This window comes from Cryobacterium algoritolerans (assembly GCF_004402785.1).
GTDB lineage: Bacteria > Actinomycetota > Actinomycetes > Actinomycetales > Microbacteriaceae > Cryobacterium > Cryobacterium algoritolerans.
Genome location: NZ_SOFP01000011.1, coordinates 1 through 102,155, shown reverse-complemented (window position 1 = coordinate 102,155; position 102,155 = coordinate 1). Strand labels below are relative to the sequence as shown.

At 68.3% G+C, this 102,155-nt stretch carries 94 protein-coding genes; 49 read left to right on the top strand and 45 right to left on the bottom strand.

The annotated features are described in order from the left end of the window. Positions 1-325: 325 nt before the first annotated feature. The 3 genes from E3O19_RS03005 to E3O19_RS02995 all read right to left on the bottom strand — a co-directional run bounded on the left by E3O19_RS03005 (position 326) and on the right by E3O19_RS02995 (position 4,456). Positions 326-2,875, bottom strand: a complete 2,550-nt coding sequence (locus E3O19_RS03005; protein WP_241981157.1) for a transglycosylase domain-containing protein — start codon at positions 2,873-2,875, stop codon at positions 326-328. A gap of 65 nt (positions 2,876-2,940) precedes the next feature. Then, the gene (locus E3O19_RS03000) at positions 2,941-3,912 is read right to left on the bottom strand and encodes a cytochrome c oxidase assembly protein (RefSeq protein WP_198413843.1); all 972 of its coding nucleotides are present in this window, start codon (positions 3,910-3,912) and stop codon (positions 2,941-2,943) included. A gap of 70 nt (positions 3,913-3,982) precedes the next feature. After that, positions 3,983-4,456 carry a MarR family winged helix-turn-helix transcriptional regulator gene (locus E3O19_RS02995; protein WP_134565128.1) on the bottom strand — a complete coding sequence of 158 codons (474 nt, stop codon included), beginning with the start codon at positions 4,454-4,456 and terminating at the stop codon, positions 3,983-3,985. Between the two features lie 84 nt (positions 4,457-4,540). Here E3O19_RS02995 and E3O19_RS02990 point away from each other — a divergent pair, with 84 nt between their 5' ends. From E3O19_RS02990 to E3O19_RS02980, 3 genes are all read left to right on the top strand, one after another. Then, positions 4,541-6,325, top strand: coding sequence for a chloride channel protein (locus E3O19_RS02990; protein ID WP_134565127.1), 1,785 nt, complete (start codon positions 4,541-4,543; stop codon positions 6,323-6,325). 168 nt (positions 6,326-6,493) lie between these two features. Beyond that, positions 6,494-7,084, top strand: a complete 591-nt coding sequence (locus tag E3O19_RS02985; RefSeq protein ID WP_241981156.1) for an RNA polymerase sigma factor — start codon at positions 6,494-6,496, stop codon at positions 7,082-7,084. A 68-nt stretch (positions 7,085-7,152) separates the two neighbouring features. Then, entirely contained in the window at positions 7,153-8,523 is a 1,371-nt protein-coding gene (locus tag E3O19_RS02980; RefSeq protein WP_134565126.1) for a hypothetical protein, read from the top strand. 250 nt (positions 8,524-8,773) lie between these two features. Here the strand turns inward: E3O19_RS02980 and E3O19_RS02975 are convergent, their stop codons facing one another. Together E3O19_RS02975 and E3O19_RS02970 are read right to left on the bottom strand one after the other, a co-directional pair. Next, complete coding sequence (locus E3O19_RS02975; RefSeq protein WP_134565125.1) at positions 8,774-9,448, bottom strand: hypothetical protein; 675 nt, start codon at positions 9,446-9,448, stop codon at positions 8,774-8,776. Between the two features lie 261 nt (positions 9,449-9,709). Beyond that, a complete protein-coding gene (locus tag E3O19_RS02970) occupies positions 9,710-9,961 on the bottom strand; it encodes a hypothetical protein (protein ID WP_134565124.1) in 252 nt (83 codons plus the stop codon). Between the two features lie 781 nt (positions 9,962-10,742). Here E3O19_RS02970 and E3O19_RS02965 point away from each other — a divergent pair. Both E3O19_RS02965 and E3O19_RS02960 read left to right on the top strand, forming a co-directional pair. Beyond that, the gene (locus tag E3O19_RS02965) at positions 10,743-11,759 is read left to right on the top strand and encodes an NYN domain-containing protein (protein WP_134565123.1); all 1,017 of its coding nucleotides are present in this window, start codon (positions 10,743-10,745) and stop codon (positions 11,757-11,759) included. A 247-nt stretch (positions 11,760-12,006) separates the two neighbouring features. After that, positions 12,007-12,789, top strand: a complete 783-nt coding sequence (locus E3O19_RS02960) for a VIT1/CCC1 transporter family protein (RefSeq protein ID WP_241981155.1) — start codon at positions 12,007-12,009, stop codon at positions 12,787-12,789. A gap of 209 nt (positions 12,790-12,998) precedes the next feature. On the opposite strand, the gene E3O19_RS02955 is transcribed toward E3O19_RS02960, so the two are convergent. Continuing rightward, a complete protein-coding gene (locus tag E3O19_RS02955) occupies positions 12,999-13,289 on the bottom strand; it encodes a hypothetical protein (protein WP_134565122.1) in 291 nt (96 codons plus the stop codon). Positions 13,290-13,712: 423 nt separating this feature from the next. On the opposite strand from E3O19_RS02955, the gene E3O19_RS02950 reads away from it, so the two are divergent. Together E3O19_RS02950 and E3O19_RS02945 are read left to right on the top strand one after the other, a co-directional pair. Next, positions 13,713-14,753: a zinc-binding dehydrogenase gene (locus E3O19_RS02950; protein WP_134565121.1), complete on the top strand. Its 1,041-nt coding sequence runs from the start codon at positions 13,713-13,715 to the stop codon at positions 14,751-14,753. Positions 14,754-14,968: 215 nt separating this feature from the next. After that, positions 14,969-15,901: a cytochrome b/b6 domain-containing protein gene (locus tag E3O19_RS02945; protein ID WP_174776882.1), complete on the top strand. Its 933-nt coding sequence runs from the start codon at positions 14,969-14,971 to the stop codon at positions 15,899-15,901. Between the two features lie 171 nt (positions 15,902-16,072). On the opposite strand, the gene E3O19_RS02940 is transcribed toward E3O19_RS02945, so the two are convergent. Beyond that, positions 16,073-16,507, bottom strand: coding sequence for a hypothetical protein (locus E3O19_RS02940; protein ID WP_134565120.1), 435 nt, complete (start codon positions 16,505-16,507; stop codon positions 16,073-16,075). Between E3O19_RS02940 and E3O19_RS02935 the strand changes: the two genes are divergently transcribed. Genes E3O19_RS02935 through E3O19_RS02920 form a run of 4 tightly spaced genes read left to right on the top strand, consistent with a single transcriptional unit; the run spans position 16,488 to position 19,828 of the window. Next, positions 16,488-17,891, top strand: coding sequence for a glycosyltransferase (locus tag E3O19_RS02935; protein ID WP_241981154.1), 1,404 nt, complete (start codon positions 16,488-16,490; stop codon positions 17,889-17,891). The two genes, E3O19_RS02940 and E3O19_RS02935, sit on opposite strands and share 20 nt — an antisense overlap. Then, positions 17,888-18,736: a PIG-L deacetylase family protein gene (locus E3O19_RS02930; protein WP_166804439.1), complete on the top strand. Its 849-nt coding sequence runs from the start codon at positions 17,888-17,890 to the stop codon at positions 18,734-18,736. Before E3O19_RS02935 ends, E3O19_RS02930 begins: the two co-directional genes overlap by 4 nt. A 7-nt stretch (positions 18,737-18,743) precedes the next feature. Next, positions 18,744-19,325, top strand: a complete 582-nt coding sequence (locus E3O19_RS02925) for a cysteine hydrolase family protein (RefSeq protein WP_134565118.1) — start codon at positions 18,744-18,746, stop codon at positions 19,323-19,325. A 32-nt stretch (positions 19,326-19,357) separates the two neighbouring features. After that, complete coding sequence (locus E3O19_RS02920) at positions 19,358-19,828, top strand: hypothetical protein (protein WP_134565117.1); 471 nt, start codon at positions 19,358-19,360, stop codon at positions 19,826-19,828. Positions 19,829-20,250: 422 nt separating this feature from the next. On the opposite strand, the gene E3O19_RS02910 is transcribed toward E3O19_RS02920, so the two are convergent. Beyond that, positions 20,251-20,682, bottom strand: coding sequence for a DUF1294 domain-containing protein (locus E3O19_RS02910; protein ID WP_134565116.1), 432 nt, complete (start codon positions 20,680-20,682; stop codon positions 20,251-20,253). A 78-nt stretch (positions 20,683-20,760) separates the two neighbouring features. Between E3O19_RS02910 and E3O19_RS02905 the strand changes: the two genes are divergently transcribed. After that, on the top strand, positions 20,761-21,978 hold the full coding sequence (locus E3O19_RS02905) for a trans-sulfuration enzyme family protein (RefSeq protein ID WP_174776881.1): 1,218 nt from the start codon (positions 20,761-20,763) through the stop codon (positions 21,976-21,978). Between the two features lie 18 nt (positions 21,979-21,996). Here E3O19_RS02905 and E3O19_RS02900 read toward each other — a convergent pair whose 3' ends face one another. Further along, positions 21,997-22,842: an aldo/keto reductase gene (locus tag E3O19_RS02900; protein WP_134565115.1), complete on the bottom strand. Its 846-nt coding sequence runs from the start codon at positions 22,840-22,842 to the stop codon at positions 21,997-21,999. A 152-nt stretch (positions 22,843-22,994) separates the two neighbouring features. After that, positions 22,995-23,813 (bottom strand): gamma-glutamyl-gamma-aminobutyrate hydrolase family protein, encoded by an 819-nt coding sequence (locus E3O19_RS02895; RefSeq protein WP_134565114.1) that lies wholly within the window; start codon positions 23,811-23,813, stop codon positions 22,995-22,997. Positions 23,814-24,050: 237 nt separating this feature from the next. On the opposite strand from E3O19_RS02895, the gene E3O19_RS18540 reads away from it, so the two are divergent. The 9 genes from E3O19_RS18540 to E3O19_RS02850 all read left to right on the top strand — a co-directional run bounded on the left by E3O19_RS18540 (position 24,051) and on the right by E3O19_RS02850 (position 32,720). Next, a complete protein-coding gene (locus E3O19_RS18540) occupies positions 24,051-26,135 on the top strand; it encodes a TPM domain-containing protein (protein WP_134565113.1) in 2,085 nt (694 codons plus the stop codon). Between the two features lie 107 nt (positions 26,136-26,242). Beyond that, a complete protein-coding gene (locus E3O19_RS02885; protein WP_134565112.1) occupies positions 26,243-26,989 on the top strand; it encodes a PspA/IM30 family protein in 747 nt (248 codons plus the stop codon). 57 nt (positions 26,990-27,046) lie between these two features. Then, positions 27,047-27,694, top strand: coding sequence for an NADPH-dependent F420 reductase (locus tag E3O19_RS02880; RefSeq protein WP_134565111.1), 648 nt, complete (start codon positions 27,047-27,049; stop codon positions 27,692-27,694). A 61-nt stretch (positions 27,695-27,755) separates the two neighbouring features. Next, positions 27,756-28,589: an arginase family protein gene (locus E3O19_RS02875; protein WP_134565110.1), complete on the top strand. Its 834-nt coding sequence runs from the start codon at positions 27,756-27,758 to the stop codon at positions 28,587-28,589. Positions 28,590-28,675: 86 nt separating this feature from the next. Continuing rightward, positions 28,676-29,482 (top strand): crotonase/enoyl-CoA hydratase family protein, encoded by an 807-nt coding sequence (locus E3O19_RS02870; RefSeq protein ID WP_241981153.1) that lies wholly within the window; start codon positions 28,676-28,678, stop codon positions 29,480-29,482. A gap of 50 nt (positions 29,483-29,532) precedes the next feature. Further along, the gene (locus E3O19_RS02865; protein ID WP_134565109.1) at positions 29,533-30,987 is read left to right on the top strand and encodes a dihydrolipoyl dehydrogenase family protein; all 1,455 of its coding nucleotides are present in this window, start codon (positions 29,533-29,535) and stop codon (positions 30,985-30,987) included. A 19-nt stretch (positions 30,988-31,006) separates the two neighbouring features. Continuing rightward, positions 31,007-31,420: a Fe-S oxidoreductase gene (locus E3O19_RS02860; protein WP_134565108.1), complete on the top strand. Its 414-nt coding sequence runs from the start codon at positions 31,007-31,009 to the stop codon at positions 31,418-31,420. Continuing rightward, positions 31,417-32,259, top strand: a complete 843-nt coding sequence (locus E3O19_RS02855; RefSeq protein ID WP_134565107.1) for an SDR family NAD(P)-dependent oxidoreductase — start codon at positions 31,417-31,419, stop codon at positions 32,257-32,259. The genes E3O19_RS02860 and E3O19_RS02855 overlap by 4 nt, the downstream gene beginning before the upstream one ends. 47 nt (positions 32,260-32,306) lie before the next feature. Beyond that, entirely contained in the window at positions 32,307-32,720 is a 414-nt protein-coding gene (locus E3O19_RS02850; RefSeq protein ID WP_134565106.1) for a DUF302 domain-containing protein, read from the top strand. Between the two features lie 99 nt (positions 32,721-32,819). Here the strand turns inward: E3O19_RS02850 and E3O19_RS02845 are convergent, their stop codons facing one another. From E3O19_RS02845 to E3O19_RS02835, 3 genes are all read right to left on the bottom strand, one after another. After that, the gene (locus E3O19_RS02845; RefSeq protein ID WP_134565105.1) at positions 32,820-34,316 is read right to left on the bottom strand and encodes a catalase; all 1,497 of its coding nucleotides are present in this window, start codon (positions 34,314-34,316) and stop codon (positions 32,820-32,822) included. A gap of 29 nt (positions 34,317-34,345) precedes the next feature. Beyond that, on the bottom strand, positions 34,346-34,840 hold the full coding sequence (locus E3O19_RS02840) for a Fur family transcriptional regulator (protein ID WP_134565104.1): 495 nt from the start codon (positions 34,838-34,840) through the stop codon (positions 34,346-34,348). Between the two features lie 83 nt (positions 34,841-34,923). Continuing rightward, complete coding sequence (locus tag E3O19_RS02835; protein WP_166804438.1) at positions 34,924-35,478, bottom strand: MarR family winged helix-turn-helix transcriptional regulator; 555 nt, start codon at positions 35,476-35,478, stop codon at positions 34,924-34,926. 62 nt (positions 35,479-35,540) lie between these two features. Here E3O19_RS02835 and E3O19_RS02830 point away from each other — a divergent pair, with 62 nt between their 5' ends. Then, positions 35,541-37,604, top strand: coding sequence for an MMPL family transporter (locus E3O19_RS02830; protein WP_134565103.1), 2,064 nt, complete (start codon positions 35,541-35,543; stop codon positions 37,602-37,604). 56 nt (positions 37,605-37,660) lie between these two features. Here E3O19_RS02830 and E3O19_RS02825 read toward each other — a convergent pair whose 3' ends face one another. Further along, a complete protein-coding gene (locus E3O19_RS02825) occupies positions 37,661-39,088 on the bottom strand; it encodes an amidase (protein WP_134565102.1) in 1,428 nt (475 codons plus the stop codon). Positions 39,089-39,141: 53 nt separating this feature from the next. Next, a complete protein-coding gene (locus E3O19_RS02820) occupies positions 39,142-39,498 on the bottom strand; it encodes a hypothetical protein (protein WP_134565101.1) in 357 nt (118 codons plus the stop codon). A gap of 40 nt (positions 39,499-39,538) precedes the next feature. On the opposite strand from E3O19_RS02820, the gene E3O19_RS02815 reads away from it, so the two are divergent. Beyond that, positions 39,539-40,363: an SDR family NAD(P)-dependent oxidoreductase gene (locus tag E3O19_RS02815; protein ID WP_134565100.1), complete on the top strand. Its 825-nt coding sequence runs from the start codon at positions 39,539-39,541 to the stop codon at positions 40,361-40,363. A gap of 13 nt (positions 40,364-40,376) precedes the next feature. Here E3O19_RS02815 and E3O19_RS02810 read toward each other — a convergent pair whose 3' ends face one another. From E3O19_RS02810 to E3O19_RS02775, 8 genes are read right to left on the bottom strand one after another with little or no spacing between them, the layout of a single operon-like run. Then, positions 40,377-40,955 (bottom strand): GNAT family N-acetyltransferase, encoded by a 579-nt coding sequence (locus tag E3O19_RS02810; protein WP_174776880.1) that lies wholly within the window; start codon positions 40,953-40,955, stop codon positions 40,377-40,379. 30 nt (positions 40,956-40,985) lie between these two features. Next, complete coding sequence (locus E3O19_RS02805) at positions 40,986-41,675, bottom strand: uracil-DNA glycosylase (protein WP_194087910.1); 690 nt, start codon at positions 41,673-41,675, stop codon at positions 40,986-40,988. A gap of 11 nt (positions 41,676-41,686) precedes the next feature. Continuing rightward, positions 41,687-42,406 carry a Type 1 glutamine amidotransferase-like domain-containing protein gene (locus E3O19_RS02800; protein ID WP_134565099.1) on the bottom strand — a complete coding sequence of 240 codons (720 nt, stop codon included), beginning with the start codon at positions 42,404-42,406 and terminating at the stop codon, positions 41,687-41,689. Continuing rightward, on the bottom strand, positions 42,403-42,972 hold the full coding sequence (locus E3O19_RS02795; RefSeq protein ID WP_134565098.1) for a phosphoribosyltransferase: 570 nt from the start codon (positions 42,970-42,972) through the stop codon (positions 42,403-42,405). Before E3O19_RS02795 ends, E3O19_RS02800 begins: the two co-directional genes overlap by 4 nt. Positions 42,973-42,997: 25 nt before the next feature. Continuing rightward, a complete protein-coding gene (locus E3O19_RS02790; protein WP_134565097.1) occupies positions 42,998-44,128 on the bottom strand; it encodes a bifunctional 2-methylcitrate synthase/citrate synthase in 1,131 nt (376 codons plus the stop codon). A gap of 17 nt (positions 44,129-44,145) precedes the next feature. Further along, a complete protein-coding gene (gene prpB, locus E3O19_RS02785; RefSeq protein ID WP_134565096.1) occupies positions 44,146-45,057 on the bottom strand; it encodes a methylisocitrate lyase in 912 nt (303 codons plus the stop codon). After that, a complete protein-coding gene (locus E3O19_RS02780) occupies positions 45,057-46,592 on the bottom strand; it encodes an MmgE/PrpD family protein (protein ID WP_134565095.1) in 1,536 nt (511 codons plus the stop codon). The genes prpB and E3O19_RS02780 overlap by 1 nt, the downstream gene beginning before the upstream one ends. A 15-nt stretch (positions 46,593-46,607) precedes the next feature. Then, positions 46,608-47,306, bottom strand: a complete 699-nt coding sequence (locus E3O19_RS02775) for a GntR family transcriptional regulator (protein WP_241981152.1) — start codon at positions 47,304-47,306, stop codon at positions 46,608-46,610. 88 nt (positions 47,307-47,394) lie between these two features. On the opposite strand from E3O19_RS02775, the gene E3O19_RS02770 reads away from it, so the two are divergent. Together E3O19_RS02770 and E3O19_RS02765 are read left to right on the top strand one after the other, a co-directional pair. Continuing rightward, positions 47,395-49,335, top strand: a complete 1,941-nt coding sequence (locus E3O19_RS02770; RefSeq protein ID WP_134565093.1) for an AMP-binding protein — start codon at positions 47,395-47,397, stop codon at positions 49,333-49,335. A 206-nt stretch (positions 49,336-49,541) separates the two neighbouring features. Beyond that, positions 49,542-50,597: a 2,3-butanediol dehydrogenase gene (locus E3O19_RS02765; RefSeq protein WP_134565092.1), complete on the top strand. Its 1,056-nt coding sequence runs from the start codon at positions 49,542-49,544 to the stop codon at positions 50,595-50,597. Positions 50,598-50,645: 48 nt separating this feature from the next. Here E3O19_RS02765 and E3O19_RS02760 read toward each other — a convergent pair whose 3' ends face one another. Next, positions 50,646-51,425: an SDR family NAD(P)-dependent oxidoreductase gene (locus E3O19_RS02760; RefSeq protein WP_134565091.1), complete on the bottom strand. Its 780-nt coding sequence runs from the start codon at positions 51,423-51,425 to the stop codon at positions 50,646-50,648. Positions 51,426-51,454: 29 nt separating this feature from the next. Between E3O19_RS02760 and E3O19_RS02755 the strand changes: the two genes are divergently transcribed. The 7 genes from E3O19_RS02755 to E3O19_RS02725 all read left to right on the top strand — a co-directional run bounded on the left by E3O19_RS02755 (position 51,455) and on the right by E3O19_RS02725 (position 60,301). Next, the gene (locus tag E3O19_RS02755) at positions 51,455-52,570 is read left to right on the top strand and encodes an acyltransferase family protein (protein ID WP_241981151.1); all 1,116 of its coding nucleotides are present in this window, start codon (positions 51,455-51,457) and stop codon (positions 52,568-52,570) included. Between the two features lie 138 nt (positions 52,571-52,708). Further along, positions 52,709-54,040 carry a bifunctional o-acetylhomoserine/o-acetylserine sulfhydrylase gene (locus tag E3O19_RS02750; RefSeq protein WP_134565089.1) on the top strand — a complete coding sequence of 444 codons (1,332 nt, stop codon included), beginning with the start codon at positions 52,709-52,711 and terminating at the stop codon, positions 54,038-54,040. 165 nt (positions 54,041-54,205) lie between these two features. After that, on the top strand, positions 54,206-55,408 hold the full coding sequence (gene metX / locus E3O19_RS02745) for a homoserine O-acetyltransferase MetX (protein ID WP_134565088.1): 1,203 nt from the start codon (positions 54,206-54,208) through the stop codon (positions 55,406-55,408). Positions 55,409-55,514: 106 nt separating this feature from the next. Next, a complete protein-coding gene (locus E3O19_RS02740) occupies positions 55,515-56,996 on the top strand; it encodes a DUF4389 domain-containing protein (RefSeq protein WP_134565087.1) in 1,482 nt (493 codons plus the stop codon). 99 nt (positions 56,997-57,095) lie between these two features. After that, positions 57,096-58,265 carry a sensor histidine kinase gene (locus E3O19_RS02735; protein WP_134565086.1) on the top strand — a complete coding sequence of 390 codons (1,170 nt, stop codon included), beginning with the start codon at positions 57,096-57,098 and terminating at the stop codon, positions 58,263-58,265. Further along, positions 58,262-59,554, top strand: coding sequence for a hypothetical protein (locus tag E3O19_RS02730; RefSeq protein ID WP_134565085.1), 1,293 nt, complete (start codon positions 58,262-58,264; stop codon positions 59,552-59,554). The genes E3O19_RS02735 and E3O19_RS02730 overlap by 4 nt, the downstream gene beginning before the upstream one ends. Before the next feature lie 60 nt (positions 59,555-59,614). After that, a complete protein-coding gene (locus E3O19_RS02725; protein WP_420898578.1) occupies positions 59,615-60,301 on the top strand; it encodes a response regulator in 687 nt (228 codons plus the stop codon). 72 nt (positions 60,302-60,373) lie between these two features. Here the strand turns inward: E3O19_RS02725 and E3O19_RS02720 are convergent, their stop codons facing one another. From E3O19_RS02720 to E3O19_RS02710, 3 genes are read right to left on the bottom strand one after another with little or no spacing between them, the layout of a single operon-like run. Then, the gene (locus tag E3O19_RS02720) at positions 60,374-60,709 is read right to left on the bottom strand and encodes a thiamine-binding protein (protein ID WP_134565084.1); all 336 of its coding nucleotides are present in this window, start codon (positions 60,707-60,709) and stop codon (positions 60,374-60,376) included. A 35-nt stretch (positions 60,710-60,744) separates the two neighbouring features. Further along, complete coding sequence (locus E3O19_RS02715; RefSeq protein ID WP_166804437.1) at positions 60,745-62,031, bottom strand: glycosyltransferase 87 family protein; 1,287 nt, start codon at positions 62,029-62,031, stop codon at positions 60,745-60,747. Between the two features lie 50 nt (positions 62,032-62,081). Further along, the gene (locus tag E3O19_RS02710) at positions 62,082-62,960 is read right to left on the bottom strand and encodes an ADP-dependent NAD(P)H-hydrate dehydratase (protein WP_134565082.1); all 879 of its coding nucleotides are present in this window, start codon (positions 62,958-62,960) and stop codon (positions 62,082-62,084) included. Between the two features lie 74 nt (positions 62,961-63,034). Between E3O19_RS02710 and E3O19_RS02705 the strand changes: the two genes are divergently transcribed. Beyond that, on the top strand, positions 63,035-64,126 hold the full coding sequence (locus E3O19_RS02705) for an NADH:flavin oxidoreductase/NADH oxidase (protein ID WP_134565081.1): 1,092 nt from the start codon (positions 63,035-63,037) through the stop codon (positions 64,124-64,126). A gap of 12 nt (positions 64,127-64,138) precedes the next feature. Here the strand turns inward: E3O19_RS02705 and E3O19_RS02700 are convergent, their stop codons facing one another. From E3O19_RS02700 to guaB1, 3 genes are all read right to left on the bottom strand, one after another. Continuing rightward, positions 64,139-65,194, bottom strand: a complete 1,056-nt coding sequence (locus E3O19_RS02700) for a hemolysin family protein (RefSeq protein WP_134565080.1) — start codon at positions 65,192-65,194, stop codon at positions 64,139-64,141. Next, on the bottom strand, positions 65,187-66,527 hold the full coding sequence (locus tag E3O19_RS02695; protein ID WP_134565133.1) for a hemolysin family protein: 1,341 nt from the start codon (positions 66,525-66,527) through the stop codon (positions 65,187-65,189). The genes E3O19_RS02700 and E3O19_RS02695 overlap by 8 nt, the downstream gene beginning before the upstream one ends. A gap of 192 nt (positions 66,528-66,719) precedes the next feature. Beyond that, a complete protein-coding gene (gene guaB1, locus E3O19_RS02690) occupies positions 66,720-68,159 on the bottom strand; it encodes a GMP reductase (protein ID WP_134565079.1) in 1,440 nt (479 codons plus the stop codon). A 131-nt stretch (positions 68,160-68,290) separates the two neighbouring features. Between guaB1 and E3O19_RS02685 the strand changes: the two genes are divergently transcribed. Together E3O19_RS02685 and E3O19_RS02680 are read left to right on the top strand one after the other, a co-directional pair. Beyond that, entirely contained in the window at positions 68,291-72,133 is a 3,843-nt protein-coding gene (locus E3O19_RS02685; RefSeq protein ID WP_174776879.1) for a multifunctional oxoglutarate decarboxylase/oxoglutarate dehydrogenase thiamine pyrophosphate-binding subunit/dihydrolipoyllysine-residue succinyltransferase subunit, read from the top strand. Between the two features lie 152 nt (positions 72,134-72,285). Beyond that, on the top strand, positions 72,286-73,083 hold the full coding sequence (locus E3O19_RS02680) for a VOC family protein (protein ID WP_134565077.1): 798 nt from the start codon (positions 72,286-72,288) through the stop codon (positions 73,081-73,083). Between the two features lie 31 nt (positions 73,084-73,114). Here the strand turns inward: E3O19_RS02680 and E3O19_RS02675 are convergent, their stop codons facing one another. Next, a complete protein-coding gene (locus tag E3O19_RS02675; protein WP_134565076.1) occupies positions 73,115-73,357 on the bottom strand; it encodes a zf-HC2 domain-containing protein in 243 nt (80 codons plus the stop codon). Then, complete coding sequence (locus tag E3O19_RS02670; protein ID WP_241981158.1) at positions 73,354-73,962, bottom strand: sigma-70 family RNA polymerase sigma factor; 609 nt, start codon at positions 73,960-73,962, stop codon at positions 73,354-73,356. The genes E3O19_RS02675 and E3O19_RS02670 overlap by 4 nt, the downstream gene beginning before the upstream one ends. A 110-nt stretch (positions 73,963-74,072) precedes the next feature. On the opposite strand from E3O19_RS02670, the gene aroA reads away from it, so the two are divergent. The 3 genes from aroA to bcp are packed head-to-tail and all read left to right on the top strand — an operon-like array spanning position 74,073 to position 77,011. Beyond that, a complete protein-coding gene (gene aroA / locus E3O19_RS02665) occupies positions 74,073-75,446 on the top strand; it encodes a 3-phosphoshikimate 1-carboxyvinyltransferase (RefSeq protein WP_134565074.1) in 1,374 nt (457 codons plus the stop codon). Further along, positions 75,443-76,495, top strand: coding sequence for a ribosome small subunit-dependent GTPase A (gene rsgA / locus E3O19_RS02660; RefSeq protein ID WP_134565073.1), 1,053 nt, complete (start codon positions 75,443-75,445; stop codon positions 76,493-76,495). The genes aroA and rsgA overlap by 4 nt, the downstream gene beginning before the upstream one ends. A gap of 36 nt (positions 76,496-76,531) precedes the next feature. Beyond that, positions 76,532-77,011, top strand: coding sequence for a thioredoxin-dependent thiol peroxidase (bcp, locus tag E3O19_RS02655; protein WP_134565072.1), 480 nt, complete (start codon positions 76,532-76,534; stop codon positions 77,009-77,011). A gap of 176 nt (positions 77,012-77,187) precedes the next feature. On the opposite strand, the gene E3O19_RS02650 is transcribed toward bcp, so the two are convergent. After that, positions 77,188-77,655 carry a hypothetical protein gene (locus tag E3O19_RS02650; protein WP_134565071.1) on the bottom strand — a complete coding sequence of 156 codons (468 nt, stop codon included), beginning with the start codon at positions 77,653-77,655 and terminating at the stop codon, positions 77,188-77,190. Between the two features lie 184 nt (positions 77,656-77,839). Between E3O19_RS02650 and E3O19_RS02645 the strand changes: the two genes are divergently transcribed. Continuing rightward, the gene (locus E3O19_RS02645; RefSeq protein WP_035837005.1) at positions 77,840-78,088 is read left to right on the top strand and encodes a WhiB family transcriptional regulator; all 249 of its coding nucleotides are present in this window, start codon (positions 77,840-77,842) and stop codon (positions 78,086-78,088) included. A 62-nt stretch (positions 78,089-78,150) separates the two neighbouring features. On the opposite strand, the gene E3O19_RS02640 is transcribed toward E3O19_RS02645, so the two are convergent. After that, on the bottom strand, positions 78,151-79,644 hold the full coding sequence (locus E3O19_RS02640) for a sensor histidine kinase (RefSeq protein WP_134565070.1): 1,494 nt from the start codon (positions 79,642-79,644) through the stop codon (positions 78,151-78,153). Positions 79,645-79,743: 99 nt separating this feature from the next. Between E3O19_RS02640 and E3O19_RS02635 the strand changes: the two genes are divergently transcribed. Continuing rightward, positions 79,744-80,208, top strand: coding sequence for an LpqB family beta-propeller domain-containing protein (locus tag E3O19_RS02635; RefSeq protein WP_134565069.1), 465 nt, complete (start codon positions 79,744-79,746; stop codon positions 80,206-80,208). Then, the gene (locus tag E3O19_RS02630) at positions 80,166-81,920 is read left to right on the top strand and encodes a DUF5671 domain-containing protein (RefSeq protein WP_241981150.1); all 1,755 of its coding nucleotides are present in this window, start codon (positions 80,166-80,168) and stop codon (positions 81,918-81,920) included. The genes E3O19_RS02635 and E3O19_RS02630 overlap by 43 nt, the downstream gene beginning before the upstream one ends. Positions 81,921-82,000: 80 nt before the next feature. On the opposite strand, the gene E3O19_RS02625 is transcribed toward E3O19_RS02630, so the two are convergent. Continuing rightward, entirely contained in the window at positions 82,001-83,338 is a 1,338-nt protein-coding gene (locus E3O19_RS02625; protein ID WP_241981149.1) for a CpaE/TadZ family protein, read from the bottom strand. After that, positions 83,335-83,967, bottom strand: coding sequence for a hypothetical protein (locus E3O19_RS02620; protein WP_134565068.1), 633 nt, complete (start codon positions 83,965-83,967; stop codon positions 83,335-83,337). The genes E3O19_RS02625 and E3O19_RS02620 overlap by 4 nt, the downstream gene beginning before the upstream one ends. 131 nt (positions 83,968-84,098) lie before the next feature. Between E3O19_RS02620 and E3O19_RS02615 the strand changes: the two genes are divergently transcribed. Further along, positions 84,099-84,386, top strand: coding sequence for a helix-turn-helix domain-containing protein (locus E3O19_RS02615; RefSeq protein WP_134565067.1), 288 nt, complete (start codon positions 84,099-84,101; stop codon positions 84,384-84,386). Positions 84,387-84,420: 34 nt separating this feature from the next. Here E3O19_RS02615 and E3O19_RS02610 read toward each other — a convergent pair whose 3' ends face one another. Further along, entirely contained in the window at positions 84,421-85,077 is a 657-nt protein-coding gene (locus E3O19_RS02610; RefSeq protein ID WP_134565066.1) for a hypothetical protein, read from the bottom strand. Between the two features lie 61 nt (positions 85,078-85,138). Further along, on the bottom strand, positions 85,139-85,435 hold the full coding sequence (locus E3O19_RS02605; RefSeq protein WP_134565065.1) for a hypothetical protein: 297 nt from the start codon (positions 85,433-85,435) through the stop codon (positions 85,139-85,141). Positions 85,436-85,465: 30 nt separating this feature from the next. Here E3O19_RS02605 and E3O19_RS02600 point away from each other — a divergent pair, with 30 nt between their 5' ends. Then, positions 85,466-85,900: an Rv3235 family protein gene (locus tag E3O19_RS02600; RefSeq protein WP_134565064.1), complete on the top strand. Its 435-nt coding sequence runs from the start codon at positions 85,466-85,468 to the stop codon at positions 85,898-85,900. A gap of 97 nt (positions 85,901-85,997) precedes the next feature. Here E3O19_RS02600 and secA read toward each other — a convergent pair whose 3' ends face one another. The 6 genes from secA to mtrA form a co-directional block, all read right to left on the bottom strand. Continuing rightward, on the bottom strand, positions 85,998-88,805 hold the full coding sequence (gene secA / locus E3O19_RS02595; RefSeq protein ID WP_134565063.1) for a preprotein translocase subunit SecA: 2,808 nt from the start codon (positions 88,803-88,805) through the stop codon (positions 85,998-86,000). Positions 88,806-88,917: 112 nt separating this feature from the next. Then, positions 88,918-89,619 carry a ribosome hibernation-promoting factor, HPF/YfiA family gene (gene hpf / locus E3O19_RS02590; RefSeq protein ID WP_134565062.1) on the bottom strand — a complete coding sequence of 234 codons (702 nt, stop codon included), beginning with the start codon at positions 89,617-89,619 and terminating at the stop codon, positions 88,918-88,920. Between the two features lie 101 nt (positions 89,620-89,720). Next, on the bottom strand, positions 89,721-90,416 hold the full coding sequence (locus E3O19_RS02585; RefSeq protein ID WP_134565061.1) for a ComF family protein: 696 nt from the start codon (positions 90,414-90,416) through the stop codon (positions 89,721-89,723). Between the two features lie 85 nt (positions 90,417-90,501). Then, positions 90,502-92,184: an LpqB family beta-propeller domain-containing protein gene (locus E3O19_RS02580; protein ID WP_134565060.1), complete on the bottom strand. Its 1,683-nt coding sequence runs from the start codon at positions 92,182-92,184 to the stop codon at positions 90,502-90,504. Further along, positions 92,177-93,832 carry an MtrAB system histidine kinase MtrB gene (gene mtrB / locus E3O19_RS02575; protein ID WP_241981148.1) on the bottom strand — a complete coding sequence of 552 codons (1,656 nt, stop codon included), beginning with the start codon at positions 93,830-93,832 and terminating at the stop codon, positions 92,177-92,179. Before mtrB ends, E3O19_RS02580 begins: the two co-directional genes overlap by 8 nt. A 5-nt stretch (positions 93,833-93,837) precedes the next feature. After that, a complete protein-coding gene (mtrA, locus tag E3O19_RS02570; protein ID WP_134565059.1) occupies positions 93,838-94,518 on the bottom strand; it encodes an MtrAB system response regulator MtrA in 681 nt (226 codons plus the stop codon). A 135-nt stretch (positions 94,519-94,653) separates the two neighbouring features. Here mtrA and E3O19_RS02565 point away from each other — a divergent pair, with 135 nt between their 5' ends. The 5 genes from E3O19_RS02565 to E3O19_RS02545 are packed head-to-tail and all read left to right on the top strand — an operon-like array spanning position 94,654 to position 100,036. Further along, positions 94,654-95,811 carry a glycerophosphoryl diester phosphodiesterase membrane domain-containing protein gene (locus E3O19_RS02565; RefSeq protein WP_166804436.1) on the top strand — a complete coding sequence of 386 codons (1,158 nt, stop codon included), beginning with the start codon at positions 94,654-94,656 and terminating at the stop codon, positions 95,809-95,811. Beyond that, a complete protein-coding gene (locus E3O19_RS02560; RefSeq protein WP_134565057.1) occupies positions 95,808-96,488 on the top strand; it encodes a DUF4129 domain-containing protein in 681 nt (226 codons plus the stop codon). The genes E3O19_RS02565 and E3O19_RS02560 overlap by 4 nt, the downstream gene beginning before the upstream one ends. After that, complete coding sequence (locus E3O19_RS02555; RefSeq protein ID WP_241981147.1) at positions 96,485-97,759, top strand: DUF4350 domain-containing protein; 1,275 nt, start codon at positions 96,485-96,487, stop codon at positions 97,757-97,759. The genes E3O19_RS02560 and E3O19_RS02555 overlap by 4 nt, the downstream gene beginning before the upstream one ends. After that, positions 97,756-98,727 (top strand): AAA family ATPase, encoded by a 972-nt coding sequence (locus E3O19_RS02550; protein WP_134565056.1) that lies wholly within the window; start codon positions 97,756-97,758, stop codon positions 98,725-98,727. The genes E3O19_RS02555 and E3O19_RS02550 overlap by 4 nt, the downstream gene beginning before the upstream one ends. 1 nt (position 98,728) lies before the next feature. Then, positions 98,729-100,036 (top strand): DUF58 domain-containing protein, encoded by a 1,308-nt coding sequence (locus E3O19_RS02545; protein ID WP_134565055.1) that lies wholly within the window; start codon positions 98,729-98,731, stop codon positions 100,034-100,036. Positions 100,037-100,143: 107 nt separating this feature from the next. On the opposite strand, the gene E3O19_RS02540 is transcribed toward E3O19_RS02545, so the two are convergent. Continuing rightward, positions 100,144-101,139 carry a stage II sporulation protein M gene (locus E3O19_RS02540; RefSeq protein WP_134565054.1) on the bottom strand — a complete coding sequence of 332 codons (996 nt, stop codon included), beginning with the start codon at positions 101,137-101,139 and terminating at the stop codon, positions 100,144-100,146. A 17-nt stretch (positions 101,140-101,156) separates the two neighbouring features. Here E3O19_RS02540 and E3O19_RS02535 point away from each other — a divergent pair, with 17 nt between their 5' ends. Then, positions 101,157-102,011: an RDD family protein gene (locus tag E3O19_RS02535; protein ID WP_134565053.1), complete on the top strand. Its 855-nt coding sequence runs from the start codon at positions 101,157-101,159 to the stop codon at positions 102,009-102,011. The last annotated feature ends 144 nt before the right edge of the window (positions 102,012-102,155 follow it).

Sequence of the window (102,155 nt, the reverse complement as noted above, 5' to 3'; positions counted from 1 at the left end):
CGACCCCACAAACCAGCCATTCTGACCACCTGATCAAATGGCCGGAAACCGCGCCACAATGGCAGGTTAATTAGCGCTCAAATGGCCGGTTAAAAGTTGACAAAACACAGCGATCGTGAGGCCCACCGCGAGGCACGGGCCAGCTGTGCACGTGCCGGAGGAGTTCGGATGATGGACACCGGGGTAGGACATCGTCGGTGTCGATGAGGACGGCACGCTCGGACGAGACACAGACCAGAGTGACTCCAGCCGGTTCGACGGTGCGGACCTGGCTCAAGGCGTTGCCGAACTCGTCTTCGTGCCAGGGGGGCGTCGGATCGGGGATTCAGCCGAGCGTGCCAACGCTCAGGCTGACGCTGTCACCTTTCTGGGCGAGGGTTCCCGCACCGGGCGTCATCACCGTAACTGTTCCGACCTGTTTGGGATCGGTCACGACTTCGTCGACGGTGACAACGGAGTAGGCGCTGAGCCGGGCCCTGGCGGTACCTTCGCGCAAGCCGACGACGTCGGGCAGCGCTTTCTGAGACCCGTCGCTCGTGTAGACAGTGACGCTCGAACCGGGGTTGCTCCTCGTACCACCGGCCGGGGCCGATCGCACGACCGTTCCCGCAGGCAATTCCGAGGCAGTGGCACCGCCGTCTGTGAGAGTGAATCCCGCAGAATCCAGGGCACCCTGCGCTTCACTGATTAATTTTCCGCGCAAGTCCGGCACAGGCACGGGGACACCGTAGACGGTCTTATCCGATGCCTTGGCGAAGGCATCCCCGCCGTACTTGGCGTTGGCGACCGACATGACATCGGGCCACATCCGATGCCGTGCGGTCGCGGCCTGCCCGCTATCGAAGTAGACCCCGCGCTGATTGGCTCCCCCCGTGACGCTGACCACGCCGACCACCGTCGCGACTTTCGAACTGGCCCCGCTCATCCAGGTGTCCTGGTTACCATCGGTTGTTCCGGTCTTTCCAATCATGGGGACCCTCGGGAAGGTATCCCGGTAGGACTGACTCGCAGTGCCTTCGGTCATGACCCGGTGCATCGCGTAGGTCATCCCCGCGGCCACCGGTGGCGAAACCGACTGGGTGCAGTCGGATTTCGAGATGGGGATATCCGCGCCGCCCGGTCCGGTGATCGAGTCGATGGCGACCGGAGTGCAGGTCGTGCCGTTGTTGGCGATGCCGGCGAAGGCGACGGCCATGGTCAGAGGTGCGATCTCATTGGTGCCGATCACGGTCGCTGCGCTTTGCAGCAGCGCGCCGCCATCGGCGCGGTGCACGTCGAACGCCTCGGCCCGCTTACGGATGGCGCAGAGGTCGAGTTTCTTTGCCATGCCGATGAAGCCGGTATTGATCGACTCGATCGTCGATTCCAGGGCGCTGTAGCGCGACCCGTTCTCACCGCCGGAGTCATTCTTCGGGTCATAGCCTGGATAGGTTTGCGGGCCCCGGCAACTGTCTGGGAAGGCGCCCCAGTGGCTGGTGCGCCGGGAGTTGACGCGTTCGCTGAGCGCGTGGCCGTCCGCCAGCCATTGCGCCAGGGTGAAGACCTTGTAGGTCGACCCGGGCTGGAAGCCGCGGGATCCGCCGTCCTGGTAATCAGTGTTGTAGTTGATGCCGGTGTAATTGGCTCCGGTGGCTTGAACGGCAGGATCCTGGCTGTAGTCCTTGTTCTGGGCCATCGCGAGCACTCGTCCGGTGCCGACCTGCACGCTCGTGACCACGCCGCCCACGTCCCATCCGGGAAAGGTCTTGGGGACGTTGGCCGTGAGAGTGGCGACCGCCGCGTTTTGCAGGTCGAGGTCCAGGGTTGTATACACGTTGTAGCCGCCGCGCCGGAAGTTGAGGAGCCGCCTGTCCTCTACCTTGCCGAATGCCGGGTCATGGAGCAGTTGCCTGGTGACGTAGTCGCAGAAGTAGGCGTTGGCCCCGGCCGTCTTGCAGCCGGTGCTGGGCTCCGTGATGTCGGGCTCGATCGGGGCGGCAACGGCGGCGTCGTGATCGGCCTGGCTGACCTTGTGCAGGGTGAGCATCTCGCCCAGGATGTAATCACGGCGACTCTTGTTGGCTGCATAACCGTTGGCTGCGCCGTTCGTGCTGCTGGCCGGTTCATCCAGTTGGAATTTGACCGGGTTGTTCACGATTGCGACGAGGCTGGCGGCCTGCGGCAGGGTCAGATTCAAGGCCGTTGTGTTGAAGTAGTAGTTCGCGGCCGCTTCGATTCCGTACACGGTCCCGCCGAAGCCGGTGATGTTCAGATACTGACGGAGTATGTCCTGCTTGGAGTACTTCTTCTCCAGGCCGATCGCGAACCTCATTTCTTTGAGTTTGCGATCGACGGTCGTCTCTGTCGCGGCCGTGTAGCAGGAGCTCTGCGCCTTTTCGTCGGTGAGGACTTCGCACTTCTGCACGAGCACGTTCTTGACGTATTGCTGGGTGATGGAGGATCCGCCTTGCGTGGCGCTGCCGGTGGCGGTCCTGAGGGTCGCACGCACGGTGCCTTGCAGGTCGATGCCGCCGTGCTCGTAGAAGCGGGGGTCCTCACCGGCGACGGCGGCATCCTTGACGAACGCGCTGATCGCATCCCACGACACCTCGACCCGGTTCTGGTCGTAGAACGAGGCCAGGAGGACCGGTGTACCGTCACTCTGCTTGGCGTAGATGTTGCTTTTCTGGGAGAGCTGGTCGAGCGCGAGGTAGCCCGGAAGGTTCTCGAACATGGCGACTGCATTCGTGGCTGCCAACCCTGACAGGGCCAGCGCGGGAGTCACCGAGACGGTCGCGAGAATGCCGGCAACGGCGCTCATCGCGACGAAACCGAGGAAGCCGCCCAGCGCTCCGCGAACGGTCAGTGGAGGAGTTGAGGCATTGTTCATCATCATGTGGTGGTGTCCTCCGGATCAATCGGCCGCGAGCATAGGGTTGGGGGATTTCGCCGTCGGTCCCATCACGGCGTCGATCCGCCGCGATCGTCCCTGGTAGCGATCGCGGCAAGATACGCGTTGTAGGCCAGGCGCTCGGCATCACCGTTCTTCGCTGCCTTCCGATCGGCGAAACGATCACGGCGTTTTGCCGAACTCTGCCAACGCATGAAAAGTGCGCCCAGAACCAGCAGGGTCGGCAGTTCGGTGAACCCCCACGCGATGCCGCCGCCCATCGCCTGGTCAGCCAATGGACGGATATTCCAGCCGGGAACCTGGTGCGCGTAGAAACCGACGATCGGGGCCACCGACATCATGACGATGACGCCGAAGAAAGCGTGGAAAGGAACAGTGATGAACAGTTCCAGGATGGCCAGCACCGGGGTGGCGAGCCTGCGCACACCACGCGAGGCCTGCCGGGGCGACGGGTCCACGCCCATGATGCCCCAGAAGTAGAGCATCCCTATCAACAGGAAATGAACCAGCATCAGGTTGTGCCCCCACATGCTGCCCATCAAGAAATCAAAGACGGGAGTGAAGTAGAGCCCGTACAAGCTCATCAGGAACAGGCTCGTCGTGATTCCGGGATGCGTCAGGAACCGTGCGAACGCGCTGTGCAGAAGGTTGAGCAGCCCTTTGCGCAGGTTCCAGCCTCCGCCCTGTCTGGCGGGGAGGACCCTCACGAGCAGGGTCATCGGCGCCCCCAGCGCGAGCAGCACCGGCGAGAGCATGCTCAGTGTCATGTGCTGAACCATGTGCACGCTGAACAGTTCCATCCCGTAGCCGTCCACACCCGTGGCGGTCACCAGAACGAGCGTCCCTGCACCGAGCATCCACGAGGCGGTGCGCTGAACCGGCCAGCGAGTTCCGGTGCGATGGAGATGCCACAACGCCCCGAGATACAGGACCGCCAGAAGGATCGCCAGTGCGGGCAGCACGGGAACCGGCTGCAGGTGCCAACCCAGCAGATTCGGCAGGGTCGGCGCTTGCGTCGGCATCCACATAGAACCCGACATGGCGTGTGCCGGCGCGCGCCCGCCCGTGTCGGGAAGCGGGAGCGGAGTCGGATCAAATCCCAAGGGTCAACAAATCTGCAGCCGGAGGTTCCCCGGCCGCGTCTGCGAATGCCTGGAGTGCGTGGTGCACCGCGCCCTGCTGCTTGTCCGTCATAGCCGAGAGAACGGCGAGAATGCCCTCCCTCCGGCGCTCGGTGACCTCGTCGACGAGTCTCCGGCCGCTCGGGGTGAGTTCAAGGAGCACCTCGCGCCGGCTGTCCGGGCTTGAGGTGCGTTCCACCCAGCCTCCGGCAACCATGCGATCGATGAACCGGCTGAAGGTGGAAGGGATAACCCCCATCCGTTCCGCCACTGCGCCCATCCTCGTCGGGCCCGCCGCGCTGAGCACAACCAGCACGCGAAACTGCGGCAACGTGACGACCTCCAGGGCCGACACCATCGAGCGGGCGACCACTCCGAGAAGGGCCCGAGAGGCGGCGAGAGTCGCGTCGGCGGCCCGCGCGTCGGCCGTGCTGGCTGCATCCATCGGTCGGACTTCCGTTCTTGAAAAGTGATAACGTGATAATTGCACATATACAACTGTTGTAATTATACACATTTTGGAGTCCTGATGGCACAGCCCATTCTGCGCCCGCGGGGACGTTTGTCCTCCTGGCTGCGGTCAGTCAACGCCTCCTTCGATCGGGTCAGCACCGGATCGGGTCGACTGCTCTTCATGGCGGTCGTGGTCGGGGCGGGTGTCGGGTTCGCCGCCGTCGCCTTTCGATGGTTGGTGGCCGCGGCGACCGTTGTCTTCACCGGAACGGTCGACTATTCCGCCACCCAGGGACATCCGGCCAATCCCTGGCTTCCGTGGCTGGGCGGCGCGTTCGTCATCCTCGCACCGGCCGTCGGCGGGCTACTCTACGGGCCCCTGGTGTACAAGTTCGCACCGGAGGCCCGCGGCCACGGCGTCCCGGAGGTCATGTACGCCGTCACGAAGCGAGGCGGACGGATCCCCGGAAAGGTGGCGATCGTCAAGTCGCTCGCTTCGGCCATCACGATCGGCTCCGGTGGCTCCGTGGGCCGCGAGGGTCCGATCGTGCAGATCGGTTCGGCGCTGGGTTCGAGCCTCGGGCGCGCGGCTCGTATGCCGGAATCTCATCTACGCACTCTGGTCGCCTGCGGTGCCGCCGGCGCCATCGCCGCCACCTTCAACGCGCCGATCGCCGGTGTGTTCTTCGCCCTCGAACTGTTGCTTCGCGACTTCGCGGCTCGATCGTTCGGCGTCGTTGTTCTCTCCTCGGTCACAGCCTCCATCGTCGGTCGGTCGCTCCTCGGCGATCATCCGTTTCTTACCCTGCCGACGTTCGCCATCGTCAATTCGTCGCAATTCGCTCTCTTCGCGGTGCTCGGGTTCGCGGCCGGTCTCGTTGCGGTCGGGTTCACAAAAACGCTCTACGCCGTGGAGGATGCCTGCGATTGGGCGTGGCGGGGGAAGCCGGAATGGCTGCGCCCGGTCGCCGGAGGACTCCTCCTCGGCCTCCTGCTCTTCGCCTTGCCACAGATGTACGGGGTCGGCTACCCGGTGTTGGACAGGGGAGTCCAGGGCGGGTACGCACTCGGCTTCCTGGCGCTGTTGCTCGTCGGCAAGATCGTGGCCACGAGCCTGACCATCGGGATCGGCGGGTCCGGCGGGGTGTTCGCGCCCTCGTTGTTCATCGGCGCGATGCTTGGAGCGGGATTCGGCCAGGTCGCCGGAGCGATGTTCCCCGTCTTCGCCGGGCAGACTGGCACATTTGCCCTGGTCGGCATGGGGGCGGTCTTCGCGGGCGCCACACGGGCGCCGATCACCGCCGCCATCATCCTGTTCGAGCTGACCGGGGAATACTCGATCATCCTGCCTCTCCTGCTGGCCATCGTGGTCGCGACGGGAGTCTCCAGGTTCCTCACGAACGACACGATTTACACCCTCAAACTTCGCCGCCGTGGGGTGAACGTAGACGGTGGCCCCGGCGGCATCCTGTTGCATTCGACGCTCGTGCGTGAGGTGATGACGGACGCGCCCGACGCGGTGAGTTCCCGACTCACTCCAGCAGAGGGGGCCAGGATAATGCTCGGGTCGGGCAGGCGCGCCCTGCCGGTCCTTCATGGCAGTGGCGAGTTCATCGGAGTCGTGACGGTGACTGCCGTCGCTGATTCACTCGGCAACGACGACGACAGCGGTGCGATTACCCTCAGTGCTTTGGTCCAGACGCCGTCCGTCGTCAATCCGGACGACACACTGGACAGCGTTTTGGATTCGGTGTTGGCCGCAAGCGAGAGCGATGGCTTGCCAGTTGTTGACTCGAACGGGATGCTCCGAGGCTGGGTCACCCTCGATGCCTTGCTCCGAACGGTGACTGCCAAACCCTGACCCGGGAGGGCCTACAATCTGAGCAACGTCGGTGCTCACCCGAGCCTACGACTCCCACCGAGACGCGCCGTTTCTGCCCCGAGTCGACGTTGCACGAGAGATTCTCTGCGCAATCGGCGATTTTCGGCATTCGTGCAAGATTCGCGACGGATCTGACACATTCAGTATGTGACGATCGACAGCACTACAGCAGCCGCCGATGTAAATAAGGGCGTGGGGATACCCGCGGGCACCGCCTTGCCTGTGACGCTACCTGCCCCCGACCATAACGCGGATGCGGCGTGGTTCACCACAGTGGTCCGCGAGCATTCCGCCGCGCTCGTACGTTACTTTGCGCGCCGCGGCCCACGTCAAGACGCCGAGGATCTCGCCGCCGAGGTCTTGGCGGTTGCCTGGCGCCGACGCGACGATGTCCCGCTTGAGGCCGTCCTGCCCTGGCTTTATCGAACTGCAGGATTCACTCTCGCCAACCATCGCCGCAAACTCATCGACCTCCCGGTCGACGAGGTCCCCGAAACGGGCACGGTGCGCGTAAGCGAACATCCAGAACTGAGCGCGCTATTCGACGCAGAGCTTCGCGGTGCGCTTGAAAGCGTCGGCGAACGCGACCGTCAGATCCTGCTCCTGCACGCCTGGGAAGGTCTCGACGGCACGGAACTGGCCGAGGTGCTCGGCATCTCCCGCTCCGGATCGGATGCCGCACTCTCGCGGGCCCGCAAACGGCTGCAAGAGGCATGGACGGAACGACTTTCGTTCTAAGCGCCCGCAAGATTTGATACGCCCCGCACATATCCGTAGTCGAACCGCACTCACGGAGGGTGAACAATATGAACGACATGGACCAGAGGGACAAGATGAACGACGACAACGAGCTCGACCCGCTCGCCCGGCTGCGCGCCGCAGACCCAGCGGCCGGCGTTGAGCTCCGCCCCGGATTCGCCGACGACGTGGTCGCAGACTCTCTCGCGCACACTCTCGACGAGCCCGCCGCCGAGTCAGCCTCGGTCTTTGATTTGGGTGCAGCGCGTGCGCGCCGGCGCCCCCGGTGGATTCAGTTCGTTGCGGTCGCCGCGTCACTCGTGATCGTCGGCGGTGCTGGGTTTGGGATTGGAGCGTCGGCCGGTCAGGCCACGAAGCTCGCAGACGGCGCAGTCCCCGCCATTTCGCTGCAGGGCGCGGGAAGCGGCGGATCAGTGACAGAGGGAGGCACGGCCCATGGCAGCTTCGCCGGCGCTCCTTCCGGTGCACCATCGAAGATGTCGGCTGGCGGTAGGTCCGAGATCGCATACCCCGTCGGATCCGGCCACAGCAGCTTCAGTTCTTCTGGCCTGTCAACGACCGCGGGCAAGGCGTCGGCGTACAGCTTCAACGCGCGCATCGCATCCAACACTGAGCGGGTGACCGCGCTCGCCACGGCGCTCCAAGTCCAAGGAACCGCCAAAAAGGTGGACGGCTCCTGGCTCGTGGGCGCGCAAGACGGCACCGCACCGTATCTTTCCGCGAGTCTCGATGGAATGCTCAGCTTCTACTTCACCGATCCACAGCTCAACCCGTGGCAGTGCGGCCAGGAGGCCAACTCGACCCAGCCGTGCGATCCGCCCACTGATCTCCCGAACCAGGACACCGCGATCGCCGCGTTGCGCTCGCTGATCGCTTCGGCAGGGCGAGACCCGGGGTCGTTCGAATACACCTCAGACACGGGGGAGGGCTCGTTCACGCGAAGCGCCCAGGCCTGGCCTGTCGTCGACGGGCGGCGCATCGACTCGCCCTGGGGCCTCGAGCTCACGGCTGCTGGCGTGTACAGCGCGTCCGGCGCGCTTGCCGACATTGTTCCGCTTGGCGACTACGCCATCGTCAGTGAAACGGCAGCGTTCGAACGGCTCTCTGACCCCCGGTTCGGCACCCAGATGACAGGCGTACCGATCGCCCTGCGTTCCCAGAAGACACTGCGGACCACTGAGTCGGTGCCGCCCACCGAGCCGCCGACCGAGCCGCCGGCGACCCCCGCAGCGGGTACGTTGCTGTCGTGGCCCGTAACCAAGGTCGACATCGTCAGCGCGCGACTCGGTCTCACGACCCAGTGGCAGCCCAACGGCAGCGCGCTCATCGTCCCGGCCTACGAATTCAGGAATGCCGACGGCGGCACATGGTCGGTCATCGCCGTCGCCGACTCGAAGCTCGACTTCGCAACGAAGTAGCCCGAGCACGGCATCCGTTTCGGCTCACGGCCCACTTTTGAGAAGCTGGCCCGTGTTTGAGCAGGGGCCGCCGTCACGCGGCCAGACGACGACCTTCACGTCTTGACGAATCGGAGCTCTCTTCGGTGGTCTATCGAACTCGTGCGTGAAACTTTGGAAGATAACACTTTGGCAGTAAGCGGAGCGGTGGCCCGTCTCGGAAGACGGTCCACCGCGTTTCATGCCCGGGAAGGGTTCCTGGGTGTGTGTCTTACCGCAGCACGCCGCAGGCGGCCGGATCCGTCGCTTCCGCCGGCAGGTTCGGGTCGAGGTCACTCGCACCCTGGCCGAAGTCATACGAGCCGTTGCCGTTGTAGTCGATCCCGTGGATCACGACGACGCCCTCGCCCTCGCGGATGGCATCCGCGATTTCCTTGGCCGTTCCGGTTCCCGCCACTTTGGTGATGTGGATGCCGTCGCGGCTGTAGTCGAAACTGCCGTCCTGAGAAACGGGGAAACGGGTGACGGCCAGCAAGCTTGCCGGAGTGGTGTCGCCCGTCGTGGTCAACGACACGACGACCGGTCCGTACGCCGGAATGCCTTCCACGGTGTTCAGACGACCATCACCGTTGGTGTCCAGCGCCAGGGTAGGGCACTCGTGTGTCGCCTGGTTGCCGAAGTGGATGTGTTGCGCGTGCGGAGCGCTTGGTGTCAGCCCGGAAGCGTGCACTTCCACGTGCTCGATCTTCTGGTTGCGAATTACCACGGTCGCGTTTCCGGATGCCCCGGAGCCGTTGAGCTCCGCGAGATTGGCGTTCAGAGTCACCGTTCGGTCAGCACCTGTGGGTTCAGGACTGTGCGCTTGAGCTGCGGTGGATCCGAATGCAGCCGCGGCGAGCAACGCAACGGTCGAGGCCCCGAGAATCCCCATTCTGTATCGTTTCACGATCTTCTCCTTGGTGATCGGCCAACGAGGAGGTCCCGCTGGTCATAAACAGTTCGTAGCGGACACTACCTCGGTTTGGACGCGTATTCGAGTTTTTCTCAACCACAGCGTCCGAGCAATGCTTGTGGACGTCAGTTTGGGTAAAGGTCCGATCAGGCATACCCCGGCGGACTCGTCTGGTTCCCGCGCTGAGAGCATTCTCAGCACTCACGAGGTTGAAGAGTCTCCAAAGTTGGGTTGAACCAAAACGGGTCAGTTCGCTTAGTTTCTTTCGCTGTCGTCGTAGTTGCGATTTCCGATGCCAATGATCGCCTCGGTGGGGATGTTGTTCCGCACGCGCCATTGCTCAAACAGGTCCGTGCTTCTCAGCGGCGCGAGGCGATCACTGGGATAGCCGCCTCGATTCAGATCGGCAGCAAAGCGGCGTCCGAGAATCTGGAGCCGATGAAGTGCCACGCCAAGGGCGACGAACCCCGGGGCCATGACCAACAGGGCAACGGACATGAGCGCCATGAGGCTCGATCCCTTTAAGGCGGGAATAGCGATTGCCAGGAGAATGAGTTCAGCTGGGAGCGCGATTGCGGATCGGACCAGAAAGAGACGTACGGGGTAGTACTCCCTGCAGAATCCCTCACCGATAAGCGGTCCCCACGAGGCGGTCATTCGCCGTGCGCCCCATGATTGCGGCATCTTGGTCGTCAACAGCGCACCCTGTTTCTGTATTGAAAGTCATCGCGCCGCCGGTACAACGTCGCATCGGCAGCGCCACCGCTTGTGGCGACTGCGTCACAGAGGCTGCTCCGCCACAACCCAGATTATCGCTTTGGGTGCACGCGTACTTCTCGAGGCCAGATCCGGCCGCGGCCAAGTGATTCGGTTCGCACGATCGACTGGACAACTGCGGCGTCACGTCCGCCAGTTCCGCCTCCAGGTTGACCCGAAATCGCACCCCCGCCTCGGCGTCCGGTTCCCGAGCCTGGCCTGATTCCCCGGACAGGTGATCACGCTGTACTCGTGGGTTCACGTGACGGTGCCGATTCTCCTTGCCGTGGCCCTGCTCATCCTCGCATTCGGGTTGCGCGACGAAGCCGGCGTCATGGGCCGGTCGCCCGCCGGCGCGGTGGCCAGCCAGCCGATCTTCTACGCTTCGTATGATCTGGACCCACTGCGGAGCCTCCTAGCGTTGTTCGGCCGGGCGTGCTCCGCACGCGAGTTGCTCTCACGGCCTCGCGCGCAGCAGACTGGAGCTACCGGATCGCTTTTGAGTCTTCCGCCTACGGCTAAGGAGATCACCATGACCGAACCGAATGATTCTCGAGTCGGCCTCTATATTGACTTCGATAACATCGTCATCTCGCGTTATCAGCAACTGCACGGGCGAAACGCCTTCCAGCGCGACGGCATCCGCGATTTCGACAGATCGAGCCCGGATGCCGACCCGGAGATCGCTGCGAGGCTGGCCGCCGCGACGGTCGACTTCAACGCCATCATCGATTTCGCCGCGTCATTCGGCGCCCTGGTGGTCAACCGGGCGTACGCCGACTGGTCCGTACCCGTCAACGCGAGTTACCAACGCCAGCTCATGTCTCGAGCGGTGGACCTCACCCAGCTGTTCACCGCAACGACGAGGGGGACGAAGAACGGGGCCGACATCCGTCTTGCCGTGGACGTGGTCGAAGACCTCTTCCGGCTGCCCGACCTCACCCACGTCATCATCGTCGCGGGCGACTCCGACTACATCGCCCTCGCCCAGAAATCGAAACGACTCGGCCGTTACGTCGTCGGCATCGGTGTCGCCGGGTCGACGAGCACCTCACTCGCGGCGGCCTGCGATGAATTCGAGGATTACAACTCGCTCCCCGGAATCGAGAAGGTCACCGCAACGGCGCCCGCCGCACCCGCCGAGAGGCCCAGGGCCGGCAAGAAGGCGCCAGAACCCGCCGATGCGCAACCCAAAGCGGCCACTGGTGAAACCCACAAGTTCACGACGGTCCCGATGTTCTCGCACACCGAGGACGCGCGATTCGACGAGACGGAGCCGGCTGACGACACCGACCCGCAGACGATTGCAACGGAGCTCCTCGTGCGCGCGCTGCAGATCGGTCACGCGAAAGGCGACGCCGACGAGTGGCTCAACACGGGCACGGTCAAGAACCAGATGCGCAGGATGGACCCCTCCTTCAACGAGAAGCCGCTCGGCTACCGTTCTTTCACCGATTTTCTCTCCTCGCGCGGCGATCTGGCCGAGCTGGAAGAGGATGGCCCGCAGCGTCTGATTCGGTTGCGCCCCGAGACAAACGGCAGACGCTGACGAGCAGCCCGCGAATGTGGGCCGAGCAGGCGGTGTTCGAGGGACGGCCAGTTGATACTGGTCCGTCGCAATCTCATTCGCGAGGTTCAAACCGAGCATTCGCTGCACCCGCGTGAACTGGCCAACCGTGTTGGCCTTGGCGACGAACCACGCGATGCCTGCGTTCGGCATGGCTTCGCTTGAGGGCAGCAGAAGGCAGGTGAGGTAAGGCTTTCCACGCTGGCGGCCCCGGTCCAGGCATGGTCTGATGAGCATCATGACTTCCCTTGCCCCCCGTATTGCCAGCCTTGTTGGTCGCGAACGCGCCGAGCACATCACGCCCGTCGAGCACACCGACGAGACCCAGCCCAGCAGTCATGCCGGCCGCCTGAACTGGCTCCGCGCCGGGGTGCTCGGCGCCAACGACGGCATCGTGTCCGTCGCGGCCCTCGTCGTCGGTGTTGCCGGTGCAAGCGGCTCGACGACGGCCATCGCCGCGGCGGGTTCTGCCGGCCTGATCGGCGGTGCCATCTCCATGGCGCTCGGGGAATACGTTTCGGTCAGCAGCCAGAGCGACAGCCAGCGCGCGCTCATCGCGGCGGAGAAGCATGAGCTGCTCGTCGATCCAGACGGTGAACTCGAAGAACTCGTCACGCTCTACGAGAAACAGGGCCTCGCCCCCGCGACCGCGCGTCAGGTCGCCGTCGAGTTCACCGCGCTCGACCCGGTCAAGGCGCACCTTCTCGCCGAGCACAACATCGCAGAGGACGACGTCGTCAGCTCCTGGCACGCCGCCTGGGTCTCCGCCGCGGCCTTCACGCTCGGCGCCCTGCTGCCGCTGCTGGCCATTCTGGTTCCCCCGGAGAGCGTCCGTGTGCCGATCACGTTTGTCGCCGTGCTCGTCGCCCTCGTGATAACGGGATACACCGGCGCCCAGCTCGGCGGCAGCCCAAAGCTGCGCGCAGTCCTGCGTGTGGTCATCGGGGGGGCTGCGGCCCTCGTCGTTACCTTCCTGATCGGCTCCCTCCTCGGCACCACCGGCATCGTGTAGCTGCTGTTCGCACGAGCTTCCCCCTCTGGGAACAGCCGACTGTCGAACATCCGTACCGCCTCAGGCTGGCCGCCGTGAAAGGCGTCGTCGCAGGTCCCGTGAACCTGATCCGCGCCTTCGCCCTCGGGGCCCAGCTCCCGCGATCCCGACCATCGCCGGAGCACTCGTTGTCGGCTTCTTCGCGCACGGTGTCAGCCTTACCCTGTTCATCAGCGGAATGCGGCACGTCGGCACTGCCCGCGCCGGCGTACTACTCGATCGCTCCCTTTGTCGGGGCGCTCATCGCCATCGCATTCGGCGAGCCAGCCACCTGGCCGCTCCTCTTCGCTGCTCTCTTGATGGGAGCAGCGATCTGGCTCCACCTGACCGAGCGACACGAGCACGAGCACACCCACGAACCGCTGACCCACAATCACCGGCATACCCACGACGAACACCACCAGCACGACCACCCCGAGCCCGTGGCCGTCGGCACCTGGCATCGGCACGAACATCACCATGACACCGTGACTCACACCCACGAGCACTACCCCGACACACACCACCGTCACAGCCACTAAAACAAAACGTCGAGCCTCCGCAGCTGCGGGCTATGCGAGAAGAGTCACGAACCGACGAACCGCTCGACCAGCCGCAGCACATCGACGACTCCCCCGTCACGCTCGGATCGATTGTCCGCCGATCGGGGGCTCGGGTCGTCGTTGACGCGCGTCGAGACGCCCTGGCCGCATTGGCCTGAAGCGGTGACCGGGTGTTAGGACGGCGCTTGGAACTGGCGCCGTCGGATGTCGACAACGACCACGTTCGTCGCACTGTCTGGAGCGCGGGGATCAGGCGCGCCCAGGCACCCGCCGTACCTCCGGCGCGAGGCGGCTTTCGCACAATCCCGCTGAGGCTGGCAGGCTTGACAGATGGACAACGTCATGACCGCAGCCGTATTGACAAGATTCGGCGGCCCCGACTCACTCGAACTGCACCATGACTGGCCCCGCCCCCGGCCGCACGACGGCCAGGTGCTGGTGAAAGTCACCGCGGCTGCGGTCAACAACACGGACATCTGGACGCGTCAGGGAGCATACGGGCTGCCCGATGACCCCTCGGCGCAGGCCGGCTGGCTGGGAACGTTTGATTTCCCGCGCATCCAGGGTGGAGACGTCGCCGGGATCATCGTCGAGGTAGGGCCGGGCGTGACCGGCGAGCTGGTGGGGCGACGCGTGTTGGTCGACCCTGCGCTCTACGGGTCCGATGACGAGGACGCGTCGCCGGTGGGCTACCTGGGCAGCGAGGCCGACGGCGGGTTCGCGCAGTACGTCGCCGTGAATGCCTCGCATGCGCACGACGTGCAGGACTCCCCGTTGTCCGACGAGCAGCTGGCCTGCCTGCCGGTGGCGTTCGGCACGGCGATCGGGATGCTTGATCGCGCGAACGTACGCTCGGGCGAGACAACGCTCGTGACGGGCGCATCCGGGGGCGTCGGACTCGCGTTGGTTCAGTTGGCGGCGGCTCGAGGCGCGCACGTGCTGGCGATCACCAGCGGCTCGAAAGGGGACGCCGTCCTCGCGAACGGGGCTGCCCAGGTGTTCAGCCGGGATTCGTCCGACGTCCTCGCCCAGATCAGCGCCGCCGCTCCGAACGGCCTGGACGTGGTTGCCGACATCGCCGGCGGACCGGGACTCGCCGCACTGATGCCGCTGCTCCGCGACAACGGCCGGTGGGTGATCGCCGGTGCCGTGGCAGGACCGGTCGTTGAGTTCGACCTGCGTCGTCTTTACCTCCACAATGTTCAGTTGATCGGCTCTTCCATGCACACGCGTGTTCATTTCCGCAGGCTGGTCGACCTCGCTCGCGGTGGGCAGGTCAGCCCCCAGGTCAGCAGCACTTTCAGCATGGCCGAGATCGCGAAGGCCCAGGAAGAATTCTCCACGCGCCGGCACATCGGCAAGATCGTTCTCCTGCCGCACTAGGCAGGCCCGTGCTCGCGGGAGACGGATGTTTGACTCGCGCGTGAGTGACCAGCGCGCCCGGGTTTCGTTGTTTTAGGACGCACACGCGCCGCCGAAGGCGAAATGGTCGATGATGGCATAGTCGGTGCCCCGCGCGCCGACGTCCAGACCGCTTCCGCCTGACCAGAAAGACCCACCCTCATGCCGCACAACGCGATCGCCCGGCGGGGTGACCGGTGACCGCGGAGAGCTCCCGGCTCTTCGGCTCGGGCCGGAGCACCTGGCTCACGCTGGCCTGGGCTGTCCCGGTCGCGATCCTCGCCCTTGCCGCCGCGGTGCTGGCCGCGAGAGGCATTCGCGCCCTGCCCGCGGTGCAGTCCTTCCTCGCCGAGTATCCGGGCGCCTCACCCCTTCCGGCCGGGGCGCCCGTCGGGTTTCCCGCCTGGCTCGCCTGGCAGCACGGCCTGAACGTCTTCTTCATCCTGTTCATCGTGCGTTCGGGCTGGCAGATCCGTACGGCCGGGCGGCCGGCCATGTTTTGGACCCGGCGGAACATCGGCGCCCTGCGCACCCGGCGGGCACCGGCCCGGATGGGAATCAACGTCTGGCTGCACCTCACCGTCGATGTCCTGTGGGTGCTCAACGGACTGGTCTTCTACGCGCTGCTCTTCGCCACCGGCCAGTGGGTGCGGATCGTGCCGGTCAGCTGGGACATCGTCCCGAACGCCGTCTCGGCGGCGATCCAGTACGCCTCGCTGGGCTGGCCCGTCGGTGACGGCTGGGTGAACTACAACGCCCTGCAGACCCTGAGCTACTTCAGCATCGTGTTCGTGGCCGCGCCCCTCGCCCTGGCCACCGGCATCCGTCTCTCGCCGCTCTGGAGCTCTCGAAGGCTGAGCAAACTGGTCCCGATCGCCGTGACCCGGGCCGTTCATGTCGGCGTGATGGTCTTCTTCCTGGTCTTCATCGCGGTGCACATCACTCTGGTTCTCGCGACCGGAGCGCTCCGCAATCTGAACCACATGTATGCGGCGACGAGCGACGGAGGCTGGACCGGTTTTTGGATCTTCGCCGCGTCGCTGGCCGTGATGGTCGTGGCCTGGTTCGCCGCCTGTCCCCGCCTGCTACGAGCTGTCGCCTCACTTGGCGGCACCGTCACGACTCGCTGAGTCGCGCTGTATCGGTGTGTCCGGCCAGGCCGGGCTCGACCTCGTCACTGGGCCACGTTCTCGTCGGCCTTGTCGGTGATCCAGTCCATCCACGGCAGCAGGCGGCAGGTGTGACCGTGGGTCCGGCGCAGGCCAGGGGAACGCCTGAGTCCAGGTCAGGATGCGCCCCGGTCAGGATGCCGCTGGCTCCGTGCACCGGGAGGTCGATCGGATGATCACCTGCACTTCACCGGTCTCATCCGTGATGGTGACCCGGTAGATGAGGAGCTGCTGGCCGACGAATTTGAGTGCGAGGTGGCCCTGGCTGCCCAGGGTGCGCAGCGTGACGCTCCAGCCCCGGTCTTTGTAGCGCCGGGTGACGCTCTCGATCCAGGCGTAGCGGTCGAAGTCGGGCCCGACGGTCATCGTGCGGGACACGGCGATTTCTTCGCCGCCGCCTCCCGGGCAGGCAGAGGCGTTGCTTGTGTCCGAGGAGGCCGTGACGGTGCCCGCGGGGAGGGTCGCGGTGATCGAATCGACGTCAACGAGCACTTCCTCGATCACTCCGTCGCGGCTGGTCGGCCTGTCCGTGTGTACGTTCTGGCTGATGATCACGACCACGACCACGACCACAACCACTGAAACCGACACGGCCAACGCAATCGTCGGGCCGACTTTCCAGAATCTTCCTCTGGTCCCCATCCCGACAGACTATCGGCCGGACCGCACCGAGCGCGGAAATCCGTCCCAGAGAACACCGAACCTGCTGGGCTACGATCTTCTGGTGCCTCACCTGTTGCCTCCCCTCCACATCGCGCTCGTTTGCCTGCACACCTCGCCCGGCGCCGAGCCCGGTTCGGGCGACGCCGGAGGCATGAACGTCGTGGTCCGCGAGCAGGCGGCGGCCCTGGCTGCGGCCGGGCACACCGTCGACATCCTGACCCGGCGCTCGTCGTTCGAGCTTGCCGGCACCGTGCAGCTCACCCCCGGGGTCACCCTACGGTTCCTCGATGCCGGCCCGGCAGAGCCCGTGGCCAAGGGCGACCATGAGGCGTTCATCGAAGAGTTCCGGCTGCGGATGAGCACCATGGGCCCCTACGACATCTACCACTCGCACCACTGGTTCTCCGGGATGGCCGCACTGCCTCTCGCCCGCCTCTGCGGGGTGCCTCATGTGCAGAGCTTCCACAGCATCGCGGCCGACGCGTCCACCCCGTTGTCGGCCGGGGAGCGCCCGGAATCGCCTGGGCGGATGGCCGGCGAGGTCTGGCTCGCTCACGAATCCGACGCCATCGTGGCGATCAGCGCCGCCGAGGCCGAGACCGTGGTGCAAAGCCTCGGCGGGTCACCCGACCGGGTAGCCATCGTGCCGCCCGGGGTCGACGGGGGTCTCTTCCGTCCGACGACTCCGGAACCCGACGCGGGCCGCGGCTATGCGATCGTGGCCGCGCGACTGCAGCCGCTGAAGGGCCTGGACCTCGCGATCGAGGCTATCGCGGCGGTGCCGGAAGCGGTGCGCCCCGAGCTGGTCATCGCCGGGGACACCTCCGCCGATTTCGACGGGTACGTCGACGAACTGGGGTCACTCGCAGCCAGGCACGGGATCGAAACCGGAGTGCGGTTCGTGGGCCCGCAGTCCCGGGTCGCCCTGGCTGCCCTGCTGCGCGGGGCACGCGTGGTGCTCATCCCTTCCCACTCCGAGACCTTCGGCCTGGTCGCCCTCGAAGGAGCGGCGAGCGGCGTGCCCGTGGTCGCCGCGGCATCCGGGGGCCTGCGCGAGGCTGTTCTGCACGGCGACACCGGCGTGGTGCTCGAGTCACGCGACCCTGCGGTCTGGGCCGGAGCCATCACCACGGTCCTGTCGAACCCGGGACTGGCCAAACGCCTGTCCGACGCGGGGCGCAAGCACGCGGAAGTCCTGGACTGGCCCAGGTCGGCCGCCGGTCTGCTCCTCGTCTACCGGGCTCTCGTCGGCCCCGGCGCCGACCGGCAGCACCTCGCAATCGCGTGAGCCTCCTCGACCTGGTCACCTCCGTGCTCGTCGTGCACGCCCACCCCGACGATGAGACGATCTCCACCGGCGCGCTGATCGCGGAATCGGTCGTTCGGGACATCCGCGTTTCGCTGCTCACCGCCACCCGCGGCGAGCGTGGCGAGGTCGTTCCCGGGCCGCTCTCGGACCTCGAGGGCACGGCCGCGTTGACCACGGAGCGGGAACGCGAGTTGCAGCGGGCGACGGCCGCACTCGGAGTCTCGGAACGGTTCTGGCTCGGTGAGCCGCCCGCTCGGGAAGCCGGACTGGCCCCGCGCCGCTACCGGGACTCGGGCATGACCTGGATCCGTCCGGGACTTGCCGGGCCGGCGGCCGACGACGAGGACGACGCCCTCGCGATCGCACCCCTGGACGAGGTGGTGGCGGATGTCGCGGCCCTCATCCTGGCGCTGCGGCCGGCGCTCGTCATCAGCTACGACAGTGGCGGGGGCTACGGCCACCCTGACCATGTGCGCATGCACGTCGCCGCGCTCGCCGCGTGTCGCGCCGTCGGCACGCCATTCGCGGAGATCCTGCACGAGCCCGCCGACGACGGCGAGTGGTTCGACCTCGACCGGCACCTGACCACGGTGACCACCGCCCTCCGCTGTCACGCCAGCCAGCTCACCGTCGATGGTTCGGACATCGTGCACTCCGGCGGGCAGAGGGATCCGATAAAGACAGGGATCGGCCTCCGGGTCCTTCCGGGACAATCCGCCAGCCTCCGAGACCCTAGCCAGGGCCTCACCGATGTCGTCGATTCTCACCTGGATCCCGACTCCCTCGGGCGCCACGGCACACGAGGCAGGCAAAAGGGGGTTTGATTGAGGGATGACCAGCATTGACAAGAACGCGGCACTCGTCATCATCGACGTGCAGCAGGGATTCGATGAATCCGAATGGGGCTCCACCACCAACCTCGGCTGTGAGGACAACATCGACGCCCTCGCCGAGGCCTGGGTCTCGACCGGCCGGCCGATCGTCGTCGTGCGTCACGACAGCAAGAATGCGGGATCATCACTCCATCCCGGGCAGCCGGGAAATTCGCTCAAACCGAGCGTCGCCGCACTCCCGGCCGACCTGCTGGTGACCAAGAACGTCAACTCTGCCTTCATCGGCGACCCGGACCTGCACGAGTGGCTGGGCCGGCAGGGCATCCACCAGCTCGTGATCTGCGGTATCCAAACCAATATGTGTGTGGAAACTACCGCCCGGATGGGCGGAAACCTCGGCTACGACGTGATCGTTCCCCTGGACGCCACCCGCACCTTCGGTCTGGTCGAACTGGCGCCAAGAAACGGGGCCACCATGTCGGCCACTGCGGATGAAGTCATGCGCATGACGGCCCTCAACCTGGCCGCCGGCGGGTTCGCCACGGTGACCAGAACCGCAGAGTTGCTCCCCCTGGTCTGAGCCGCGAGCCCGACCGATCTCCCCCGCGGTGATTGAGCCCGTCGAAATCAGGCCCGGCCCAACAGCAGCTCGGGCTGCTCTTTGACGCTGTCGGGGTGGCCGACCGGGTGATCAGGCAGTGTTTCGCGGTGCGGGCGGAGGGGATCGACCAGACCCGCCGGTTAAGCGAGGCCCAAACCGCGTCCAGTCTGTTGGATGCGCGGTCCTTCTGGACCTGGGAGGAGATCGCCGCGCGCGAGCTCTCCAGGGAACTGGCCGCGACGCTGCGGATCCCCGAGCGCACCGCAGTGAACCTGCTCGAGGAGAGCCTGGCCCTTACCAACGACCAGCCCGCGGCCCGGGCGGCCCTGGCGGGCGGCGGATCAGTTACCGGCACGCGCAGACCGTGGTCGGCCAGGCCTGGTCGATCCCGCCCGAGGTGTCACCCCCACCGGCGTGGGCATCGGGGTGAGAGCGACCGTGCAGGTCACCGTTCCCGTGCTGACGCTCTTCGGGTACCGTGACGCTTCTCGGGCACCGTGACGCTCCGGGTTACCTCGAGGGGTACGGGCCGATCGATCCGGACACGGCCCGGGATCTGGCATCGCGGGCGCCGAGCTTCACCCGGCTGCTCACCCGGCTGCTCACCCACCCCGAAACCGAGGTGATCCTCACCGTCGGCCGGGACCGATACACAGTCCCCAACCCGCCGTGCTCCCCGCCGTGCTCCCCACCGTGCTCCCCACCTGACCACCGACGGACCACCGACGGGCGCAGCGGCCGCCGTCACCGAGTCCAGCCGACCCACCTCGTCGGACCACCCCGACGACCCACCCTTCTGAGATTACGATCCCTGCTCCCTCGGCATCTATCTGCAGAAACTGTCGGTCTGGAGAACCCGGCGGTCCCCGGGGCCGGCAAGCCGGGAGCGTTTGCGCTGAAACGGCTATCCGGCCATCACGCCGGACAGCAGCACTGCGGACAACCCGACGAAGGCCATCACATTCAGCACGACGCTCCCCCAGAAAGCCGAACGAAAGCCAGCCTTCCTCGTCTTGTGACGGAGGGTCTGCTGGGCGACGATGGCACCGGGCCAGCCGCCCACAGCCCCCCAGATGAGCAGGGTGCTCTCCGGCACCCGCCAACGGCCCGCCGAGGCCGCCGATTTGTCCACCGCGTAGGCGACGAAGCAGCACACACTAGCGGCGAGGTAGAAGCCCGCAACCCAGGCAGACAGCGGCCAGATGGCGTTCACGACCAGGCAGATCGCGAGAAACGCCGGAATGGCGAGGTAGGCGCCCGCACCGGACCCGGGCCGCTGCGAGCCCGACCGGCGCGGTGAATCCGACCCGCGCCCCGGGTTCCGGCGCACCGGCATGCTTCGTGTTCTGCCCTAGCCCATGAGACGAGCGTAACGTTCCGACGCACGGCGGCGTTCCCCCGTAGGTTGGAAGGCATGACCTCGCCGCGCATCCTGCCTCGCCCCGACAAGCACGACCCGCACAGCCTCGGCTTCGCCACCCAGTCGGTGCACGCCGGCAACGAGATCGACGCCGGGTCCGGTGCGCTCCGCACACCCATCGTGATGGCGAATTCATACGCGCTCCCCGACGACCCCGCGGCTCTGAGCTGGTCGGGCACCGACGTTCCCCTGTATACCCGCAACAGCGGCGCCAACCAGCTGGGTCTGCAACGTAAGCTTGCCGTGCTCGAGGGTGGTGAGGATGCCGTTGCCCTCGCCAGTGGAGTCGCCGCGCTGCACGCGATCTTCTTCACACTGCTGAAGACCGGTGACCACGTCGTCGTCGCCGACGTGACCTACGAGGCCGTCTTCCGGCTTTTCACCGAACTGTTGCCGGAGAAGTACGGCATCAGGGCCAGCTTCGTCGACCCGACCGACCTCGACGCCGTGCGGGCCGCAATCCGTCCCGAAACCCGGCTTGTGCACATCGAGTCGGTCGGCAACCCGACCACCAAGGTCACGGATGTCGCAGCCATCGCCGGCATCGCCCACGCGGCCGGAGCCCTGCTCTCCATCGACAACACCTTCACTCCCCCGCCGCTGTTCCGCCCGCTCGCGCTGGGCGCCGACCTCGTCGTGCACTCGCTGACGAAGTACATCAACGGGCACGGCGACGCAATGGGCGGCGCCGTCATCGGCCGCGCAGACCTGATCCGTCGGATCAAGCTCGATGCCATGGTCGACGTGGGCGGCGTGATCAGCCCATTCAACGCCTGGCTGATCATGCGCGGCTCGGTCACCCTGCCGCTTCGACTGCGCCAGCACTGCGCTTCCGCTGCGCTGGTCGCCGAGTTCCTCGAGGCCGATCCGCGGGTGGCCTACGTCGCCTACCCGGGACTGGCCTCGCATCCGCAGCACGCCGTCGCGGTGCGCCAGTTCAGCCAGGGGTTCGGCGCCATGATGGCGTTCGCGGTGACCGGCGACGCGGCCACCCAGAACCGATTCGTGTCGAACCTCCGAGTGATCACCTCGGCGGTGTCACTCGGACATGACGAGACCCTGATCGTGCACGTCGACGCCTCCGGCCCGCGAGTGGCGGCCTACCCGCCGGAGTTCCGGGAGTTCGGCCATCTGCGGCTCTCGGTGGGGCTGGAAGACGCCGACGACCTGGTCGCCGACCTCTCCGCAGCCCTCACCGCGACATTCCCGTGAGCGTTACGGCGTGGGCGGTTACGGGATGTAGTTGAACTCGTCCGGGTTCGGGCCGGTCCGCTCGTTGCGGTTCAGCGCCGTGACGGCCGCGACGTCGTCATCGGTGAGTTCGAAGTCGAAGAGGGCGAAGTTCTCCTCTACCCGGCTGCGGGTCACCGACTTCGGGAAGACGATATCGCCGCGCTGCAGGTGCCAGCGCAGGGTGACCTGGGCGGCGGAGCGGCCGACCCGCTCGGCGATCGCCGTGATCACGGGATCACCGAGCACCTTGCCCTGGGCGATCGGCGACCAGGCCTCGGTCGCGATGCCGTGGGCCTTGTTGAACGCGCGCAGGTCGTCCTGGGTCAGGTACGGGTGGACCTCGATCTGGTTGACTGCGGGAATGGTGCCCGTCTCGTCGAAGAGGCGCTGCAGGTGGTGCTGCTGGAAGTTGGAGACGCCGATGGCCTTCACCCGTCCGGAGGCGTGCAGCTCTTCCAGGGCCTGCCAGGTCTCGACGAAGTCGCCGACGGCCGGAAGCGGCCAATGGATCAGGAACAGGTCAAGGTAGTCCAATCCGAGGGTGGCCAGGCTCGTGTCGAACGCGGCGAGGGCATCCGCCCGCTTGTGGAAGCCATTGTTCAGCTTGCTGGTCACGAACACAGCGGAGCGTTCGATGCCGGATTCACGCACGGCCTCGCCGACGCCCTGCTCATTGCCGTACATCTCGGCGGTGTCGATGTGGCGATAGCCGACCTCCAGCGCCGCCAGGGTGGCACGCTTGGTATCGGCCGGTTCGATCTGGAACACGCCGAAACCGAGCTCGGGGATCGCCTGCCCGTTGTTCAGCGTGATGGTGGGAACTGCTGAGACTGCTGCCGTCATTCCGGGATTCTCCTTCTGTCGGGGACGGTGCGCGGATGACCGTGCACACCTCACCCCCAACCCGGCGACGGGGGTCCGGCATTCCCGAACCCTGCGAATGGTCAGGTCGGACGACCGGTCCGAACGGCAGCGCGAACGATCAGCCCGAACGGTCAGGCTGCGACGAGATCGGCGACGCGTGCGTCGGCAACCTGGCGCTGCAACGACGCGAGGATGAGCGGCAGTTGCTCGGCCGGGGCCTCCGGTGCCTCGGGGTGCCACTGCACCCCGGTGATCGGCGCCGACTCGTGTTCGACCGCCTCGACGAGCCCGTCCGGGGCGATCGCCACGGGAACCAGGCCGGCGCCGAGCCTGCCGACGCTCTGGTGGTGGGCGCTCTGCACCGAGACGGCGACGGAGCCGAGACTATCGCGCAGTCCGCTGGCGCCGAGGAGCTCGACGGGGTGCTCCCGCAGAGTCTGGTCGACCGGTACGTCGATATTGCGGTGGATGCCGTCTTCGATGTGCTGCACGATGCCGCCGCCGAGGGCGACGTTGATGACCTGCAGTCCGCGGCAGATTCCGAGGAGCGGGGTGTCCCGCTCCACTGCGCGGCGCACGAGGGCGATCTGCCCCTCGTCGGCCGTGTGGTAGTGGCGGGTTTCACCCTCGTAGCCGTCTGCGCCGCCGTAGAACCGGGGCGTGATGTCCTCGCCACCCATGATCAGGATGGCGTCGCAGCCGTCGGTCGCTTCGAGCAGTTCGGCCGGGGTCATATCGGCGGCCGCGAGACGCGTGACTCGCCAGCCGCCCTGCTCTCCGGCGGAGACCGCGGCGGCGTTGAGCACCTGAACCTTGGCGTGGTAAGCCTGCCGGTCCGGTCGGTGGCGGGTGACCTCGACAATGGCGAGGCGGGGCAGGGTCGCAGTGGAGCCGGGCTCGGGAGCGAAGGCCAAAGCGGCTAGTTGCGAGGGTGTCACCTGCCCGGTCATATTCGCCTCCGCTCCGATTGATGTGGTTTGACCAGTCTGGAGACTGGACCCCAATCCCGCCAGCGGCCCCGTAACAGTTTGAAACAGTACGGAAGGGCGGCCCACCGCTGACGTATCGGCCGCTCCCTCTGCCCGGCGAAAGTGCTCTCGCCGGTTCCTGGACGCGTCACGCCAGACCATTCTAGGCTCGGCACGAGAGACGCCAGAGCATCGACGGTTTTGTGAGGATGTGGGTCCATGCGGTCACGGTGGTTGATCCCGGTCTCGATGGCGGCGCTGTTCGCCTTCTCCGTTCCCGCCCTTGCCGCTCCCACCCTCGCCTGGGCCGAAGACCCGGTCACCTTCGGCGCGAGCCACATCGCGGACAAGGTCGGCGCGGTCACCGCACGCATTGCCGCAGTGAACGCCGCCCTCGACAAGCTCTACGCCGACACGCGCACCGACCTCTTCGTCGTCTACGTCGACGCGTTCACCGGGGTGGCTGACCGCCAGCAGTGGGCGGACAAGACCGCCGACGACAACGGTCTCGGCACTAACGACGTGCTGCTGGCCATCGCCACCGGCGACCGCGAGTACCAGCTGTCGGTCGCCCCCGACTTCGCCTTGACGGATGCCCAGCTCCGCGAGGTCGAGACCGTCGCGATCGAGCCCGCACTTCGGGTGAACGACTGGGCGGGCGCGGCCATCGGGGCGGCGAACGGCCTCGCCGCCGGCATCACGGGCGGCACCATTACCGCCCCCGAGATCACCCCGGGCGACGCCGCACCCGGCCGGTCTGTCGGCGGATCGATCGGCATCGTCCTGATGATCCTGATCGTGATCGCCCTCCTCGTCGTGGGCGCCGTGGTCTTCTTCATCGTGCGCGGGAGGCGGCGCCCCGCCCTCCCGCCGGCCGGGACGCCGCCGACGGTTCTGCAGGCACCACCGACCATAGAGCTGAAGCGACGAGCGGCGGGCGCGCTGGTGCAGACGGATGACGCGGTCAAGTCGAGCGAACAGGAACTCGGCTTCGCAATCGCCCAGTACGGCTCCGCGACGACGGACGCCTTCCAGAGAGCCCTGACAACCGCCAAGGCCCAACTTACCGAGGCATTCACCCTGCAGCAACGGCTCGACGACTCAGAGCCGGACTCGGAGGAACAGCAGCGGACCTGGTATGCGGGGATCGTCGACCTGTGCGGCCGGGCCAACACAGCGCTCGACGAGCAGATCGACGACTTCGACGCACTCCGGCAGCTGGAGAAGAAGGCACCGGCGGCCGTTGCCTCGGCAACCCTGGAGGTCGCCACGATCGAGGCGCGCGTCACCTCGGCCGACGCGGCCCTGGCCGCCCTGGCCGCCCGGTACACCGACAACGCGATCGCCACTGTCGCCGACAACCCGCGCCAGGCGCGCGAGCGGATCGCGTTCGCCGGGGCAGCCCTGGCCGAGTCGACCACCCGCCTGAGCGCCGGCGAGACCACCGCAGCCGCCGTGGGTGTGCGCGCGGCCGAGGAATCGATCGACCAGGCCAGGCTGCTGATCGACGCCGTCGACCGGCTCGGCGCGGACCTCCAGACCGCGACCGCCAGCGTGGCCTCGACCGTCACCGAGCTGCAGGCCGACCTGGTCACGGCCCGCGGGCTGCCCGCGGACACCTCCGCCTCCGGCGCCCTACCCGGCGTGATCGCCGCCACCGAGCAGGTCATCGGCGAGGTGACCGGCCGGCTCGGGGCCGCCCGGATCAGCCCGCTCGAACTGATGCAGCGGCTCGAGGCCGCCAACACCCAGATGGATTCGGCCCTGCAGGGCGTGCGTGACGCCGTGGCCAGCGCCCGACGCGCCCAGGCCGCCCTGGACCAGAACCTACTGGCCGCCCGAGCCCAGGTCTCCGCCGCCGAGGACTTCATCACGGCCAGGCGGGGCGCGGTTGGCGCGGAGGCACGAACGCGCCTGGCCGAGGCCGGTCGACTCCTGGTCGAGGCGGAGTCAGCGAGCGCCGCCAACCCGGATGCTGCCCTCGCCGCGGCCGCCCGGGCCGGCTCCCTGGCCGCGAACGCCATCACCCTCGCCCGGAACGACGTCAACGGGTTCTCGGGAGGCCAGGCGACCGGCGGCCTCGGCGACGTCTTCGCCGGCGGAGGTGGGCCCCGGAGCGGGGGCGGCAACGGCATGATGGGCGCCATTCTCGGGGGCATCATCATCAACTCGATCCTCGGCGGCGGTGGGGGCTTCGGAGGCGGTGGGGGCGGACGCGGCGGCGGGGGCAGGGGCTTCGGCATTCCCGGCGGATTCGGCGGGGCAGCCACCCGTTCGCGGCGAGGAGGCGGCGGCAGGTTCTAGGTTCACCCCGGCATCCGTCACCGGCATTCTTCCCTGACAACCGGTACATTCCCCAGCACACACCGACAGAATGGGCTTACCCGTCTGTTCCTCGAAAGGACACTGCCATGACAAAACAGTCCATCTTCGGCCGCATCGCCCAGCTTGCGAAGGCCAACATCAATGCGCTCCTGGATTCCGCCGAGGATCCGAAGCTCATGCTCGACCAGATGGTGCGCGACTACACCAACAGCATCGCCGACGCCGAGAGCGCCATCGCCGAGACCATCGGCAACCTGCGCCTGCTCGAGGATGACCACCGCGAAGATGTGGAAGCGGCCACGGAATGGGGTGGCAAGGCGCTGGCCGCCAGCCGCAAGGCAGACGAGTTGCGGCTCGCAGGAGCCGCCGCCGACGCTGACCGCTTCGACAACCTGGCGAAGGTGGCGCTCGGCCGCCAGCTGCAGTCCGAGAAGGAGGCGAAGATCGCCGAGCCCCAGATCGCGTCGCAGTCGGCCGTCGTCGCCCAGCTCAAGAACGGCCTCAACGCCATGAAGGAGAAGCTGAACCAGCTCGCCTCCAAGCGGGACGAACTGATCGCACGGTCGAAGACCGCAGAGGCCCAGACCAAGGTGATGGATGCCGTCAAGAGCATCGACATCATGGACCCGACCAGCGAGGTTTCCCGGTTCGAGGACAAGATCCGCCGCGAAGAGGCCCGGGTTCGTGGCGCCAGCGAACTGGCCGCATCCAGCCTCGACGCCCAGTTCGAAAGCCTCGAGGACCTCGGCGAGCTCACCGAGGTCGACGCCCGCCTCGCCGCGCTCAAGAACGGCGGCACGAGCGAGATCGAGAAGCAGACCTCGAGAAACTAGTCCTGGCAATCGGGCGCCTGCGGGAACATCCCGCCGGTGCCCGTCGTTGTCGGTGACATGACAACAATCGGACTCATCGGCGCCGGGAATATCGGCAGCCAGCTCGCACGACTCAGCGTGGCCAACGGCTATGACGTCGTCATCAGCAACTCGCGCGGGCCGGAAACCCTGCGCGAGCTCATCGAGGAACTCGGTCCACGCGCCAGAGCCACCACCCCGACCGAGACCGCCGCGGCGGGCGACCTCGTCGTCGTGACCATCCCGCTTGGCCAGATCGACACCCTGCCCGTGAGCAAGCTCGCCGGCAAGGTCGTCATCGACACGAACAACTACTACCCCCAGCGAGACGGCAACATCGCCGTCCTCGACAACGAAACCACGACGACCGCCGAGCTGCTCCAGGATCGACTGCCGGCCTCGACCATCGTGAAGGCGTTCAACCACATCTACGCGGCCGACCTGACCACGGACGGGCAACCCGCCGGATCGGAGAACCGACGCGCCCTGGCGGTCGCCGGCGACGACGCGGCGGCCGCCGCCACGGTGACCGCTCTGCTCGACGACTTCGGCTTCGACACGGTCAACCTCGGTCCTCTCGCCGAGGGCTGGCGGATCCAGCGAGACACTCCCGGTTACGGTCCGCGCCTCAACGCCGGCGAGCTGCGGGATGCCACGACCGCGGCGCGGCGGTACCGGGACCAGTAGCCGGACGCACGCGCACACACCGCGCTCGCGCGGCGCAAGCGGAGGAGAGCATACTGAGGGTATGGCTCCCACCTTCGTTGTCGTACCGCAGTGGCAGGGTTCGGTTTCTCCTCGCGCGATGCGCTTGAGTGACGGGGCGGAGGCCATCCGAGGAGATCTTCCCTCGTCCGCAACGCGGGAGGTCCCCGTCCCGGTCGAGGCAGGCGATTCCCTCGACACCGGGATCGACCGGTTCTCCACCCTGGTCATGGTGCGCGAGCGCGTGGCGTCGGCGCTGCGCTCCACCACGACGCCGGTGCTGACGATCGGCGGTGACTGCGGGGTGTCCCTCGCCTCCGTCGAACATGCCGCCCGGCAGCATCCGGCCGATCTCGCCCTGGTCTGGCTCGACGCGCACCCTGACCTGCACACGGCGGAGACGTCCCCCTCCGGCGCGTTCAACGGGATGGTGCTGCGCGCCATCACCGGAGAGGGAACCGACGGCCTGGCGTTGACGGGCGACGACCGCGTGCCGCTGGACCGGGTGATCCTCGGCGGGGCCAGGGACATCGACCCGGCCGAGGCCGAACTGATCCAGGATCGCAGCATCACGAGCCTGTCAATCGATGACCTCGCGTCCCCCGACGCCCTCCTCGCCGCGGTGCGAGCCACCGGCGCCAGCTCGTTCTACCTGCACATCGACCTCGACGTGCTCGACCCGGCCACGCTGGCCGGGCTGGCCGACCTGATGCCGTTCGGACTGAGCCTTGAAGCGCTCAATCGCACGATCACGGCCCTGCGCGGCGAGTTCACGCTCGCCGGGGCGACCATCGCGGGTTTCGCGCCTGCCTCGCCCGAGACTGCCCCCGACGACCTGCCGAGCATCCTCCGGATCATCGGGGCGCTCTCGCGCTGACCGGGGGTTATCGTCAATGCACCCGGAAGCCCGACCCTTAGCATGGGACCGACGCACCGAGCGTCACGACGCCAAGGGAGGCATCCGTGAGCCTGCAGAACCCCGTTCCCGACCAGCCGAGGATCATCACCGAGCGGCGGGGACACGTGTTCCTGATCGGGTTCAACCGGCCGGACAAGCGCAACGCCGCGGACCTCGCACTGCTGCAACAGCTCGCCCTCGCCTACGGAGAGCTGGAACGTGACCCCGACCTGCGCGTCGGCCTGGTCTATGCCGTCGGCGATCACTTCACCGCCGGCCTCGACCTGGCCGACATCGGGCCGCGCCTCGGGCCGGACGGCATCGACATCGTGCCAGAGGGCGGAATCCACCCCTGGCAGGTCGACGGCCAGGCCCTGTCCAAACCCGTCGTGATGGCCGTGCAGGGCACCTGCCTCACCCTCGGAATCGAACTCATGCTCGCCAGCGACATCTCGATCGCAGCCGAGTCGACTCGGTTCGGGCAGATCGAGGTGGCCCGCGGCATCCTCCCCTTCGGCGGGGCCACTATCCGCTTCCCGCGCACAGCCGGCTGGGGAAACGCGATGCGCTGGATCCTCACCGGTGACACGTTCGATGCCGCCGAAGCCCACCGGATCGGTCTCGTGCAGGAGGTCGTGCCGGACGGCACCCAGTTCGACCGCGCCCTCGAATTGGCCGAACGCGTCGCCGGCCAGGCGCCGCTCGCCGTGCAGGCGACGCTCGCGAATGCCCGCGCCGCCGTGCGCGACGGCGACGCTGCAGCCGAGCTGCAACTGCAGCCCGCCCTGGCCCGCCTGGCCGCGACCGAGGATTCCCGGATCGGCATGGAGTCGTTCCTCACCCGCACCCCGGCGACCTTTCTCGGCCGCTGAACCAGGGAACCACCGTCCCACCTTCACACCCCAGCCGTCAGGAGAAGCAGATGACCCAACCAGCAGGCAGCACCACGGACTACGACGTGATCGTGATCGGCGCCGGAGCGGTGGGCGAGAACGTCGCCGACCGGGCGGTGCAACGCGGGCTGCGCACGGTGATCGTGGAGAGTGAACTGGTCGGCGGCGAATGCTCGTACTGGGCGTGCATGCCCTCGAAGGCGCTGCTGCGCAGCGGGGCCGCCGTCACCGCCGCCCGGCGCGTCGGCGGCGCCGCCGAGGCCGTCACCGGGGTGCTGGATACCCAGGCCGTGTTACGCCGCCGGGATTCATTCACGAGCAACTGGTCCGACGAGGGCCAGGTGAGTTGGCTGGCAAAGACCGGGATCACCCTCGTGCGCGGCCACGCCCGGCTGAGCGGGGTGCGCGAGGTGATCGTTACCCGTGAGGACGGGACCACGTCCAGGCTGACGGCGGCACATGCCGTGGTCGTAAGCACCGGTTCCGCCGCCCTGCTGCCAGACATCCCCGGCCTGGCCGACGTCGCGCCGTGGACCAGCCGAGAGGCCACCAGCGCCCGGAGCATCCCGGCCCACCTCGCCGTCATCGGCGGCGGCGTCGTCGCGGTCGAGATGGCCACCGCATACGCCTCCCTCGGTGCGGCCGTCACCATGATCGTGCGCCACGGCCTACTCGGCGGGATGGAACCGTTCGCCGGGGACCTCGTCACGGCCTCGCTCCGGGAGAGCGGCGTCACCGTACTCACCGGAGTGTCCACGACGGGCGCAGCCCGCACCGCGGACGGCCAGGTCGCGCTCACCCTCGACGACGGCACGACGGTCACCGCCGGGGAGGTGCTGGTCGCCACCGGCCGGGTGCCGCACACCGGCGACGTCGGCCTCGAGACTGTCGGGCTCACCCCGGGCGACTGGCTCACCGTCGACGACACCATGCTCGTGCAGGGAGACGCTGCGGAGCTGGCCGGGCAGTGGCTGTACGCCACCGGGGACGTGAACCATCGGGCCCTGCTCACCCATCAGGGGAAGTACCAGGCCAGGGCAGCCGGTGACGTCATCGCCGCGCGGGCCGCCGGCCGGCCGGCCGACGATGGGCCGTGGGGAACCCACGTCGCCACGGCCGACCACGCCGCGGTCCCCCAGGTGACCTTCGGCGATCCCGAGGTGGCGTCGGTCGGGCTGACCCGGGTGTCCGCAGAGAAGGCCGGGTACCGCATCCGGGTGCTCGACTACAACCTGGGCTCGGTCGCCGGGTCGAGCGTGCACGCCGACGGCTACACCGGAACGGCCAGGGCGATCGTCGACCTCGACCGGGAGGTGCTCCTCGGGGTCACGTTCGTCGGTCAGGACGTCGCGGAGCTGCTGCACGCGGCGACCATCGCCGTGGTCGGCGAGGTGCCGATCGGCAGGCTCTGGCACGCCGTGCCGAGCTACCCGACGATGAGCGAGGTCTGGCTGCGCCTGCTCGAGGAATATGGGCGACCGTAGCCCCGGGAGTTCGGTGGGCATGCAGCTTCGTGTGGGTGCGGCGGCCTACGCTGGGGATGTGCGCCGCCTCCTCTTCGACTCTCCCCTCAGCCGGGCCGGCTACCTCTACGCCACCCTGGTGGGCCTGGTCTGGGGTTCGATCTGGAGCACCGGCCGGGTCGAACACCGCGGTGGCCTCGTGATCTTCCGCGGGATGCCGGCCTGGGCCTTCGGCCGCGGCGGTTCCTGCGTCGGCGGCTGCTACCTGACCAACCAGAACGTCACCGACCGGATCCTGGAACACGAGGCCGTGCACAAACGCCAGTGGCAGCAGTTCGGGATGGTCTTCCCGCTGCTCTACCTGGTGGCCGGCCGCAATCCGCTCCGTAACCGGTTCGAAATCGAAGCAGGACTCGACAAGGGCGGCTATCTCGCCAAGGGGGAACACCGATGAACCAGCGAACTATCATCATCACCGGCGCCAGCGACGGCATCGGGGCTGCCGCCGCCCGGAAACTGAGCATGGACGGCGAACACGTCGTGATCGTGGGGCGCTCCCCTGCCAAGACGGCGTCGGTCGCCGCCGAGCTTGGCGTCAACTTCTTCGTGGCCGACTTCGCCCGGCTGGACGAGGTACGCGGGCTCGCGGCCGAACTGCGCGAGCGCTATCCGCGGATCGATGTCCTGGCCAATAACGCGGGCGGTATCATGGGCACCCGGCAACTGACCGTTGACGGCCACGAAAAGACGTTCCAGGTCAACCACCTCGCTCCGTTCCTGCTGACGACGCTGCTGATCGACCGGCTCAGCGAGAGCTCGGCCACCGTGGTCAACACGTCCAGCGCCGCCAACAGCGTCTTCGGCAAGTTCGACCTCGACGACCTCGACGCCGAACGTTCATACTCGCCGAACCGGGCCTACGGCAACGCCAAACTCGCCAACATCCTCTTCACCCGGGAGCTCCACCACCGCTTCCACGACCAGGGCATCTCCACCGCAGCATTCCACCCCGGCGTGGTCGCGACCGGCTTCGCCGCCGGCTCGACGAGCATCATGCGCCTGATCTACCGCACCCCGCTGAAGCGCTTCCTGATGCCGCCGGAGCAGGGCGCCGACACCCTGACCTGGCTGGCCACGGCCAGGCCGGGCTCCGACTGGATCTCGGGCGAGTACTACGAGAAGCGCGTGATGCAGAAGGCGAATCCGCAGGCGCACGACCCGGCCCTTGCCGCCGGCCTCTGGGCCCGCAGCGAGGCGATGACCCGCGAATCGGCGGCGCCTGTACCGGAGTGACCGATCTGTCCTGACCATTCGAACCACCCCAACCGAGGAGAAGAACGATGAGCTACGCACACACCATAACCATGGACGCTCCATTCGACGAGGCCGTGCGGATCACCAGGGCGGCCCTGGCCGAACAGGGCTTCGGGGTGCTGACGGAGATCGACCTGCACGCCACTTTCACCGCGAAACTCGGGGTGGAACAGGCGGATGCGGTGGGCGACTACCTCATCCTCGGCGCCTGCAACCCCCTGCTGGCCAGCCGGGCCGTTGCTGCCGACCCCAGCATCGGGGCGCTGCTGCCCTGCAACGTGGTCGTTCGGCGCGCCGCCGGCGCTTCGGCGACCACTGTGCAGGCCATCGACCCAGCCATCATGGTGCAGCTGAGCCACGCGCCGGAGATCAAGGACGTTGCGGCGGAGGCGGACACCCGCCTGCGGGCCGCCCTGGCCTCGATGCTCTCGCCTCGGTAGCCCCACCGCGCCGCGGGGCGGCGAGACCCCGCGACAGGAACGTAAAAACGCCCGGCCTCCACGGAGACCGGGCGCTCCCACTGTTTGCAGCCTACGTTGTCACTCCGCGGCGTAGACGGCGGATGTCCCGGCCAGCAGGTCTGCCTCGGCCCAGGCCGCAAGGTTCGCCCGCAGCTTCGCACCGAGGTCGGCGTCCACGCTGGTCCAGTAACCGATGGCCCGCTCAGTGACCTCCGGGCGCTCGACGCCGCTGATGGCACCGGTGATGGTGTCCAGGAACCGCGCCTTGGCCGCATCGTCGTAGACGTCGCGGTAGAGCGTGCCGGCCTGGCCGAAGTCGCTGTCCTCGCTGCGCAGCTGCGCGGCGGCCCGGAGCAGCTCACCGTCATTCTCCCAGCCGCCTTCCGCAGCGAGCAGCGGGTCGGCGACGGGACCATCGAGGGAGTTCGGAGCGTAGTTCGGCGCCTCCGGGGCGTTGTAGTGGTGGCGCGCAGCGCCATCCTGCGAGTAGTTGTTCACCGGGGCCTTCGGCGCGTTCACCGGCAGCTCCGCGAAGTTGGTGCCGACGCGGTATCGCTGTGCGTCGGGGTAGGAGAAGATGCGCGCCATCAGCATCTTGTCGGGGCTCGCCGCGATGCCGGGCACGAAATTGGCCGGCGAGAACGCGGCTTGTTCGATCTCCGCAAAAAAGTTCTGCGGGTTGCGGTTCAGGGTGTGCGTGCCGATCTTGACGAGCGGGTAGTCAGCGTGCGGCCAGACCTTCGTGATGTCGAACGGGTTGAAGCGGTAGGTCTTGCCGTCTTCGTAGGGCATGATCTGCACCGAGACGTCCCAGGACGGGAAGTCGCCCGCCTCGATGGCGTCGTGCAGGTCGCGCCGGTAGTAGTCGGCGTCGGCGCCGGCGATGAGCTCGGCCTCCGAGCCCTCCATCTCGATGTTGCCCTGGTTGGAAGTGAAGTGATACTTCACCCAGAAGCGCTCGCCCTCGGCGTTGATCCACTGGTACGTGTGCGAGCCGAAGCCGGGCATCTCACGCCAGGAGCGCGGCAGGCCGCGGTCGCCCATCAGATAGGTCACCTGGTGGGAGGACTCGGGCGAGAGGGTCCAGAAATCCCACTGCATCGTGGCATCGCGGAGGCCGGAACCCGGCAGGCGCTTCTGGGAGTGGATGAAGTCGGGGAACTTGATGCCGTCGCGGATGAAGAACACGGGCGTGTTGTTGCCGACGATGTCGTAGTTGCCCTCGGAGGTGTAGAACTTCACCGAGAAGCCGCGCACGTCGCGCCAGGTGTCCGGGCTGCCCTGTTCGCCGGCGACGCTGGAGAAGCGCTGCAGCGTGTCGGTGGTGGTGCCGGGTTGGAAAACCGAGGCGCGGGTGTACGCGGAGACGTCACCGGTCACCTCGAACGTGCCGTGCGCCCCGCCGCCCTTGGCGTGCACGATGCGCTCCGGGATGCGCTCGCGGTTGAACTGGGCGAGCTTCTCGACCAGGTAGCGGTCGTGCAGGGCTGTGACTCCGTCGGTTCCAACGGTCAGGGAGTGCTCGTCGCTGGCAACGGGCGTTCCCGTCTGGGTGGTGGTGGGCTTGATAGTCATCGTGCTCCTTTGTTCGACAGCGGTGGTGGTCAGGTAAGCGTGGTGGCCAGTTCGACCTGGCAGGCGGGGCACAGGCCCCAATAGGTGACCTCGGCGGCCTGCACGGCGAAGCCGGCGGCGTCGTCGGGCATCAGGCAGGGTGCCTCGCCGACGGCGCATTCGACGTCGCGCACGGTGCCGCAGCGGGTGCAGACGATGTGGTGGTGATTGTCGCCGACCCGGCGTTCAAACAGGGCAGCCGAGCCTGCCGGTTCGATCCTGCGGGTGAGTCCCGCTGCGGTGAAAGCGGCAAGCACCCCATAGACCGCCTGGAGGGAGGTGCCGGGGAGATCGGCACGTACGGCGGTGAACAACCGGTCGGCGGTCGAATGCGGGGCATCGGCCAGGGCCTGCAGCACGGCCAATCGCGGTGCCGTGACCTTGAGTCCGGCGGCCCGGATGCTGTCGGCAAGCGCGTCCGCGGCGGGAACCGGCGCCGAAAGGGAGACCTCGGCGCTCGTCTGCGTCAGTTCGGTCGTCGTCATGCTCCCACGCTAGCCGTTGTTTTGAATTACTCAAAATAAGGGCACCCTGAGTGGACCCGTCACCGGGTTCGGGCCACGTGCGGTTACGCGGCCGACGGCCCGCCGGCATTCATCGCCCGGTCGGGGACGAGGGCGGACTCGTAGACACCGACCACCCGGGCGAGGAAAGCTTCGATCACGACGCGCTCCTCGGGGGAGAGCTCCTGGGCGAGCGAAGCGACACCGCCGATGACGGGCATCAGCTCGTCGACGGCCCGTGCCACGGAGGCCGAGGCAGGCACGACGACGACCTTCCGCCGGTCGGAGGCGTGCGGATGCCGCTGCGCGTGACCCAGCGCCACCAGCCGGTCGACGACCAGGGTCGTCGCCGCCGTGGAGATGTCCAGTCGCCGGGAGAGCTCACTCGGAGTCAACGAACCGGAGACCATCAGGTGCTCCATCGCGGACAGGTCGGTCGGGTTCACGTCCAGGGCGGCGCCGACGTGGCGCTCGAAGTCGCGGGAAAGCGTCACGATCTTGCGTAGCTGATTGCCGATGCCGCCCGAGCGCGGCAGACCGATGTCGTTGACGCCGGTCTCGTCGGCCGGCTCTCCGCCACCCCTTGGGGAGTCGGGAGCTGAGTTGCGGCGCTGATTCATAGAAGACATACTAGTACAAACATAGCTAGGACGCTTAGCAATAAAGCTCATTGGAGGAAATTGTGATCGCGATCCTGCGGTTCATCACCGGTCGACGCACGGCCTGGCTCATTCTCGCCGCGACCGCGGTCGCCGTCGGGCTGCTGTTCAGTCTCCTGCCCCAGGACAAATCAGAGGACTTCCCGACCTCCGGACTGCCTAGTTCGAGCCAGGCCGCCCAGGTCGACACGCTGCTCGCGGACTTCCCCTCGGCCAAGCAGACCTCCGCGATCGTGATCTGGAGCAGGCAGGGCAGCAACCTCTCCGCCGCGGACATCACGGCGATCACCGGCCGAGCCGCCGCCCTCGGCGAGCAGTCGACCGCCCCGCGGGCGACGACGCCGCGGTTCAGCGACGACAAGCGGGCAGCGATCAGCGTTGTGCCGCTCGAGGCCCAGAAGGCGACCGCCGACATCGGAAAGACCGCGACAGACATCCGGTCCACGGCCTCCTCCGCCCTCCCGACGGGCCTGACCACCTACGTCACCGGGCCGGTCGGTTTCCGGGCCGACATTACCAACGCCTTCGCCGGCGCCGATCTCCGGCTCCTCCTCGTCACTGTGATCGTCGTCGCGGTGCTCCTGATCGTCACCTATCGCAGCCCTGTGCTCTGGATCGTGCCTCTGGTGGCGGTGGGGCTGGCCGACGGCCTGTCCACGGTCGTGGTCGGCGCCCTTGCCGGTCCGTTCGGCATCGTGCTCGACCCGTCGGTGTCCGGCATCCAATCGGTGCTCGTCTTCGGGGCAGGCACGAATTACGCCCTGCTGCTCGTCGCCCGCTACCGGGAGGAGTTGCTCCGGGCGGAGAACCGAAATGCCGCGATGTTCACCGCCGTGCGCAGCGCCGGACCGGCGATCGCCGCCAGCGGCGGCACGGTGGCACTCAGCCTGCTCACGCTGCTTTTCGCTGAACTCTCCGGCAACCGTGCACTCGGCTTCGCGTGCGCCATCGGCGTCGTCGTCGCCATCCTCTTCGCCCTGATCGTGCTGCCGGCGGCGCTCGTGGTCTGCGGCCGCGGCCTGTTCTGGCCGTTCGTCCCCCGCTTCCAGACCGGCCTGGACCTCAAACGTGAAGGCTTCTGGACCAGGCTCGGACGCGGCGTCGCCCACCGGCCCGCCCTGATCGTGGTCACCTCGATCGTCGGCATCGGGGCGCTCAGTCTCGGACTGCTCGGAGCCTCCGTCGGCCTCTCCCAGGCCGACCAGCTGCTCGGCAATCCGGAATCGGTGCAGGCGCAGAAGATCGTGGACACGTCCTTCTCGGCCGGCCTGACCAGCCAGACCGTTGTCCTGGCCCCGGATGTCGCGGCCACCGAGGCCGCGGCCCTCGCCTCGGCCACGACGGGGGTCGAGGCCGTGCAGCCGGGCGAGAGCGCGAACGGCCGCACCAGGTTGAACCTCTCGCTGGCAAGCGAACCGGGCAGTGACGAGACCTTCGGCACCATCGCCGCGCTGCGCACCGGCTACGCGGATGCTTCCGGCGCGGTCTCCAAGTCACTGGTCGGCGGTAGCGATGCCACCGCGCTGGACAACCGCACGAACGCCCAGTCCGACCAGGACCTGATCATCCCCATGATCCTCGCCATCGTCTTCGGCATCCTGGCCATCCTGCTCCGCTCGCTGGTCGCCCCGGTGCTACTGATCGTGAGCGTGCTGGCGACGTTCTTCGCCAGCCTGGGCGCCTCCAACGCGATCTTCCAGAACCTGATGGGCTTTCCCGCCTTCAACACGAACGTCGTGCTCTTCGCGTTCCTGTTCCTGGTGGCGCTCGGGGTGGACTACAACATCTTCCTGACCACCAGAGCCAGGGAAGAAGCTCACCGCCACGGCACGAAGGAGGGCATGGTGCGCGCTCTCTCCTCCACCGGCGCCGTCATCACCAGCGCCGGCATCCTGATCGCCGCGGTATTCGCGGTCCTCGGCGTTCTGCCGGTGGTCGCCCTCACCCAGATCGGTGTGATCGTCTGCATCGGCGTGCTGCTCGACACCCTTGTCGTGCGCACCCTGGTGGTGCCCGCGCTGGTCTTCCTCACTGGCGACCGCTTCTGGTGGCCGTCCCGCCCGGCCGCTCGGGCCCCGCGGAGCTGACCTGAGCGGCCGGGCGGTTCGGGCGGCCGGCCGGCCGTTTCCCTGGCAGCACCGGGTCACACCTCTGGCGGCACCCGGTGCTGCCAGCGCAGGCGCCGCTCGAGCTGGGCGCCGAGGGCGAGCAGGGTTGCCTCGCCGCCCGGCCGACCGATCAGCTGCACGCCCATCGGCAGGCCGCCCTCGGTCTGCAGCACCGGCAGCACGATGGCGGGCAGCCCGGCCACGTTAACCATCGACGTGAACGGGGTGTACCGCACCTGCTGGGCGAAGTTCACCTCGCCGTTTTCCCGGTCGTACCAGCCCACCGGGCGCGGGGTCATGGCCAGCGCCGGGGTGAGTACGGCATCGAAGCGGGAGAGCTGGCCGATGAACGACCGCTCGTAGGCGGCCAGCGCGGCGAGCGCCTCGGCCAGGGTACGCGCCGAGAGGGCGCGGCCCCGGCCGACGAGCCACCGGGTGAGCGGCTCGAGCAGCTCGAGCTCCTCTTCGGTTTCGGCCGGGATGCTCGCGGCCCCAACCTGCCAGATCGTGCGGAAGGCGGGCGCGTAGCCGGAGTCCGGGGTGAGCGCCGTCTCTTCCAGGCCGTGCCCGATGGCGGCGAGCTCGGCGACCGCAAGGTCCAGGGCCGCCAGGGCCTCCGGCGCGAGGTCGATCGGGTAGTCGTCGTCCCAGGCCGAGGTGGTCATCACTCCGAGCTGGAATCGGCCATCGCCGCGCACGGCCGCCGCCAGCAGGGGGGCCTCGTCGCCGGGGGTGCGGAGGGCGAACGGGTGCACCGGATGCCCGCCCCGCGGCATGATCATCGCATCCAGCAGCAGGGCGGCATCCGCCACGGTCCGTGCGAGGGGTCCGCCCACGCTGAGGCCGCCGAGCTTGTCGATTCCGGACGCGGCCGGCACCCTGCCGCGGGACGGTTTGATTCCGACCAGGCCGCATGCCGCGGCCGGAATACGAATCGATCCGCCGCCGTCTGAGCCGGGTGCAAACGGGAGCAGTCGCGCCGCGACGGCGACCGCTGCCCCGCCGCTCGATCCCCCGGCACCAAGGTCTGGGTCCCATGGGTTTCGGGCAGCGGCGGCCGCGCGGCTCTCGGTGTACGAGGGCAGGCCGAACTCCGGCGTGTTGGTCTTGCCGAGGCTCACCCCGCCGGCCGCATCGAGCGCGGCCACGAGGTCGTCCGACTCCGTGGGAACAAAGTCCCGCATCAGCCGGGAGCCGAACCGGGCCGGCACCCCGGCGCGGAGTTGGAGGTCCTTGTCGGCGAAGGGGAGCCCCCAGAGCGGCGCCGTGCGCGGCACCTGCTCCTCGACGAAGCGGGCCCGCACCAGTGCGGCATCCGCAGTGACGGTGACGAACGCACCCAGGGACGGGTTGGCCACCTCGATCCGGGCCAGGTAGTGCCCGGTCAGCTCGGAGGGGCTGAGTTCGCCGCGCTGCAGCGCCTGCCATTGTTCCAGGGCGGTCAGTTCGTGTGGTTCGGCCATCCCCCGAGCCTACCCAGCGGCAGCGCGGGTGGCGGAGCCCGGTCGGGCGCCGGTCAGCTGCCCAGTCCGGTAAGGAGCACCTGGAATGCGCGCGGCGCCGCGGTGAGCACGGAACGCGCCGTCCAGGTTCCGGCCCAGTGTGCGACCTGGGCCACGTTGATGATCTCGTACTGCACGACCGAGCCGGAATCCTCCTCAAACACCCGGTACTCACCGCGGTACCACCAGCCGCCCTGCACCACGACCAGGCGCTGCGCCGGGTCGGAGAGGAACCGGCCGCCGGCCCCGGCGCGCGGCTCGAGCGCCCGCAGGAGACGCGGAAAGACGACGGTCGGGGCGGCGTCGAGGTGACCGGCGAAGGAACGCAGTACCGTGTGCCGCTCGGGCAGGTCGAGGGAGGCATCGGTCATCCCTCGACTGTACGCGGGCCGACGGCGCTAGCCTGAAACAATGAGAAACACCGTGTTCAACCCGATCGGAACCGTCGCCCTGGTCACGGGGGCCTCGAGCGGGCTGGGCGCCGGATTCGCACGCGAACTCGCCGAGCGCGGGGCCGACCTCGTCCTCACCGCCCGGCGCCAGGACCGCCTCGAGGGCCTGGCCGTCGAACTGGCCGAGAAGTACGGCACGGTGACGACGGTGATCCCGCTCGACCTCGCCGCGCCGGGCGCCGTCGCCGAACTGGTCGCGGACCTGCACACCCGCGAGATCACCGTCGGCACGCTCGTCAACAATGCCGGGTTCGCCACCTACGGTGACCTGGCCGACGCCGACCCGGCGCGGCTGGCCGACGAGGTCTCACTGAACGTCACAGCCCTCACCGCGCTCACCCGCGCCCTGCTGCCCGACCTGCTCGAGACCAGCCGGGCCCAGCCGGGCAGCGCGGCACTGGTGAACCTGGCGAGCACCGCCGCGTTCCAGCCGGTGCCCAAGATGGCCGTCTACGGCGCGACGAAGGCCTACGTGCTCAGCTTCACTGAGGCGCTCTGGTACGAAACCAGGACGTCCGGCCTCAAGGTGACGGCGATTTGCCCCGGCCCGGTGGACACCGAGTTCTTCGAGGTCGCCGGGCGCAGCGCCGACTCCCACCGGGACCTGCTCACGGTGGCCGACGTCATGCGCACGACGTTCACGGCACTCGACCGGGCCTCCACCCCGCCGCACGCGGTGAGCGGCCTGCGCAACAGCGTGTTCGCCCGGGTTGCCGGCCGGCTCCCCCACCGCACGGTCGTCACCGTGGTGGGGCGGATGAACCGCTCGGGTCCCACCGCCTGACGTCGGCTGAACCCTACTTGAGGCTCTTCTGCATCAGCACGGTGCCGAGCCACCGGTCGAACTTGAAGCCGACCTTGCCCATCCGGCCGATTTCCTCGAAACCGTAGTCGCGGTGCAGCTTGATCGAGGCGTCAGCGCCCTGGTCGGCGATCACCGCGATGATCTCCTTGAGGCCCGCCGCCTTCGACCGGGTGATCAGTTCGCCCAGCAGCACTCGGCCGAGGCCCTTGCTGGTGGAGGCCGCGCCGAGGTAGATCGAGTTCTCAACCGTGAACCGGTATGCCCGCTTCTCCTTCCACGGGCTGACCAGTGCGTAGCCGAGGATCTGCCCGGCCGGGGACACGGCAACGATGAACGGCATCCCGAGCTTGCCGAGATAGTAGAACTTGCTCCGCCACGCGGCGAGAGTCATCGCATCGACGTCGAAAGTCACCGTGCTGTTGGCAACGTAGTAGTTGTAGATCTCGCGGATGTACGGCAGGTCCGTGATCTGGGCGTCGCGCATCGTGTATTCGAACGGAGCCTCGGCCTCCTGCTGCGGCCGAAGGTGCCGGGGCAGCTGCCTGCGCGGCTGGTATTCCTCTTCAAGCACGTACTGCTCCTCACCCCTGGGGCTTCCAGATTACCCGAGCGACCAGTCCACCGTGGCCGCCCCGGCCGCCGTGAGGTAGTCGTTCGCCCGGCTGAACGGCCGGGACCCGAAGAAACCCCCACGCGCCGATAGCGGGCTCGGGTGCGCGGACTCGATCACCGGTGTGTCACCCAGCAGGGGGCGGACCGCGGCGGCATCCCGCCCCCACAGGATCGCGACCAGCGGGCGCGGCCGCGCGACGACGGCCCGGATGGCCTGTTCCGTGACCGCCTCCCAGCCGCGCCGACGGTGCGAACCTGCCGCGCCCGCCTGCACGGTGAGCACCCGGTTGAGCAGCAGCACACCCTGGTCCGCCCACGCCGACAGGTCGCCGTGGGCGGCCGTGACACCCACGTCTGCGCGCAATTCCACGGCGATGTTCTGGAGGCTGCGCGGCAGCGGGTGAACATGTCGCTCCACCGCGAAGGCCAGTCCGATCGGATGCCCCGGGGTCGGATACGGGTCCTGGCCGAGGATGAGCACGGACACGTTGTCGAACGGGTCCCGGAAGGCCCGGAAGATCGTGTCGGCCGGCGGCAGCCACGGGCGCCCGGCCGCGGTCTCGGCGCAGAGGAACCCGGCCATCGCCTCGATCTCAGCGGATACCGGCTCGAGCTCGAGGGCCCAGCCCTGGTCGATCGCGCCCGAGCGGGCGAGCCTCTCCAGCGTTGTCGGCGGCACCGGCGGGTGGCTCAGGCGCCGAAGGTGCTGACGAGCACGCCGCCGTCGGCCTGGCTGACCCGCCAGACGCTGCCGGCTCCGACGACGCTCAGGGCGCCGACGCCCACGACCAGGGCCGTGCTCTCGTCGATCGCCAGTCCCCCGTCGATCAGGCCGGCCTCCGTGGCCGCAACGAGCCGGGAGAGCGTGCCCCACTGCGCCGCGTGCACCTCCACCGTGACGTCGAGGAGCCCGATGCCCGGTTCGATGGTGACCTCATCGAGGCCTTCGGCGGCATCCTGCGCGGTCACCTCAACCCCACCCATCCGCCAGCCGCCGATCAGGGCGCGCTCGGCAGCGATCATGGCGCCCGCGGAGAACCCGAGGTACGGGATGCCGGCGGCCACCTGGCGGCGGATCTCGCCCGCGATCGGTGCGACCGCCGCGAGGTAGGCCGGGGTGAGCCCGCCGCCGATGACGATGCCGTCGACCTCGGAGACGGCGAGCGGTCCGGCGAGTTCGCCGTGGCCGAGGGCGGTGATCTTCGGTTCGAGATCGCCGGCGGCCCCGACTGCGGCCACGAGGTTCGCCGCGTGTTCGGCGCCGTCAGAGTCGCGCACGGCGATGATCGCGATCCGGGGCGCGGTGCGACCCTGGGCCACTCCCCTCGCCGTGGCCTCGACCAGGAACGGCCCGTAAACGGCTGCGTCGTGTCCGGGGCTCCAGCCGCCGCCGACCAGGTGCACGCTCACGCGAGGACTGCCTCTGGTACGGATGAGACGGTCGCGACCCGCTCGGGCGGCGCGACCGTGGCCGCGACCAGCGGCAGCGACGACCACGGGAAAACGATCCAGCGGTCCGTCTCCCGCCAGGTGTAATCGGGGACGAGCACCGTCCGCGGCTTCGTGTAGAGGGTGGCCGTGCGCACCTCGGCCGCGCATTCGCGCAGCAGTGCGACGACGAGCGCGAGCGTGTGTCCGGAGTCGGAGACATCGTCGACCAGGAGCACGCGCAGCCCGGTGAGCGCCGGGGCGTCGAGCATCGGGCCGGACAGCACCGGTTCCGGCAGCCGCTCATCCACCCCGGTGTAGAACTGAACGTTGATGCTGCCGCAGTTCTTGGTGCCGAGCGCGTAGGACATGGCCCCCGCGAGCAGCAGGCCGCCGCGGGCGATGGCGATCACCACATCCGTCTGGTAACCGCTGGCCAACACCGACGCGGCCAGAGTGCGGGCCGCGTCGGCGAAGACGTTCCATTCGAGGACTTCTCGTTGAATCCCGGTCAGGTCTGTGCCTGCGTCATGCGCGTCGAATGCCATCCGTCAATGCTAGGTCACGAGCAGGTCACGAAAGGTGCCGCTCCTCATGGCCGTTGTAGAGCGACAAGGGCCGGATGAGCGCGTTCGCGGCGGTCTGCTCGATGATGTGGGCGGTCCAGCCGGTGATCCTGGCCGCCACGAAGATCGGCGTGAAGGTGAGGGTGTCGAAGCCCATCAGGTGGTACGCCGGGCCGGATGGGTAGTCGAGGTTGGGCAGGATGCCCGTGCGGGCCGTCATCGCCGCGGCGAGCGATTCGTAGAGTTCCAGCATGTCGGGCCGGCCGTAGTGCTCGATCATGGTGAGCAGGGCCGTGTACATGGTCGGCACCCGGGAGTCGCCGTGTTTGTAGACCCGGTGGCCGAAGCCCATCACCTTGCGCTTGGCGTCAAGGGTATGGTTCAGCCAGACCTCGGCCCGTTCCCCCGCGCCGGGGCCGGCGCCGATCTCGTCGAAGATGTGCATGACGGCCTCGTTCGCACCGCCGTGCAGGGGACCCTTGAGCGCGCCGATGGCGCCGGTGATCGCGGAGTGCAGATCGGACATCGTCGAGGTGATCACCCGCGCGGTGAAGGTGGACGCGTTGAACGAGTGCTCCGCGTACATGATCATCGACACGTCGAAGGCCTCGACGACGACGAGTTCCGGTACCTCGCCGAACGTCATGAACAGGAAGTTCGCCGAATAGCCGAGGTCGTTGCGTGGCTCGATCAGGTCGAGCCCGTGCCGACGACGCTGGTCGTAGGCGACGATCGACGGCATCTGCGCCCACAGGCGCAACCCCTTCGCCCGGTTGGCCTCCGGAGACGCATCGTCGACCTGGGGATCGTTGGCGCCGATCAGGCTCACCGCGGTACGCACGACGTCCATCGGGTGCGCGGTCACGGGCAGTTCGTCGATGACCCGGCGCACGGCAGGCGCGAGGTGCCGGAGCGAACGTTCCTGCTCCTCGAAGTCGGCCAGTTCGTCCTCGGTGGGCAGCTCCCCGTTCCAGAGCAGGTAGGCGACCTCCTCGAAGCTGCGCTGCGCGGCCAGTTCCTGCACGGGGTAGCCGCGGTACAGCAGCGAGTTGGACTCGGGGTTGACCTTGGACACGGCGGTCCTGTCGACGACGACCCCCGCGAGGCCCTTGAAAACCGTTGGTTCGTTCTGAGTCATGACGCTCCTTTGCATTTCTACGAGGGAAGATTCGGGTTGAGGGTGAAGTTGAACACGCCGGAATCGAAGTGGTTGTAGGCCGGGTAATCGAGCAGTTCGTAGAGCTCCGCCCGGTGCTGCATCTCGGGCAGGAGCGAGGTCAGCGCCCCCTCCGCTTCGATGGCATCGAGGCCACGCTCCGCCGCGCCCATGGCCAGCCGCAGGAGCGAGACGGGGAAGATGACGATGTTCATACCCACGTCGGCGAGCTGTTGCACGGTGAACAGTTCGCCCTTCCCGAACTCGGTCATGTTCGCCAGGATCGGCACGTCGACGGCGGCTCGGATCGCGGCGAACTCGGCCAGTGACGCCATCGCCTCGGGGAAGATCGCGTCCGCGCCGGCGTCGACGAGTTTCTTGGCCCGGTCGACGGCGGCGGCCAGGCCGTCGACGGCACGGATGTCGGTACGCGCCATGACCAGGAAGTTCGGGTCCCGCCGCGCGTCGACCGCAGCGCGGATGCGCTTGGCGGCCGCCTCGTCATCGACGACCTGTTTGCCGTCGAGGTGCCCGCACCGCTTCGGGTTGACCTGGTCCTCGATGTGCATCCCGGCCAGGCCCGCGTCTTCGAGGGTCTGGATGGTGCGCGCCACGTTCATCGGCTCGCCGAAGCCGGTGTCGGCGTCGACGATGGTGGGAAGGTCGGTCATCCGGCTGATCTGCTGGCTGCGACCGGCGACCTCGGTGAGGGTGGTCAGGCCGATGTCAGGCAGGCCCAGGTCGGCCGACAGCACCGCCCCGGAGATGTACACCCCCTCGAAGCCCTTGGCCGCAATCAGCCGGGCCGAGAGCGGGTTGAACGCACCGGGGAAGCGGAGGAGTCCACCGCCGGCGAGCGCCGCCCGGAAGTCGGCGCGCTTCTGGGCGGGGGTGATCGTGGAGTACAGCATCAGAAGATTCCGTTCGGGGTGGGGAGGGAGGTGAGCAGGCCGTTGGCGGCCACGATGGTCAGCTCGCCGAGTTCCTCGGCAGAGAGGCTCGGGAGGCGCTCGGCGGCGCTGAGGAACCGAACGATCTCACCCTCTTCCAGCACGTCGGCGGCGAGCCGGCGGAACTTGTTGATGTACTCGGCACGCCCGAACGGCTTGGCGCCGAGCGGGTGCGCGTCGGCGACCGCCAGTTCGTCGACGATGCGACTGCCGTCGGCGAGCACGATCTCGACCCGGCCGCCGAAGGCCTTCTCGGCCGGGTCGAGGGAGTGGTACCGGCGGGTCCACTCCGGGTCTTCGGTGGTGGTGACCCGGTTCCAGAGGGCGACGGTATCCGCTCGACCGGCGCGCTCGGGCCGGTAGGAATCGACATGATGCCAGCTGCCGTCCTGGAGGGCCACCGTGAAGATGTACGGGATCGAGTGGTCGAGGGTCTCCCGGCTGGCGGTCGGGTCGTATTTCTGCGGGTCGTTCGCCCCGGAGCCGATCACGTTGTGCGTGTGGTGGCTGGTGTGGATGACGATGGATTCCACATTCGCCGGGTCGGCCAGGGCAGGGTGTTCACGGTGCAGCTTGCGGGCCAGGTCGATCAGGGCCTGGGCCTGGTATTCAGCCGAGTGCTCCTTGGTGTAACTGTCCAGGATCGCCCGCTTCGCCTCGCCCGCCTCGGGCAGGGACACCTCGTAGGCGGCATCCGGCCCGTCGAGCAGCCATGCGATCACGCCGTCCTCGCCCTCGTAGATGGGCGTCGGACTGGTTTCGCCCCGCATCGCCCGGTCGACGGCCTCGACCGCCATCTTGCCGGCGAAGGCCGGGGCGTAGGCCTTCCAGCTGGAGATCTCGCCCTTGCGGGACTGTCTGGTCGCCGTCGTGGTGTGCAGTGCCTGGCCGATTGCCTGGAAGATCGTCACCGGGTCCAGGCCGAGGAGGGTGCCGATACCGGCCGCTGCCGACGGGCCGAGGTGGGCGACGTGGTCGATCTTGTGGGCGTGCAGGCTGATCGCCTTGACCAGGTCGATCTGCACCTCGTAGCCGGTTGCGATCCCGCGCACGAGGTCGCGCCCGGTGAGGCCGCGGGAGGTGGCGAGGTGCTGGGCCACCGCGACGACCGGGGGGATGTTGTCGCCGGGGTGGGAGTACTCGGCGGCGAGGAACGTGTCGTGATAGTCCAGTTCGCGCACGGCCACGCCGTTGGCCCAGGCCGCCCACTCCGGCGACACCCGGCGCGAGCGCTGTTCGCCGAACACGGTCGAACCGACCCCGTTGAAGGAGCGCGGATGGGCCAGCGCCTGCGAGCGGGCGGCGACCACGGGTCGCCGGGTCAGGGAGGCCGCGGCGACGGCGGCGTTGTCGATGACCCGGTTGATGATCATCTCGGTCACCTCCTCGGAGACCTGCACCGGGTCGGCGGCGCATTCGGCGATCTTCCAGGCGAGCTGGTCGGTGCGGGCCAGGTTTTCGTCGCTGCGGTGAACACGAACGTGGTGCTGCTGCACGGTGGTTCCTTTCGGTTAGGCGACCGGACCGGTCGGCTGCCCCTGGACCGCCGCGAGGACGTTCGTGAGGCTCTGCTGGAGGTGGACATGGGTGGCGTGGGCCGCCAGCGACGTGTCGCCGGCGATGATCGCGTCGATGATGAGCAGGTGCTCGGCCGCCGCGCTGCGCAGCCGGTCCGGATTACCCCTGGCCAGGCGGCGGATACGGACCAGGTGGGTGCGCACGGTGGCCAGCGCGCCGACCAGGAACGGGTTGGCGACCGCCTCGGCGACGGCATCGTCGAATTCGTCGATCAGGTCGTAGTAACGGTGAAGGCCGACCGTGCCCTGGGCCAGCAACTCGGGGGCGTCGAGGAACTGGTCCCGCAGCGCCAGGAAGACGGCGGGGTCGCGGCGGTCGGCGGCGATCCGGGCGGCGTGCTCCTCGAGCGCCCGGCGCACCTCATACAGTTCTCGGATACTGTCCAGGGACATCTCGGTGACCATGAAGCCCCGGCCCGGCCGGCCTGCGACGAGGCCGTCCGCGATCAGTCGGGCGATGGCGGCGCGCAGCGGCGTGCGGGACACGCCGATCCGCGCTGACTGCTCGATCTCGAGGAGCCCGGCGCCCGGGATCAGGATCCCGTCGAGGATCTCCCCGCGCAGCTGCCGGTAGGCGCGCTCGCTGGCACGAACCGGTGCGGTGGTCCCCGCCGTTGGGGTTTCTGTATACACAAACCACATGTTATTCCCTTTCAGGGGGTTTTATGCAAGACTTCGAGCATTCTATGTATACATAGGAGCTTCAACGGGGAGGTTCACAATGACAAGCGACAACACCGTCGGTTATCACAGGACGTGGCAGCGGAGCGTTGACGCCGACACCCGCGCCGACTTCTGGCTCGAGGCCGCGCAGGCCATCGACTGGATCACACCGCCCCGCGTCGCCCTCGAGGAGCGCTCCCCCGGCACCTGGCGCTGGTTCCCCGACGGCGAGCTGAACACCAGCTACAACGCCCTCGACCGGCACGTGCTCGCCGGGCGCGGAAACCAGACCGCCGTGATCTACGACTCCGCGATGTCGGGCACGCGCATCCGGATCAGCTACCTGGAACTCCTCGGCCGGGTGTCCCGCTTCGCCGGCGTACTCAGGGAAAACGGCGTCGGCAGGGGCGACCGGGTGATCGTCTACCTGCCGATGATCCCCGAAGCCATCGTCGCGATGCTTGCCTGCGCGCGGATCGGCGCCGTCCACTCCGTCGTCTTCGGCGGCTTCGCAGCGAGCGAGCTGGCCGTGCGCATCGACGACGCCAGACCGACCGTGATCGTGACGGCATCCGGCGGCCTGGAGCCTGGCCGCGCGGTCGAATACCTGCCCCTGGTGCAACGGGCGATGGCCCAGAGTGCCGGATCGGTGCGCACGGTGATCGTGCGGGACCGGGAGATGATCCCTGGCAGGGCGGCCGACTACGCCGGGGCCGACGGGGTCGCCTGGCTGGACTGGGCGGACGAGGAAGCGAAGGCGACGCCGGCCGACCCGGTGGCCCTCCGCTCCGAGGACCCGCTGTACATCCTCTACACCTCCGGGACGACCGGAAACCCGAAGGGCATCGTGCGCGACAACGGCGGCCACGCCGTCGCGTTGGCCTGGTCCATGCGTAACATCTACGCGGCCGGGGTCGGCGACGTGTTCTGGGCCGCATCCGACGTCGGTTGGGTGGTCGGCCATTCCTACATCGTCTACGCCCCGCTGTTGGTCGGGGCGACCACCGTGATCTACGAGGGGAAGCCGATCGGCACCCCGGATGCCGGCGCTTTCTGGCGCGTCGTCGAGGACTACACGGTGAAGGTGCTGTTCACCGCGCCGACGGCGATCCGCGCCATCCGCCGGGTCGACCCGGAGCTGAGGGAACTCGAGAAGTACGACGTGTCCAGCCTGCACGGGTTGTTCCTGGCCGGGGAACGCCTCGACCCGGAGACGTACCACTGGGCCAACGACGGCCTGCACTGCCCCGTCGTCGACCACTGGTGGCAGACCGAGACCGGCTGGGCGATCTGCGCCAACCCACGCGGCATCGCCGAGCTTGAGACGAAGCCGGGTTCGGCCACCTTCCCGGTGCCCGGCTACGACGTCGTCATCCTCGACTCGAAGGGCAAACCGGTCACCCGGGTCGGCAAGGACGGCAACATCGCCATCCGGCTGCCGCTGCCGCCGGGCAACCTGCTGGGAATCTGGGGCAGCGAGGAGCGCTTCGCGAGCGCCTACCTCTCCGCCTTCCCCGGCTTCTATGCCACGGGGGACTCCGGCCACTTCGACGACGAGGGCTACCTCTACGTGATGGGCCGCACCGACGACGTGATCAACGTTGCCGGCCACCGCCTCTCCACCGGCTCGCTCGAGGAGGTGCTCACCCTGCACCCGGCGGTCGCCGAGTGCGCGGTTCTGGGTGTGCATGACCCGCTCAAGGGCCAGCGCGCCGCCGGCTTCGTCACGCTCAAGGCCGGAGCGTCGATCGATCACGACACCCTCGCGAAGGAACTCATCGCCCTGGTGCGCGAGCATGTCGGTCCCGTTGCCGCGTTCAGGGACGTGACCATCCTTGAGCGGCTGCCGAAGACCCGCTCCGGCAAGATCCTGCGCAAGACGATCCGGCAGATCGTCGACGGCGAGCCGTACACGGTCCCGCCCACCATTGAGGACCCTGCAACCCTCGACGCCCTCACGCTGGCCGTGCACGGTGCCCGGAACGCGCTCGGGCACTGAGCCGGACCGGCCCGATCTCCCCGCACGGCCACTCCCGCACGGCCACTCCCGCACGGCCACTCCCGCACGGCCACTCCCGCACGGCCACTCCCCCTCGGACGCCCCCTCGGACGCCCCCAGTCGAGGGGGCGTAGTGTCGACCTCGGGTTAGAGGGCCAGGCCATTCGCCTGTGCCGAGCCTACGATGAGCACTGGAGAACATCCCCATGAAAGCTGCACGCTTCTACGGCCAAAAAGACGTCCGAATCGAAAACATCGAAGAACCGTCGATCCGAAGAGGAACGGTGAAGATCGCCGTGGCCTGGTGCGGCATCTGCGGCACAGACCTGCACGAATACCTTGAGGGCCCGATCTTCATCTCCGCCCCCGGTCACCCGCACTCGCTCTCGCACGAATCGGCACCCGTCACCCTCGGGCATGAGTTCTCCGGCACCATCGAAGAGGTCGGCGAGGGCATCACCGGGCTCGCCGTCGGCGACAACGTGGTCGTGGAGCCCTACTTCGTGTGCGACGAGTGCCCCCCCTGCAAGGCCGGCAACTACCACCTCTGCGAGAAGATGGGTTTCATCGGCCTCGCCGGCGGCGGCGGCGGCCTGAGTGAGAAGGTCGTCGTCGACCAGCGCTGGGTGCACCCGATCGGCGATATCCCGCTGGACGAGGCTGCCCTGATCGAGCCGCTCTCGGTCGCTCACCACGCCGTGATCCGCAGCGGCGCGAAGGCCGGAGACGTGGCCATCGTCGGTGGCGCCGGGCCCATCGGACTGCTCACGGCCGCCATCCTCAAGGGCATCGGCGTGACCACGATCATCTCCGAACTCAGTGCCGCCCGTAAGGCGAAGGCGCTCTCGAGCGGCGTCGCCGACTATGTGATCGACCCGACCGTCGAGGATCTCAAGGCCCGCGTGCTCGAGATCACCGGTGGCATCGGCACGGATGTGGCGTTCGAGTGCGCGGGCGTGAACGCCGTCCTCGACGCCATGCTCGACGCCCTGCGCCCGGCCGGAGTGCTCGTCAACGTCTCGATCTGGGGTCACCCGGCCACGGTGGACATGCAGAAGATCGTGCTCAAGGAGATCGACCTGCGCGGCACCATCGCCTACGTGCGCGACCACGAGGAGACCGTCGCCCTGGTGGAGTCAGGCAAGATCGACCTGAAGCCGTTCATCACGGGCCGGATCGCCCTGGACGACCTGGTTTCGCAGGGTTTTGACACGCTGATCAATCACAACGACACCGCGGTGAAAATCATCGTCCACCCGTAGCAGGGCCGCAGGGCCGGCCGACCGGGCGACCGGGCTGGCCCGGCACGGTCAGTCCGCCGGCAGGAGCTGCCCCCGCGCGATCCGGGTGGGGGCAGCCTGGGCGACCGGCTTGATCGTGATCAGGTCCAGGTTCACGTGGGCGGGGCGTTCGACGCTCGACACGATCGTCTCCGCGATGTCCTCCGCGACGAGAGGATTCGGCACCCCGGCATACGCGGCCGCCGCCTTCTCCACGTCGCCGCCGAACCGCACGAGACCGAATTCGTCGGTCTTGACCATCCCCGGGGCAACCTCGATCACCCGGATCGGTTCACCGTTGAGTTCGAGTCGCAGCACCTCCATCAGGGCGTGCGCGGCGAACTTCGCCGCGTTGTAGCCGCCCCCGCCGAGGTAGGCGACGTGCCCGGCGATCGAGGTGACCGTGACGATGTCGGCCGAACCGCCATCCGTGCGAATCGCCGCCCGGAGCAGTGGCAGCAACGCACTGGTGACACGTTTGACCGCGAGCACGTTGATCTCGAACATCCAGGCCCAGTCCTCGATCGACGAGTTCTCAACGCTGTCGAGCCCGAGCGCACCGCCCGCGTTGTTGACCAGCGCGTGCACCGGCCCGGATGCCGCGAGGAAGTCGCTCAGGGCGTCGACGTCGGTCTGGCTCGTCAGGTCGGCGGTGAACACCGCCGCCCCGGTCTCCGCGGCGAGCGCGGCCAGGCGGTCGGCCCGGCGGGCGACCCCGACGACATCCCATCCTCGTTCACGGAACAGGCGCACGGTGGCGGCCCCGATTCCCGAGCTGGCACCGGTCACGACAACTCTTCTTGTACCCATTGCTCCATTCTGCTGGGAGAATGGATCTGATGAGTGCACGAGTCGCCGGCAGGCCCCATGTCAAGAAGCGGCGGGTTCCCCTGTGGGACAATGCTCGCTGGATCGCCATCACGCTCGTGGTGATGGGGCACGCGATCCTCAAACTCATCAACGGGTCGGATGTCGCCTACGAGGCCTACCTGTTCATCTACGCCTTCCACGTGCCGCTCTTCGTGGCCGTCAGCGGCTACTTCGCCCGCTCGGGCCCCCTGGGCACGCGGCAGCTGCACCGGCTGATCACCGACATCGTCTTCCCGTATGTCGTGTTCGAGACAATCTGGACGCTGCTGCGGTGGCTGCTCGGCGGCGAGTTCAACCTCGACTACTCCAGCGCCTCGTGGACACTGTGGTTCCTGATCTCCCTGCTGGCCTGGCGCCTCATGCTGCCGTTCATCGTGCTGCTGCGCTATCCGCTGCTGATCAGCATCCTGATCTCGATCGGGGCCGGCTACATCGCGTCGATCGACGGCACCTTCGCCCTCTCCCGCACCCTGGGCCTGCTGCCCTTCTTCGTGTTCGGCTGGAAGCTGCGGCAGTGGAAGCTCACCGCCCGCTGGCTTGCGCTCGGCGTCGGCAAGGTCTGGCGCTGGCGGGTCGCCGCGCTGACCTTGTTCTCCGCGCTGCTGGGCGTGATCACCCTGAACGTCGACGCCCTCCGGACCCTGAAGATCCGCCAGTTCCTGCTCTACAGCGAGGCGTACCCGACGTTCGGCTACGACCAGCTCTGGGCCGGCGGCATCCGTCTGGGCCTGATGCTCCTGGCCTTCGCCCTGATCATGGCGTTCCTCCTGCTCGTCCCCCGTAGCACCACCTGGTTCACCGCGCTGGGATCGGCGACGATGTACATCTACCTGCTGCACAGCTTTCTGCTGTTCCCGCTGCGCGAATCTGGGGTGCTCGGCGGTGTGCAACCGGCCTGGGTGCTGCCGGCGCTGCTGCTGCTCAGCGTACTGATCAGCGTGCTGCTGTCCCTCCCGATCGTGAAGCGGCTCTTCCGGCCGGTCATCGAACCGCGGGTTCGATGGCTGTTCCGCAGGCACGAGTCAACTCACACCGGAACGATCGTGCTGCCGCCGATGGATCCGCCTTCTGCCGAGCAGGCCTGATCTCGTGGCGTGATGGTGACCCTCGCTTGTGACGCCGTGTTTCACGGGTCGTTGCCACCCCTTCAGACGGATGCCTAAACTCGCACCCAGAGCGATGGACGGTCCACGCTCGTCGAGGATTATCAGGGAGACCACCTCATGAGCGACAACGCACAAGCCTGGAAGTTCGAAACCAAGCAGGTTCACTCCGGCGCCCGGCCTGACCCCACCACGAACGCCCGCAACACGCCGATCTACCAGACCACGTCCTACGTCTTCAACAACGCGCAGCACGCGCAGAACCTGTTCGCGCTGGCCGAATTCGGCAACATCTACACCCGCATCATGAACCCAACCCAGGCTGTCGTCGAGGAGCGCGTCGCCGCCCTCGAAGGCGGAACCGCCGCGCTGCTGCTCGCGTCCGGCCAGGCCGCGTCGACGTTCGCGGTGCTGAACATCGCCGAGGCCGGCGACCACATCGTGTCGTCGAGCTCGATCTACGGCGGCACCTACAACCTGTTCAAGTACACGCTCGCCAAGCTCGGCATCGAGACCACGTTCGTCGAGAACCAGGACGACGCGGCCGAGTGGGCCCGCGCCGTGCGCCCGAACACCAAGCTCTTCTTCGCGGAGACCATCGGCAACCCGAGGATCAACGTGCTCGACATCTCCCTCGTCGCCGGCGTCGCCCACGAGTCCGGCGTTCCACTCATCGTCGACAACACGATCGCGACCCCGTACCTGATCCGCCCGTTCGAGCACGGCGCCGACATCGTCGTCCACTCGGCCACCAAATTCCTCGGCGGCCACGGCGCGGTCATCGGCGGCGTCATCGTTGACGGCGGCAGCTTCGAATGGTCCAAGAACGTCGCGAAGTTCCCCGGCCTGACCGAGCCCGACCCGTCCTACCACGGGGTCAGCTACACCGGCGCCGTCGGCGATCCCATCGCCTACATCATCAAGGCCCGCGTGCAGCTGCTCCGCGACCTGGGTGCCGCGATCGCCCCGGCCAGCGCCTGGCAGCTCATCCAGGGCATCGAAACCCTGAGCCTGCGGATCGAACGCCACGTGCAGAACGCCCAGGAGATCGCCGAGTGGCTCGAAAACCACCCCGACATCGCCTCGGTCAACTACGCCGGCCTGCCGACAAGCCCCTGGTATGCCGCCGCCAACAAATACGCCCCCAAGGGCGTGGGCGCGGTGCTCTCCTTCGAGCTCAAGGGCGGGGTGGATGCCGGCCGCGCCCTGGTCGACAATCTCGAACTGTTCAGCCACCTGGCCAACATCGGCGACGTGCGCTCGCTCGTCATCCACCCGGCCTCGACCACGCACGCGCAGCTCACCCCCGAGCAGCAGCTCACGGCCGGCGTCACGCCCGGCCTGGTGCGCCTCTCCGTCGGCATCGAGAACATCGCCGACCTCACGGCCGACCTGGAGCTCGGCCTGGCCGCGGCACGAGCCGTCGTGGAGGCATCCCGCGCCAACGCCTGAGATCCGCGCGTCTCGACGGAGATCCTGCCCCTCACCGGGCGTTGCGCAGCCGACACCTGTGCGCGGCGACAGGGCCTCCGTCCATGTCGTCAACCGGCGGTGCCGGGCGGGCCGGTGACGTGACAATGCCACGCCGGCGGCGATCACCCGCCAGAATGAGGGCGTATGGAATGGCAATTCTCGGCAGACACGGTCCCGTCCAGCTTCGTCACTGAAGCCCAGGCGCGCTCGCTCCTCGGCAAACCCCCGGCGACCGGCGCGTGGCGCGACGGCGACCCCCTCGGCTCCCGCAGCTTCCTCGACGTCGGACCACTCCGGTTCGAGGCCGGCGGCAGCCTGGGCGCCGTGCGGATCGCCTACGAGACCTGGGGCGAACTCTCCCCCGCCGGTGACAACGCCGTGCTCGTGCTACACGCGCTCACCGGCGACAGTCATCTGGTCGGCCCCGCCGGCAACGGCCACGTCACGGCAGGCTGGTGGGGCGGCATCGTCGGCCCCGGGCTGGCCATCGACACCGACCGCTGGTTCGTGGTGGCGCCGAACATGCTGGGCGGCTGCCAGGGCAGCACCGGCCCCACGTCGCTGGCGCCCGACGGCAGCGAATGGGGCACCCGCTTCCCGTACCTCACCATCCGCGACCAGGTCGCCGCACAGGCCGCCTTCAGCGACCGCCTCGGCATCGACCGCTGGGCTGCCGTCATCGGCGGTTCGATGGGCGGGATGCACGCCCTCGAGTGGGCCATCCAGGCCCCGGAGCGCGTGGCGCGGCTCGCCATCCTCGCTGCGCCGCCGGTGACCACGGCCGACCAGATCGCGTTGAACTCGCTGCAGATAGAGGCGATCCGGTCGGACCCGCTGTTCCGGTCAGGAGACTATTACGACGCCGCCGACGGCGATGGTCCCACCCGCGGCCTCGCCCTCGCCCGCCGGATGGCACTGCTCAACTACCGCAGCCCCGCCGAACTGAACCTCAGGTTCGAACGTGGCTGGCAGAGCGAGATCAGCCCGCTGGGTGCCGGCGGCAGGTTCGCCGTCGAGTCCTACCTCGACTTCCACGGCAACAAATTCACCCGCCGGTTCGATGCCAACAGCTACGTCACGCTCGTGCAGGCGATGGACTCGCACGACGTCGGCCGCGGTCGCGGCGGTGTCTCCGCCGCCCTCAGCCGGGTGACCGCCCGCGCCGTGGTGGTCGGTATCGACAGCGACCGGCTTTTCCCGGTTGAGGGCCAGCGACGGATCGCCGAGCACCTTCGACACAACATCGACGGCATCCACCCGGTGGTGCTCGAATCGGGGTACGGCCACGACGGATTCCTGATCGAGGCCGAGGCGATCGGTGCCCAGCTGGGCCGTCTCCTGACCTGACCTCGACGGGGCCGTGACGGCGGCCGAGGGGTTGACAGCCGCAGGATACAGGGAAAGCCTCGGAATCGGGTGATTCCCCTGGAGGGTGCCCGAGAGGACATCTGCCATGAAACCCGCGTACGTCGTCATGTTGGTGCTCGGAACGGTGTTCTCACTGATCGGACTTGGAATGCTGACCGGGGGCGTGGCCGCCACAGTGGCGAGTTCGCGGCAGGCGGGCAACGGATTCCTCAGCGCGCCGGCCGCCTCATTCTCCGCCGACTCCTACGCGCTGACCTCGCCGAGACTGGACGTCGCCGGCACCTCGGGGATCCCCACCGGGGTGGCAAGCATCCGCCTGGAGGCCACGAGCACGGGCGGCGACGTGTTCATCGGCATCGCACCCCAGACCGAGGTGGACCGCTACCTCACGGCGGTGCACCACACGGAGCTGGTGGACGTGAGCGTCTCCCCGTTCCGCGCGGAGTACCGGGACGTACCGGGCACGGCCCGGCCCGTGCTCCCCGGCGACCAGGGTTGGTGGACGGTGTCGGCCTCCGGGCCGGGAACGCAACAGGTGGTCTGGGATGTCCGGCCCGGCACGTGGGCCGTCGTCGTGATGAACGCGGATGCGAGCCCCAGCGTGGCCGTGCAACTGCGGGCAGGTGCCCGGCTGGGCCTGCTCGGGCCGCTCGCGATCGGGCTGGTGATCGCCGGAATCCTGTTGCTGCTGCTCGGAATCGCGCTCGTCGTGCTCAGTGCCGTCGGGCTGGGCAGGGGCACCCCGGTCCCACCCGGCGCTCCGTCGGCCGGCCTGCCTCCCGCAGCACTGCCGCCGGGGTCTGCGCCGCCGCCGGCCGCCCCATCGATCATGGGCAAACCGCCGGTCGGGCGGGGCGTCCCGGTCGACGAATGGCGCGCGTACCCGGCCCGCCTGACCGGGAAACCGGACCCGGTGCTGTCACGGTGGCTCTGGCTGGTGAAGTGGCTCCTTGTCATCCCCCACCTGATCGTGCTCTTCTTCCTCTGGTGTGCCTTCTTCGTCACCACCATCGCGGCCGGCTTTGCGATCCTGTTCACCGGGCGCTACCCCGCATCGTTGTTCACCTTCAACGTCGGGGTGTTGCGCTGGAGCTGGCGGGTGGCCTTCTACTCCTACTCGGCCCTCGGAACCGACCGCTATCCCCCGTTCACGCTCGCCGCGACGGACTACCCGGCCGATCTCCAGGTCGATTACCCGGCGCGGTTGTCCAACGGTCTGGTTCTCGTCAAGTGGTGGCTGCTGGCAGTGCCGCACCTCCTGATCGTGGCGGTCATCACCGGCAGCGCCTGGTCCTGGCGCACCCCACCGGCGGACTGGCCGGCCGGCGCCGGAACCGCAGCCACGACCGGGCCGTCCCTGATCGGGCTGCTTGTGCTGCTCTCCGGACTGATCCTGCTCTTCACCGGTCGCCTGCGTCGCACCCTGTTCGACCTCATCCTCGGTCTTGACCGCTGGGTCTTCCGGGTCACCGTGTATACCGCACTGATGCGGGATGATTACCCGCCCTTCCGGCTCGACCAGGGATCCGCCGAGCCACCGGTGCCCATGGCGCGGCCTGCCTCATGAACCATCGGCACAGGAACCAGTGTCTCCCGGATCACAAGAAAAGGGGTTCGGGCCGGATATGGTGCTCAATAGGGCATTACGAGGGGTAATCCAGGCGACATGCAACGAATCTTCAAAGAGCGCGACCGCCTCCTGCGGAGAGCCGCCCGGTTGACCGGCCTGGCCGGTTCCGTGGCGGTGCTTGTCGTGATGCTGGTTCCGGGCGGCCTCAGCCTGGCCCTGCTCGGCCGTTGCCTGCCGGTGCTGCTTCTCCTGGTCGCCGGCCAGTATCTGCTCGGCCGATCCGGCCGGATGCGCTGGGTCATCCTGATCGTGCTCTCCGGCATCGGCATCATCCTCCTGGTCGGCTTCTCCGGCCAGCGGCCGCCAGGCCTGAACCTGGTCGAGGAGACCGTCATCGGCACCGTGGCTGCGACGGCGACGAGCGCCGTCGCGCTCGTCCTGGTCGTCAGCCCGCTCCGACTGATCATGTTGTTCGCCGCGTTCTCGGCCACCCTGGCCAGCGTCCTTGCGACGACGATCACGTCCGCCGGGGCGATCGTCCCCCTGGCCATCACGACCTGCGGCTGGTTCGCCGTTGCGCTCGCGGGCTGGTGGGTTGCCCAAAGCGTGCCCCGGGTGATGCAACGCATTGCCGCGATCGGCCGCGCCCACCTGGCCGAACGACACGCCAGCGAATTGGAGGCTCAGCGCCGCCAGGACGCCAGGCTCCTGCACGACACCGTGCTCGCCACCCTCACCCTGCTCGCCCACTCCGGTGTCGGTGTCCGCCCGGCCGCGCTCCGCCAGCAGGCCGGCGACGACGCCCGACTGTTGCGGCAGTTGCGCCTGGGCGGCCTGCCGACGCCGCGTCGCTCCGGCGTATACACCCTGGAGCCGGCCACGGAGTCGACCCTGGGCAGCACCCTGGAATCTGTGAAGCAGCGCTTCGGCCGGATGGGACTCGAGGTGGACTGGCACGGCAGCGGGCAGGTGCTGCTGCCCAGCGACGTCCTCGACTCGTTCCTACTCGCGCTGGGCGAGTGCCTGGAGAACGTGCGCCGCCATGCCGGGGTCGACCGGGCCGACGTCACGATCTCGGATGACGACACCACCGTGCGCGCCATGGTCACCGACGCCGGCGTCGGCTTCGACCTGCTCGGGGTGAGCGCCGAAAGGCTCGGTTTCGCCGAATCGGTCGTGGCCCGGCTGCGAGACGTGGGCGGCAACGCCAGGTTGTTCTCCTCCCCCGGCTCCGGAACGACCGTTGTGCTGGAGGTGCCGAAGTGATCGGCCCCGATCTCGTCGACGCCCCGCTGGACGACCTCCGCGCCACCGGGGCGAGCCGGAGGGACCTGCGCCTCAAGGAGGTCCAGGAACGCCAGGACCGTCGGCGCACCTTCCGCCGCCCGGAGCGCACCGTCAAAACCACCCGCGCCAACCAGAGCGGCCTGGGCGGTCGCCACCTGGGCATCGGACTGTCCTTCAGCGGCGGATTCATCGCCCTGTTCCTCTTCTGGCGGTTCATGATCCAGTGGTTCGACTACCCGAACCCCCTGCCGAGCCTGCTGGCCTGGACGCTCCTGATGGCGACGACGGCGCTCGCCCTGGTCACGGTGCAGAGGCTGTCGGCGCGCATGCCCGATTGGCTGTTCGCCGCGGCCCTGGCCAGCGGAAGCGTCGTAGTCGTGCTCGACCTGGCCGGTTCACGAGGACTGGGCGGGTCAGAGGTCTACCCGACCGCGGCCGCGGCCGTCGGTTCGCTCCTGATCGCCCTGGTCACGGTGCGCCGTGGTCACGACGTGGTCACGTCGGCCGTCGTGCTGGCCGCGTTCCTGTTCGTCGGCGCCATCACGGAGTCGCGCCCTGACCCGTTCACCCTCGCACCGGAACTGCTGGCCATCGTCCTGGCCATCATGCCGCCGCTGCTCGGAGTCGCGATCGTGCGTTCATTCCGCCGGATGGCCCAGCGAGAGCTGGACCTGGTGCTCGTGCAGAGCACCGTCTCCCAACCGCAGTTCGCCGTGGGCATGCTCGCCTCCGAGGAGCTCGCGCGGATCGACCTCGACGCGGAAACCCTGCTCAACGACGTCGCCCAGGGCCGTACTGCGCTTCCGCTCAGCTCAGACAAGTCGACGACGGCCGCCACCCTTGCCACCCAGCTGCGCCTGCACCTGATCCAGGGCCGGCGGGAGACCTGGCTCCACCATGCGATCACCGAGTCGGAGTTTCTCGGCCCGTCGGTCAACCTGCACGATCCCGCGGGCCTCGCCGGGCTGCTCGACCCGGCCCAGCGCGACGCGCTGCTTCGCACGATCTGGCTCCTAATCAGCGATACAACTCGCGCCGAGGCCACTGTTTCACTCTCCCTGGGCCCGATCAGACCCACCCACGGCCTACGCGCACGTCAGAAGTTACGATTTCCAATCGAATTGACCACCACGGGTGTGCCCCGGCGGCGGGTGGACCCCGAGACGTGGCAAGCTATCCGAGTAGTCGGTCCTCACATCGATTCGACCCGGGACGGAAGTCTCCGGGTGGAGATCGAGTGCAGTATCGACAATCCCGCGGATGCGTAGAGTCTGCGACGGAGAGCCGTCGGGCTTTTTGGTCGGGTGCAGAGGCAGTAGGAGGCAGCAATGACGAACACGACAATGACGGATACCGCAGTGCCGAGCAGGGAACACCCCATCCGGCTGGCCCTGGTCGACGATCATCGGATGCTCCTCGGTGCCCTCACCGAGTGGATCAGGGGGGCAGCGGACGATATCAACATGGTCGCCGCCGTCACGACGTGGCCGGAGTTGCTCACCCACCCCGAGTTCCCCGTCGACGTCGTGCTCCTCGACCTCGACCTCAAGGACAACATCCCGGTCTCCCTGAAGATCTCCACCCTCAAGACCGCCGGGGTGAAGACGGTGCTGATGAGCACCTACTCCGAGCCCGGCCTCGTGCGCGAGGCGCTGGCAGCCGGGGCACTCGGCTACCTCGTCAAGAGCGAGGAAGCGAACATGATCGTCGAGGCGATCCGCGCGGCTTACGAGGGTGAGTCCTATATTTCGGCCGAGCTGGACGAGGCGCTGAGCGCCGGCACCAGCGGCGGCTCCCCCCGGCTGAGCGCCCAGGAGCGCCGGGTGATGGCCCTCTACGGAGCAGGCGAGCCGGTCAAGGCCGTGGCCCACCAGCTCGGAATCTCCGAGGAGACCGCTAAGTCGTACCTCAAGCGGATCCGCGAGAAGTACCGCCTCGCGGGGTTCGACGTCGGCACGAAGGTGGCCTTGCGCAAGCGCGCCATCCACGACGGCATCCTCCTGCAGACCGACTAGAGCTGCCCACAGACCGGCCTGGACCTACCCACAGGCCGGCTCCCTGGCCGGCAGAGCCAAAGGCCAGCCAGGCTAGGGCCCCGCGGTACCGTCGGGCGGCGAGGGAGCTGCTTCCAGGGCCGCCTCGAGGCGTTCGACCTTGCTCGTCAGCTCGCCGGTCCGGCCCGGCCGGATGTCCGCCTTCAGCACCAGGGACACCCGTGGCCCCCACGCGCCGACGGCTTCGGTCGCCGCCTTGACCACGGCGAACACCTCGTCCCAGTCGCCCTCGATGGTCGTGAACATCGAGTCGGTGTGGTTGGGCAGGCCGGAGTCGCGCACGACCCGTACCGCTGCGGCGACGGCATTGTGCACCGAGCCCTCGGCGTCGTGGCCGCCTGATGGTGCGACCGAGAATGCGACGAGCATGGGTTCTCCTTCAGATTGAGATGGTGCAGGGGTCACTACGGAGCGGTCATGGGGAGCCTGGCAGGAGTGGCAGACGGGTCCGACTCGACGGTCGACCGCCACACCTGCCGCAGCGCCCAGCCGAGAAGTACCACCTCGAGCAGGTTGCGCAGGGTCAGCACCAGCACCATGAACGGATCGGCGACGAGCAGCCACTGGTACAGGTACGGGTAGACGAGCTGGGTGAGCGCGGCGATGGCCAGCACGAGGACGGCCGGCATTCGCCAGCCGCGTCCCCGCACCAGGAGCCCGAGGATCACGGGCGCGGCGATCCAGCCGACGAACTGCGGCGAGCCGACCTTGTTGGCCAGGATCAGGGTCAGCACCAGCGCCAGCACGAGCGGCGGGTACAGCCGGTCCCCGGCCGCTCCCCTGCGACGGGCCTGCCAGCCGAGCAGTAGCACGGCAGCCACAGCGAGCACGAGCAGGGGGGTCATCAGGGCGATCGCGACGTTGGTTCCCGTGCCGATGACCTGGTAGGTGAGAATCTGCCGGTCGTAGTAGACCACTGTTCCCGGCACGCGCAGGGCCGCCTGCCACATCCAGATCCCGCCGACGGGAGACTCGATCTGGATGCCCCGGTTGGTCTGCTCGGTGACGAAGCTGAAGACGTTCGGACCGCTGCCAAGCCCCAGCGCCACGGCGATGATGGCCGCGCTGGTGCCCGCCAGGGCCAGGGTAACCTGCCACCGCCGCCGTGACGCCACGAACAGCGCTGCGACAAGCGCGATCGGCCAGACCTTCACCCAGGTGGCAACGGTGAGTAGAACCGTCGCCGCGAACGGCCGCGAGCGCACCCAGATCACAGCGACGAGCGCCATCGCCGCGGTGACCGCGTCGATCCGGGCCAGGGCAATCGGTCCGAGCAGCACCAGGAAGGCCAGCCACCAGCCGGCTGCCAGGAGCGCCGCCCGGTTGCGGCCGCGGCCGAGCAGGAACGCGAACGCTATCCCGTTGAGCAGGGTCACGATGCCCAGCCAGGTTGCCGCATAGAACGCCGGGCCGAACGCGAGGGAGGCAAGAATGGGCACGAACGCGAGGATCGGGTAGACGAAGCCGGTGTCGATGCCGACGACGGAGGTGCCGGCGACTGCGTCCCTGGCCCAGCCGAAGTAGACCTTCTGCACGTCTCCGAGCGGCCAGCCCGGGGCGAGGAAACACAGCAGTACGAGAACGACATGCACGAGGACGAAACCGGCCCAGAGCGTCGCCCGGGGCGCGGCACCGAGCCCGGCGGCGGGGGTCGGCACAGGCGTCGGCTTGCTGGCGGTGGGATCAGGCACCCTCAACTTTCCCACATCGGCGCCAACTCCGATTGGTTCGCCGGGCCCGATCAGGCGGGCGCGGCCGCGCGCCGCCCACCGGAGGTCGGCGCCAGGAGGGCCCCGATCGTGGCGGGGACGGCCTCTGCCACGTCGAGGGCCGTGATCGGGCCGCCGTTCGACGCTCGCCCGGCGGCGAGCGCATGCACCAGGGCGGCGGTCGCGGCGAGGGCGACGAGGGCGTCCGCGTCCGTGTCGATGGCGGCGGAGTGCGTGGCCATCAGGGCTCCGAGGATGCCGGCCAGAACGTCCCCTGAACCGGCCGTCGCCAGCCAGGCCGGCGCCCCGGTGACGCAGAGGCGGGCGCCGGCCGGCGATGCGACGAAGGTGGTGGAACCCTTGAGCAGCACCGTGACCCCGAGATCGGTTGCGGCGCGGACGGCCCACTCCCCCGGCGCGGCCGCAACCAACGCTGCGGTCACCGGCTTGCCCGGCCGGCTGAGCAGCCCCGCCAGCTCCCGGAAGTGCGGGGTGACCACCGTCGGGCCGGTGGCGTGCGCGATCAGGTCGAGCACGCCGGCGTCGCACACTGTCGGCAGTCCGGCCGCGAGGGCTTCGACCAGAGCAGTGGCCGTCGCGTCGTCGCGGGCGGCGGCATCCATGCCCGAACCGAGCAGCCACGCCTGCACCCGGCCGGGGACGGTGACGACCTCCGGCCGGCGCTGGAGCACGAGGTTCGACGGCCGGCGCGGTCCCAGGTAGCGCACCATTCCGACGCCGGTGCGGGCGGCAGCCTCGACCCCGAGCACCGCAGCGCCCGGGTAGATTCTCGACCCGGTGCGAACGCCGAGCACGCCGCGGCTGTACTTGTCGTCCACCGGCTGGGGAATATCGATCCAGGCCCGGGCGTGCCGCTCGTCCCACTCCAGCCAGTCCAGCGGTTCCCTCATGCACTCACGATAGGTTGTTTCGGATAGATCCGGGCCGTCAGACGGGGCGGCCGCACCGACACATTGGGGAACCCGTGGCCACTGCCGCACTGTTTGAACCGCTCACTCTCCGCGGCGTCACGTTCCGCAACCGGATCTGGGCGGCCCCGATGTGCCAGTACTCGATCCTGGCGAAGGACGGGGTTCCCCGTGACTGGCACCTCATGCACCTGGGCCAGCTGGCGGCAGGCGGCGCGGGCCTGGTCGTCGCCGAGGCGAGCGCGGTCAGCCCGGAGGGCCGCATCACCGATGCGGATACCGGGATCTGGAACGACGACCAGGCCGCGGCATGGGCGCGGATCGTGGACTTCATCCATTCGCAGGGTGCCGTGGCCGGCATCCAGCTCGCCCACGCCGGGCGTAAGGCGTCGACCTGGCCGGCCTGGGGTCACGACGAGCACGGCACCGTGCCCGCAAGTGCCGGCGGCTGGCAGGCCGTATCGGCCTCGGCGGTGCCGTTTCCCGGCTATGACCCTCCTGTCGCACTCGACGCCGCCGGCATCCGCGGCATCGTCGACGACTTCGCGGCGGCCGCCGGGCACGCGATCGGCGCGGGGTTCGACCTGGTCGAAATCCACGCGGCGCACGGTTACCTGCTGCATCAGTTCCTTTCCCCGTTGAGCAACCGGCGCACCGACGAGTACGGCGGCTCGCTGGAGAATCGCGCCCGGCTGTTGCTCGCCGTGGTGACGGCAGTCCGCACCGCGATCGGCCCCGAGCACCCCGTGTTCGTGCGGTTCTCCGCCACCGACTACGCGCCGGGCGGCTGGAATGAGGACGACACCGCCACGGTCGCCGGCTGGGCAGCGGCGGCCGGGGCGGACCTGTTCGACATCTCCTCCGGCGGCAACGTCACCGGGGTGAGCATCCCGATCGGGCCCGGATACCAGGTTCCGCTGGCGGAACACGTGAAGACCGCGGCGGATGTCCCCGTCAGCGCGGTCGGGTTGATCACCACGGCGGCGCAGGCCGAGCAGATCGTCGCGTCCGGCCAGGCCGACGCGATCATGCTGGGTCGGGAGCTGCTGCGGGATCCGCACTTCCCGCTTCGCGCCGCGCACGAGCTCGGGGTCAGCCTGGACTACTGGCCGCCGCAATATCTCCGCGCCAGGTGGCCGGAGGCCTGAGCCCCCGCCTGGTCAGAGCCGCCGGGTCGCATCCTGCACTTCGCCGACGAGTTCCTCGATGATGTCCTCGAGGAACAGGACGCCCGCGGTCGCGCCGACCGCGGTAAATGAGCGGGCCAGGTGCGCGCCGGAGCGTCGCATGGTGGCGAGGGCGTCCTCGAGGTCGGTGCCCTCGAAGATCGATACGAGCCGGCGGATGCGCTTGGCCGGGATCGCCTCGGCGTAGCTGCCCGCGGCGGCGCCGGCGTCCCCATCAAGGTCAAGGACGTCCTTCAAATGGATGTAGCCGGTCGGTTCGCCGCCGTCGGTGACCAGCACATAGCGGGAGAACCCGTGCCTGGTCACGGCCTTCTCGACGTCTGCCGGGGTGGCCGACTCGGGGAGGCTGATCAGGTCGGCGAGGTTCACGGCGACGTCCCTCACCTTGCGGGTGGTGAACTCGAAGGTGGCGCTGAGCGCGCCCGTGCCGTCGCGCAGCACGCCTTCCCTGGTCGACTGGGACACGATCGTGGCGACCTCGTCCAGCGTGTAGGTACTGGTCGCCTCCTCCTTGGGCTGCACCCGGAACAGCCGCAGGACCAGGTTGGCTGTGGCGTTGAGGGCCACGATGACGGGCTTGACCAGCCGGCCGAAGAAGACGAGCGGCGGGGCGAGGAGGAGCACCGCGCGGTCGGGGATGGAGAACGACAGGTTCTTCGGAACCATCTCGCCGAACACGACGTGCAGGTACGACACGAGGAGCAGGGTGATCATGAAGGCGATGGCGGTGATCGCCTCGCCGGGCAGGCCGGTCAGGCCGAGCGGGTACACGAGCAGGTGGTGGATCGCCGGCTCAGACACGTTCAGGATGAGCAGCGAGCACACGGTGATTCCCAGTTGGGTGGTCGCCAGCATGAGGGTGGCGTGTTCCATCGCCCAGAGCGCGGTCTTGGCGCTGATCCTGCCTGCCTCGGCGAGAGGTTCGATCTGAGACCGGCGCGCGGAGATGACAGCGAATTCGGCGGCGACGAAGAAGGCGTTGGCCGCGAGCAGCACGACCAGCCAGACGATTCCGGCCCAGTCACTCATTCGGGCTCCCTTCGCCGGCGCCGGGTTCGAGGGCGCCGGGTTCGAGGGCGCCGGGTTCGAGGGTCGGCGTGAACCGCAACCGATCGATCCGCCGACCGTCGAGGCGCTCCACCGTGAACTCGCCCGCATCGATCATGACGGTGTCGCCGACAACGGGGAGTCGACCGAGTTCGCTCATCACGAACCCGGCGACAGTCTCATACGGCCCGTCGTCCGGCACGGCGATGCCGGTGCGTTCGAGGAGCTCGTCCGGACGGAGCATGCCAGGGAAAGTGAGGGAGTCGGTCGAAAGCACGACTCCCGCGCGGGCGCGGTCATGCTCATCGGCCACCTCGCCGACGAGTTCCTCGACGAGGTCTTCGAGCGTGGCCACGCCGGCCGTGCCGCCGTATTCATCGACGACGATGGCCATCTGGTAGCCTCGCCCGCGCAGTTCGACCAGCAGCCCGTCGAGTTTCATGGTCTCCGGCACGCGCACGGCCTCCGATTGCAGGGCCGATACGGGGACATCCGCGCGGCGCTGCCTTGGCACAGCCACGGCCTGTTTGACATGCACGATGCCGACGATGTCGTCGACCCCCTCGTCGACGACGGGGAAGCGGGAGTAACCGGTTCGCCGGGCAAGGTCGATGACGGTCTGGGCCGAGTCGGTGCGCTGGATGCTCGCCACCCGCGGCCGCGGCGTCATCACGTCGGATGCGGTGTGGCCGGAGAACAGCAGGGTTCGGTGCAGCAGGGTCGCGGTGTCCTTCTCGAGCAGTCCGGCGCTGGCCGAGCGGCGCACCAGCGACGACAGTTCCTCGGCCGTGCGAGCGCCGGAGAGCTCTTCCTTCGGCTCGATCCCGATCGAACGCAGCACCCCGTTGGCGCTGCCGTTGAGCACCATCACGGCCGGCTTGAACACGGTCGTGAACACGGTCTGGAACGGGATGACGAGCTTTGCCGTCTGGATCGGCAGGGCGAGGGCGAAGTTCTTGGGCACGAGTTCACCGATGATCATCGACGCCAGCGTGGCGATGACCACGGCCAGCGTGGTCGCCACCACGGGCACGACGCCCGTGGGCAGCCCGAGCCGCGTCAGCGGCCCGGTGAGCAGGGAACTGAGCGCCGGCTCCAGCGCGTATCCGGTGAGGAGGGTGGTCATGGTGATACCGAGCTGCGCGCTGGACAGGTGCGTGGACGTGATCCGGAGCGCGGCGATGGTCAATGCGAGGCGGGTCTCCCCGCGGTCGCGGCGCGCCTCGAGATCAGATCGATCGAGGTTGACCAGAGCGAACTCGCTGGCGACGAACAGACCGGTGCCCACGGTCAGGATCAACCCGACGCCGAGCATGAGCCACTCAAACACGCGGTTCACCGCCCCCGTTCACGGGCCAGTGTCCGTTGGGGCGGCGGGAATGGTGGCCGGGCGAATCGGCGGAGGGAGGGTCGTCCATTATTCCCTCAACTATACCGGCACGCGCCGGGCGACGCAGCGGCCAGGGCAGGCTGGGAGCGCACCCATTTCCCTTTCCCCGGCGCCCGGCTACCAGGAGACGGGCAGGGCCTTGCCCTCCTCGTATCCCGCGGCGGACTGGATCCCGACCAGCGAGCGGGTGTGGAACTCCGCCACGCTCGTCGCGCCGGCGTAGGTGAACGAGCTGCGCACCCCGGAGGTGATCATGTCCAGCAGGTCCTCGAGCGAGGGACGCAGCGGGTCCAGGTAGATCTTCGAGCTCGAGATGCCCTCGGCGAAGAGCGTCTTGCGGGCCAGCTCGTACGGGTCGAGGCGATCGAACCGTTCCCGGACTGCCTTGGTGGAGGCCATCCCCCAGCTTTCCTTGTAGAGGGCGCCGGCGGCATCCGCGGCGAGCGTGCCGGGGGCCTCGATCGTGCCGGCGAACCAGGATCCGATCATGACGGATGCCGCGCCCGCGGCGAGCGCGAGGGCCACGTCCCGAGGGTAGCGCACCCCGCCATCGGCCCAGACGTGCGCGCCGAGTTCCCGCGCGGCGGCAGCGGTCTCCAGCACGGCGGAGAATTGCGGACGCCCGACCGCCGTCATCATCCGGGTCGTGCACATCGCGCCGGGACCCACCCCGACCTTGACGATGGTGGCGCCCGCACCGACGAGGTCGCCCACGGCATCCGCGGTGACCACGTTGCCGGCCACGATCGGGATGCCGAGGTCCAGGTCTGCGACGGTCTTCAGCGCGCGCAGCATGCCCTCCTGGTGCCCGTGGGCGGTGTCCAGGACGAGCACGTCGACCCCGGCGGCCGCGAGGGCGCGCGCCTTGGCGGCCACGTCGCCGTTGATCCCGATCGCGGCGGCCACGCTGAGCCGCCCCTGCGCGTCGAGCGCCGGCTGGTACAGGGTGGAGCGCAGGGCACTCTTGCGACTGAGCGTGCCCACGATGGCGCCGTGGTGCAGCACCGGCGCGAAGTCGAGCTCGGCCGCCGTCATCAGGTCGAATGCGCGGCGCGGGCCCTCGATGTCGTCGGCGTCGAGGGAGGTGAGCGGGCCGTGCAGCAGGTCGCCGAGCCGGGCGTCCGACAGCGCCGTGGCCAGGCGGGACGCGTCAATACAGCCCAGGTAGGCGCCGTGCTCGTCGTTGATCACGAGCCCCTGGCCGGCCACCGGCGGCACCTGCCGCAGGGCACCCGCCACGGTGTCCCCCGGGCCGAATACGAACGGGGTGTCGAACCTGGTCGACTGGTCCTTCACCCAGCGGATGGCGGCGTCCAGCTCCTGGAGGTGCATGTCCTGCGGCAGCACGCCGAGCCCGCCCCGCCGTGCGAGCGCCGCGGCCAGGCGCGGACCGGTCACCGAGTTCATGTTCGCCGAGACCACGGGGATGGTGGCGCCCGTTCCGTCGCCGGGGGCGAGCGAGACGTCGAGGCGGCTCCGGATGCCCGATTGACTGGGCACCAGGAAGACGTCCGAGTACGTGAGATCGTGGCTGGGTACCGCTCCATAGAACTGCATGGAAATAACGCTAGCCCCCCACGCGGATACCCGCAGCCATGCTCGGGGGGATTAGGCTGGACGGGCAGACCGAACCGGCGATTTTTCATCGCCTGGACATTCAGAATCAACGCAGAGAGTGGGAACCGGCTGTGTCAAGCCAGTTGACCGGTAGTGGATCCGACGAGACCACGTCGGGTGAATTCGGAGCGAACGAGTGGCTCGTCGACGAGCTGTACGAACGGTACCTCGTCGACAAGAACCAGGTAGACGAGTCCTGGTGGCCCGTCCTCGAGAGCTACCACCAGACCGCGAGCGGCCAGGCGGTCGCCGGGGCGACGACTGGGGCAGCAGCACCGAATGTCGAGGTGACGGCCACCGAAGCCGCCCCCGCCGAAGCGGCGGCTGCAGCCGCCGAAGCTCCCGCCGCCGCTCCCGCCGCCGCTCCCGTCGCCGCTCCCGTCGCCGCTCCCGTCGCAGCCGAGCCGGCCCCGATCACGGCCCCGATCCCGATCATCGGCGGCCAGCGCACCGCCCGCACCACCGGGGTCGGGCCCAAGCCGGTCCCCGTGCCTGCCGACGCCCCCATCACGACGCCGCAGCCGGTCGCGACCACGGAGCAGACCGCCGAGGCGCAGGACGTCGTCACCCCCCTGCGCGGAATGTCGAAGAGCCTCGCCGCCAACATGGCGATGAGCCTGACCGTGCCGACCGCCACGAGCGTGCGCACCATCCCCGCCAAACTGCTCATCGACAACCGCATCGTGATGAACAACCACATGCGCCGGTCCCGCGGTGGCAAGGTCTCATTCACACACCTGATCGGCTGGGCCCTGATCAAGGCGCTGGGGATGTTCCCGAGCCAGAACGTGTACTACAACGAGATCGACGCCAAGCCGTCGGTCATCGCCCCCGCGCATGTCGGACTCGGCATCGCGATCGACCTGCCCAAGCCGGATGGCACCCGGTCACTGATGGTCCCCGCGATCAAGCGGGCCGACACTATGACGTTCGGCGAGTACCTCTCCGCCTACGAAGACCTCGTCACCCGCGCCCGCACCGGCAAGCTCACCGCCGACGACTTCTCCGGGGCCACGGTGTCCCTCACCAACCCGGGCGGCATCGGCACAGTGCACTCCGTACCGCGGCTGATGAAGGGCCAGGGCTGCATCATCGGCGCCGGCGCGCTCGACTATCCGGCCGAGTTCCAGGGCGCGAGCGTCAAGACGCTGACCGGACTGGCCATCTCGAAGACGATCACCCTCACCAGCACCTACGACCACCGGGTCATCCAGGGTGCAGGCTCCGGCGAGTTCCTGAAGATCGTGCACGAGCTGCTGATCGGCGGACACAACTTCTACGAGGACATCTTCTCCGCCCTCCGCATCCCCTACGACCCGATCCACTGGGCGCCGGACATCAGCGTCGACCTGGCCAGCGCCGTCGACAAGACCGCACGCGTTCAGGAACTGATCAACGCCTACCGAGTCCGGGGCCACCTGATGGCCGACATCGACCCGCTCGAGTACACCCAGCGCACCCACCCCGACCTGGACATCTCCAACCACGGGCTGACCTTCTGGGACCTCGATCGAGAGTTCGTCACCGGCGGATTCGGCAGCAAGCGCCTGATGCTGCTCCGCGACATCCTCGGCGTGCTCCGCGACTCCTACTGCCGCACCACGGGCATCGAGTACATGCACATCCAGGACCCGGCCCAGCGCAAGTGGGTGCAGGAGAAGATCGAGAAGACCTACGTCAAGCCCACCCATGACGAGCAGATGCGCATCCTCGGTAAGCTCAACGAGGCTGAGGCCTTCGAGACCTTCCTGCAGACCAAGTACGTCGGCCAGAAACGGTTCAGCCTCGAGGGCGGCGAGTGCACCATCGCGCTGCTCGACGCGATCCTGCAGGGCGCGGCGGATGCCGGGCTCGACGAGGTCGCGATCGGCATGGCCCACCGCGGTCGCCTGAACGTGCTCACCAACATCGCCGGCAAGACCTACGGTCAGATCTTCCGCGAGTTCGAAGGCACCCAGGACCCCCGCACCGTGCAGGGCTCCGGCGACGTCAAGTACCACCTGGGCACCGAGGGTACCTTCCGCGCCACCGACGGCACGGAAATGCCGGTCTACCTGGCCGCGAACCCCTCGCACCTGGAGGCCGTCGACGGCGTGCTCGAAGGCATCGTGCGGGCCAAGCAGGACCGCAAGCCGATCGGTACCTTCTCCACCCTGCCCGTGCTCGTCCACGGCGACGCCGCGATGGCCGGCCAGGGCATCGTGCTCGAAACCCTGCAGATGTCCCAGCTGCGTGGGTTCCGCACCGGCGGCACCATCCACCTCGTCGTCAACAACCAGGTCGGCTTCACGACCCTGCCGGGAGACGGACGCACGTCGGTCTATTCGACGGACGTCGCCAAGACCATCCAGGCCCCGATCTTCCACGTCAACGGGGACGATCCGGAGGCCGTGGTGCGGGTCGCCGAACTGGCGTTCGCGTACCGCCAGGAGTTCAAGCGCGACGTCGTCATCGACCTCGTCTGCTACCGCAGGCGCGGCCACAACGAGGGCGATGACCCCTCGATGACGCAGCCGCTGATGTACAACCTGATCGAGGCGAAGCGCTCGGTCCGGAAGCTGTACACGGAGGCTCTTGTCGGCCGTGGCGACATCACCCAGGCGGAATACGAGGCCGCTCACGGCGACTTCCAGGACCGGCTGGAACGCGCGTTCATGGAGACACACGCCGCACAGTCCTCATCGATCCCGATCGTCGGCGGCTCCGGCTCGCGCGGGCTCGGCGAGAACCAGGCCCAGGACGACTCGGTCGGCGAACCGGCCACGACGGGCGTCCCCGAGGCCGTCGTCCACCTCATCGGCGACGCGTTCATGAACAAGCCGGCCGGCTTCACGGTGCACAACAAGCTGCAGCAGCTGATGCAGAAGCGCCTCGACATGAGCCGCAACGGCAACATCGATTGGAGCTTTGGCGAGTTGCTCGCCCTCGGCTCCCTGCTGCTCGAGCGCACCCCGGTGCGCTTCGCCGGCCAGGATGCCCGCCGCGGCACGTTCGTGCAGCGCCATGCGGTGCTGCACGACCGGATCAACGGCCAGGAATGGCTGCCGCTGGCGAACCTGAGCGAGGACCAGGCCCGGTTCTGGATCTACGACTCGCTGCTCAGCGAATACGCGGCCATGGGCTTCGAGTACGGCTACTCGGTGGAACGCGCCGACGCCCTCGTGCTCTGGGAAGCCCAGTTCGGGGACTTCGCCAACGGCGCGCAGACCGTGATCGACGAGTTCGTGTCCTCCGCGGAGCAGAAGTGGGGCCAACGCTCATCCGTCGTGCTGTTGCTGCCGCACGGCTACGAGGGCCAGGGCCCTGACCACTCGTCCGCCCGGATCGAACGCTACCTGCAGCTCTGCGCGGAAAACAACATGACCGTCGCCCGCCCGTCGACGCCGGCCTCATACTTCCACCTGCTCCGCCGCCAGGCCTACATGCGGCCGCGCCGTCCACTGGTCGTCTTCACGCCCAAGTCGATGCTGCGCCTGCGGGGAGCGACCAGCAGCGTCGCCGACTTCACCTCCGGCCGGTTCGAACCGGTCATCGACGACGCCCGGATCACCGACCGGTCCAGGGTCAAGCGGGTGCTGTTCATGGCCGGCAAGCTCTACTACGACCTACTCAGCGAACTGGAGAAGAACCCGAACCCTGAGATCGCACTGGTCCGGATGGAGCAGTACTACCCGCTGCCCAAGGGCGAGCTCAGGCAGGTTGCCGACCAGTACCCGAATGCCGAACTCGGCTGGGTGCAGGACGAACCGGAGAACCAGGGCGCCTGGCCGTTCTTCTACCTGGAGACGAACAAGCTGGGCCCGCGCCCGGTGACGCTGTTCTCGCGTGCGGCGTCGGCGTCGCCCGCCGCCGGGTCAGCCAAGCGCCACGCCGCCGAGCAGGCGGACCTGATCAGCAGGGCGCTCACCGTCTAGCCAGGAACCGGCACGCAGGAAGGCCCGCATCATTCGTTGCGGGCCTTCCTTGCGTCCCGCGTCCTGCTCGGAAGCGTCGCCTCACGACCCGTTGCCGGTGCCGGGCGACCGTCCTAGGCTGGGATGACCCCCGTCGACAGGAGCCCGCCGCCATGCCCGCACGCGATGCAACCCGATTCGGCGAACCGTGCTGGGCCGACCTTGTGACATCCGACCCCGATGGGGCCCGCGAGTTCTACGGCCGACTATTCGGCTGGTCCGCGGTGCGGTCCGACCTGGCGGGCAGCGAGTACGTCACGTTCCGGCGCGGTGACGCCGATGTCGCCGGTATGGCCGTGCAGATGCCCGGCTCCCAGACCCCCGACGCCTGGTCGATCTACCTCGCCGTCGAAGACGTGGACGCCACGACGGAGGCCGCGCGGTCCGCGGGTGGCCAGGTGCTCTCCGCACCGCTGACGATCGGCTCGATGGGCCGCATGTCCATCCTGATGGACCCGTCCGGGGCGCCGGTCGGCCTCTGGCAGCCGCTCGACTTCGCCGGATTCGGCCTGATCGGCGAGGCCGGCACCCCGGTATGGCACGAGCTGAACACCCTGGACTACCGGGCTGCGGTCGCGTTCTACGAGACGGTGTTCGGCTGGAAGCCCGTCGTGCTCAGCGACACGGACGAGTTCCGGTACAGCACGATCGGCGCGGAGGGGGCTATGGTCGCCGGAATCTTCGACGCGTCGGCGCATCTTCCGGTTGGGGTTCCCTCACACTGGCAGCTCTACCTCGGCGTGCGCGACGTGCGGTCCGCGGCCGACTTGGTCACTCAGCTTGGCGGCACCGTGCTGCACGAACCGTGGGAATCGGAGTTCGGCACGTTTGCGCGGGTCTCCGACCGGACCGGGGCAATGTTCGTGCTCGGCTCCGTGGATCAGGCCACGGACCAGTCCGCCGCGACCTGACCTGCGGCCGGGGGCTCGGTGCGCCGGGTGTTCAGTGCGCCGACTGGATCGTGCGCAGCTTCAACAGCACCTGGTCACGCAGGTCCTCCGGAGCGGTCTCCCGGCAGGCGCGCTGCACCGCCTCCGTCAGGGTGCGCCCGACGAGATGCTCATCGCTGCAGTCGCCGCAGTGCTCGAGGTGCTCCTGAATGTCTGTGGCGTCCTCCCCGCGGAGTTCGTTATGCAAGTATTCCTCGAGTTCGGCCTTGGCCTTCTCGCATCCACAGTCGGTCATGCTGATGTGCTCCCGGTTTGAGTGTGGCCTGTCGCTGCCGTGCCGAGCCCACGCTCGAGGGCGTAACCGGACAACAGGTCGCGAAGGAGCCGCCGGCCACGATGCAGGCGGCTCATCACAGTGCCAATGGGTGTTTTCATGATTTCGGCGATCTCCTGGTAGGAAAAGCCTTCAACGTCGGCGAAGTAGACGGCGAGCCGGAAGTCCTCAGGAATCGACTGCAAGGCGTCCTTGACCGCACTGTCGGGCAGGTGGTCGATTGCCTCTGCCTCTGCCGACCGGCTCGCCACGGCAGTGGTCGATTCCGCCCCGCCGAGCTGCCAATCCTCGAGGTCGTCGATGGTGCCCTGGTACGGCTCACGTTGCTTCTTGCGATACGTGTTGATGAAGGTATTGGTGAGGATCCGGTACAGCCAGGCCTTGAGGTTGGTGCCCTGCTCGAACTGCGTGAAGGCGGCAAACGCCTTCACGAAAGTTTCCTGGACCAGATCCTGGGCGTCGGAGGGATTGCGTGTCATCCGCATGGCCGCCGCGTAGAGCTGGTCGATAAAGGGCAGCGCCTGCTCTTCGAACAGGTCGCGCAGGTCGATCGCATCAGTTGTCATCACCGACGATTCTAGGCCGTCAGCATCGATCACGTTCGGTCGCTCCAACACCGTGGACAGCGCCATCCTTACCTCCCTCATCCATTCGTCACCGACTATTCTGATAACCGATGTTGATCTCGAGATATTCCAAGCCTGAGTTCGATCCCTACGGCGACACGTCGCCGGAGGAGACGAATGAGTGGTGGCCCGCGCCAACAGCCGGCGGCCCGCTTGACGCCGTCGTGTCCCTGCCGGGCTCGAAATCCCTCACCAACCGCGAATTGCTGCTCGCAGCCCTTGCCACGGGGCCGTCCCTTCTTCGCTCCCCGCTGCACTCCAGGGACAGCGACCTGATGGTCGCCGCCCTCCGCCAGCTCGGAACCACGATCGACGCCGTCCCCGGAGACGGCGAGTTCGGCCCTGACCTCAGGGTCACCCCGGCGGAACTCGTCGGCTCCACCACGATCGACTGCGGCCTGGCCGGAACCGTGATGCGGTTCCTGCCGCCGGTGGCCGCGCTCGCGCTCGGGCCCACCACCTTCGACGGCGATGCCGCCGCCCGCCGCCGGCCCATGGCGACCACAATCAGCTCCCTGCGCGCGCTCGGCGCCGACATCAACGACGACGGCCGCGGCGCCCTGCCGTTCACCGTGCACGGCACGGGCACCCTGGCCGGCGGCGACGTCACCATCGACGCGTCCAGCTCCAGCCAGTTCGTGTCCGGCCTCCTGCTGGCCGGTGCCCGGTTCCGGCACGGCCTCCACCTCCGTCACTCCGGCGAGCGCCTGCCGAGCCTCCCTCACATCGAGATGACCATCGCCACCCTCGCCCGACGCGGAGTCGTCGTGCAGAGCCCGTCGGTCGGGGAATGGGTCGTCGAGCCTGGCCCGATCTCCGGCACCGAGGTCGACATCGAACCGGACCTGTCCAACGCGGCACCGTTCCTGGCCGCGGCGCTGGTGGCCGGCGGCACCGTCACGATCACCGGCTGGCCGTCGGCCACGACCCAGGTCGGCGCGGACCTCGCCACGTTGCTCCCCCGGTTCGGCGCGCGGGTCAGCCTGGTCGGCGACCGGCTGACCGTGTCGGCGGGCGGACGGCGCCCCGGGGTCGACCTTGACCTGTCCACCGGCGGGGAACTCGCCCCGGCGCTCGTCGCCCTTGCCGCCCTCGCCGATTCGCCGAGCACCATCACCGGGATCGGGCACATCCGCCACCATGAGACCGACCGGCTCGCCGCCCTGGCCGCCGAGATCAACGGTCTCGGCGGCGCCGTCACCGAGCTCCCCGACGGCCTGCGGATCGAGCCCCGCCCGCTGCACGGCGGTCACTGGCGCAGCTACGACGACCACCGGATGGCGACCGCCGGCGCCCTGATCGGCCTCGTCGTTCCCGGCGTGGAGATCGAGAACATCGGCACCACCGCGAAGACCCTCCCCCAGTTCGTCGACCTGTGGCACACCCTCGTCGCACCCGGGACCACACCGGTCGTACCGACATGACCTGGTGGGCGAGCGCCGATGACGACGACGAACCTGAGTTCGACGAGTCCAGCGTGCGGGTGCGCCCGAACCGCAAGGGAAACAAACCCCGCACCAAGACCCGGCCGGAACATGAGAACGCGCTGACCGGCCGTATCCTCTCCGTGGACCGCGGGCGGTACACCGTCATGCTCGACGAGGGGCTCCCTGCCGAACGCCGAGTCACCGCGGCCAGGGCGAGCGAACTACGCAAACATGCGGTCGTCACCGGCGACCGGGTCGACATCGTCGGCGACACGACCGGGGCGGAGGGAAGCCTGGCCCGCATCGTGCGGATCGTTCCACGCGTCACCCTGCTCCGGCGCAGCGCGGACGACACGGATGCCGTCGAACGCGTCATCGTCGCCAACGCCGACCAGATGCTCATCGTGGTTGCCGCGGCGAATCCCGAGCCGCGCATCCGTCTCGTCGACCGTTACCTGGTCGCCGCCTACGACGCGGGGGTATCCCCGATCCTGTGCATCACCAAGACCGACCTCGCCGACCCGGCCGTCTTCCTGAGCAACTTCGCCGGCCTCGACCTGCCCGTCTTCGAGAGCCGCGACGACGCGATGCCGCTGGCCGAGATCTCAGCCGCCCTGGTCGGGCACGACACCGTCTTCGTCGGCCACTCCGGCGTGGGCAAGTCCACCCTCGTCAACGCCCTCGTGCCCGACGCACACCGCGCCGTCGGCGTCGTCAACACGGTCACCGGCCGTGGCCGGCACACCTCATCGTCGACGATCTCGCTGCGCCTCGAAACGGATGCCGGGCGCGGCTGGGTGATCGACACTCCCGGAGTGCGGTCCTTCGGCCTCGGCCACATCAACACCGACAACATCCTCAAGGCGTTCACCGACCTTGCCGCCATCGCCGAGAAGTGCCCGCGAGGCTGCACCCACCTGCCCAACTCTCCGGATTGCGCGATCAACGAGGCGGTGGCGGCCGGCAAGCTCGGCGAAACCGGAAAGGCCCGTCTGGATTCGCTGCAGCGCCTGCTGGCAACGTTCGCCGCGGCCCCCGCCCGTTGAGCGTCCAGGCCGTTCCGAGCCGGTAGCGTGGAAGACATGACGGACTCCACGCGCCTCTCGGCCGGCGACACGGCTCCCAGTTTCACCCTGACGGACCAGGACGGTGAACCCGTCTCCCTGGCCGATTTCGCCGGCTCAAAGGTTGTGCTCTACTTCTACCCGGCCGCGATGACCCCCGGCTGCACGAAGGAGGCCTGCGACTTCCGGGACAATCTCGGCTCGCTCGCGTCGGACGGGTACCGGGTTCTCGGGGTGTCCAAGGACTCCCCGGCCAAGCTGAAATCCTTCCAGGAGAACGACCGGCTGACTTTTCCGCTGCTCAGCGACACCGACCTTGCCGCCCACAACGCCTACGGCGCCTGGGGCGAGAAGAGCCTTTACGGCAAGACCGTCACCGGGGTGTTGCGGTCCACCTTTGTGATCGACGAAGCCGGGCTGATCATGCTGGCCCTCTACAACGTGAAAGCGATCGGGCACGTGGCCGGCCTGCGGAAGAAACTCGGTCAGGGCGTCTGAGTCCGGGACCGGGGCCGGCGGCCCGAACCCCTCCGGGACCCCTGCCGCGCGGGACCCCTGCCGCGCGGCGCCTCGTCGCCCTCTGCGGCCCCGGCAGGCGCCAAAGGACCACGTGGGCGTTCCGCGCGCCCCGTGCCGCACACCGCCGGACCAGGGCGTGCTGGGGGCCCAGGCGGTTATTCGCGCTGGTCGGCTAGCGCGTCGCCCCCGGAGGGCGCAGACGTCGTCGCGGCGATCACCCGCGGAATGAACAACAGTGCCAGCACGGCCAGTGACGGCAGCAGCAGCGCCCAGCCGAGGTCGGCCCTGGCATAGAGCCCCTGGAAGGAGCCCACGGCGACGGCGATCTGCACGAGCTGCCAGGTGAGCGCTGCGCCGCGGATCCAGGTGCGCCGGCGCAGCGAATTGATCGCGATGGCGGTGACCCAGGCCGCGGCGATCAGCACGAGCACCAGGATCGCGAGTGCGCTCGCCAGGGACGTGGGAGTCGCCGTGATCAACTCGAGCACGAGCCAGACGGCTGCGACCCAGAGCAGGGCAGCCTCCGCCCAGAGCAGGGTGGCGAGGAGAAATAGCGCGCGCGGCCGAAATGGCGCTCCGGGGGCGCTTTTACCGTCCGAATGGCGGTCAGGGCGTTCATTCACAGAGATATCCCATACAAAACTATTGATTTGACTCCACCATTATGCGACCATATTTAAGGCCCGGTTGACGCTCACAGGGACGTGAGCAGGTCTCAATCTGCAGAGCCATCAATCTTCCTGCAACCGGCAGCCTAATCATCTTCGGCCAATCGGCCAGGCATCCCCGCAATCAAGGAGCACCCCTATGGACTGGCGCGACAAAGCTGCCTGCCTCACCGCCGACCCGGAACTCTTCTTTCCGGTTGGCAACACTGGACCTGCTGTGGACCAGATCGAGAAGGCGAAGTCCGTGTGCGCCCGGTGCAATGTGACCGAAGTATGCCTGCAGTACGCGCTCGAGACCGGCCAGGACTCGGGCGTCTGGGGTGGGCTCAGCGAAGACGAACGCCGCGCCCTCAAGCGCCGCGCCGCGCGGGCCCGCCGCGCCTCCTAAGTGGCACCAGCCTTCGGGCTGCCGGCTTGCGCGAGGCCTGACTACGACGCCCAGCGTCGTTGTCAGGCCTCGCGCATATAGCGCAGGGGGATCTCGATGGTCACCTCGGTGCCGCTGCCCATCATGGTGTGCCAGTCGATGCTCCCGCTCAGTTCACCCTGGATCAGCGTGCGCACGATCTGAGTGCCGAGGCCCGAGCCGACCTTGCCCTCCGGCAGGCCGGAGCCGTTGTCCCGCACCCGCACGGTGAGCGTCTCTTCGTCGCGCTCCGCCTCGATCGACACCTCCCCTTCACGCCCGGCGAGGCCGTGTTCGACCGCATTCGTGACGAGTTCGGTCAGCGCGAGCGCGAGCGGGGTGGCGAAGGCGCTGGGGAGGATCCCGAAGCTACCGGAGGACTTCGGATGCGCCGTGGTGTTGTGAGCGGACGCGACCTCCGCGATCAGCAACAGCACCCGGTCGAAGACGACGTCGAAGTCGACCTGCTGGTTGAGTCCCTCCGACAGCGTGTCGTGGACGACGGCGATGGCGGCGACCCGGCGCATCGCCTGGTTGAGTGCTTCCCGGGCCGTGTCCGAGTGCGTGCGTCTCGCCTGGATCCGCAACAGCGACGCGACGGTCTGCAGGTTGTTCTTCACCCGGTGGTGGATCTCCCGGATGGTGGCATCCTTCGTGATCAGTTCACGTTCCTGGTGCCTGAGCTCGGTGACGTCCCGGCAGAGCACAATCGCGCCGATCCGTTCGCCACGGTTGCGGATGGGGATGGCCCGCAGGGAGACCGTCACGCCCCGCGCCTCCACGTCTGTGCGCCACGGGGCCCGTCCCGTCACCACCAGCGGCAGTGACTCGTCGACGACCATTGCTCCGGTGAGCAGGCTCGTGGTCACTTCGGCGAGCGATTCGCCCTCAAGCTCATCGATGAAACCCATCCGATTGAAGGCCGACAGCGCGTTGGGGCTCGCGAACGTGGTCACGCCGTCCACGTCGAGCCGGATCAGGCCGTCCGAGGCGCGTGGGGCGCCGCGTCGCGGCCCCGTCGGGGCGCCCAGGTCGGGGAAGTCGCCCGACGCGATCATCGCGAAGAGGTCGTTTGCGCAATCGTTGAAGGTGAGCTCCTGGCGACTGGGCGTGCGCGCCTCGCTCAGGTTGGTGTGCCGGGTGAGCACGGCGACCGGGGCGGACGCGATCTTCGCGCCGGTCGAACTGAGTCGCCGCATCACGGGGATGGCCCGCACCCGGGTGGGGGTTTCTTCGTACCAGTCAGGGGCAGTCGTATCGACGATCTTCGCCGTGTCGAAGGCCTCGGTGACCTGCTGGCGCCATTCACCCTTGATCCCCTGGCCCACGAAGTCGCGGTAGAACAGAGTGGCGGCGCTCGACGGGCGGGCGTGCGCGACCGCGACGAAGCTGCCGGCGTTGCTGGGCACCCACACGACGATGTCGGCGAAGGCGAGGTCGGCGAGGAGTTGAGCGTCCGCGACGAGCATGTGGAGCCAGTCCACATCTTCGGCACTACTGCGGCCCTGGGCAAGTACGAGATCACTGAGCGTTGACACGGTCAATAGCCTAGGTCCCCCGCTGCCTGCCGCACTCACCGACTCGGGCGGCGCAGCCGAACGATGGTGTCGGAAGGGCGATTGGACCATGCTGTGCACATGAGCGCAACACAGAGAAAGCCCGATCGATCCCTAATTCTCATCCTGGGCGTCATCGCCGCCCTCGTCATCGTGGCCCTCGCCGTCGTGTTCACCCGGGGGGAACCGGCACCGCTTGACCCAGGCACGCCCGCGGGCGTGGTTCAGCTCTACTCCGCGGCCGTCCTCGCCGGCGACGAGCAGACGGCCGCCGGGTACCTCATCGCGGGCAGACTCGACACGTGCGACAAGGTCGACCCGGGCCCTCTGGACGGCATCCGGCTCTCCCTGGCGTCGACCACCGTTCGGGAGAATTCGGCCGCCGTCACGGTCTCCATCGTCACCTCCACCGACAACGGCCCGTTCGGGGCGAGCGAATACGAGAACGAGGATGTCTTCGACCTGGTCAGGGTGGACGGCCGGTGGCGCATCGACGGCGCACCATGGCAGCTCTCGATCTGCCCGAATCCGACGGCGACGTCATGATGGTCGGCCTGGTATTCCTGGTCGCGATCCTCGTCATCGGCGGCGGGATGGCGGGCATCGTGATTGCGGTCCGCAGGGCGGCCGGTCCGAGTGACAGCCCGGCCAGGGCCCAGCCCACAGTGCGCCGGATCATCGTGTTCACGCTCCTGTTCGCCCTGGTCGTCATCACCGCCATCGGGCTGAGCGGGCTGCTCGGCCGACTGCTCGACGCGGGAAACGCGCTGGCATCCAGCGACATCACCGGCTTGGCCCGGTCGCTTGCGTTCACGCTCATCGCCGGCCCGTTCGCTGCAGTGCTCTGGTGGCTGCTCTGGCGGAGGATGGGCCAGGACGAGCGGTCCTCGCTCGCCTGGGGCCTCTACCTGGCCGGAATGTCCACGGTCGCCCTGGTGAGCGCATCCGCAACACTGTTGACCTGCGCGGCCGCCCTCGTCCGCACCGACTGGCAGCCCCGAAACCTCGCGACCGGCGTCGTCTGGGCCGGAGTCTGGGTCTGGCACCGGTGGATGTCCCGGCACGACCAGAAGAGTCCGAGCCGGCTCGTCACCGTGGCGCCCGTGCTCGGCTCGGTGTTCGGTCTCGTGGTCGGGGTGGGCGGGCTCGTCACGGCGATCGGTTCCCTGGCCGACACCGCCATCGATGGTTTCGCGCCGAGCGTCGTCGTCGGCGAACCGTGGTGGCGCTTCACTCTCCAGGCGATCGTCTGGTGCGTCGGCGGGAGCGCCATCTGGTGGTGGCATTGGTTCGCGGGCCGCGCCCGGACCCTCCGCGGCGGCCTCTCCGACGTGGCGCTGGTTGTCGTCGGAGTGGCCGGGGCGAGCGTGCTGACTCTCGGTGGGGCCGGCACTGCCCTGTTCACCATGCTGAAGCTGGCCTTGGACCGGACCTCCCCTGTCGCCCAGATCCTGGACCCTCTCGGCACGGCCCTGGCAGCGGCGGCCGTTGGAGCCCTCGTCTGGCGGTACCATCGGGGCCTCGCTGTGGCCAGGTCAGATCAGACCCGGCCGGCCGCCGGTCTGGTGACGAGCGGTGTCGGCCTCGTGGCTGCGGCCTCCGGCCTCGGTGTGGTCGTGAACTCGATCCTCGCCGCCACCACGGGGACGCTCGCCGGGTCGGACACCCGCGCTCTCCTGGTCGCTGGGATCAGCGCCCTCGTCGTGGGGGGCCCCGTCTGGTGGGTGGCCTGGAAGCCGGCTGGGCCGGTCGATCCGGCCCAGGTCGGCACCCCCGGGCGTCGCATTTACCTGGTCCTGATCTTCGGTCTCAGCGCCGTGGTGGCGATCGTCACCCTCCTGGTCATCGGCTACCGCATCTTCGAGTTCGCGCTCGGCGATGTGACCGGCCAGGGCCTGCTCGATCGGGTGCGCGCCCCGCTGGGGCTGCTGGCGGCCACCGGGCTCGCTGCCGGCTATCACTTCGCCGTCTGGAGGCGCGACCGGTCCGTGCTCACCGCGGCGCCCGGCAGGGAACACACCATCGGACGGGTGATCCTCGTCACGGGTGCGGACCCTGAACCGCTCACCCGGGCCGTCGACGACGCCACCGGGGCCGCGGTCACGGTCTGGCTGTCCGCGGCCACAGAGCCCGCCGGCACGGCTGCCGGCCCGACAGCCCAGCAACTGGTCGACGCGCTCCGGGGCGTGACCGGCAAGCGGGTGCTCGTCGTGGCCGGCCCCGGCTCCCGGATCGACGTGATTGCCCTGCGGGATTGACGCGGCGGTCCGACGCGCAGGACCCGCCCGCAGCCCAGGACGACGAGGTGGCCCGCCGAGGTGGTCGCGCCCGGGCCGAGTCAGCCCGCCGTCGCCGCCCTCCGCCACCAGACCCGCGCACGACGACGGGTGGGAGCCTGGTCGGGCACTGGCAGCAGCTCCGCCCGCACGAACCGGCGGATGCGCACCCGCGCGGGCGACTTCGGCGCGGCATCGCGCAGGGTGCGCCCGGCGAGGACCGCCGCATCCGCCCCGTGCTGGTCCTGTGGCACAAGGACCGCCGATTCGATGCCGCCGAACCGTCGCAGCGCCTGCACCACCTGCCCCCGCGGATCGAGGCCGACCGCGCTGGAACGAACCCGGTTCATCACGACGCTCACCCGATCGGTCGTGATCACCTCGGCAAGGTCGACCCAGGCCCGCAGGAACCGTGCCATCCCCACCGGGTCTGCCAGGCCGCAGGCGACGACGTGATCGCACTCCCGCAGCCCGGTGAGGGTGGCCGCATTGCGCCGCGGCGCGAACAGGTCGCTCGAGATCTCCTCATCGCTTTCCAGGCTGAAGCCCGTGTCGAGCACGACATAGTCCACCCAGTGCCGGAGCGCCTCGATGGTGCGGGTGACCCGCTCGCTCGACAGTTCCGGCCAGCGCGACGGCCGGCCGATGCCGGTGAGAACCCAGAACGCGCCGGAGGGCGAGGCATACCGTTGCGCGATGCGCTCCAGTTCCGAGCGGGTGAGACTGTCCGAACCGGCCAGTCGGCACGCCGCAGCGAAGCCGGGTGCCTCATCGAGCATGCCCAGGGTGGGCGCGACCGACCCGCTGTAGGTGTCGATGTCCGCGAGCGCGACCGTGTGCCCAGCGGCAGCGATCTCCGCCGCGATATTGATTGCCAGGGTGGTCCGGCCGGGCGAGCCTGCAGGACCCCAGACGGCAATCACCGAGCCTGTGCGCACCGAGTCGGCATGAACGGAGCCGGCATGAACGGAGCCGGCATGAACGGAGCCGGCATGAACGGAGCCGGCGCCGGGCGCCGCGTTCGAGGCGGATTGGTCCCCGATGCGGGACGGGATGACGATTCCGCCCACGATCAGCGGCTCGATCTCTGACCAGGCAGCCGAGGCATCGAGGACCTCGAACAGGCCGAGTCCGACCGCATGCCGGCGGTCGGCATCCGTCGCGGCAAGGGCGATCAGCCGGATGCCGCGGGCGTCGCAGGCCGCGATCAGCTCGGCGCTCAGCGTGTCGCGGGCTGCCCCGGCGATCACAATGTCGGGAGTGTGCTCGCTGATCACGTCGAGGATATCCGGGACAGTGGCAGCGCGCGCCACGATGGCATGGCCGTGTTCGACGATGTCGGCCAGCAGCCGATCCTCGGTGCGGCGGGGCAGCGCCAGCGCCAGGGTGGCCACTGTCATTCCCCGAGCGGCTCGTTGACCGGGACGACGGCGATGGCGTCATCGTTGGCGATGGCCTCGAGCACCGACGCGACCCTGGACTTGGGCACCAGGATCTCCACCGATCTGCGGCCGTTCGCCGCCACGAGGCCGGTCGGCTCAACGATCCGCACAACCCCGGCCTGGCCGACGAGCACCACGGGCGGCGCGAATTGTGCATGGTCGGATTGTCGCGCCGACCAGACGTCCACTACCGAGCCCGGTCCGATCGCCGCGGCCAGGGTACTGGTGAGTTCGACCACCACGCTCGTCACCTCCGCCCCGGAATTCCGCCCGACGGCCGCGGCAGGGACGAGTTCGCCCGCGGCGACGGTGCGCGTCACGATGAGGCCCTCTGCCGGAAGCCGCCTGGGCGTCAGGTACAGGCCATCGGCGCCGTCGAGGCGCACGTGCGACACCCCGAGGTCGCCGGCCTCGATATGGTCGCCGACGGTCAGCGCGGACCGAGCGGCATAGACGGCCGTCGTCCGCTCGCTGCCCGCGACGACGAAGTAGACGCCGATGACCGCGGCGAGGACCAGCACCAGGCCGATCGCGAAGCGCGGGTCGAACCAGAATCCCGGACGGGAATTGCTCGTCGGCTTGCCCACGACCGGTCCTCCGTTCTCGAGAGCATGTCTCGTCGGTATCCATCGTGGTCGTCCCTGCGCGCGCGTGGGCGAGTTATCCACAGGTGGGCGTCGCTCACGCTCCACACGGGCCGACGGCGGATAATCGGTGCATGAACGATTCCGTTCCTTCCCCCGCAGTGGGCCGTTTCCTCACCCTCGCCGACACCGCGGAGATCCTGTCTCTCTCCGCGGCCGAGGTGCACGACCTGGTGCGCACCGGCGAACTCCCCGCGATCCGGCTCGGCACGTCCGGGGTCTGGCGGGTCGAGCGCATTGTGCTCGAGTCCTTCATCGAAGCCAAGTACGAGGAGGCCAGGCGGATGGCGCTCTGGCAGCAGTCGGACTTCGGCAACATCCCCGAGCTCTCCGCCGGTCGCATCATCAGACCGGAGAACTGACCCTGCCGTTGCCCGCCCGGGCACGCCGGTCCGGCTAGGAAAGCCGGACCAGCTGGATCTCGGCAAGCGGCACAATCCGGTACTGGTGCACCTCCGCGGCCCGGCGCAGCGTTCCCGCTGCGTGCAAGGCCAGGTCCATGTGGTCCCGCCCGACCCGGTCGATCGTGCCGGTGAGCAGACCCGTGCGCGTGTGCACTTCGAGGCTCGACCGGCGTCGGCACAGGTCGCGGAGCACAAACGACAGGCCGATCCGATCCACCAGCCGGGCCGCACGGTCGGGTTCCGCCGCCAGGGACACGGGAACCTCGGCAGCCGATACGATCACCCCCGCGATCGCAGCGAGCGGAAGCACGCACTGCGCACCCAGGGTGGGCGCGTCCAACAGATCGGCGGCCAGCCAGTCCCGGCCGAATGTCGTCGGCCGCAGGGTGATGGTCTCCCCCGAAACGAGGGCGATCCGGAGAATGCCGGCGCGGCTCCGCGCAGCTCCGCTCCGGGCAGCGCCGTTCCCCGCCGCTCCGGTTGCCAGGACTGCGCCCCCTCGGCCAGCGGCGAGGCTGGTCAGCCGGTCCCGCAGGGAGAGCCGGCCCAGGCGCAGCCGTTCCTCTTCGGCGCGCAGGTCGACCTCCTCGGCGTTCAACTCGTGTTCGAGCTGTCCCTCGAGGTCGTCGAACAGGTTGTCCCAGCGCACACCCCGAAGCTAGCCTGAGCGGCCGACACAGGCCACCGGTTATCCACAGGGGATATAAGCGCTAGACACCGCAGCGGTGAAATGGTTGAGTGTCCGCCAAGGGATCCACCCCCGCTCGGGGGGTACTTGGTGATCCTCCCAAATTCCCGACCCACTCGAACTCCAGCACCAGCACCAGCCGCAGCACCAGCACCAGCACCAGCACCAGCACCAGCACCAGCACCAGCACCAGCACCAGCACCAGCACCAGCACCAGCACCAGCACCAGCACCAGCACCAGCACCAGCACCAGCACCAGCACCACTTCAGCACCACCTGAACGCCAGAACCACCCGGATGCCCAGGCGGACTGCGCCACGGCAGCGGGCTCACGCGCCTCGGAGGAGTCATGACCGATCCTGCTGCCGACCCGGCATCGCACCCCCGCACCGAACGATTCCTCGACGAGGACTTCTTCGGTCACCAGCCGAGTCCAAGGGAACAACTTCCCGATCCGGAACCGCTGCTGGTGAATCTCACCCGGTGCGTGATCGAGGTGCTGGCCGGCGCACGGGAGCTCGACCAGCTCGCGCGCTGGGTCAGCGACGACGTCTACCGGCACCTGCTCAAACGGGTGGTGCTTTCATCACGTGCCCGTGCGGTCAAGGGCCAGCAGGCTCAGCGCCCCGCCATCAGTATCGGCCGGGTTACCATCACCGAGCCGCGCGACGGCGTGATCGAGGCCGTGGTCATCGTGCACAGCCGCGCGCGGGTGCGCGCCGTCGCGCTCCGGCTGGAGGGCCTCGACCACCGCTGGCGGGCCAGCGCGATCAACATCCTGTGACTGATCCCCTCGTGTGACTGATCACGTGACTGATCACGTCGCGGGGCTGATCACGTCGCGTGGCTGATCAGCGTCCGGTGAGTTGCTCGACGGTGGGCTATTTCTTGCCCTGGGCGCGTCGCTCGGCCCGGTTGACGGGGGCCGGACCGCTCCCGTCCCGCTGGCCGAACGCCCCACGCTGGGTGGAGGATGTTTCCGTCGCGGCCGGTTCGCCCCCTGGCGTCTCGGTCACTGTCGCGCTCTTGCGTGCCCGGTCGGTCGCGGCCTGCTGGATCTGGCCGCGCTGGTTGCGCACTTCGACTCCGCCGGAGTCGCTCGGAGCGGTGTAGCTCAGCTTGTCGTCGCCCTTCGTCGGAGTGAGACCCTTCGCCGCCACAACCGGGCCGGCCACGGCGTTGGGCGCCTGGCTGACCTCGACCTCCAGGTTGAACAGGAAGCCGACGGTCTCCTCGCGGATCTGGCCCATCATCTGCTGGAACATTGCGAAGCCCTCACGCTGGTACTCGACCAGCGGATCGCGCTGCGCCATGGCGCGCAGGCCGATGCCGTCCTTCAGGTAGTCCATCTCGTACAGGTGCTCGCGCCACCGGCGGTCGATCACCGAGAGCACGACCCGGCGCTCGAGCTCGCGCATCGCCGGGGAACCGAGGGATTCCTCCCGGCGCTGGTAGGCGAGTTTGGCATCCGAGATGATCTCGCGGCGCATGAAGTCGCGGTTGATCTTGCCCTTGTTGCCTGCCTCGGCGACAACCTCGTCGATGGTGAGGCCAACGGGGTAAAGAGTCTTCAGCTCGGTCCACAGGGCGTCGAAGTCCCAGTCGTCGCCGTTTCCCTCACCGGTGTGCACGTCGAGTACCTCGTCGATGACGTCCTCCAGGAACCGCTGGGTGCGCTCGTGCAGGTCGTCGCCCTCGAGGATGTGGCGGCGGTCGCCGTAGATCGCTTCGCGTTGGCGGTTGAGCACGTCGTCGTACTTGAGCACGTTCTTGCGGATTTCCGCATTGCGACCCTCAACTTGCGCCTGGGCGCTGCGAATGGCACGGCTCACGACCTTGGATTCGATGGCCATATCGTCCGGCACGCCCTGCCGACCCATCAGGCTCTCGGCGGCGCCGGCGTTGAAGAGGCGCATCAGGTCATCGGTGAGTGACAGGTAGAACCTGCTCTCGCCCGGGTCACCCTGCCGTCCGCTGCGACCGCGGAGCTGGTTATCGATCCGCCGCGACTCGTGCCGTTCCGTGCCGAGCACGTAGAGTCCGCCGGCGTCAATGACCTTCTCTGCCTCCTCGGACACCTCGGCCTTGACGGCGGCGAAGACGTCGTCCCAGGCTTCCTCGTAGTCGTCGGGGGTTTCGACCGGGCTCAGTCCCTTGGCGTTCATCTGGGCGACGGCAAGGAACTCCGCGTTGCCGCCGAGCATGACGTCGGTTCCACGGCCGGCCATGTTCGTCGCGACCGTGACGGACCCGAGCCGGCCGGCCTGGGCGACGATGGCGGCTTCACGCGCGTGGTTCTTGGCGTTGAGGACCTCGTGGCGCACGCCCTTCTTTGCGAGGAGGCGCGACAGGTACTCGCTCTTCTCCACGCTGGTCGTACCGACCAGGACCGGCTGTCCCTTGTCGTGCCGGGCGACGATATCCTCGACGACCTGGCCGAACTTCGCCTCTTCGTTCTTGTAGACCAGGTCGGACTGGTCCAGGCGCCGCATCGGCTTATTGGTGGGGATGGAGACCACACCGAGCTTGTAGGTGCTCATGAACTCGGCGGCTTCGGTCTCGGCCGTTCCGGTCATGCCGGACAGCTTCGAGTACAGCCGGAAGTAGTTCTGCAGGGTGACCGTGGCGAGGGTCTGGTTCTCTGCCTTGACCGCCACACCCTCCTTGGCCTCAATCGCCTGATGGATTCCTTCGTTGTAGCGGCGGCCCATCAGGATGCGCCCGGTGTGCTCGTCGACGATCAACACCTCGCCGTTCATGACGACGTAGTCCTTGTCCTTCTTGAACAGGGCGTTGGCCTTGATCGCGTTGTTCAGGAAAGAGATCAGCGGGGTGTTCGCCGACTCGTAGAGGTTGTCGATTCCGAGGTAGTCCTCGACTTTCTCGATGCCGGGCTCCAGCACACCGACGGTGCGCTTCTTCTCGTCGACCTCGAAGTCCACGTCGGGAATGAGCCGCTTGGACAGGCTGGCGAATTCGGTGAACCAGCGGTTGGCCTCACCGGATGCCGGGCCGGAGATGATCAGCGGGGTCCTGGCCTCGTCGATCAGGATCGAGTCGACCTCGTCGACGATCGCGTAGTAGTGCCCGCGTTGCACCATGTCCGAGGCCTGCCAGGCCATGTTGTCGCGTAGGTAGTCGAAGCCGAATTCGTTGTTCGTGCCGTAGGTGATGTCGGCCATGTACATCTCGTGCCGCTGCTCGGGCGTCTGGCCGGACAGGATGCAGCCGGTGGTCATGCCCAGGGCGCGGAACACGCGGCCCATCAACTCGCTCTGGTAGCTCGCCAGGTAGTCGTTCACGGTGATGATGTGAACTCCGCGGCTGGTGATCGCGTTGAGGTAGGCGGCGGTGGTCGCGACGAGGGTCTTGCCCTCACCGGTCTTCATCTCCGCGATATTGCCCAGGTGCAGGGCAGCGCCGCCCATGAGCTGCACGTCGAAGTGGCGCAGGCCGAGCGTGCGGGTGGATGCCTCGCGCACTGCAGCGAACGCCTCGGGCAGCAAATCGTCCAGCGACTCACCGCCCGAGTAGCGCTCCCGCAGCAGCACAGTCTCGTTCTTCAGTTCCTCATCGGTGAGGTGACTGAAGTCCTCTTCCAGCGCGTTGATGGCCTTCGCGTAATGCTCGAGACGACGCAGAACGCGCCCCTCACCAACACGAAGAACCTTTTCCAGAATTGAGGCCACGAATGCACTCCATATAGTCGTCATGGCGCATACTCACGCCTGTCGTCCGGCCGGACGCATGTGTTCCGGCGCAGCGCGCCGACACAGCGGCAACTATAACAATGCTAGTTGGTCAGTTGCTGCGCTTCGTGGCCGACTGCACGACCTCCCGGAGTTCGTCACTGTTCTCGTCCAGTTCGATCACACCGTAGTCCCAGCCCTTGCGCCGGTAGACGACGCTCGGACGCTTGGTTTCCAAGTCCTGGAACAGGTAGAAGTCGTGGCCGACCAGCTCCATGAAGTAGAGCGCGTCATCCACGGTCATCGGCGCCGCGGCGAAGACCTTACGGCGGATGACGACCGGAGAATAGGTGTCCTCCGGCTCCTCGACCGTGGCCTCAGAATTCACGACCTGGATCGCTCCCGTGCGCACGCGCTCGAGGGTCTCCGCGTCGGCCGGGGTGATGTCGACGACGCGAAAGTCCACCGATGCGGCGTCGTGCAGCGAGGTGGGCCGGTGGGCGCCGCCACGGTGCAGCTTCTGGCGGTCCTTCGCCCGGCGCACTCGCTCGAGCAGCCGGCCGAGCGCGACGTCGAACGCCGCGTACTTATCGGAGCCGTCGGCCTCGGCCCGCACGATGGGCCCCTTGCCGATCAGCGTGAGTTCGACGCGGTCGTTGCCCGTCGCCCCGTTCTTTTCACGGTGGCGGCTGAGCTTGATTTCCAGGGCGAGCGCCTTCTCGGCGAGGCCGGCAACCTTCTCGGCCTTCTCCGTGGCATACTCCCGGAAACGATCAGTGATCCCCAGGTTTCGTCCTACAATGTTTGTTTCCATGACGACCTCCAGATCTGGCGAACCGCCCTTGTATCTGGGCGATTAGTACGCGCCTGTAGCTCCCACCGTACTGCCGTCCACGGGATAAGTCACCGCTTTTGTCAATGAGTTTCGGATGAACGATCGATGGCGGCGAAACGACGCCGTGTTTCTGCCAGAGTGGCCACGCCGACCACATCGCCACCGGCAGCGAGCACGGCACGGCGGGCCTCGAGCACCGTCGCCCCTGTGGTGAGGATGTCATCAACGACCAGGGCTCGAAATCCGTCCAGTGTCCGCCTGGCGACCAACGAGCCTTCCCGGTTCGCGCCGCGTTCCGCACGGTCGAGGCCAACCTGATCCGAGGTTTCGCGGACCGCGCGGAGCACTCGCGTCGGCATCAGTCCGCACCGGCCGAGCAGCAGGTCGACCGGGTGGAAGCCCCGCTGCCGCCAGGCCCGTCCCGACGACGGCACGGTGACCAGGTGGATGCCGGACCCGTCACTCCCCGTGGCTTCCGGCACCGCGGCGAGCGCGGCGATGACGGCGCAGCGGAGGGACGCGGAGAGGATGCCCGCGGCATCCATGCGCCCGCCGTCCTTGTACGCGGCGATCACCTGCCGGGGCACGCCCGCGTAGTCGAGTGCAGACCATACCGGCACACCGCGCCGTTCGGTGCGGTGAATGGCGGGCAGCAGCGTGGCACGGCAGGCCGGGCAGAGCGCCCGGTCCGGTCGGCCGCACCCGCTGCAGTCGGTCGGCATGACGACAGCCCAGGCGTCGAGCAGGGCCTCCCCGACGCCGCTCAACCGCCTCATCCGATCATCCTGCGGCCGGGCGGCCGCGGCACGGGCTCGCGCACCCGCAGGGTGGAGAACCGTCCAAAGCGGTGCCGGGGAGGGGCTAGCCGCCGATCCCCTGCTGGGTGGCCAGGAGCGTGACAGCGTCGATGCGCTGCTGCCAGCCGACACCGCGCTGCACCAGGAGCCCACCGGTCGAGGTGAGGGCGCGCAGGTCGCGCAGGCTGTTGCTTCCAACGAGGGCGACACTGTCCGGAGCGGATTCGAGGATCGAACTGACGCCGCCGATCTGTCGGGCGACTATCCGCGGGACGCCGCCGGGGACCACGGTCAGGTACGCCACCGTGAGGTCATCGATCCAGGTCGCGTCGACCGGCTCCCCCACCTCAGAGGCCAGCTGCACCTCGTCGCCGAGGGCGACCGGCAGGTTCTTCTCCCGCTTGATCGACACGACGACGAAACGGGTGTCCATGCCGGCCCGCAGCAGCGCGATCAACCTGGTGCCGTCGCGTGAGACCCGGAGGGACTGGATCGCCGAGGCTTCCGGCCACGGCGTCGGCACCGCGGTCGCGTCCCCGGCCGGACTGTAAACGAAGAGCTCACCCGGGCGCCCTGCCGGCACCGACCAGACATAGCCGTGGTTGTCGACCGCCGGCGCGATCAGGCCCTGCCGGGGATCGAGCAGCGTCGGGTCGTCGCCTACCCGCGACCCGTAGACACCGGAGCCGGTCAGCGCGGCCGCGACCGTCTGCCCGGGCGAGAGCGTGACGGCGCTCGGGTTGAGGGCGACGATGTGGTCGGAGAGCCCGGGGATCGGCGTGATCGTCTTCCCGGTCGCCGCGAGGAAGCCGAACTCGCCGTTCCGGAGCACCAGCGCCCTGGCATCCACCCGGGGGTTCAAGACCGGCGCATTCGCGCCCAGCTCACCGATGTCCTGGGAGTTCTGGTTGATCGTGATGGTCACGGTCAACCCGGCGGGGAGACTGCTGCTCAGCTGGGCACGCATCCGTTGCAGCGTGACCCGGTCGGCGTTCAGGGCTTCGCTGTTCAGGTCGACTTTGGCATCCCTGGCGACGACCTGCACCGCGTCAGCGGTGAGTTTGGTCCCGCCGGGGAATGCGGTTGACACCGAACCTGCCAGCCAGGGGCTGGGGCCGGCGAGTATCCCGTTGACGATCTTGGTCAGCGCGGCCGCGCCGCGCGGGAACCAGCGCAGGTCCGGCACCAGGAAGTTGAAGTCGGGGTCGAAGAAGTAGAGCGCCTGTGCGCTGAACACGTCCCGGAAGGTGGCCTGGTCGATTACCGTGCCGTTGGGAGCCGCGCTGATCCGCCACTGGCCGCCGACCTGCACGAACTGGTAGCGCAGCGGAACAGCCGCCGAGGATTCAACCTCGTGGTACTCGCCTATCTCGTCGACCTCGGCGACCGGGTTGACCGAGAAAACCATCGTGCGTTCGTCGGCGGCCACGATGCTCCGGCCTCCACCGTCGTCGACGGTCACACCCGATTCCGGGCTCCAGGAACCGCTGTAACTCGGAGCCAGGAATTCCCGGGCGATCTCGTAACCGTTTTCCGGACTGGTCGCCGCGTCGATGAAGCCACGGAGGATGCCCTCCTGGCTGGCGTCCTTCTGCGGCCTGGACGGCAGGAACACCGGGGCGGGGGTGTCCCCGGCTTGTGCCGCCTGTCCTGCCCTGACGTTGCCGTCCCTCGGGATGCCGGAGCACGCGGTCAGGCACAGTGCCAGCGCGAGCATCGCGGCCAGGGCTCCGAAACGTCTACGCATGGTGCCCTCCCGTCACGACGCGGGCGGCGGCGGTGCCCGGTGCGTCGATCCCGGCGTCGTCGGGCGGCAGTGGGCTCGGCGAGGCGGTCAAGGTGCCGCGCGCGGTGCGCGGCAGGGTCAGCCGGAAGCAGGAGCCCCTGCCGGGGCTCGACCAGACCTGCAGCCAGCCGCCGTGCACCGCGGCATCCTCGAGCGCAATCGAGAGGCCGAGGCCGGTGCCGCCGATGGTGCGCTTGCGGGAGGGGTCGGCCCGCCAGAACCGGTCGAAGACGTGGCTGATGTCGGCCTGGCTCATGCCCAGGCCGTAGTCCCTGACCGACAGGGCGACGGCCGTCGAGTTGCTGTCGACCGAGACGACAATGGGTTTGCCCTCCCCATGCTCGATGGCGTTCCCGATCAGGTTATGCATGATCCGGCGGATGCGACGCGGGTCGACTTCCGCGTCCAGGTGACCGCCGGGCGCCACGAGCGTCAGCGGCGAACCCTTCGACTCCCCCAGGGACCGCAGCCCGTCGATCGCATCCTCGGCCAGGTGGACCAGGTTCGTCGGTTCCGTTTCCAGGTCTACGGACCCTGCGTCGTACTTGCTGATCTCGAGGAGGTCGCCGAGCAGCAGCTCGAAGCGTTCGACCTGGGTGTGGAGCAGCTCGGCGGTGCGCCCTGTCGCGGGCGGGAACGTTGCACGCTGGTCGTAGAGCAGGTCCCCGGCCAGCCGGATGGTGGTGAGCGGCGTGCGCAGCTCGTGCGAAACGTCAGAGACGAAGCGCTGCTGCACCTCGGACAGGTCTGCGAGCTCCCGGATCTGACTCTGCAGGCTGTCCGCCATCCCATTGAACGATTTCGCCAGGGTTGCGATGACGTCTGCGCCCTTCTCCGGGATACGCACCCCGAGGTCGCCGGACGCCAGCCGCTGGCTCGTCTCAGCGGCGACCCGGATCGGCGTGACCACGAACCGCACCACAATCCAGGTCACCGCTCCGATCAACAGGATCAGGATGAGGCCGGCGAACAGGAGCGTGCGCTGCACGAAGAACAGGGTGGCCTCGGCTTCGCCGAGGTTGTATCCGATGTACAGCTCGTAGCGTCCGGCGACCGGGACGGCGAGCTGGGAACCGACGACGATTCCCGGCACCTCACCCCCGTCGTCGGTGGCCAGTGTCACGGACTGCCAGAACTGCTTTCCCGGTTCACCCTGCACCGAACCGCGGAGCTCGTCCGAGATGACGGACGTCGATTCCCCGAAGGTGGAGAAGTCCTGCGGCGCCGCCGTGGACGGATCCTGGCCGGGCACCCGGAAGACCGCGATGAGCCGACTCGACGACGCTGCCGAGATGGAGCTGCGGGCGGAGCCGAGCAGGCTCTGCACCTGGACCCGGTCGGAGGCGTCGGAGGCGTCCAGGATGCCCTGGGCGGCGGCCGTTGCCCGGTTCGAGTCCAGTTCGACCTGGCCCAGCCTGGACTGGAACAGGTCGTTGCCGACGCTGACGGACACATATACGCCAACGAGGGCGATCGCGAAGCCGGACAACGCCACGGTAATCGTCACGGTGCGAAATTGCAGGGAGGACCGCCATAGTAGGGCGGTCCTGGCCGGCCAGGACCGCCAATCCCGCCAATCAATGCGAGCGAATCCGCTGCGGACGGCCACGGGAACTAGCCGGCCGAGCCGGCCCGGTAGCCGACTCCGCGCACAGTCATGACGATGCGCGGGTTATCCGGATCATCCTCGACCTTCGCGCGCAGGCGCTGCACATGCACATTGACGAGCCGGGTGTCGGCTTTGTAGTGGTAGCCCCAGACCTGTTCGAGCAGCATCTCCCTGGTGAAAACCTGTTGCGGCTTCGACGCGAGCGCGAGGAGGAGGTCGAACTCGAGCGGGGTGAGGTTGATCTGGCGTTCGCCGCGCCGTACCTCGTGCCCGGCGGCGTCCACGACGAGGTCGCCGATCTGCAGGTTGGCTGGGGCGTCGTTCGAGAGGGGACGCAGGCGTGTCCTGATCCGCGCGACGAGTTCCTTGGGGTTGAACGGTTTGACCATGTAGTCGTCCGCCCCGGACTCGAGGCCCTTGACGACGTCGGTGGTGTCCGTTCTCGCCGTCAGCATGATGATCGGCGTTCCGGACTCGGCACGGATGAGGCTGCACACCTCGATGCCGTCGAGGCCGGGCAGCATCAGGTCGAGCAGGATGAGATCGGGTTTGGTCGCGCGGAATGCCTCCAGCGCCAGCGAACCATCCGCACAGAAGAATGGTTCAAAGCCTTCACCGTGCAACACGATGCCGATCATTTCTGCCAGTGCAGTGTCGTCATCGACGACCAAAATGCGTGCGTTCATACGTCCGTTTTCAGCTCAGTCACCCTGGAATTCCCCCCGGTGAGTAGTGCAATCTTTGGGTCAAGAGTAGTCGAGTGTGCGGTGTGATTCCCGAACGTCCCGGTTCCCTCGCCGAGGTGTGCCAGCATTGGTGTCGTGACGGACCCGCAAAACTGGCAGTCCCCGACGGATGACGGGCAGAATCGACCGCGCTACGGCGAACAGGTCCCACCGCTCGCGCCGCGAGGCGATGACCGCCGGCTCGGCTGGAGCGTTCCTTCCGGCTGGACTCCGCCGCCACGCCCCGGGCTGATTCCCCTGCGCCCACTCGGCTTCGGTACCCTGCTCTGGGCCCCGTACCAGGTGCTCCGCCGAAACCCGAAGGCCACCTTCGGCAGCGCCCTGCTCATCCAGGCCGTGGTCACTCTGGCCACCCTCGTCGTGGTCGGCTCGGTGACGTTTTTCGCTCTCAGCCGGGTGGACAGCGCGCCGCTCGCCGATCGCGACGCCGTGCAGGCCGGGGCATGGGTCAGCATCGCCCTGTCCGCGCTGATCCCGATTGCGCTCTCGCTTGTCGCCGGCGCCCTCCTGCAGGGCGTCATCGTCCTGGAAGTCGCCCGGGCCACCCTCGGCGAGAAACTCCGACTCGTCCAGCTCTGGCGCCTGGTCGGCCGCCGCCTCTGGCCGCTGTTGGTGTGGACCGTCCTGCTCGGCTCCATCGCCCTGCTTGCCCTCAGCCTCGTCGCCGGGTCCGTCGTGCTGTTCGTCACGCTCGGCGGGGTAGGGGTGTACCTCGGAATCATCCTCGGCTTCCTCGGCGTCCTGCTGTTCATCGCGGGCAGCGCCTGGCTGGGCACCAGGCTGTCCCTTGTGCCGTGCCTGATCGTGCTGGAGCGGCTCGGCATCCGCCGATCGGTGCGGCGGTCGTGGTCGTTGACCAACGGTTACTTCTGGCGCACCCTCGGGGTGCAGTTGCTCGTAGCCGTGATCATCAACGTCGTCAGCCAGGTCGTTGTCACCCCGGTGTCGATCCTGTTCTCGGTTGCCACCTCGCTCGTCGATCCCAACGCCAGCTTCGATGCCTACCTTCCCTCGGTCATCCTCTACGTGCTGGTGCTGTTCGTCAGCCTGGTGCTCGGCGCGGTGGCGACCGTCATCCAGTCCGCGACCGTCGCGTTGATCTACATCGACCTGCGGATGCGCAAGGAAGGCCTCGACCTGGAACTCGCCAGGTTCGTCGAGTCCGCGCGGGGCAGTGGCGCCACGGACCCGTACCTGGTGGGCGCCGCCGGCACGGAGACCCCAGGGGCATGATCGGCGGCCTGGGGATCGGAACGAAGGTGCTGGCCGGTATCCCGGTCGACCCCGACGCGCCTGAAGCACGCCTTTGGCTCCGCGAAGAACTGGCGAAGGCCCCGTACCAGGCGGCCCGGCCGACCTGGTTCGACCGGCTTTCCCAGGCGATCCTTGACTGGTTCGGGTCCCTGGTCGCGCCATCCGGCGCGGGCCTCGCCGGCTGGGTGCCGTTGATCGTGACCATCATCATCGCCGCGGTGCTCGCGGCGCTCTTCCTCATCTTCGGCCTGCCCCGGCTGAACCGGCGCAGCAGCCTGGCCACCGAACTCTTCGGGGTCAACGACCGCCGCACGGCCGCCGACCTGCGCACGGCCGCCCTCGCGGCCGCCTCGCACCGAGAGTGGAACCTGGCCGGGGAGGAGATGTTCCGGGCGCTGGCCCGCGGCCTGTTCGAACGCACCATCCTGATGACCACTCCGGGCACCACCGCGCATGCCGTCGCCGAACGTGCCGCCGAGGCCTTTCCCGGGGACAGAGTGCGCCTGGCCACCGCCGCCGACGTTTTCGACGGCCTCCGCTATCTCGGGCAGGTGGGCACCGAGGAAGGCTTCCTCGCCCTGGCCGCCCTCGAAAGTGACCTCCGCGGGGCCGCCCCCGTGCGACGGGAAGACCCTGTCCCACTGGTCCGGCCGTGACCCCGGCGCCGGAGAAGACGACCGGGCCTACCCAGGGACCGACACCGGGTCCGACCACCGCGCCGGTCGTGCCGGACGCGGTCTCCTCTACTCCGACCCTGCGCGCGGCCCTGCGCCGCTCCGGGTTCTGGGTTGCCGCCGGCGCCGGTGCCCTGTTGGTGGCCATCATCGCCACGGCGCTCGCCGGCGGCAGCCAGTCCGGCGGACCACCCCTGGCCGCGGACAACGCCGCCCGGGCCGGCGCCATGGCCCTCGTCGAGGTGCTCAGGAGCCAGGGGGTCACCGTGACCGCGGTCGACACCCTTGAGAAGGCGACGGCCGCCGCATCCACCTCGGCGGACCCGACGCTGTTCTACTTCGATGCCGACGGCTACCTGACCCGGGACCAGGTCCGGGCGATGGCGGGGCTGGCTTCCCGTATCGTCGTCGCGGACCCGGACTTCGACACCCTGCAGGCGCTCGCCCCCGGTGTGGGTTTCGGCGGCGTGGCCGCCTCAGGTTCCCGTGCGGCGGGCTGCGACATCCCGGCAGCGGTGAAGGCCGGCCGTCTCGCACCCGGCGGAAAGACCCTCACAATCGCAGCGGACGCCCTCGGGCTGACCGGATGCTTCCCGACCGGACAGGACGCCTTCGCCGTGGTCGAGCGAGTCGAGGCGGACAGCACCATCACACTCGTGGCCGACACCGCCGTGTTCAGCAACGACACGATCGCCCGCAACGGGAACGCCGCGCTCGCCCTCAATCTGCTGGGGGCCGGCAGCCACCTGATCTGGTACCTGCCGACGCTCGCGGACGTCGCCCGTACCGGGCCCCCGTCGCTCGGCGAGCTGACGCCGGGCTGGGTCACCCCGACGCTCGTCCTGCTCGTCCTCGTCGCCCTGGCGGCCGCGGTCTGGCGCGGACGTCGTTTCGGCCCGCTCGTCGCCGAGAACCTCCCCGTCACCGTGCGAGCCAGTGAAACCATGGAGGGCCGGGCCCGGCTGTACGCGCGCGGCAGTGCGCGTCTGCGCGCCCTCGACGCCCTGCGGGTCGGTTCCCTCCAGCGTCTGGCCGCGAAGGTCGGTCTCTCCAGGCTCGCCGGCCTCGATGAGGTGATCCTCGCCGTCGCGGCCGCCACCGGGCGGTCCGTGGGCGAAGTGCGTTCGACGCTCGTCGACGCCGTGCCGGCGAGCGACCGTGATCTCGTTGCCCTCTCAGACCAGATCCAGGATCTCGAGCGGGCCACGGCTCGCGCGACCACGCCACCGCCACCCGGAAGAATGGACCCATGAGCACCCATACCGCTGCCGTCGATACCCTCAGAGATTCACTCGTCCAGGTGCGAACCGAGGTCGGCAAGGCGGTCGTCGGTCAGGACGGCGCGGTGACGGGGTTGATCATCGCCTTGCTGGCCCGCGGACACGTGCTGCTCGAGGGTGTGCCCGGCGTCGCGAAGACGCTACTGGTGCGGTCCCTCAGCCACGCCCTGAGCCTGGAGACCAAGCGAGTGCAGTTCACACCCGATCTCATGCCCGGGGACGTGACCGGCTCCCTCGTCTACGACGCCAAGGTCGGCGAGTTCGAATTCCGGAAGGGACCGGTCTTCACGAACATCCTGCTGGCCGACGAGATCAACCGCACGCCGCCGAAGACACAGTCGTCGCTGCTCGAGGCGATGGAGGAGCGCCAGGTCAGCGTCGACGGCATGTCCCTGGCCCTACCGGACCCGTTCATCGTCGCCGCCACCATGAACCCGATCGAATACGAGGGAACCTACACGCTTCCGGAGGCACAGCTGGACCGGTTCCTGCTCAAACTCGTGCTCGACATCCCCGAACGCGACGCGGAGTACGAGGTACTCCGTCGGCACGCAGACGGTTTCAACCCCCGCGACCTGGCTGGGGCCGGGGTCACCGCCGTGCTCGGCGCGGCGGAGCTCCGCGCGGCGCAGGCGGCTGTGGCATCCGTCGGTTCCAGCCCGGATGTCCTCGCGTACATCGTCGACCTGGCCAGGGCGACCAGGCGCAGCCCCTCGGTGAAGCTGGGCGTGAGCCCCAGAGGCACCACGGCCCTCCTCGCCTCGGCCAAGGCCTGGGCCTGGCTGAGCGGCTATGACTCGATCACCCCCGACCACATCCAGGCGATGGTGCTGCCGTGCTGGCGGCACCGGATCCAGTTGCGCCCGGAGGCCGAACTCGAGGGCGTCATGGTGGACGCGATCCTGCGCGCGGTCATGGCGCAGGTCCAGGTGCCGATCTAACGTGACCGTCACCGGTCGATTCGTCGCGCTCGTCGCCCTGGGCGTCGTGCCGATCGTCGCGCTCGGGCGCACTTCGGGCACGGCCGGCCTGGTACTCGGCCTGTGGCTGCTGCTCGTGCTCGGCGCGGGAATGCTCGACCTCGCTCTGGCGGGGTCGCCGCGAGGCCTCTCGCTCGCGCGCAGCCTGCCGGCCAGAGTGCGCCTGGGCGAAACGGTCACGAGCGACCTCTACCTGACCAACACCGGGTCGAGGCGCCTGCGCGCGGTCATTCGGGACGGCTGGCAGCCGTCGGCCGGCGCCGGAAACAACCGCACCCCTGTTCTCATCCCGCCGGGAGAACGACGCCTTGTCTCGTTGCGCTTGGCGCCGTCCCGCCGCGGAGAACGCCGAGTGAACCAGGTGACAGTGCGATCGAACGGCCCACTCGGCCTGTGGGCCAGGCAGGCCACCCTCGACTGCCCCGGGCGGGTACGGGTGCTGCCCCCCTTCAACGCCCGAAAGCACCTGCCATCCCGGATCACGCGGCTCAAAGAACTCGACGGCCGCACCAGCCTCCTGGTTCGCGGGCAGGGTACGGAGTTCGATTCCCTGCGGGAATACGTGCGTGGTGATGACGTCCGCTCCATCGACTGGCGCGCCACCGCCCGGCACAGCGACGTCATGGTGCGCACCTGGCGCCCGGAACGCGACCGGCGCGTTGTCATCCTGATCGACAGCGGGCGCACCTCCGCCGCCCGCATTGACAACGAGCCGCGACTCGACACCGCGTTCGAGGCCTCGCTGCTGCTCGCCGCCCTCGCGTCCCGGGCAGGCGACCATGTCGACTTCATCGCCTATGACCGCAGGGCGCGAGGGAGGGTGCAGGGGGCACAGGGCGCGGAACTCCTCTCGCGAATGGTCGACGCCATGGCGGTGATCGAGCCCGAACTGATCGAGATGGACTGGTCCGCCGTGCCCGGCCAGGTGCGCGCCGTGACCAGCCAGCGGGCGCTGGTCGTGCTGGTCACCTCGATCGACGCCGCCGGCGCCTCCACGGCCCTGCTGTCGATGCTTCCTCAGTTGACCCGGCGGCACACCGTGGTGGTGGCATCCGTCACCGATCCGACCACACTGCTGGCCAGCCGACAGCGCGGCGACCGGGAAGAGATCTACCGCGCGGCGGCCGCCGAACGAGCCATGCTCGACGTTGCCCGGGTATCCGCCGCCATCCGTCAACAGGGAGCGGATGTCGTCACAGCCGCCCCTGCAGACCTGCCGCCGGCCCTCGCGGACCGCTACATCGCCCTCAAGGCCGCCGGGCTGCTCTGACCCGATGGACTGCCCTGCCCTGACGGGCTCACGGCGGAGCCACCCGATCCGCGCAGGAACATCCTGGGGCCAGACAGAACAACGCCCTGGCGTCGCTGCCGGCACGGTCAGGCCGCGTAGATGCGTGTGGCTCCCGCTTCGAACTCGACCAGGTCGCCCGTCTCACCTGCTCGGGTGGCCCGGCGGCCGAGAACGAGCATGTAGGTGAGGAAGCCGAGGAGCGCGACGGCCCCGATGCCGATTTTCACCGGCCACGGCCAGGGAGCCGGGGTGACGAACCCCTCGATGACGCCCGAGACGAAGAGCACCAGCACGAGCCCGACGGCGACCGTCGACAGGGCGCGGGCGTCTTCGGCCAGCGCCTGCGCGCGGGTGCGCCCGCCCGGCGCAATCCAGGCCCAGAAGATCCGGAGCCCACCGGCCGCGGCCACGAAGATGGCGGTCAGTTCCAGCATGCCGTGCGGGGCGATGTAGAGGAGAAACACGTCGCCCTTGCCGTAGGCGAACATGACGCCCGCGGCAACGCCGATGTTCTGCGCGTTCTGCAGGACTATATAGGGCACGTAGACCCCGAGAATCCCGAACGCGATGCACTGCGCGGCGATCCAGGCGTTGTTGGTCCAGACCTGCCCGGCGAACGACGCGGCCGGGTTCTCGGAGTAGTAGTTGACGAAGTCCTCGTTCGCCAGCTTTTGCAGCTGCGCGTCCGAGCCGAAGTTCGCAAGGACCTGCGGGTTCCCCGTCGCCCACACGGCGTAGAGACCCGCGACGACAGCAGTGACGACCGCGACCGCGAGGGTGAGCCACCGCAGGCGGTACAGGGCCGCCGGCAGCTGGAGCACGAAGAATCGAGGCAACTGGGACAGCACATTCGCGCTCGCACCCGTGAACCGCAAACGGGCACGAGACAGCGCCACCGATAGGCAGTCGCCCGGCAGGGTGGACCCGGCCGTGGTCTTGATGAAGGAGAGCTCGGTGGCGCCCGCCTGGTAGCGTTCAATCAGCTCATCGGATTGCGCGCCGGACAGCCGCCGCTGGGAGCCGAGCTCGGCCAGCCGGTCCCATTCGGCGCGGTGCGCCGCTGAATACGCGTCGAGGTCCATCTGCTCTAATAGTAGACATGGCGGAGCACGGGAATGTGGCCGATCACGGCGAGTACCCTCTGAACGAGTTCGAACTCGTCACCGGCGAAGCCGTCATGCTCGATGTGCGCCCCGCCAGTGTGATTCTGCGGGCCGCGGGCACGATCATCGACTGGCTCGCCTATCTCCTCTTGTTCGTCGCGATGGCCCTTCTGGTCACCTGGTTGGTCGGCGATTCGATCGACACGGCGCTCACCAGGGCACTCGGCATCTTTGGGCTTGTCTTCTCGATCCTGGTCGTTCCGATGACAGTGGAGACGCTCAGCGGGGGCCGTAGCCTCGGCAAACTCGCGATCGGCGCCCGGATCGTGCGCGACGACGGTGGAGCGATCCAGCTGCGCCATGCGTTCATCCGCGCCCTGGTCGGCGTGATGGAGTTGTACTTCACCTTCGGCGGGCTCGCCGCGATGACCGCGCTGCTCAACGGCAGGTCCAAGCGGCTGGGCGACCTGCTGGCCGGCACGTACAGCCAGCACGAACGGGTCCCCGCCGACAACGCCCCCGTGCGCGGCCTTCCGCTCGAGCTCGGGGAATGGGCGGAAACGGTCGATATCGTGCGGCTTCCTGACCAGCTCTCCCGCCGGATCGCGCAGTTCCTGCGCCAAGCGTCCCGGCTGACCCCGGAATCGCGGGCGAGTCTGGCCGCCGGCCTCGCCGGTGAGGCCTCCGCCTTCGTATCGCCCCTCCCGGCAGCGCCATCGGAGGTGTTCCTGCTCGGTGTCGCCGCGGTGCGCCGCGACCGCGAGTACACTGCACTGATGCTGGAGCGCAATCGCCTGGAGCGCCTGCAGCCCGTGCTCGAGAGATTCCCGCACGGTTTCCCGAATCGGTAACCCACGCATCGCACGACCCCAGGACGGCCGGGTTTCGGCAGGGTCGACCAGCGGTGGTGGTGGTCGGTGCGGCCGGGGTGTTAACGCAGGAAAGCCACCCCGGTGGGGTGGCTTTCCTGGTGTTGCTAAGTTGAGTCCGGCGGT

Bases quoted from the DNA above. Each gene is read 5' to 3' on its own strand.
- E3O19_RS02925 (WP_134565118.1), top strand. From the start codon at position 18,744: ATGACCAGCATTGACAAGAACGCGGCACTCGTCATCATCGACGTGCAG.
- E3O19_RS02670 (WP_241981158.1), bottom strand. From the start codon at position 73,962: ATGACAACTGATGCGATCGACCTGCGCGACCTGTTCGAAGAGCAGGCG.
- E3O19_RS02995 (WP_134565128.1), bottom strand. From the start codon at position 4,456: ATGGATGCAGCCAGCACGGCCGACGCGCGGGCCGCCGACGCGACTCTC.
- E3O19_RS02935 (WP_241981154.1), top strand. From the start codon at position 16,488: ATGATCACGACCACGACCACGACCACAACCACTGAAACCGACACGGCC.
- E3O19_RS02540 (WP_134565054.1), bottom strand. From the start codon at position 101,139: ATGGACCTCGACGCGTATTCAGCGGCGCACCGCGCCGAATGGGACCGG.
- E3O19_RS02875 (WP_134565110.1), top strand. From the start codon at position 27,756: ATGGCTCCCACCTTCGTTGTCGTACCGCAGTGGCAGGGTTCGGTTTCT.
- E3O19_RS02765 (WP_134565092.1), top strand. From the start codon at position 49,542: ATGAAAGCTGCACGCTTCTACGGCCAAAAAGACGTCCGAATCGAAAAC.
- E3O19_RS02680 (WP_134565077.1), top strand. From the start codon at position 72,286: ATGCCCGCACGCGATGCAACCCGATTCGGCGAACCGTGCTGGGCCGAC.
- E3O19_RS02880 (WP_134565111.1), top strand. From the start codon at position 27,047: ATGACAACAATCGGACTCATCGGCGCCGGGAATATCGGCAGCCAGCTC.
- E3O19_RS02700 (WP_134565080.1), bottom strand. From the start codon at position 65,194: ATGAGTGACTGGGCCGGAATCGTCTGGCTGGTCGTGCTGCTCGCGGCC.
- E3O19_RS02725 (WP_420898578.1), top strand. From the start codon at position 59,615: ATGACGAACACGACAATGACGGATACCGCAGTGCCGAGCAGGGAACAC.
- guaB1 (WP_134565079.1), bottom strand. From the start codon at position 68,159: ATGCAGTTCTATGGAGCGGTACCCAGCCACGATCTCACGTACTCGGAC.
- E3O19_RS02695 (WP_134565133.1), bottom strand. From the start codon at position 66,527: ATGCTCGGCGTCGGGTTGATCCTGACCGTGGGCACCGGTCTGTTCGTC.
- E3O19_RS02955 (WP_134565122.1), bottom strand. From the start codon at position 13,289: ATGGTGATGTTCGTGCCGATGCCAGGTGCCGACGGCCACGGGCTCGGG.
- E3O19_RS02840 (WP_134565104.1), bottom strand. From the start codon at position 34,840: ATGACGACGACCGAACTGACGCAGACGAGCGCCGAGGTCTCCCTTTCG.
- E3O19_RS02630 (WP_241981150.1), top strand. From the start codon at position 80,166: ATGGCAGCTCTCGATCTGCCCGAATCCGACGGCGACGTCATGATGGTC.
- E3O19_RS02615 (WP_134565067.1), top strand. From the start codon at position 84,099: ATGAACGATTCCGTTCCTTCCCCCGCAGTGGGCCGTTTCCTCACCCTC.
- E3O19_RS02860 (WP_134565108.1), top strand. From the start codon at position 31,007: ATGCAGCTTCGTGTGGGTGCGGCGGCCTACGCTGGGGATGTGCGCCGC.
- E3O19_RS02600 (WP_134565064.1), top strand. From the start codon at position 85,466: ATGACCGATCCTGCTGCCGACCCGGCATCGCACCCCCGCACCGAACGA.
- E3O19_RS02770 (WP_134565093.1), top strand. From the start codon at position 47,395: ATGACAAGCGACAACACCGTCGGTTATCACAGGACGTGGCAGCGGAGC.
- E3O19_RS02950 (WP_134565121.1), top strand. From the start codon at position 13,713: ATGACCGCAGCCGTATTGACAAGATTCGGCGGCCCCGACTCACTCGAA.
- E3O19_RS02790 (WP_134565097.1), bottom strand. From the start codon at position 44,128: ATGACTCAGAACGAACCAACGGTTTTCAAGGGCCTCGCGGGGGTCGTC.
- prpB (WP_134565096.1), bottom strand. From the start codon at position 45,057: ATGCTGTACTCCACGATCACCCCCGCCCAGAAGCGCGCCGACTTCCGG.
- E3O19_RS02755 (WP_241981151.1), top strand. From the start codon at position 51,455: ATGAGTGCACGAGTCGCCGGCAGGCCCCATGTCAAGAAGCGGCGGGTT.
- E3O19_RS02635 (WP_134565069.1), top strand. From the start codon at position 79,744: ATGAGCGCAACACAGAGAAAGCCCGATCGATCCCTAATTCTCATCCTG.
- E3O19_RS02835 (WP_166804438.1), bottom strand. From the start codon at position 35,478: ATGAATCAGCGCCGCAACTCAGCTCCCGACTCCCCAAGGGGTGGCGGA.
- metX (WP_134565088.1), top strand. From the start codon at position 54,206: ATGGAATGGCAATTCTCGGCAGACACGGTCCCGTCCAGCTTCGTCACT.
- E3O19_RS03005 (WP_241981157.1), bottom strand. From the start codon at position 2,875: ATGATGATGAACAATGCCTCAACTCCTCCACTGACCGTTCGCGGAGCG.
- rsgA (WP_134565073.1), top strand. From the start codon at position 75,443: ATGACCTGGTGGGCGAGCGCCGATGACGACGACGAACCTGAGTTCGAC.
- E3O19_RS02960 (WP_241981155.1), top strand. From the start codon at position 12,007: ATGAGCATCATGACTTCCCTTGCCCCCCGTATTGCCAGCCTTGTTGGT.
- E3O19_RS02970 (WP_134565124.1), bottom strand. From the start codon at position 9,961: ATGGCGCTCATGTCCGTTGCCCTGTTGGTCATGGCCCCGGGGTTCGTC.
- mtrA (WP_134565059.1), bottom strand. From the start codon at position 94,518: ATGAACGCACGCATTTTGGTCGTCGATGACGACACTGCACTGGCAGAA.
- E3O19_RS02820 (WP_134565101.1), bottom strand. From the start codon at position 39,498: ATGACCGATGCCTCCCTCGACCTGCCCGAGCGGCACACGGTACTGCGT.
- E3O19_RS18540 (WP_134565113.1), top strand. From the start codon at position 24,051: ATGCGGTCACGGTGGTTGATCCCGGTCTCGATGGCGGCGCTGTTCGCC.
- E3O19_RS02740 (WP_134565087.1), top strand. From the start codon at position 55,515: ATGAAACCCGCGTACGTCGTCATGTTGGTGCTCGGAACGGTGTTCTCA.
- E3O19_RS02675 (WP_134565076.1), bottom strand. From the start codon at position 73,357: ATGACCGACTGTGGATGCGAGAAGGCCAAGGCCGAACTCGAGGAATAC.
- E3O19_RS02710 (WP_134565082.1), bottom strand. From the start codon at position 62,960: ATGAGGGAACCGCTGGACTGGCTGGAGTGGGACGAGCGGCACGCCCGG.
- E3O19_RS02965 (WP_134565123.1), top strand. From the start codon at position 10,743: ATGACCGAACCGAATGATTCTCGAGTCGGCCTCTATATTGACTTCGAT.
- aroA (WP_134565074.1), top strand. From the start codon at position 74,073: ATGTTGATCTCGAGATATTCCAAGCCTGAGTTCGATCCCTACGGCGAC.
- E3O19_RS02585 (WP_134565061.1), bottom strand. From the start codon at position 90,416: ATGAGGCGGTTGAGCGGCGTCGGGGAGGCCCTGCTCGACGCCTGGGCT.
- E3O19_RS02825 (WP_134565102.1), bottom strand. From the start codon at position 39,088: ATGGCCGAACCACACGAACTGACCGCCCTGGAACAATGGCAGGCGCTG.
- E3O19_RS02980 (WP_134565126.1), top strand. From the start codon at position 7,153: ATGAACGACATGGACCAGAGGGACAAGATGAACGACGACAACGAGCTC.
- bcp (WP_134565072.1), top strand. From the start codon at position 76,532: ATGACGGACTCCACGCGCCTCTCGGCCGGCGACACGGCTCCCAGTTTC.
- E3O19_RS02885 (WP_134565112.1), top strand. From the start codon at position 26,243: ATGACAAAACAGTCCATCTTCGGCCGCATCGCCCAGCTTGCGAAGGCC.
- E3O19_RS02845 (WP_134565105.1), bottom strand. From the start codon at position 34,316: ATGACTATCAAGCCCACCACCACCCAGACGGGAACGCCCGTTGCCAGC.
- E3O19_RS02990 (WP_134565127.1), top strand. From the start codon at position 4,541: ATGGCACAGCCCATTCTGCGCCCGCGGGGACGTTTGTCCTCCTGGCTG.
- E3O19_RS02895 (WP_134565114.1), bottom strand. From the start codon at position 23,813: ATGACCGGGCAGGTGACACCCTCGCAACTAGCCGCTTTGGCCTTCGCT.
- E3O19_RS02550 (WP_134565056.1), top strand. From the start codon at position 97,756: ATGAGCACCCATACCGCTGCCGTCGATACCCTCAGAGATTCACTCGTC.
- E3O19_RS02855 (WP_134565107.1), top strand. From the start codon at position 31,417: ATGAACCAGCGAACTATCATCATCACCGGCGCCAGCGACGGCATCGGG.
- E3O19_RS02720 (WP_134565084.1), bottom strand. From the start codon at position 60,709: ATGCTCGTCGCATTCTCGGTCGCACCATCAGGCGGCCACGACGCCGAG.
- E3O19_RS02900 (WP_134565115.1), bottom strand. From the start codon at position 22,842: ATGACGGCAGCAGTCTCAGCAGTTCCCACCATCACGCTGAACAACGGG.
- E3O19_RS02735 (WP_134565086.1), top strand. From the start codon at position 57,096: ATGCAACGAATCTTCAAAGAGCGCGACCGCCTCCTGCGGAGAGCCGCC.
- E3O19_RS02560 (WP_134565057.1), top strand. From the start codon at position 95,808: ATGATCGGCGGCCTGGGGATCGGAACGAAGGTGCTGGCCGGTATCCCG.
- E3O19_RS02580 (WP_134565060.1), bottom strand. From the start codon at position 92,184: ATGCGTAGACGTTTCGGAGCCCTGGCCGCGATGCTCGCGCTGGCACTG.
- hpf (WP_134565062.1), bottom strand. From the start codon at position 89,619: ATGGAAACAAACATTGTAGGACGAAACCTGGGGATCACTGATCGTTTC.
- E3O19_RS02750 (WP_134565089.1), top strand. From the start codon at position 52,709: ATGAGCGACAACGCACAAGCCTGGAAGTTCGAAACCAAGCAGGTTCAC.
- E3O19_RS02905 (WP_174776881.1), top strand. From the start codon at position 20,761: ATGACCTCGCCGCGCATCCTGCCTCGCCCCGACAAGCACGACCCGCAC.
- E3O19_RS02645 (WP_035837005.1), top strand. From the start codon at position 77,840: ATGGACTGGCGCGACAAAGCTGCCTGCCTCACCGCCGACCCGGAACTC.
- E3O19_RS02795 (WP_134565098.1), bottom strand. From the start codon at position 42,972: ATGGCATTCGACGCGCATGACGCAGGCACAGACCTGACCGGGATTCAA.
- E3O19_RS02910 (WP_134565116.1), bottom strand. From the start codon at position 20,682: ATGCCGGTGCGCCGGAACCCGGGGCGCGGGTCGGATTCACCGCGCCGG.
- E3O19_RS02865 (WP_134565109.1), top strand. From the start codon at position 29,533: ATGACCCAACCAGCAGGCAGCACCACGGACTACGACGTGATCGTGATC.
- E3O19_RS02815 (WP_134565100.1), top strand. From the start codon at position 39,539: ATGAGAAACACCGTGTTCAACCCGATCGGAACCGTCGCCCTGGTCACG.
- E3O19_RS02760 (WP_134565091.1), bottom strand. From the start codon at position 51,425: ATGGGTACAAGAAGAGTTGTCGTGACCGGTGCCAGCTCGGGAATCGGG.
- E3O19_RS02625 (WP_241981149.1), bottom strand. From the start codon at position 83,338: ATGACAGTGGCCACCCTGGCGCTGGCGCTGCCCCGCCGCACCGAGGAT.
- E3O19_RS02850 (WP_134565106.1), top strand. From the start codon at position 32,307: ATGAGCTACGCACACACCATAACCATGGACGCTCCATTCGACGAGGCC.
- E3O19_RS02535 (WP_134565053.1), top strand. From the start codon at position 101,157: ATGGCGGAGCACGGGAATGTGGCCGATCACGGCGAGTACCCTCTGAAC.
- E3O19_RS03000 (WP_198413843.1), bottom strand. From the start codon at position 3,912: ATGCCGACGCAAGCGCCGACCCTGCCGAATCTGCTGGGTTGGCACCTG.